Source organism: Streptosporangium sp. NPDC003464 (genome assembly GCF_053588315.1).
On sequence record NZ_JBSFPS010000008.1, the window covers coordinates 1 to 82,069 of the forward strand.

Here is an 82,069-nt window from a genome sequence, read left to right on the forward strand (position 1 = left end):
CAGGTCGAGGCGGGCCAGTGCTGCGAAGAGGCCGTCGTCATCGCTCACGGCTTCCATCTCTCCTGGTAGTCCGGGTGGTCGGAGTAGGGCAGGGCTCCAGTCGATCATCGCCCGCAGGGTCCGCTGGCGCGCCGGAGCCCCCCGTCTGCCGGAGGTCAGCAGCCGGAACCGGTCGTCGAGCCGGGCGAGCAGCTCGTGGACGCCCAGCGCCCGCACCCGGGCGGCGGCCAGCTCCAGGGCCAGCGGGATCCCGTCCAGACGGCGGCAGATCAGGGCCACGGCCTCGGCGTCGTCGTCGCCGAAGGTGGAGCCGGGGGCGGCCGCGGCGGCCCGGGCGACGAACAGGTCGACGGCGTCGGAGCGCCACCCGGACACCGGCAGGGCCAGGGGCGGGACGCTCCACAGGGTCTCGCCCTGGATGTCGAGCGGTTCCTGGCTGGTGGCCAGGATGCGCAGCCCGGGCGCGCCGCGCAGGAGACGCTCGCTCAGCGCGGCGGCCGCGTCGATGACGTGCTCGCAGTTGTCGAGGACGAGCAGCAGACGTTTCGCCCCCAGGGCCTCGGCGAGCCGCTCGGCCGGCGGGGACGCCGGCCCCTCCTCGCGGATGCCGAGCACGGTCATGAGAGATTCGGCGGGGTCTCCGCCGGCGGCCAGTTCGGCGAGCCACACCCCGTCCGGGTAGGCGGCGGCGGCCTGGTGGGCGGCCGCGATCGCCAGCCGGGTCTTGCCGACGCCGCCGGGCCCGGTGAGCGTCACGAGCCTGTTGCCCTCCAACAGTGTGCGCACCGAGATGACGGCCCCGTCCCTGCCGATCAGCTCGGTGAGCGGCGCGGGCAGGTTCGTGCGAGGGGCGGGTCGCGCGGGCGTGGAGGTCAGGGACGGGTCCTGGCGCAGGATCGCCTGGTGGAGGGCGGCGAGCTCGGGGCCGGGGTCGAGACCCAGCTCCTCGGCCAGCCGCGAGCGGAACTCGGTGTAGCCGGCCAGCGCGTCGGCCTGCCGCCCCGCCCGGCAGAGGGCGAGAAGGTGGGCCGCGCGCAGCCGTTCGCGCAGTGGGTGGCGGGCCACCAGATCCCCGAGCTCGCCGATGAGCATCCCGTGCTCGCCCAGCGCCAGCCGCGCCTCCGCCTGCTCCTCCAGAGCGGCCAGCCGCGACTCCTCCAGCCGCTGGACGGCCGCCCTGACGAACTCCTCGTCGCCGAAGTCGGCGTAGGCGGGCCCGCGCCACAGGCCGAGCGCGTCGGCCAGCAGCCGGACCCTGGTGTGCGGGTCGTCGTGGTCGCGGGCCTGTCCGGTCAGGGCGGTGAAGCGTCCGACGTCGTCGGGCACGGCGCGCAGCAGGTAGCCGGCCGGGCCGGACACCACCAGGTCGCGGCCGCCCGGCTCGGCCGACTCGAGCGCCCTGCGCAGGTGCCACACCTTGTTCTGCAGGGCGGCCGCCGGGTTGGCGGGCAGCTCGTGCCCCCACAGGTCCTCGGCCAGCCGGTCGGCGGACACCGGCCGCCCGCCGTGGATGAGCAGGTCGGCCAGGAGCGCGCGCACCTTCGTCTCGGGGACGGTGACCGGCTCGCCTCCGGTGGTCTCCACCAACAGTGGACCGAGCACCCCGAAACGCATGCCGATCACGCTAACGCACCCGTGCGAGAGCCCGTCGAGAGGGGGACGAGAGCGGCCTCGGGCAACGTGGAGCCCATCGAGATGGGAGTAGGACATGGACAACAAGACACCCGTCACCGTCGTCGGGCTGGGGCTGATGGGACAGGCGCTGGCCGCGGCGTTCCTGGCGGCGGGACACCCGACGACCGTGTGGAACCGTACGGCGGGCAAGGCCGACGACCTGGTCGCCAGGGGAGCGGTGCGCGCGGCGACGGTGGCCGAGGCGGTCGCGGCGAGCCCGCTGACCGTCGTGTGTGTGGTGACCTATGAGGCGGTGGACGACGTCCTCGACGCGGCGGGCGGCGGCCTGGCGGGCCGGGCGCTGGTCAACCTCACCAACGGCACGCCCGGACAGGCCCGCCGGACCGGTGCGCGCGTCGCCGGGCTGGGCGCGGACTACGTCGACGGCGGGATCATGGCGGTGCCGCAGATGATCGCCGGCCCCGGGGCGCTGATCCTCTACAGCGGCGCGCGGGCCGCCTTCGAGAGCCACCGGCAGGCGCTGGAGGTCCTGGGCGAGGCCAGATATCTGGACGGCGACCCCGGCACCGCCCCGCTCTACGATCTGGCGCTGCTGACCGCGATGTACGGCATGTTCGGCGGTTTCTACCAGTCGCTGGCCATGGTCAGGGCGGCGGGGATCAAGGCGGAGGAGTTCACGCCGATGGTGACGGCCTGGCTGGCGGCCATGGCCGCGAGCATGCCCGCGGCCGCGGCGGAGGTCGACGCGGGGGAGTACGCCACCAAGGTGTCCAACCTGGCCATGAACCAGGCGGCCTTCCCCAACTTCATCGACGCCAACAGGGCGCTGGGACTCAGCCCCGACCTGTTGCTGCCCATCAAGGCGCTGATCGACAGGGCGGTGGCCGAGGGACACGGCGGTGACGGCCTCGCCCGGCTGGTGGAACTGATCTAGCGCAGCCTCCCTCGGGGGGAGCGGGCGGACCGGCGGCCCGGCCGCCCGAGGACCGCCCGAGGACCGCCCGGGGACCGCCCGCGCCGGCCGGCGCCGGCGGGTCCGGCGTCACCCGGTTCGGAGCCTCAAAGGGCGGCGAGGGCCTGGCGGGCCTCGGCGGCCACCGCGCGGCGGGCACCGTTCTCGCCCAGCGTGAGAACGTGCCGCAGCGCCAGGCCGTAGGCCCGGCCGAACGCCTCCTCGGCCGTCACCTCGATGTCCGGCGCCACGCCGACGCCCTCCCAGTTGTCGCCCCTGACCGGGTTGACGGCGCGGCCCGAGGGGACGGCCGACTTCAGGTGCGGACCGACACGGTAGCGGGTGCCGGGGTTGGCGCCGCCCCTGGTGCGCTCGCCGATGATCACGGCGCGGTCGCGGGTCTGCAGGTCGTAGGTGAACTCCTCGGCTGCGGAGAACGTCAGCGAGCTGGTCAGGACGTAGACCGGCCGGTCGGGGCCGAAACGCGGGCCGGGGACGTAGGGCAGGGTCCAGGACTGCTCGGTGCCGCCGGTCTCGCGCCGGTAGATGGAGTTGAGGTGGGTGGGCTCGTCGGAGCCGAAGAGGTAGCTGCAGATCAGCGCCACCATGCCGGGGGAGCCGCCCCGGTTGCGGCGCACGTCGAACATGAGCGCGTCGGCGTCGGCCACCAGCGTCATCGCCGCCACCGCCCTGTCGCCGGCCACTTCGGGCCAGTGGAACGCCGTCGTGTCGATGTAGCCGATGTTCCCGGGCAGCCGCTCCACGCGGGCGAAGCCGTACCCGGACAGCGAGATCTCCGCCCGGTACAGGACGGCGTCGAACGGGTCGTCGACCGGCACCTCGTCGATGCTGTGGATCAGCCGCAGGTGCTTGTCGCCGTTGACCGACTGGAGGTCCTCGGTCACGGCCGCGGCGAAGGCCTCATCCTCCGAGATCCCGGCGTAGGCGCCCGCGGCCAGCCGCTTCCGCAGGATGTCCGCGATCTCCACCCCGATCTCGGGGAAAACGTAGTGTTCGACCAGCTGTGCGCAGAGTGCTGCGATCTGTGGTGACCAGTCCATGGTCACGGACTCTAGTGTTCCGGCGACATCTTCGGATCTTCCGGGCGGGCAGATCTTCCGGGCGGACAGCAGGCGGGCTGGTCACCAATGAACAGAAGTGCTACCGTAATTCATGAGAATTACTAGTAGCACTACCGGTGACAGTCGAGAATCACTACTGGACGTCGCGGCCCTGCGGGCCGACACTCCCGGCTGCCGGGAGGTGGTGCACTTCAACAACGCCGGCTGCGGCCTGCTGGCCGCACCGGTGCTGGCCACGATGCTCGACCACCTGAACCTGGAAGCGCGTATCGGTGGCTACGAGGCGTCGGCCGCCCGCGCCGAGCAGGTCCGCGGGTTCTACACGGAGATCGCCGCGCTGACCGGCTGCACGCCGGACAACATCGCCTTCGCCGGCAGCGCCACCCACGCCTACTCCACCGCCCTGTCGGCGATCCCGTTCGAGGCCGGCGACGTCATCCTCACCACCCGCAACGACTTCATCTCCAACCAGATCGCCTTCCTGTCCCTGCGCAAGCGGTACGGCGTGCGGATCGTGCACGCCCCCGACACGCCGGACGGCGGGGTGGACGTGGCGGCGATGGCCGCGCTGATGCGCTCGCACCGCCCCCGGTTGGTGGCCGCCACCCACATCCCCACCAACTCCGGCCTGGTCCAGCCGGTCGCGGAGATCGGCCGACACTGCCGCGAGCTTGACCTGCTGTATCTGGTCGACGCCTGCCAGTCGGTCGGTCAGTATCCCGTCGACGTCGCCGAGATCGGCTGCGACCTGCTCACCGCCACCTGCCGCAAGTTCCTGCGGGGGCCCCGGGGCTCGGGCTTCCTGTACGTGTCCGACCGCGTCCTGCGCGCCGGCTACGAGCCGCTGTTCATCGACATGCACGGCTCTCGCTGGGTCGAGCCGGGCCGCTACCAGCCCGTCGAGTCCGCCGCCCGGTTCGAGGAGTGGGAGTTCCCCTACGCCACCGTGCTCGGCTGCGCGGCCGCCGTGCGCTACGCCCGCCAGGTCGGCGTGGACGCCATCGCGCGCCGCTCCCCGGCGCTGGCCGCCCGGCTGCGCGACCGGCTCGCCGCCGTCCCCGGGGTGCGCGTGCTCGATCGCGGCCCCCGGCTGGGCGCCCTGGTCACCTTCGCGATCGAAGGCTGGCGGCCGGAGCCGTTCAAGGCGGCCCTGGACGCGCGGAACATCAACTCGGCGCTCAGCTTCCGCGAGTTCGCCCAGTACGACTTCGGCGACAAGGACGTCGACTGGTGCCTGCGCCTGTCGCCGCACTACTACAACACCGAGGACGAGGTCGAGGAGGTCGCCGCCGCCGTCGCCGATCTCGCCGGCCGCCGGGCGGGTGCCCGCTGATGCCGGAGACGACCCTGCCGGCCGCACCGGCCGCGCCGGCGTCCCGGGCGGACGGGGCTCAGCCGGCGCGGTCCCCGGACGCGAGGAACGCCAGGACGGCGGGGCCCGCGAGGTGGCGGAACTCTTCGAAGTAGGCGTGGCGGGCGCCCGGTATGAGGTGCGTCAGGGCGCCCGGGATGCGGCCGGCGAGGAGGGGCGCGTTGGCGGCCGGGTTGAAGAGGTCATCGGTGCCGTGGATGACCAGCGTGGGCGCGGTGATGCGGGGCAGCGCGTCCCAGGCGTCGTGGCCGGCGCTGGCGGCCAGGTGGCGCCGTCGCGCGTGATCCGGCATGCCGGGGTCTCCGACGGTGTTGTGGGGGCCGGGGTGGTCGGCCAGCCAGGCAGGGGTGTACATCAGCTCCAGCAGCGCCCGCCGGGCGGCCTGCCGGTCGGGCTGGGCCAGCGACTTCCTGACGGTGTTGTCGCGTTCGACGCCGTGCGCCCCGCCCGGTGAGCTGCATCCCAGGATCAGCGACCCGACCCGGCCGGGGTGGTCGGCCGCCAGCCACTGGGCGACCCGCCCGCCCATCGACGTCCCGTAGACGTGGGCCCGGCCGACGCCCAGGTCGTCGAGGATCGCGATGACGTCGGCGGCGAAGCCCCGGGTGCTGTAGGGCAGGTCGGGGCTGTCGCTCGCGCCCGTGCCGCGGTAGTCGAAGGTGATCGTGCGGTAGTCGTCCTCGAAGTCCTGCCGGACGCCGTCCCACCAACGGTGGCTGTTGGCCTGGCCGGCGAGCAGGACGAGAGGCTCGCCCCGGCCGCGGGTCTGGTAGGAGACGGCCGTGCCGTCCCGGGTGGTCACCGTCGGCACCGTACGGCCCCCATCATGCCTCCAACCTGATCGCCCGCTCCTGACCGTCGCCTGACCGAGGTCCGGTCGCGGAGACTACCGCACCCGTCGGGCCCCGAGGGAGACGTGGACGGCCGGCCGGACGGAACAGCCGTACGGCGGTGCTCGACGACCCGGCCGGAGCGGATTCCGGCAACAGGTCCGGGCCTGCCGGTCGCGCCCTGATATAGGCCGGTAATTGACCTATATCAGCCATAGGCTGGTCCCCGGAGCCGGTCGAAGATCCGGCCGTGCTCCGCTGAGCCGATCGGCACGAGGAGGACGATGGACACCGGCATGACCCCGAAGAGCCCGCCCGGGGCTCGGGAAGTACGGCCGGCCGGACGCACGGAGGGGGCCCGCCGACGATGACTGACGCGTCCGTGCTCTCCCAGCGCACCCTCAACCGCACCCTGCTGGAACGCCAACTGCTGGTGCGCCGCGCCTCCCTTTCCCCGCTCCAGGCCGTCGAGCACCTGGTCGCGATGCAGGGGCAGGAGCCCAACTGGCCATATGTGGGCCTGTGGACCCGGCTGGCCGCCTTCCGGCACGACGACCTGACGGCCCTGCTCCACGACCGCCGCGTGGTGCGCTCCACGGTGCTGCGCAGCACCCAGCACCTGGTCAGCGGCGACGACTACCGCTGGCTGCGGCCGGCCGTCCAGCCGGTCCTGAACCGTACGGCGCGGGCGGCGTACTTCGCCCGGGAGGCCGCGGGGCTGGACCTCGCCGAGCTCGCCGCCGCCGGACGGGAGCTGCTGGCGGGCCGGACGCTCTCCCGCCGGCAGCTCGCGCGGCTGCTCGCCGAGCGCTACCCGGGCCGGGACGGCCGGGTGCTCGCCGGGGCGGTGGAGCTCCAGGTGGAGCTGGTGCACCCACCGCACACCGGCGCCTGGGGCGGCTGGGGCAACCGCCCCGCCATCTCCGTCACCCTGGCGGAGGCGTGGCTCGGCCGGCCCCTGGAGGCGTCACCGCACGTCGAAACGGCGATCGGCCGCTATCTGGCGGCGTTCGGCCCGGCCGGCGTCATGGACGTCCAGGCCTGGTCCGGGCTCACCCGGCTGCGCGAGGTGATCGACGGCATGCGGTCCCGGCTGCGCGTCTTCCGCGACGAGCAGGGCAAGGAGCTGTTCGACCTGCCCGGCGCGCCGTTGGCCGAGGCGGACATGCCCGTCCCGGTGCGTTTCCTGCCGGCCTTCGACAACATCCTCCTGGGCCACGCCGACCGGACCCGGGTGATCAGCGACGAGGACCGTAAGCGGGTGATGCCCGGCGGCGCGATGGTACGGCCCACCTTTCTCGTCGACGGTTACGTCCGTGGCATCTGGTCGATGAAGGACTCGACGCTGCTCATCTCCCCGTTCCGGCCGCTGACCGCGGCGGATGCCACGGCGGTGCGGGGAGAGGCGGAGGATCTGCTCGCCTTCGTCGTGCCGGACGCCTCCGGGTGGGACATCGCGTTCGCCTGAGTCCTTGAGTCCGTCTGGGAGAGGCGGGCCGACCCCGGGTGGGCCGACCACCAGGCCAGGACGGCGCGCGTCATCCCCGTGGTCGCCCTCGTCCCGATCCTCGACGCGGCGACGGTCCAGGCACGACGCGCCGCGCCCGTCCGGCTGGGCGCGGGGTCCGGTCCGGCGTGAGGTGTCCGGCGGGGCCGAGGACGAGGACGGGCGGGTACGTAGGATGGCCCCCGTGACGGAGACACCTGCCACGGGCTACGACGGCCTGTCGTCCCGGTCCGTCCCGGAGGCCGAGCTGCGGGAGTTCCTGCTCGACTGCTTCGGGATCGCCGAGCACGAGCTGTTCATCGGTCACCGCGACCGGGTCGCCGAGGACCTGCGGGACGTCCCGCGGGAGGTGGTGTTCGCCGCGTTCTGCACCTACCAGCAGGTCAACGGCCACTTCGCGATGGACTTCGACGTCGGCATCGAGGGACGGCTCGCCGACCGGGTGGGCCGCCGGGAGTTCGCCGAGAGGTTCGCCGCGCGCTTCGGGGCGTACGTGCTGTACGGCGAGGCCGAGCCGCCGGGACTGTGGACGGTGATCCTGGCGGACGGCAGCCGTCTCCGTGTCGCGATGGAGGAAAGGGAGGACGACCGGTCGGTGCTCCAGGCGGCCACGGCGCCGGTGCCGGGCCTGCCCGGGGTCCGCGTGGACGAGAGCCTCTGGCGGATCCGGTGAGTCCGGATGCTCCCCGACCCCCGCGGGGGTGGCCCGTACGGACCGGGTGATGTAGTTTCTACGCCCGCCCGAGCGAAGGAGTTCACCGTGTCCGCGACTCCGCAGGAGATCTTCGAGCGTTACATCTGGTCCGGGATGACCCGGAACGCCACCGCACTGGCCGAGATGTTCACCGTGGACGGTGTCCTCGAGGCGCCGCTCGTCCCGGTCGGCCGCGCCTTCCCCCGGCGGCTGGAGGGACGCGAGGAGATCCGCGAGGCGATGGCCGCCTACTACGAGAGGTCGGCGGGCGCCGACCTCTCGGTGAACGTGGAGGGGTCCCGGTACGTGCTGCACGCCACCGCCGACCCCGAGGTGTTCATCGCCGAGATCGACACCGCTCTCGACGGGCCAGGCGGGGCCACGGTCATGTCACTGGTCCAGATCTTCCGCCTCCGCGACGGGAAGATCGCCCAGCTGCGTGACTACTTCGCGCCCGATCAGGTGGACTGAGGCCGGGGGAGTGCCGGCGGCGCCCCGTCCCCGCGGGGGAGGCGTCACCGCCGGCGTCCGTCGCGCCGGACGCCCCGGCGCTCCTGCTCCCGCGGAGCTCAGGGGAGGCAGCCGACGTGCGCGAGGGCCTGCTTCAGCAGGACGCCGTGGCCGCCGGACATCTCCTGCTGCACCAGCGGCGACGCGGCCTCCTGCGGGGTGAACCAGACGAGGTCCAGGGCGTCTTGCCGGGGCCGGCAGTCACCCGCGACCGGGACGACGTAGGCGAGGGAGACCGCGTGCTGCCGGGGGTCGTGGTACGGGGTGACACCGAGCGTCGGGAAGTATTCGGCGATGGTGAACGGCTGCGGAGAGACCGGGACGTGGGGGAGCGCCACCGGGCCGAGGTCCTTCTCCAGGTGGCGCATGAGCGCGTCGCGGACGCGTTCGTGGTGGAGCACGCGGCCGGAGACGAGGGCGCGGCTGACCGTCCCGTCCGATCCGATGCGCAGCAACAGGCCGACATGCGTGACCACTCCCTTGTCGTCGACCCGCACCGGTACGGCGTCGACATAGAGGATCGGCATCCGCGCGCGCGTGGATTCCAGCTCTTCAGGGGAGAGCCAGCCGGGCCTGGCTTCGGTCATTTCGGTCATTGATCGATCGTACTTCCCGCCCGGCTCCGGAGTCGCGATCACTCTCCGGAGTCGCGGTCACTTTCCGGAGTCGCGGCGGGAGGGGGAGATCGCTGACCGACCCCGGAGGCGGGCGCGGCCGCAGCCGGTCGGGGTAGTCGGTGATCATTCCGTCGACGCCGTCGTCGATGAGCTTGTTCATCGTCGGCACGTCGTCGACGGTCCACGGGATCACCTTGATGCCCAGGCTGTGCGCCTGGTCGACGCCACGGCGGTGCCGAGGACCGTGATCGCCGTGATCGCACGCCAGCTGTTCATCGGGCATCCGTTCCTTCCCTCGCGGGTGCTGCGGAGGGCCGGGACCTGAGGGGCGGCCGGCCACCGTGACCCAAAATCGGCGGCGGGCACGGCCGGAAGGCGTATGGGAATTGAGCGTGAGACGAAGGTTCCGTGAGTAACCGGGGTCACCGATGGGCGTCCCGCCCGGCGGGGCCCGGGCCGAGATGGCGGTTTTCCGCAAGAAATGCAGAGGAATTTCGCAATAGCCTGGAAATTGGGCGGTAACTAGCGTCGACGGGTGCTCAGAAACACTCTTGCCGCGATCTTCCTCGCCCTGCTCCCCCTGCCCGGCCACGTCCAGGCAGACGACATCACCCCTGCGGCGGTGGACGCGTTCGTCGAGCGCTACCGCGAGGCGACGGGGCTGCCCGGGGTCGCGGTGGCGATCACCAAGGGGGCGGAAGTCGTCCATGCCGCCGGGTACGGCGAGACCGCTTCCGGTGATCCCGTGACGGCGGACGTCCCCATGGCCGTCGCGTCGGTCAGCAAGTCCTTCACCTCCCTCGCCGTCATGCAACTGGTGGAGCGGGGCCAGGTCGGACTCGACAGACCGGTCCGCGCCTACCTGCCCGAGTTCACGATGGCCGATCCCCGGGCAGCGGAGATCACCGTACGGCAGCTGCTCAACCAGACGTCGGGCATGGCCGACTCGGCCTTCCGGGAGAAGAGCCTGCCCCAGCCCGGCACGTTGGAGGGCGCCGTGGCACGGCTCAGGACGGCGGAGCTCGCCGCGGCCCCGGGGACCGCCTTCAGCTACCACAACACCAACTACCAGGTCGCCGCGCGGCTCGTCGAGGTGGTGAGCGGCGAGCCGTTCGCGGCCTACCTCGACGCGCACGTGTTCACGCCGCTCGGCATGCGCGACAGCATGACGATCGACACCGACCGGGACCTGCCGGACAGCGCGCGCGGCCATCTGTACATCCTCGGACAGGCGGTCGCCCTGCCGGAGCCGACCGGGTTCGGCAACGGCTCCGGCGGGGTCCTCAGCACCGCCGCCGACATGGCCCGGTGGCTGATCGCGCAGAACAACGGCGTCCTGTCCCCCCGGAGCGTCACGGAGATGCGCACCCCCTCCGAGCAGAACGGGCACTACGCCCTGGGCTGGTCGCTCGGCGAGACCAGGCGTGGCACGCCCGTCGTCGAGCACGGCGGCGACCTCTTCACCTCCACGGCCCATCAGCTGCTGATGCCGGAGTCCGGGTACGGCGTCGCGGTCATGGCGAACACCGGTATGGCCTTCGCCGACGCCGGCGCCCTGATGGACGGCCTGGTCGCCATGATCGAGGGAGACGCGCCGGAGATCCCCTCCGCGCCGCCCGTCCTCCTCACCGACGTCATCTTCGTGCTGCTGACCCTGGTGACCATCGGGCTGGCGGCGCGCGGGGTGGCCCGCTCCCGGCGGTGGGCTGCCCGCCGTACGGGGTGGCAGCGGTGGCGGCTGCTGCCCTGCCTGGTGCCGCTCGCGCTGTGCGCGGCGATCACCCCGGTCTTCCGGGGGCTCGCCCGGGGCGCCGACATCATGTGGATCCAGGTGGTCTACCTCTACCCGACGTTCATGATCTGGCTGGTGACGGCCGCGACCGCGGGTACGGCGGTGGTGGTCGCACGGATCTGCGGTGGCGCGCGCCGGCTGTCCCCGCGCCTGTCCAGCACCGACTGACCCACCGGGCCCGGGGATCGGCGCACCGGCGTACCGGTGCCGGCCGGCCTCCGCCGACCGCCGCGCGCCCGGCCGCACCGTCGCCTTGACGGATCGATCGGTGATCGGCCGCGTGATACTGGCGGATGAGCCACGCGCCCTCGACGCGCTCCGCGACGACACCGGTGCCGGTCAACGCCGGCCCTCCAGCCCGCTGTGGAGGGCCTGGTGCTCCCATTGGTGTCGCGGCTGGGTGTGCAGCCGCCAGTAGTGTTCGGCGATGTCGTCGGGGTCGAAGTCGGTGCCGGGGGCGACGGGACCGGCCACGGTGACGCTGGCCACGTGCACGCCGGAGGCCCCGTAGGCCTGGTCGAGCAGCGTCACCAGGGTGCGGACCCCGGCCTTGCCCAGCGAGAGGCTCACATACTCCACTTCGGGCTCGGGCATGCCTCCGGTGATGAGGAACGAGCCGCCGCCGCGCCGTGCCATCACGGGCGCGACGTGGGCGGCGGCGGTGAGCGCGCCGACCACGTTGACCGCCCAGGCGTCCAGATGGGCACGGACCGACAGTTCGCCCGGCGCGTCGGCCTGGATGATCGCGGCGTTGTACACCACGGCGTCCGGCGGACCGAGTTCTCCGGACGCCGCGTCGAGGGCGCCGCGCAGCGCGGTCTCGTCGGTGCTGTCGGCCGTCAGGGTGACGACCGGCACGCCGCTGGGAGCGACGGCCTTGGCCGCGGCCTCCAGCGTCCGGTCACTGCGTGCGATGAGGGCGATCGGAAATCCCTCCCTGGCGAACCGCCGGGCGACCGCCTGCCCGATCCCCGGGCCCGCTCCGATGACCACCGCTCCAGACATCCCTGTTCTCCCTCTGCTCTCCGTGATCGGTAACAATGGGGACGTTAAGGGGTCACATCAATGTGAGGGTCAATCCCGGAGGAAGCGCATGCGGATCGGCGACCTTGTCCAGGAGACGGGGGTGAACCGGCGGTTGCTGCGTTACTACGAGGAGCAGGGCCTGCTCAGGCCGGTACGGCTGGCCAACGGCTACCGCGACTACTCCGAATCCGACGTCGCCGCGGTGGGCCACATCCGCACCCTGCTCGCGGCCGGCCTGCCCACCACGGTCATCGCCCGGTTCCTGCACTGCGTCCACGACGAGGACGGGCAGATGGTGACGTCGGCCTGTCCGGCCGTGATCTCCAACCTGCAACGGCAGCGCGCCCGCATCGCCGAGACGATCACCCAGCTCCAGACGTCCCAGCGGAAGCTGGACTCGGTGCTGGCCGTCGCCCTGCGGCGGCCCGCGCGCGGGCCGGATGAGGCCGAGGACAGGACAGGGGACAGCCTTTCCGGCGGACCCGCCCCGGATCGACGGTTGGTGACACGCCCTTCGACGGCGGCCCCGTCCGTCGGACGGGGCGCCGCAGCAATGCCTTTCTGATTCATGGTTCTGTCACGGAGACGGACCGGTCGATAAAGAAAGCGGAGAATCGCCGTGAGGATTTCTTACCCGGCGACGGCTCCGGCCGTCCTGGTCGGGGGCGGCGCCGGCACGTGCGAGGATCGCGGCGCCCGGGCCGGGACCGCCGCGCGCGGGCGCGTCACGACCACGGCGCCGTCGGATACCACGGGATGATCTCCCGGCGGGCCAGCATCCGCACGTCCCAGTACAGGAAGGTGAACACCCCGGCGACGATCAGCGACGACGCCGTCAGGACCGCGATCCGGCTCGGCTTGGCCATCAGCCACCGCTGCAACCGGCTGCCCGCGACGAACGACAGGATCAAGAACAGCAGCGTCATGATGACGATGTTGCCGACCGACTGCAGGACGAAGGCCGCCGCGCCGTACAGGGGGTTGCCGCTCTCCGCCGCCTCCCGGAACATCTGCCGGAACAGCGCGAACGGCCGTCCGATCAGGAACCCGCCGATCAGCGCGCCCATGAACACCATCGGCGCGTTGGGGAAGCGCCTGGAGACGCGGGCGAACGGATCACGGACGACGCCGAGCGCGGCCAGCCCCAGGTAGAGCATCGCCAACCCGATCAGGCCGTAGACCACCATCGACTGGATACCGCGCGGCGAGAGGGTCCCGGGGGTGTTCTGCACGGTCGAGAACTGCGGCATGCTCGTTCCCACGGCCCCGACGATCGCGCCGTAGACGGCGGATACGGTGATCATGCCGATCGACAGCCAGCCCAGCGGCTTCAGCGTGTGGGCCAGCCGGCCCCACCGGCTGCCGGCGCTGCCCAGCAGGGGGGCCACCGCGCTGAACGCGGCGATGTTGCAGGCGGTGAACGAGCCGGCGAGCCCGCTGACGAACGCGAACACGATACCGGCGGCGATGCCGGCGATCGGGGTTTCCTTCGCGTCGTGTCCGAGCAGCGTGTTGGCGACGTTGTCGCCGATCGTCTGGTCGACGAACTCGGCCGACCAGACGATCGTCAGCAGAAAGCCCACGAGACCGCTGATCAGGATGATCAGCCCCCGTCTGCGCGGGAACTGCCCGTTGACGAAAGTGGAGGTGGCCGCCTGCGGGGCAGGTGCCCCTGCGCGGCCGAGGGTCCCGGTGGGGCCCTGAATGGTGTCGTCCTGCGTCATGGCCATCTCCTCAAAGGCGCGACGGCAACCTTACGAAATGTGGCTTAAACGATCAGAACTTTAGCTCTGCATCCCGTATATGGACACTCTTGACTTGGCTTCTAAATAGCCACAACATGCGGCTATGGGGCGGGTGATACTTTTTTCGAATTTCGTGGCCGCCGAAATAATCGGATATTCCGAAAAACCCGTGCCCGGCAACCGCTGACGCCGAGAGTTCTTCGGCCCGGTGGCGAGGAAGACCGCGGGCGCGACCGGCCTCAGCCGCCGGTGTTCACCGAGATGCCCAGCAGCTCCGCGGCCGTCCAGGATCGGGCGTTCAGCGAGTTGAGGGCTGAGACGATCCGCCTCTCCTCGTAGCCGAAGTGCGATTCCAGCAGGGCGGCCAGGCCGTCCAGCTCGGCTCGCACCTGCCGGGCCCCGGCCGGATCCGCTTCAAGGCGGTCGAGCAGTCCCTCCAGACTGCGCAGGATCTCCGCCACCAGGTGGTGATCACGCTCCAGTTCCTCGAGCACGGGGCGCAGTTCGGGGAACTGCTCCGCCAGGACCGGGAACGCCCCGCCGTCCTCGCCGGAGTGATGCCGGCTCAGTGCCGAGCAGAACGTCAGGCAGTGCGCCCGCAGCTCCCGCGGCCGCCCGCCGCGGCCGTCGAGGTAGGAGTCGACGTCCTCGCGGAGCCGGGCCAGCTCCTCGCGGAGCCAGAGGTGAATGTCGATCAACTGGGTGCCGAACGCGGTAAGGCGGTCGTCGGGGCCGGGAGGTGTCTGCGCGGAGGCCGCGGACGCGTGGTCCGGAGCCGGGGTGGTCATCAGGTCCGGTCCTGCGCGACGGGAGCTTGGCTGATCCACTCCGAGACGCGGCGGAGCAGGGTGGTGGCGACGGGCAGCGGGGTGGTGGACAGTACGGCCGCGTGGAAGGCGTGGGGCATGCCCTCGTAGATGTCGAGGTGGACGCTTCCGCCGGCGGCCGAGACGGCTCCGGCGAACCGCCGCGCGTCGTCGAGGAGCACCTCCTTCGAGCCCACCATGAGCAGGAGCGGCGGCAGGCCGTGAAACTCGCCGTGAAGGGGGGACTGAGGCGCTCGGTCCGGACGTGCCCCAGCCAGATACTGGGTGCGGACGTGGTCGAGTACGGCCCGGTTGACGACGTCCTGGCCGTCGTTGGCGTCGATGGACGGGCTGGACAGGGTGAGGTCGGTCTGCGGAGAGACGGCCACCGCCGCCGCGGGGAGGGGGACGCCCGCCTGCCTGAGCACCAGCAGCGCCGACAGCACCAACGTGGCACCGGCGGACTCACCGGCCAGAACGATCCGTGAGGCGGGTACGCCCTGGTCGAGCAGGCTCCGATAGGCGGCCACCACGTCGTCGAGCGCGGCCGGATACGGGTGGGCGGGGGCGAGCCGATAACCCACCGCCAGGACAGGGCGGCCGGTCATCTGGGAGAGGCGGTAGGCCATGATCCTCTCCAGGTGAGGGTTGGTGTACTCGAATCCACCCCCGTGCACGTAGACCGTCACCCCCGTCTCGGCCGCCGTCGGGCCTGCCGCATGGCGGGAGGCGGTGATCCACTCGCCGGGAACGCCGCCGGTGTGCGGCAGGACGGGCGTGCGGTCGGCGTCGGCGGGCAGGACGGGGGGACTGGACTGCAGGGTCCTCATCTCCGCCATGACCGCGGCGCTGTCGTCGGGGGTGGCGGGGATGTGCGTGACGTTCAAGCTGTGATCCGTTCTGTTGGGCAGGCAGCCGGGCATGCTCCATGCATGGGGGAGACCTGCGGGTGTGCGCGGTGACGCTGGTGTGCGCGGTGATGGTGAACGACTGCGATACGGGCAGGGGGAGCCGTCGCATGCCGGCCCCGCGGGGTGGGGAGACCACGATGAGCACGCGGGGCGGCGGACCGTCAGCCGGTCACTGATCGGTCGGATCCGACGGGAGCTCGCGTGCGAGATCGGTGCTCAGCACCATGGTGCACGGGGACGACGCGCGGGCGCCGATGCGGTCAGGCGCGGCCTGTGAAGTATGAGTTCACGACATTATCCCCTGCTACGTTGCCTCCATGCCGCCGCCGTCCTCCCGGCCGGCGGCACGCGACATGCAGATCATTACAGACGCTCACGCCGGACGCTGTCAAGGCGGGTGTTCTTCGACCTCCCCGACCTGCCCGGAGGACACGGCCGCCGGGCGGACCGGCCGATGCCCACGGCACGGGCCGCTGGGGTCCGCCCCGCGTGGCAGCGGTCCCTGAGCGCGCCGTCCCCGGGGGAGGGGGCGTGGCGCTCGGCGACCCGGCGGCCCTCCCACACGTGATCTTCGCCGGCCGGCTAGACCACCTGCTTCTCGGTGCCGGCGGCGGCCCCTCCGTGGGTGCCGGGCGCGTTGGGCGCGGGTGCCGGCCGGGGGGTGGAGCGGTGAGCGAGCTCGGGGAGAAGGGTCAGGGCGCCGAGCCCGGCCAGCGCGGCGCCCAGCCACAGCGGGGCTCGCAGGCCGAAGTCGTCGATGGCCACCCCTCCGGCGAAGGAGCCGATGATGACGCCGAGGGTGATGAAGGAGGAGTGGACGGTGTTGACCAGTGGCCCGGCATTGCCGGTGCGCTGGACGCGGGTCACCATCGCCGGGTTCATGGTGACGCCGACCAGGCCGATGCCCAGCATGAACACCACCGCGAGGACGCTGAGGTGGGCCAGCAGGGCGAACCCGGTCAGGAAGACCAGGTTCAGGGCCAGCCCCCACAGCTGGACGCTGACGGTGTGCCGGTCGGCGAGGCGTCCGACGATGTTGTTGCCGATCACGGTGGCGGCGCCGTAGGCGATGAGCAGAAGCGGGACGGTCCCGGCGCTGAACCCGGTGACCTGGGTGAGGATCGGGCTGAGGTAGCTGAAGGCGGAGAAGGTCGCGCCGATGATGAGCGTGCTGGTCGCGAACGTCAGCCACAGCTTGGGACGGGCGAAGACGCGCAGCTCCTTCCGGAGGTCGCCGCCGCCTCCTCCGGCGTGCTCCAGCCGGGGCATACCGATCATCGTGGCGAGCGCGGCCAGGACGGTCAGGGCGCTGACGGCCCAGAAGGCGGCACGCCAGCCCAGGTGTTCCCCGATCAGCGTGGACAGCGGCAGCCCCAGCAGGGTGCCCACCATCAGCCCGTTCATGACCACCGCGATGGCCCGGCCGCGCACGTGCGGAGACGTCAGCTGGACCGCCAGCGAGACGGCGACTCCGAAGAACGCCTGGGCGGCGATGCCGGTGATGACGCGCGCCGCCATCATGACCGGGTAGGAGGGAGCGGTCGCGGCCAGCAGGTTGCCGGCCAGGAAGATCGTGAACAGCACCATGAGCGCCGGCCGGGGACGCGCTTTCAGCACCGCGATGGTGAGGAACGGCCCACCGGCGGCCATGGCGGCCGCGAAGGCGGTGATGAGATAGCCGATCCGCGGGATGGTGGCATCCAGCCCGTCGGCCATCTGCGGCATCAGACCGGCGACGGCGAACTCGCTGGTCACCATGGCGAAGATGCCGAGGGCCAGCAGATATACAGCACGGTGCATGGCGGGTGCTCCTGTGTCGGCGAGTTTTGCATCGATCGGTGTAAAATCTGGGCAGGCGGAGGCGCCGCGGAAGGGCCGCGGTGCGTCAGCGGATGTGGCGGGTCAGGACGTCAACGCGTCAAGGTGTCAAGACGTCGAGGCGTCAGGACATCAAGGCGTCAGGACATCAAGGCGTCAGGACGTCAAGGCGTCAAGGCGTCGGGGAGTCAGGGATGAGGGTGTCAGGGGTGAGGGCGTCTATCGCCGTTGCCGCGATGGCCTCCAGGACGGCGCGGTCGGCGCCGCCCTGGGCGGCCACCCGGATCCCGGCGATCACCGCGTTGAGGAACCGGGAGAGCGAGTCCGGGTCCCGTGGGGAGGTGATGTCGCCATCGCGCCGCCCGGTCGCGATGACGGCCTTGAGGGACTCCAGCCGCCGGGCCATGTCCCGGTCCAGCAGCCGGGCGATCTCCGGGTCGCGTCCGGCGAGTTCGACCGTGGTGTTGACGGTCAGGCAGCCGCGGCCGTAGCCGTCCCGCCGGTTCGCGGCCTCGACCTCGATGATCTCGGCGAACAGCGCGCGGATCCGCTCGACGGCCGGCCGTCCTGGGTTCTCCAGGATCTCCAGCTGGGTGGCGGTCGTGGTGTCGATGTAGCGGGTCAGCGCGCGGATGAACAGTCCGTGCTTGCTCTTGAAGGTGTTGTAGACGCTGCTGCGGTCCAGGCCGACGGCGTCGCACAGGTCCCGGGTCGAGGTGGCCTCGTAGCCGTTCTCCCAGAAGGTATGCATCGCGGCGTCCAGGACCCGGTCCTCGTCGAATGTCCGCGGTCGAGCCATGTGGACACGCTACAGGTTTTGCATCGATCGATGCAATACGGCGTGCGGGCCGCCGCGCCGGACGGGTCCTTCCGGAGCGCCGGAGCGCCGGGGCGCTCAGCGGCCGACAGCCGTCCGCACTTCTCCCACCAGGGCGGCCGCGTCGGCCACGGTCCGCTCGATCTGCCGCGCCGACTCGCCGACGTGCCCGAGCAGCCTCCGTGCCCGTGCGGCGAAGTCCCGCGGGGCCAGGGGCAGCCGGCCGGCCGAGGCCACCATGCCCTTCTCGTTGATCAGCCACTGGCCTGCGTGGCCGTGCAGTGCCTGGCAGGCGACGCCGACAGCGCGGAACAGGCAGCCGGCCGCGTAAGCGGGGTCGACGCCGGCCGCTCCGTACCGCGCCAGCTCCACGGAGAAGTCCGCCTCCCACAGCCCGTCCACGAGCGCGGCGCTCAGCGCCGCGGGATACGCCTGGGTGCTCTCCCGCAGCCCGGTGAGCTCCCCGCCGGGATCGGCCAGCACCCGGCACAGCGCCACCTCGCCGGCGTAGGCGTGGGAGTAGAAACCCAGCGGATGGCCGGCCTGGGCTCCGACTTCGTAGCGGCCCTCCCGGCAGCCGGCCCAGACCCGGCGGACCCGGTCCAGGTCGCGGTAGATCCAGTCGACCCGCCGGCCGTCGATGGTCAGCCAGCCGCCGCCGTCGACCCATGGCCCCCAGCCGCCCGGCGCGGTGATTTCGACCTGCTCGCCGGTCTCCTGTACGGCCAGCGCGCGCAGCGCCGTCACGTCCAGGTCACCCCGGTAGTACAGCCCCAGATCGATGTCCGAGTCCGGGCGGTGCGTGCCACGGGCCCGGCTGCCGCCGAGCACCACCGCGACCACCCCGGGGATCCCTGTCAGCCGCCGGGCGAGCGCCTCCAGCGCCACATCGTCCACAAGGTCGTATTCGATCACACCCGACGCTCCACCCGCCTCCGGATTCCGCGCGGGGCCACCGGGCTGTGGAGCCGGACCGGCGGGTTCAGCGGGTGGGAGGGACGAACTCGGGCTGGTCGAGCAGGCGTAGCCAGCTCCCGTCGGGCTGGCGCCGGACGACCTGCGCGCGGGCGCCGGACCCGTCCTTGGGCGGGGTCGAGGTGAGGGCGATGTCCCCGCTCACCAGCGTCGGCAGCGGCTGTTCCGGCTCGAAGCGGGGACGGCCGGCCAGCACCTTCTCCCACAGCGCGCGGATCGCCTCCCGGCCCACCGTCTGGCCGCCGGGCGGATAGGCCAGCACCGCGTCCTGCTCGTAGAGCGCGGCGACTCCGGCCGCGTCACCGGCGTTGGACCGCTCGACGAACAGGCGGGTGATGTCTTCGGGCCGCATGGCCTTCTCGTACTCCGGCATGGATCCTCCTGAGATCGGTTTCGGCACTCCCCAGCCTCGCCGCCCGCCGACTAGAAGTCCAACAGATTGAACTACTGGTAACTAGAATCTCTGGTTATGGAACTGAGGCAGCTGGAATACTTCGTCGCGGTGGCCGAGGAGCAGAACTTCACCCGGGCGGCCGAACGGGTCCACATCAGCCAGTCCGGTGTCAGCGCCCAGATCCGTCGGCTGGAACGCGAACTCGGTGCCGAGCTCTTCGACCGGTCGGCGCGCACCGCCACCCTTACCGTCGCGGGAAAGGCCGCGCTCGAACACGCCCGCGCCGCGCTCGCCGCCGCCGGGGCGGTCGGCCGGGCGGTGGGTGAGGTGACCGGCCTGATCCGGGGCCGGGTCACGGTCGGGATGGTCATCGGCTGCACCGTCACGCCGCTGTTCGACGCCCTCGCCGCCTTCCACCGGGCGCATCCCGGTGTGGAGATCTCGCTGCTGGAGGACAGCTCCGAACGGCTCGTGGAGGGGGTGCGCGGCGACACCGTCGACCTGGCGCTCGTCGGCGCCGCGAGCGCTGCCCCCGACGGGCTGGAGGCAATGACGATCATCAGTGAGCGGCTCGTCGCGGCGGTCCCGGACGGACACCCCCTGACGCGGCGGCGCCGGGTCGTCCTGCGCGACCTGGCCGCCTACCCGATCGTGTGCATGCCGCCCGGCACCGGCCTGCGCGCGGTGTTCGACCAGGCGTGCGCGGCGCAGAGCCTCCAGCCGGTGATCGCGCTGCAGGCCAGTGCCGCCGACGCCATCGCCGACCTCGCTGCCCGCGGGCTCGCCGTCGCCGTCCTCAGCGACTCGATGGCCGAGCGCTACCGCGACCGGCTCACCGCTCTCACCGTCGACGACGTCGAAATCCCCGCCCTGCTGGCGCTGATCTGGAAGGGCACGCACAACCCCGCGGTGCGCGAGCTGCTCGTGTACGGCCGGCGAGCGTTCGCCCAGCCCGGCCCTGACCGGGGAGAGACCGGCTGAGGGGCTGTCCGGGTCGCCGGCCGAGGATCACCCCTGGGCGGCGGCGCGCTGCTGCCGCAGCAGCACGACCTGGGAGTCGAAGGTCCGCGACTCGACGAGTTCGAGGCCGACCCGGTGGCGCTGCTCCCGGAAGACCGGCTTGCCGCCGCCCAGGATCACGGGGTGGACGAAGATCCGGTATTCGTCGATCACGCCGTGCTCGGTGAGATGGGCGGCCAGCGCGGACCCGCCGAACAGCACCAGCGTGGCGCCGGACTTCTTGAGCGCGGTCAGCTCCTCGACGACGTTGTCGCGGATCACCCGGGTGTTCCAGGCGGCCTTCTCCAGCGTGCGGGAGACCACGATCTTGGGCGCCTCGCGCCAGATCGGGGCGAATGCCAGGTCGTGCTCATGCGTCGAGTGCTGCTCGGCCTGCGGCCAGAAGCCCGACATCATGTCCCACACCACACGTCCGTAGAGGAACACCTTGTCGCCGCTGGTCAGTTCCTGGGCGTAGGCGGACAGTTCCGGACCCATCTGAGGCCAGTCGAACTCGCCGTCAGGGCCCTCGATGAAACCGTCGAGGGACTGGTGCACGAAGTGGATGAGCTTGCCCATGATGGCGTCCCGTCTCTGTGGATCTCTCACGCCCTCGGGCGCGCTGTCACCGGGGAGTCGGAGCCGCCGCCGGGTCCTCGACATCCGGCGGCAACTTTTTTCCTGTGTTCCCGCTCCCTCCGGCCGAGCGCTCCGGCCGGCGTGCTCGCGGGTCCTGAGCCGGGCCGGCCCGTCGCCGGTGAAGGTGGACCCGACCGCGGGGACGGTCTTGTCGTCGTCCCGGGAGAGGGTCTGACGTGGGTGTTTTCCGCCTGGGTGGAACAGGGTGACCGGCCGAGGCGAGGGCCGGTGAAATGACACCACCAGATCGGAGCCGGGCAGAAGGCCGGGGCCGGAGAATCGGGAGGATCCATCCGTATGGTCAGCACGACATCAGTCCGTCGGTTCGTCACAGTGGCCGCTGTCGCCACCCTCGCGGGAGCCGCGCTGTCGGGCCCTGCCTCCGCCGATCCTGTCGAAGCGCCGGTCGACGACTCCGGCGCGGTCACCGCGGCCGCCACCTGCGGCGACTGGCCATGGCCCACCAGCGCCACCGGCAGCTGGACCGAGACCAGAGTCTCTCTGGGCGTCGGTACGAAGGCGGCGGAACTCCGCTTCGGCTATATCGGAGGCAAGCAGGCAGGGTGGGCGCGTCTGGCCGGCGGCTACGAGGCCGGAGACATGTTCTGGTTCGACGTGTCTCACGACAAGGGCAAGGGCTGGTACCAGTGCGGTCCCTTCACATTCGTGGACGGCGGGCACAACTACACCCGCGCCCACTACAGCAGCGCCGATCCCAACCTCGTCTTCCGCGCCTGTGGCAGGGCGAAGAACTCCTCCTCCACGCACTGCACGGCGTGGCGCTGAGGAAGGTCACAGGCCGACCGCCTGCCCGTGAGCCGCGGGCCGGGGCCTGTGCTCCGGGCCGCGGCTCACCCGCGGGTCAGCCGGGCGGGTGCTGCGCCCGGTAGCGGCGGAGGAGGCCGGCGCCCAGGTCGCTCAGCTGGTGCAGCACCAGGTTGGCGTGGCGGGTGCTGGTGATCAGGCCGGCGTGATGGAGCACCTGGGCGTGTTTGCTGGTGTTGGACAGCGACGCTCCGATGCGGCGGGCCAGCTCGCTGGTGCTGCAGCCCTGGTCGGCGGCGATGGTGTGCAGGACGGTGGCGCGGGTGGCGCCCAGCAGATCGACCAGGGGATCTTTGTGGCCGGGGGCAGGACGGGGCCGGCGGGGGGCGGGGTAGACCAGGACGGGAGGGAGCCGCTGGTCGACCAGGGCGACGGGGGTGATCTGGCAGAAGTAGGAGGGGATCACGGTCAGGCCGCGTCCGTGCAAGTGGATCTCCCGGTCTCCCGCGGGGTAGGCGGCCTCCAGGACGGGGGGCCGCCAGCGCAGCACCGGAGCCAGCCGCGCGAGCATGGTGTCCACGCCGTCGTCGGCGAGATGGCGGACCAGGCTGCCGCGCTCATGGCCGAGAGCGGCCTCCATCATCTGCTGGTGGGAGGCGAAGGCCGTACGGCAGTAGCCGTCCACCAGGCGGCTGAGGCGGCGGACCGAGCGTGGGTCGCCGCGGGCCAGATCCTCCAGGGTGGAGGGCAGGCCGGCGTGGCCGCGCAGCACGTCCAGCTCCGCGCGGACACGCGCCCGCGGAGTGCCGGCCAGGGCGTCGATCCCGGCCTGGAGCCCGCTCTGGGCTTCGATCGGTGTCAGGAAGTCGGGAAAGTAGGCTCCCTTCGGGACCAGCGGGAGGAGCACCTCCCGCACCCGGGGGAGCAGCCCCGCCGACGCCAGGTCGTCGCGGACCCGCCGCCGCCAGCCGGTCATCGCCGTGCCGCCGCCGCGTTCTTGCAGGCGGCACAGGCTCATCACCATCTCCCACATCGGATCGGCCCTGGAGGCGATCCGGACACGGGCGAGATCCTCGGCGGTGAAAACGATCCTCAGAGTGCCCCCGGTCATGTCCTCAGCCTGGCCGTCGCCGATAGCAGACAGATCAATGCCGGGTTGAAGGACGGCGGGAGAGCCGCCCGCCATGCCCCCCGCCTCCGGGGACCAGCTTGAGAAACGCCTGATCAGGATCGCCGGCCGGCGCTGGTGACCCTCGGGGCGGAGCCTGCCGCTGCGCATGAGCGTGAGGAGCCCGTGCAGCCCGCTCCAGAAGGTCTCGATGAGCATCTCCAGACCGTCGCCCCCGGCGAGCGGCCGCATGGTCTCACGCAGCTCGGCGAAGGCCTCGTGCAGCGCGGCCGGTGCCTGGGGACTGGCGTCCTTGCCCTTGAAATGGCGGAAGGACCGGCCGGCTGTATTCGATCTCCTTGACGAGCCGCCGCGTGGTCACCGCGTCCCAGCCCTCCGAGTCGGCCGGCTCCCGCGCGGCCGTGACGGTCAACCGCTCCCGCTCTGCGCGCTCCCGGCGCGTCTGGATCGACACGACTCTGACGCTAGCGGCGCTAGCGCTTCTGTCGAAGCTATGTTAGTTTCGCTCTCGATTCTAGCGCTGCTAACACAGAGAGAAGATCATGCTCACCGCCATCGCCTACGGACTGGCCGTCCTGCTCAACCTCTTCATCATCTTCATCGGCGTCCGGTTCTTCCTGGTGCCCCGGGCCGCGGCCGCCGGCTACGGCGTCCCCGCCAAGAAGGACGGGGACGCCGCCTATCTGACCATCAAGGGCCTGCGCGACTCCAGCTACGGCGTCCTCGGCCTCGCCCTGCTCGCCTTCGTGGGCGCCCACGCCGAGGCCTGGTACATGCTGGTCGTGGCCCTCGTCCCGCTCGGCGACACCGTCATCGTCCTGCGCCACGGCGGCACCAAGGCGGTCGCCTTCGGCATCCATTTCGCCACCGCCGTGGTCGTGCTCATCAGTGCCGCCCTCCTGTTCGCCGTCTGAGAATCTGGGGCCGGCCCGGCCGGCGGGTCTCCGTCAGCCGTGCGAGTCGGCCCGCGAACCCGAGAAGGTGTAGCAGGACGGGCCGTTCGGGCCGCCGATCCGGACGGAATTGAAGAAGTCGCGGTAGGTGGTGAAGAAATTGCCCTTCCCGCCGGGGGTGGTCAGGGCCGAGCAGCCGCCGTAGTCGGCTTCGGAGTAAAGGTGAATGTAGGAATCTGTGCGGTTCCAGTCCGACTTGGCCCGGCCGGCCATGTTGAGTGCGGCGAGATCCGGCGTATCGCTCTGGATCCCGATCATGTCGCCCGTGCCGTCGAGGCCGGAGAACAGGCAGTAGTGGTCGTCAGGGCATCTGTTGTAGCCATCGGCCGCCTGGGCGGGAACGCTTGCCAGGGTGGCCAGCGTGACGGCCGCGATCGGTAGTGCCAGCATCTGAAGCTTCTTACCCAATGTTCCTCCATTGGTGAAACTTTCTTTCGATGACCGGACAAACATACATGTTTCGATCTTGCCGAGGAAGGGGCGATCACCTCCGACTTCGACGCCGCGCCGACGCCCTCGCGCTCCACGGCGCCCCGGCCGGATCGGCCGGGGCGCCGCCGGGGAGGCGCCGCTCACGCGTCGCGCAGCCGTAGCAGCACCCCGCCGCCCAGCAGCGCCGCGGCGGTCCAGGCGGCGAGCACGCCGAGGCCCGCCCACGGGCTGAGGGGCAGATCGGACAGACCGGTGGTCGCCTGGATGGCGAGTCCCGCGTTCATCGGCGAGATCCGCCACAGGAGCAGCTGCCAGTCCGGGTCGTCGATCACGAAGGGGAGCACCGAGAGGACGTAGAGCAGGCCGAACACGGTCCCGATGGCCGTTGCCGAGTCCCGCACGACGGTGGCGACGCCGAGGCTGAACAGAGCGATCAGCGCGAGGTAGAGCACCGAACCGGCGGCCGCGCGGAGCGTCGGCCCGTCGGCCAGGGACAGCGGCGGCTGGCCGTGCGCGGCGGTGAAGCCGTTGCCGGGCAGGATGAGCCGGCCGGCCAGCACGGACCCGAGCACGGCGACGGTCCCCGCGGCCGTCGTCAGGCCGGTGAGGACGGCCGCCTTGGCGGCCAGGACGGTGGTCCGGCGCGGCATCGCCGCCAGGGTGGTGCGGATCATGCCGGTGCCGTACTCGCCGCTGACCGCCAGCACGGCCAGGACGGCGACGGCCGCCTGGCCCAGCTGGACCCCGATGAGGCTCAGCTTGGGGACGTCGTAGCCGCATCCCGCCGGCGGGCAGGACACGGTGGCCGCCGCCGCCGCGCTTGCCGCCGTGGTCAGCGCGATGAGGGCGAGCAGCAGCCGGCCGGTGCCCGGCACGGTGCGTAGTTTCGTCCACTCCGCGTGTAGTTGTTGTCTCATGCGTCCCTCCGGCGGAACCGGAAGATAGCCAGGCCGAGGGCGAGCGCGGCGTAGCCGCAGAGCACGGCGAGACCGGCCCACGGCGCCAGCGGGTAGTAGCCGGCCTGCGGCACGTAGTTGCCGAGCACGTGCGAGTACTCGGGAATGCTCTGCTGGATCGCGAACCCGGCGGCCGGGGTGAGCCGCAGCAGCCACTGCGCCACGCCCGCGGGCAGCACGGAGGCGGTCGCGAGGATGTGGGGCAGCACGATCATCGCGATGGCGGCGGTGACCGCCGGGGCGCTGCGCCGGAACAGGGCGCCGAGGGCGAGGGCGAGGACGGCGGCGACGGCGAGCAGCGCCGCGAAACCGGCCACCACGCGCACCTCGGTGAGCGCGCTCACCGGAAGGACGTAGTTGCCGTTGGCGCGCAGGATCCGTGTGCCGATCGCGACCGACGCCGCGGCGGCGGCCAGCCCGGCGACGAACGTCACCGCGGCGACCACGACGGCCTTGGCCGCCAGCGTCCGGCCACGCCGGGGGCCGGCGAGCAGGGTGGTGCGGATCAGGCCCCGCCGGTACTCGGCGGTGATGAACAGCACCGCCACGACGATCACGACGATCAGCCCGGCCAGCGCGCCGGAGAGGGTGTTCTCGATGCTCCGGCCCTCCTCGTCCGGCCCTATGTCGCCGACCCCGGTCACGGTGAACCTGCCGCCGGACTGCTCGGACCCGCCCGGATGGTGGGACGATCCGTCGAGCTCGGTGGTGACTCCGATGTCGTCGCGGCTCCACGCGCCGCCGGATGTCCGGCCCTCCAGGCCGACCTGGTCGAAGACGGCGGTGGCCTCGGCGAAGCGCGCTGCCGCGATGGTCCCGCCGAAGTCGCCCTGGGTCACCGTCAGGTCCCCGGGGGAGGCGGTGAACAGCCCGATGCGCACCGTGGAGGGCAGACCGGCCAGGCGGACCGTGCCGACCCTGGTCCACCGCCTGCCGTCGGCCGATTCGTAGCCGGTGAACGTGTCACCGGAGCGGATCAGCCGCAGCCAGCGCGGGGACCGCGCCGAGACGCCGCCCGGGCGTCCCGCCGTGTCGTGGACGTAGTTGTGCTGCATCCGCACCCCGTGCTCGCCGGTGACCATCACCGCCGCGTACGGGGAGCCCTGCCGGGTGCTCTCCTTGATGATGACCCCGGCCTTCGCCCACGGCACGACCCCGGGGACGACTCTCCTGACCCCCGGCGTGAGGTCGGCCAGCCGGATCTGGCCGGTCATGGAGGTCACGCGGACGGTGATGCCGCCGTCCCCCTCCAACTGCCGGTGCACGAAGTAGAACTTGTCGCTCACCGCCTGGCCGTCCGGTCCCAGCGGGGGAGTGGGGCAGGCGACCTCGACCGGACCCTTGCTGCAGGACGTGTGGCTGCCCGAGGCGGTGAGCAGTCCGAGCAGCACGGTGACCAGCGCCGCGGCCACCATGCCGAGCACCCAGCCGCGGACCGTCCGGAACTTGGTCCACTCCGCGCGCACCAGCTGCGCCATGCCGTCGCGCCCGGCCCGCAGGTCCGAGCGGTAGGGGGTGGTGGTGCCGGCGGTCATCGTGCCGTCTCCTGCTCCGCGGCGGCGCGGAACTCCACCGCGTCCCGGGTCAGCTCCATGTAGGCCTCCTCCAGCGTCGCGCGATGGGCCGCCACCTCGGAGAACGGCACCGCGTTCTGGCCGAGCAGCGCCACGATGCGCTCGGCCGCCAGCCCGGAGACGGTGAGCGCGTCCCGGCCGTTGACGGCCACGGTGGCGCCGGCGCGTGCCAGCACCGCCATCGCCTCCGACCGCGCCGAGGTCCGCAGCGTGACCCGGCCGCGGGACGCGGTCGCGATCAGCTCGGCCACGCCCGTGTCCGCGACGACCCGTCCCCGCCCCACCACCACGAGATGACCGGCGGTGTCCTGCAGTTCGCTCATCAGGTGGCTGGAGACCAGGACGGCGCGACCCTCGGCGGCCAACGACCGCAGGAGACCGCGCATCCACACGATGCCCTCGGGGTCCAGGCCGTTGGTCGGCTCGTCGAGCATGAGCACCGGCGGGTCGCCGAGCAGTGCCGCGGCGATCCCGAGCCGCTGCCGCATGCCCAGGGAGTAGCCGCCCGCCCTGCGCCGGGCCACCGGACCCAGGCCGACCCGCTCGATCACCTCGTCGACCCGCTTCGCGCCCAGGCCCTGGGAGTGGGCCAGCCACAGCAGGTGGTTGCGGGCGGTACGGCTCGGCTGCAGCGCGGCGGCGTCCAGCAGCGCCCCGACATGGCGCAGCGGCCGGCGCAGGCTCCGGTACGGCAGGCCGCCGACCAGCGCGCTGCCCTCGTCGGCCGCGTCCAGGCCCAGGATCACCCGCATGGTGGTGGACTTTCCCGCGCCGTTGGGGCCGACGAAGCCGGTGACCTGCCCCGGCGTCACGGTGAAGGACATCCCGTCCAGGGCCGTGGTCTGGCCGAAGCGCTTGCGCAGCCCGGCGACTTCGATGGTTGCTTGCATGCCAGGCAGATTAGGCAGCGGGCGAGGGCGCGGTCGTCCCGCCATCGAGCCATCTTCGCCGTCGCTGGCGTGGGGGAGGTCCCGTCCCTCACGTGAGGGATGCCGGAACGCCGGACAGCCGGGACAATGGCCTCTGTGAACTCAGCGGACGACCGGCTCGGCGGATGGGCCACCGGATGGCGGCGGATCGCCGCGGCTCCGCACGCGCCCGTCGTGGCCGGCGTGCTGCCGGCGCTGCTCGCGCTGGCCGAGTCGATCGCGCACGCCCGGGGCACACCGGCGGCGCATCCGTTCGGACACGCCGTGAGCCGACCGGTGAGCGAGACGATCGTGCACCTCGGGAGCACGCCTCCGGCCGGTGACACCGGCACCGCGCTGTATCTCGTGGTGTTCGGCCTGCTCGGCCTGGCCACCACGCTGCCGATCGCGCTGCTGTGGGGGCAGCCGGCCGCGGCCGCCGTGGCCGTCTCGGCGTCGGTCGTGCTGTCGCTCACGGCCTTCCAGACGCTGACCGTGGCGGGCCTGGGGGCACAGCTGATCGCCGGGTACCGGATCGGCCGCGGCGGACCGTGGCTGCCGGCCGTACTTCTCGCCGCGCCGTTCCCGCTGCTGGCACTGGCCGGCCCGGCAGGCGGCGAGGTGGGGGTCCTCACCCTGCTGCTGGCCTCTCTGGCGCCGGCGGCGGCCCTGGCCGGGATCGCCCGGCGCGCGCACGGCGAGGCCCTGGAGAACACAGCCGCCCGGCAGGTCATCGCCGACACCCTGCTGGAGCACACCGCGCGCGGCGAGCGCGCCCGCATCGCCCGCGAACTGCACGACGTCGTCGCCCACCACATCTCCATGGTCGCGGTGCAGGCGGAGACGGCCCGGCTGGCCGTGCCCGGGATGCCGGCCGCCGGCGCGGACCGGCTGTCCGCCATAGGCGACACCGCCCGGGCGGCGCTGACCGAGATGCGGCGGCTGCTCGGCGTGCTGCGCGAGGACGCGGCGGCGGACGCGGCCGACCGGCAGCCCCAGCCGGGCCTGCGCCTGGGGGAGCTCAACGAGCTGCTCGACGAGTCACGGGACGCGTCGGGGACGGGCATCCGCCTCATCCTCCACGGCGCGCCGGTCGTGCTCGACCCCGGCGTCGAGCTCGCCGCTTACCGCATCGTCCAGGAAGCTCTCACCAACGCCCGGCGGCACGCGCCGGGCGCCGCCGTCGACGTGGAGCTGCACTACACCGACGACGCCCTGCGGCTGTCCGTCCGCGACAACGGACCCGGCCCGTCCACGCCGGCGCCCGTCGGCGGTCACGGCCTGTCCGGCATGCGAGAGCGCGCCGTGGCCGTCGGCGGCGAGCTGCGCACCGGCCCCGCCGCCGGCGGCGGCTTCCTCGTCGAGGCCCGCCTGCGGGGAAGGGCCGAGGCGGCCGGATGAGCGCTCGGTCCCCGATGGTCCGGATCGTCGTCACCGACGACCATCCGGTGGTCCGCACCGGATTCGCCGAACTGCTCGGCACCCAGCCGGACTTCACCGTCGTCGGCACCGCCTCCGACGGGGCCGAGGCGGTGCGGATCTGCCACGAGCTGTCCCCCGACGTCGTCCTCATGGACGTCCGCATGCCGGGCATGGACGGCATCGAGGCCACCAGGCGGCTCGCCGGCTCCGCGGCCGCCGGTCCGCGCATCCTCATCCTGACGACCTTCGACCTGGACGAATACGTCTACGACGCGCTCCGCGCCGGGGCCAGCGGATTCCTGCTCAAGGACGTCACCGCCGAACGGCTCTTCGACGCGGTCCGCGTCATCGCCGCCGGCGAAGCGCTACTGGCCCCGGCGGTCACCCGCCGCCTCATCAGCGAGTTCGCCCAACTGTCCCGGAGACCCGACACCTCCTCCGCCGCCGCGCTCACCGCCCTCACCCCTCGCGAAACGCAGGTCCTGCGGCTCATCGCCGAGGGCCTGTCCAATCCGGAGATAGCGGGCCGGTTGACGGTCACGGAGGAGACGGTGAAGACGCATGTGAGCCGCGTGCTGAGCAAGCTCGGGCTGCGCGACAGGACGCAGGCGGTCGTCACCGCCTACGAGACAGGACTGGTCGTGCCGGGCTCCCGGACCCGGTGACCCCCGCCGCTCGCGGGCTCGGCGTCCACGGGTCCGGCGCACGCACCGCCGCGTTCGACTCGTCGTCCAGCCGCTGTCGCAGACGGTGCCGTGGCCCTTCACCGGGGCGAACAGGCGCCGTCCTGGTAGGCGTTCCGCGCTCCGGACGTGGGAGACGTTCCGCGCTCCGGGCGTAGGGGAGGGGAGGGGAGTCCGAGCTCGCCTCCATGCGGGGTGGGGCGCACCGGGGCTCCTGCCGTCCGGCGCCGGTGCGGATCCCGAGGTCACGGTGGCGTGGTGCGGTGGCCGCGGAAGGCGGCCTCCAGGGCGATACGCCAGTGGCGGTCGGCCTGATCGCCGTCGGCCAGGGCGCCCCGCAGCTCCAGGCTCGCCAGCCCGTGCACCAGGGCGTTGAAGTGGACCGCGACATCGCAGGGGTCGGACGGGACGAACCGGCCCGTGTCGATGCACCGCGCGACGGCGTGGACCAGGGTGTCGAACGTCCCCTGGATCTGCGCCAAGGCCGCGTCGTCGGGCCGGAAGTCCGCGATGGGGCGTCCGAACATCAACTCGTACAGATGGGGGTTGGCCAGGGCGGAGGCCCGATAGGCGTGTCCGAGTGCCATCAGATCGGCCTCCGGATCGCCGTCGTGAGGCACCGTGGCGAACTCCCGGGCGAGCCGGGCGAACCCCTCCAGGAACATCGCCTGCAGCAGGCCGGCCTTGTCGCCGAAGAGGCTGTACACGGCGGTCGTCGAACTCCCCACCTCCTGGGCCACCCGCCTGGTGCTCAGCGCCTGCGGGCCTTCCTCGGCGAGCAGCCGTCCAGCGGCGTCCAGCAGGTCTCGGCGCAGCTCTTCGTAGTCACGTGTGCGGGGGCGTCCCATTTGACAAGCTTACCGTAACGCTGTTTTATAACGACGTTACGAAATAACTCCTCTTCATGGACGCCGATGCGCCGTAGAGGGAACCACATTGGAGGCCCCCGTGCCCGCTGCGTCCGAACTGCACGTCGTCCTCGGTGGCGGAGGCGCCATCGGTGGCTCCGTGGTGCGCGAGCTGGTCTCCCGCGGGCTCCGCGTCCGCGCGGTCAACCGTAGCGGCCGGGTCCCGGCGCTGCGCGGTGTCGAGGTCCATCAGGGGGACATCACCTCGACCGTCGGCGCCAAGACCGCGTGCGAGGGCGCCGACGTCGTCTACCACTGCGCCACCCCCGCCTACGACCGGTGGACGCAGGAGTTCCCCCGCATGACCGACGCGGTGCGCAAGGGTGCGGCCGCCTCGGGCGCCAAACTGGTCTTCGCCGACAACCTGTACATGTACGGCCCCGTCGGCATGCCCATGACCGAGGACATGCCGTACGCCGCCCGCAATCCCAAGGGCCGCGTCCGGGCGGAGATGGCCGAGGCACTCCTGGCGGCACACCGCTCCGGCGAACTGCGCGTCGCCATCGGCAGGGCGTCCGACTACTACGGTCCCGGCGGTGTCAACACCATCGTCGGCGCGGCGGTGTTCGGTGCCGCGCTCCGCGGGAAGGTCGCCCGCTGGGTCGGGCCGCTCGACCAGCCCCACTCGTTCAGCTACCTGCCCGACATCGCCAGAGGACTCGTGACGCTCGGCGGCGACGCGCGGGCGGACGGCCAGGCCTGGCACCTTCCGGCGGCAGAACCCCTGACGGGCGAGCAGTTCCTCGACCTGGTGTTCGCGGAACTCGGCCGCCCCGGCAGGTCCGCGTCCGTCGGGCGCCTCATGCAGCGCGCCATCGGACTGGTGAATCCCACCGTCCGCGCCCTCGGTGAGACCTGGTACCAGCGCGACCGCCCCTTCGTGACCGACGCCTCGAAGTTCGTGAACACCTTCGGCCCGTCCGGCACCACGTCGCACCCCGACGCCATCGCCGCCACCCTCGACTGGTACCGCGCGGCCGCCACGCCGTGACCGGGACGGCCTCCCGGACTGCTCACGGTGTTGTGGCCCACGGGGGGCCATGTCGATCAGGATGGTGCCGTGGCGGGTGGCGGAGTCGTTCCCGCCCAGGTCAGCTGTCCGCCGTGGCCGGCCGTACCGGTGCGGAGGTCGCCTGACCGGCGCGGCGGTAGCACCAGATGCGACGGCCGAGCGCGACCGCCCCGAGCACGCAGCAGGTGAGGCAGAAGAGCGCCAGCAGCGGCAGCAGCCAGACGGTGACGATCCAGTACTGGACGTTGAACGCCCCCCAGACCGGCGTCGGCAGCACCACGCCCAGCACCGTCACCAGGGCGAGGGGCACGAGCCGCAGGACCAGCCTCGGCCGGCGCGCCGCGCGGCGGCGCGTGGCCCAGCGGCGCGCCCGGACGGCCGCGGTGACCAGCAGGGCGGCCGTCCCCACCGTGAGCACGAGCAGGACCGCGTTCACGACGGTGAGCGGGTTGCTCATCGGCGTCGCCGGCGCCCCGATCCGTTCGGCGAGCAGGTTGGTCGAGAGCAGGCTGGGGTCGCCGACGCTGTTGGTGAGGACGAGGGCGGCCACACCGGTCCTGGGCGAGAAGACCATGTCCCCGGTCCACGTCGCCAGTGTCCCGCCGTGGCCGATCAGCGACGGCGGCGCGCCTGCCGTGACGGGACGGGACTGCCAGCCGAGGGCGTAGTTACCGGCCTTCGGCTGGACGGTGTGCAACTCGGCCAGGGAGCCGGCACTCAGCAGGTCCGCCCCGAGCGTTCCCTGGTTGAACCGCAGCCACCGCACCATGTCGTCCAGGGTCGAGATCACCCCGCCGTTGCCGACGCACATCCCCGGCATCTCCGGCACCGCGACGGCGACCCCGAGTACGACCTCGTACCCGGACGGCAGGCCCTCGGCGCGGTCGGAACACCCCAGCGTCGAGCCGGTGCCGGCCATGCCCAGCGGCGTGAACAGCTCGGTGTGGAGAAAGTCGTCGAAGGACTTCCCCGACACCACTTCGACGATCCGCGCCGCGATCGAGTAGTTGGTGTTGTGGTACTCCGGGCGGGTGCCCGGATCGGCGGCCAGGGTCTTGTCGGCCAGTTTGGCCACGATCTCCCGCGCGCTGCGCGGAGGCGGGAACACGTACTCGTTGTTCGTGCTGTTCGACAGCCCCGAGGTGTGGCTGAGGAGCTGGCGCACGGTGATCCCGGTGAAGCGCGGATCGGCCATCCTGAAGTCGGGCAGGACCTTGATGACCGGGTCGTCCAGGGAGACTCGGTCACGGTCGACCAGCAGCATGATCGCCGCAGCCGTCATCGACTTGCTCATCGACGCGATCCGGAACCGGGTCCGCGCCGTCACCGCGTTGCCGTCCCCGTCCCGGCCGCGGACGATCGTCTCGACCGACGACCCGTCGATCACGGCCGCCGCGACACCCGGCGCACCGTAGACGGAGCGGTAGTCGTCGACCAGCCGTTCGCCGGTGGCATGGGCCGGTGCCGTCCAGCCGAGCAGCACGGCGACGAGCACACCGCCGAGGACGAGGAGGGAGGTCACACGAGGAAAGCGCAGAGGTGGGAGATGCACGACGTCGAACCTAGGCCGGGCGTCACCGGCCGACATCACCCCAAGGGGTGAGACGGCACCACCCGGCAGGATGGAATCTCAGTCAGGCAGATCGTTGCGCCCCACAAGCCCGTTCTCGTACGCGTGGATCACCGCGTGCACGCGGTCGCGCAGGTCCAGTTTCTGCAGGATGGCCCGGACGTGCGACTTCACCGTGTTCTCGCTCAGCACCAGTTCCGCGCAGATCTCGCTGTTGGACCTGCCGCGGGCGAGCAGGCCGAAGATCTCGACCTCGCGTGGGGTGAGGCCGTCCAGGGCCGCCGCCCTCCGCATCGGCACCTGCCGTACGAGATCGAGGATCGTCGCGGCCACCCCCGGGGCCAGCGCCGCCGTCCCGGAGGCGACGTCACACACGGCCTGGGCCAGGGCGGCGGGCCGGACGTCCTTGGTCAGGTAGCCGCTCGCGCCGGCCCGGATGGCGGCCACGACCAGTTCGTCATCATCGAACGTCGTCAGCATGAGCACCCGGGTCGCCGGTGCGATCCTGACGATCTCCGCTGTGGCGGCGACCCCGTCCATGCGCGGCATGCGGATGTCCATCAGCACCACGTCGAGGCGGTGCCGCCGGACGACCTCGATCGCGTCGCCGCCGTTCGCGACGTCGTGGGTGACCTCGATGCGTTCGTCGGCCGACAGCACCGTACGGAGCGAGGCCCGCAGCAACTCCTGATCGTCGACGAGCATGACACGGATCCCGGTCACGCCCCCTCCTTCGTGGGGAGCCGCGCCCGCAGCACCCACCCGTCGTCCCCGTCGTCGATCGACAGGGTGCCACCTGCGGTACGCACACGTTCCTCGATCCCTATCAAGCCGGTCCCCTGACTGCCGACGTCGCGAAGCGCCTTGCCGCCGTCGTCGCGCACCTCCACCACCACCTCGGCCGGGGACCAGCGCAGGCGGACGGTCACCTCGACCGGTGGTTCGAGGTGGCGCAGCGCGTTGGTGATGCCCTCCTGCACGGTCCGGACCGCCGCGACCTCGGCACTCAGGCTCAGCGGCCGTCGCTCGCCCACCTCCGCGAACGTCACCGCATGGAGCGGGCTCGCCGCCGAGGCCACGAGGTCAGGGAGGGCATCGAGCGAGATCGGGACCTTTCCGGGCCGGGAACCGGCGCGCGGCGCCACGGTGGCCGGGCCCAAGGTGGCCAGCATCGCTCGCAGGCCTTGGTGGGCGTCCCGGCCGGCCTCGGCGATGTCGCCGAGTTCGCGGCGGGTCGCCGGATCCGCCGTCGTCACCGCCGCGGCCTCGATCCGCGCGACCATGACGGTGACCGTGTGGGCGATCACGTCGTGCAGGTCGCGGCGGATGCTGGCCCGTTCGTCCGCGACCGCCGCGGCCAGTCGTCCGCTCTCGGCCCGTCGGCCGGCCTCGTGCCTGCGACGTACCAGCAGGGCAGCGAGCCACACACCGCCGACCACGAGCATCAGCAGTCCGCCCTCGACCAGGCGGGTCCACCCAGGGGTGTCAGGGGGCAGCCGGGCCCACTCCACCAGCTCGGTGAGGACGATCCCGAGCGCGGCGACGGCCAACGCGACCACCGAGGACCTGACCGAGACCAGGCTGGTCAGCCGCCACAACGTGAGGGGGAAGCACACGGCCGAGGGCAGCATGTTCGGTGACCAACCCAGGAAGGGCATCGTCACCAGGACGAGCATCGCCAGCGCACCGATCGCGTACCCCACCCACGGCCGTCGACGGGCCACCACCGCTCCCACATGGAGCAGGACGGCGGCACCCGCCGCGGCGAAGATCTGCCACAGGTCCGCGCCGAGGTGCCAGACGCCCGCCAGGATGATCACCGTCAGGAGAGCCAGGACCACGTGCGCCACCACCGTCGTCACCGGCCATGTGCTCCGGCGCTGGGAGGCTGTCACGGTCGTCGCCTTCCGGTGGGCTCGTGGTGGGGAGCCGTGCCTGGCTCGACGTGCCACAGGATAGCCAGCAGCGGGCAGGCCGATTCCGGCGCCCCGCCACGGACCCGCCGGCGAGTCCTCGCCGAGCTGATCAACCCGTGCGCGCAGGAGGAGACCGACCCCGAGCGGCGGCTGACAGCCTGGGAAAGGCCCGAACCCCTGGATCTCCTGGTCTGAGGGCATGGGCGTTCGGGGACACCGTCTGAGCGAGGCCCGGACGCCTGCGCCTTCACGACCCGGTGCCCTCCAGCAGGTGGAGCGGGTCGGCCGCCATCCGGCTACTGTTGCTCCGCATGACGCACACCGAGATCGAGATCAGCGCGGAGCTGGTGCGGGATCTGCTCCGCGACCAGCACCCCGACCTGGCCGATCGCCCGGTGCGGCTCGGCGCGCGGGGCTGGGACAACCAGCTCTGGCGGCTCGGCGACGACCTCGCCGTCCGGTTGCCCTGGGCGACGCAGGACGCGGACGAGCTGTTGCGCAAGGAGCACGCCTGGCTGCCCGTCCTCGCCCCGCGCCTTCCCCTGCCGATCCCCGTCCCGCAGCGCCTCGGCGAGCCCTCCGCGCTGTTCCCGCGCCCCTGGACCGTCACCACCTGGGTGCCGGGCGAGCCCGCCGACCGCGCCCCCGTCACGCGCGGCGCGGAGGCGGCCACCGCCCTGGCCGCCTTCCTGACCGCTCTTCACCGACCCGCCCCCGAAGAGGTGGGCACCGACGGCCGGGGCCGCGGAGGGCCGCTGGCCGGCTCCTCCGAGTGGGTCGCCCAACAGCTCGCCTCGGCCACCGAGCTGGGACTGATCCCCGACCCGGACGCCGTCCGCGCGGTCTGGGACGACGCCGCCGCCGCGCCCGGCTGGGCAGGCCCGGCGCTCTGGCTCCACGGCGACCTGCATCCGGCCAACGTCCTCACCGCGGACGGCACCATCTGCGGCGTGATCGACTTCGGCGACCTGTTCGCCGGCGATCCGGCCGTCGACCTCGCCGCCGCGTGGACTCTGCTGCCGGACGACACCGCCGACCGCTTCCATGCCGCCTACCGGCCGGCCCCGGACGCCGCGACCCTTCGCCGCGCCCGTGGATGGGCCGTGATCCGCGCCCTCGTCGGCCTCCACGTCGGCGACGCCGGTGTCCACGGCCGGCCAGGCGGCAAGGCCACGTGGGGCCCACCCGCCCACGCCGCACTGCGACGCCTCATCGCGACGGCCCGTCACTGATCGTCTCGATTCGGAGCCGGGACCGGGCCCGGTGAGACCGCCTGGCAGGCGGTGTGACGATAGTCCGCCACATGACGTTGGTGTCCGCGTGCGGCGCCCGCGGCCCTGAAGCGCCTGACCGGCTAGCCTGGCCGGACTCCGTCGCCGACTCTCAGCTCGCCGAGGTTCCTGGGCACCAGGCGGATGCCGAACCAGGTCTTTCCGTCCCAGCGGCGGTGTCTGGCCAGGGTTCTCAGGGGTTCCTTGCCGCGCTCCTGAGTGGCCGGGTCCCAGAGGGTGGCGGCGCAGCGGTCGCACAACTCCGAGACGCGGAAGTCGATCTCGCCGATGCGGACCGACGTCCAGGCGTCCTCCGCGAAGGGTTCCGCGCCGTCGATGATGGCGTTGGGCCGGAAGCGGGCGACGTCGAGGGGGTCCGGGGGATGCTCCTGACGTTCCATGGCGCCTTCGGCGATCCAGTCGTCCAGGCGCTGGAGCGAACTCCTGGAGACGAGCAGGAGGGGTGCCTCCCAGATGAAGCTGACGATCTCTCCGGGGAGGCCGCCGTGTTCCTCGGTGACGGTCCGGCGTCCGGTGTCGTCCAGCCAGACGAGGCGGGCGGGCCTGCCGAGCAGGCGGGTGAACCATTCATGGGCGTCGGCGTGGGCGAGCACGGCTCGGTCGAGGTTGGAGAGACCTACCGGGGTCGTGTCGCCTGTGGCCGGGGGGACCTTGAGTTCGCCCATGCCCTTCGCCGACAGGCGGAGGCCGCCTTCGGGGGTTTCCGCGGCCGAAACCGAGAGGAACCGGGGGTGTTCGCCTACCCAGATCACTTCTCCCAGCGGGTCCACCACGGCCCAGCGGCGGTCGCCTTCCAGACCCCAGGGGAGGATCTGGGCGGATGGGCGGGGGATGCCGCTGATGGACTTGATGGGGTAGGTGCGGATCTCCGCTAGTTCCATTGGGCAAGGATAGGGAAAAGCGCTCTCCTAGGATATGGGAGCGTGCCCACGGGGCGTCCGGAGCGGGGTACTGGGCCCCTCCGGGAGGTGCGTTTCGCATGCTCCTCGATGAGGTGGCGGGGTCCGTCCGTCGGAAGCCCTGCAGCGGCTTCCGGTGAAACATTCATCGCGGGTGCCGTCGGAGGACGCGGCTCGGCACCTCCTCCCCAAGCGGGCCCGGCGGCATCGCCCAGGGCCGCCGCCCGCCGGGCGTCGGACATCGCGCCCGCCCGGTCCGGGCGGGCGCGAAGGGCTCACTTACGGCCGCTGCTGACCGCGTTGTACTGCAGGTCCTGCACGGAGAAGCTGCTCTTGACCTCCCACGGCGACGCGACCGTCACCGCGCCCACGGACGCCTTGTTCAGTCCGTAGGCCAGGGGGAAGAGCTGTGCCTGGACCCCGGCCTTGGCGGCGTAGCTCTGCTCCTTGCCGCCCACGGACGCCTTCACCGTGGCCGCCTTGGTGAGGAACGACAGCACCTCCACCTTGTCGCGCGGCGTGGACGTGCCACCGCGCGGGTTCATGAACTTGGTCTGCGAACCCGACGTCGGCCTGGCCGCGACGTACTGCGAGCGGTGCGTCAGATAGAGCGTGTCACGCACGATCGCCGGGGCCTTGCCGGTCTTCAGCCAGGTCAGGTAGTAGGACGAGATGTCCAGATAGGCCGAGCCGTTGTGCACGGAGGGGACGAACTGGGTGCCCTCGGAGAAGTCGTTCCACGTGGTGAGCTGGATCCAGTCGGCGTCGCCCGAGATGGACCTCTCCCACGTCGTACGCAGGTTCTCGGTGTTGTTGGCCTCGTCGTAGATGCCCTGGTTGGGCCGCTCGTCCTGGACCGAGACCGGCTGCATCCAGATCTTGTTCAGGCTGTGCGCCTTGGAGATGTTGGACTCGATGCCGCCCTGCTGGGCCGGGCTGCGGTTGCCCCAGTTGGAGAAGCCGTAGCTGATCGGCGCGAAGGCCGAGGCGTTGGAGGAGAAGTTCAGGAAGACCGGGACCAGCGCGACGTTGATGCCGTGGGAGCTCTTCATGATGTTCATGAAGTCCTTCCACCAGGCGGCGCTCTGCTGCTCGGCCTTGAACGGCGAGATCACCAGGCGGTTGTCGCCCAGGCGGTGGACCGACTTGGACGCGGCCAGGCCGGCCATGGCCGAGGCGAGCGTGCCGGCGTCGGTCTTCAACGACGTCATGTCCGGCATCAGCACGATCTTGAAGCCGGGGTCGACCGCCTCCGCGGCCTTGATCAGGGTCTTGAGCCGGTCCCAGTGGGCGCTGGTGAGGGAGAGCACGTCCACGGTGAAGCCGTCCAGCCCGGCCTTGGCCGCGATCTGCACCTCCTTCTTCATGTCGGCCAGCTGCCAGTCGCCGGACAGCACCTCCCGGGGGAAGGGCCGGTCACGCAGCAGCCCGCCGTACGCCGCGTGCTTGCCACTCTCGCCGGCGGGGTTCAGGTAGTTCTTGGTGTAGTAGTCGTCGGCCCCGGCCTTGTTGTTCAGCGAGATCGGGTACGGCGTGAAGTAGTGCGCGAACACCTTGTGGGAGGACGCGCGCAGCGTCGAGGTCGACGGCAGCTCGAACGGCAGCGGACCGGCCGGGACCGTCGGGGCCGCCTTGCCGTACGTCACCGTGAGCTTGGGCCCCTCGCCGCCGGTGGCCTGCGAGGAGTGCAGCACGCTCTGGATGTTCGAGGGGGAGGTGATGGCGAACGAGTAGTCGCCGTTGCCGGTGAAAGCGGAAGACACCTCCAGCTTGACCGTCTGCCCGGCGGTCAGGCCCTTGGCGGTGGCCAGCACCGCGCCGGCGGCCGGCTGGTTGTTCCAGTTCAGGGTGGACTCAGACCATGCTCCGGTGACCGGACGCACCTCCAGGACGGTGTCGGTCGTCCTGACCGACTGCAGCTCCAGCGTCAGCTTGACGTCGGAGGCGTCCTCCGGCAGGTCCTTGAGGGTGAAACGGACGTAGGAGCGGCGCTCGGTGTCGGTCGCGCCGTCGGACGTGGCCGCGTTGGCCGAGAGCCAGGTATGGCTGCCATGCGGTTTCGTGGGGCCGGCCTGGCTGACGTAGGTGTCTTCGACCGCCTCGACGGTCACCGTCTGGCCGGTGGGGGCCGCCGCGGCGGGTGCGGTCACCGCCGCCAGATTGGTGGCGGTGGTCAGAGTCGCTATCAACAGCGCCATCGCACCTAAGCGGGATCGCATGGCGTCCTCCAGTAGTGACATGTTATGACATATCGACAAATCGCGATCATCATAGACAACGGAGGGCGTCCTTCATCCCGGTTCGCATATTCGAGGGACGGCGATGGCTCTGACCAGCCGATCTCCGCGAAAAGGGGTGGACGGGAGCCGGAGCCGTCGGGGGTCGGCGGCCGGACGGTTTCGGACATCGGCCATGACCGGAATCGGACCGATGCATGCCCGCGCCGCAGGCGGCACCCCGGACCACCGGGGCCACCCGGGCGCAGGCGCGGGCGCCCGTGGGCGGCCCGTCCCCGCGTGGCTCGGTCCGGGCCGCTGCAGGCCGTTCTACAACTTTCACTGAATGATCTTGTCCGGATCGGTGATTCGGTACCGCCGCGGCCTTGACGGAGGATCGAGGCATGGAACTGTTGACCACGCTGGTGGACAAGGGACTGCGCGGGCAGTCACCGACGCGACAGGAGGCACTGGCCGTACTGGCGACCTCCGACGACGAACTGCTCGACGTGGTGGCCGCGGCCGGGAAGGTGCGGCAGAAGTGGTTCGGCCGCCGGGTCAAGCTCAACTACCTCGTCAACCTGAAGTCGGGCCTGTGCCCTGAGGACTGCTCGTACTGCTCGCAGCGGCTGGGGTCGAAAGCCGAGATCCTCGCCTACAGCTGGCTCAAACCACACGAGGCCGCCGCCGCGGCCGAGGCGGGGACGGAGGGCGGCGCCAAGCGTGTGTGCCTGGTGGCCAGCGGACGCGGCCCCACCGACCGGGACGTCGAGCGGGTCGTCAGCACCATCGAGGCGATCAAGGAACGCAGTCCCGACGTGGAGATCTGCGCCTGCCTGGGCCTGCTGTCGGAACGGCAGGCCGCGCGGCTGCGCGAGGCCGGCGTCCACGCCTACAACCACAACCTCAACACCTCCGAGGGCGAGTACGGAAAAATCTGCACCACACACGGATTCGCCGACCGGGTGGACACGGTCCTGCGTTCACGTGGGGCGGGCATGTCGGCCTGCTCCGGCCTGATCGCCGGGATGGGGGAGAGCGACGCCGACCTGGTGGACGTGGTCCTCACGCTGCGGGAGCTCGATGTGGACTCGGTGCCGGTGAACTTCCTGATCCCCTTCCAGGGGACCCCGCTGTCGCAGACCTGGGAGCTCACCCCGCAGCGGTGCCTGCGGATCCTGGCGATGGTGCGATTCGTCTGCCCGGACGTGGAGGTCCGCCTCGCCGGGGGCAGGGAGATCCACCTGCGCGGCCTGCAGCCCCTGGCCCTGCACATCGTCAACTCGATCTTCCTCGGCGACTACCTGACCAGCGAGGGGCAGCCGGGCAGTGCCGACCTGGAGATGATCAAGGACGCGGGCTTCGTGGTGGAGGAGCCCGGATCCGCTACGCTGCCCGAGCACCGCGGCGCAGCCTCGTCCGCCCAGCCCGAGCGGCGCGGAGACGCGCCGGCCGCCGGGCCCGCCCAGCCCGAGAAGCACAAAGACGCGCCGGCCGCCGGGCCCGCACGTACCGACCTGGTGGCGCTGCGCCGCCGCGGCGCCGGTACCGACCTTGCGCCCAATGCCTGACCCGCGGCGGTCCCTGGAGCTGGACCGGGCCCACGTGTGGCATCCGTACGCGCCGATGCCGGGCCGCGAAGTCCCGCTGCTGGTGGAATCGGCCTCCGGAGTACGGTTGCGCCTGGCAGAACCGGTCGAGGGCCAGGTGGAGCTGGTGGACGCGATGTCCTCCTGGTGGGCCGCCATCCACGGGTACGGGCACCCCGTACTGGACGCCGCGGTGAGCGACCAGCTGAGCCGGATGAGCCACGTGATGTTCGGCGGGCTCACCCACGAGCCCGCGATCCGCCTCGCCACCCGCCTCGCCGAGATCACTCCGGAGCCGCTGGAGCACGTCTTCCTCGTCGACTCGGGATCGGTCGCGGTCGAGGTCGCGGTCAAGATGTGCCTGCAGTACTGGCGGTCGCTCGGCCACCCGGGCAAACAGCGCCTGCTGACCTGGCGTGGCGGCTATCACGGCGACACCTTCCAGCCGATGTCCGTGTGTGACCCCGAGGGGGGCATGCACTCCTTGTGGACCGGTGTGCTGCCGCGGCAGGTCTTCGCCGACGCCCCGCCCGCAGGCTTCGACGCCGGACCGGATCCCGCCTACACCGCGCACCTGGCCGGGCTGATCGAACGGCACGCGCACGAGGTGGCGGCCGTCATCGTCGAGCCGGTGGTACAGAACGCGGGCGGCATGCGCTTCCTGTCCCCCGGTTACCTGCGGGTGCTGCGCGAGCTGTGCGACGCGCACGGGGTCCTGCTCGTGTTCGACGAGATCGCCACCGGCTTCGGCAGGACCGGCGCGCTGTTCGCCGCGGACCACGCGGGTGTCACACCGGACGTGATGTGCGTGGGCAAGGCGCTCACCGGCGGCTATCTCAGCATGGCGGCCACCCTGTGCACGCCCCGGGTGGCGCACGGCATCGGCCGCGGCGACTTCCCTGTGCTCGCCCACGGCCCCACTTTCATGGGAAACCCGCTCGCCGCCGCCGTGGCGGTCGCCTCGCTCGACCTCCTGGCGGACGGGGCGTGGGAGGAGCAGGTCAAACGCATCGAGACGGGATTGCGGTCCGGGCTGGCCCGCGCGCGCGGGCTGGACGGGGTGCGCGATGTCCGCGTGCTCGGCGCCATCGGCGTCGTCCAGCTCGACCACGAGGTCGACAAGGTCGCCGCCACCCGCGCCGCCGTACAGCACGGCGTGTGGATACGCCCCTTCAGGGATCTCGTCTACACCATGCCGCCCTACGTCGTCGACGACGCCGACCTCGGCCGCATCACCACCGCGATCGTCGCGGCGGCCGCGGCCGGCTGACACCCCCGGAGCGACTCCTTCATGTACGTGCTGATCATCACCGGCACCGGCGGTGAGATCGGCAGGACCGTCGGCACCGCCGCAGTCGCGTCCCTGGCGGCCGCGGCGTTGCGGCAGCCGACCGGTCGTGAGGGAGGCTCGGGGGCTAGATATGCCAGTGGGCCCATGGGGCCCACCTGGAATCGAACCAGGTAAGAAGGAAGCCCTCGAATGGCCTCACGACCGGAACGCGAGGAGAGCGGGAAGACTAGATTCAAATGAGGAGTTTGAGAAGGAAGCCCTCCCATGGCCTCGCGGTCCCAACCGTATCAGGCAGGGATCAGCTCGTGCAGCGTTCCAGGCGTATACACCCGCGATCCCGGCGGGAGATCGGCCGGAGCCTCCAGTCCGATGTAAGTGGTGTGCTCAGCCGAAGAACCCTTCATGCGCAGCAGGTCGGCCAGATGGCGCACGCGCAGGTAGTCGCGTTCCACGATCGAGCGCACCAGCAGGGAGGTGGTGACCCGGTTGCCCTCCACCCGGTTGAAACCGGGATGCCCCTTCAAGTAGAGATGCAGCCATTTCACCCGCCAGGCGCCGTCGTCGCCGCGCAGGAAGACCAGGGGAAGGGCGATCCGGCCGGAGCCGCGCAGGTCGGACTTCATCCGTACGGTGCGTGGCTCGAACGGCCGGCCTCCCTGCCCGGCCTCTCTGGTCATGTAGCCGAAGAATGCCTCGGCGGCCTCGTCGAACCGCTCCCCGGCGTAGATGTTGACCTGGGGAATGATGATCGGCTGGGCCGCGTCGGCGAGACGGATGTCGATGAACTCCGACGCGCCATGGGGCGCCGGCGCCTCGGTGAGGTCGCCGGAGTATGCGGCGGAGCCGTTGGCGTAGTTCGTCCACGCGATGTGCGTCGGATTGTCGTAGGAGGCGTCGAGCATGAGCGCCGACAGGTCGTAGTCGGTGCGCCGCTCGGCCTGGCGCCAGTGGACGAAGAACCTGAGCGACTCGCCGTCGACCGCCGAGAGCGAGCCGCGGGGCAGCATGCCGAGCCCGGGGGAGACGGCCTTGCCCGACAGCGGCAGGGCGACGTCGAGCACGTCGGGATCGACGATCAGCTCGCCGGTGTCGGGCAGGCGGCGGATGATCTCCTCGTCCAGGATGGCCACCGCCCGCCGCAGGACCTTCTCCTCAAGCGGCGGGCGGGAGTCGGGCGCCGCCCATGCCCTGCCGTACCGGTTGGTGAAGACGCGGCCGGCGGCGGGGGCGAGCCGGTTGTGCAGGTGTTCGCGCAGAGACAGCAGGACGCGGCCGGAGGCGCCCGCCACGGCTTTCTCCGCGGCGTCCAGCACGGCCGGCGCGGACAGGCCGGTCCGCAGCAGGTGGTCCAGGCGGCGTAGCAGCGCGCCGGGCGCGTTCCCCAGCAGCTCGACGGCCTCAGCGGTACGGCCCGCTGACAGGGCGGCCTCGACGCGGCTGTCGAAGCCGGCGGTCCCGCGCGCGCCCCTGGCCACCTCGAAGACGCGGGCGGCACGCGGGAACTGCGGGTACTCGTGGGGATGCAGCCGCTCGCCGAGCCGCTTCCACTGCTCCCGGTGGCGCGGCACGTCGCCGAGCTTGGCCGGAGTGGCGACGGTGTCCAGGGCCTGCAGCAGGGCGCGGCGCTCGGCGCGGCGCAACGGGCGGAACCTGGTGGGGGTGGCCAGCGTGACGTCGCCGCCGGAGCAGCCGCAGGCGAGCCGGAGCACATCCGTCACCGTGTCGACGAGCAGTGGTCGGCCGGCGGCCAGCCGTATCTCGTTGACGACGGCGCGGTTCTCGCGCACGGGGACGCGCTCCGGTTGATCGGCGCAGAACGACGCCAGGGACCGCAGGGCCGCCAGGTCCTCGGCGGCCAGTGGCGTCTCGGAGCCCGCCAGTGAGAAGTAGAGCTCGCGCGCCTCGGCCTCCAGGCTCCCGCCGAGCTCCAGCACGGTTACGCGGTCGGCGGCCAGCGGGATCAGCTCGGCGTGCGCGGCCAGCAGGTCGGCGTAGGTGTGCCGGTAGCGGCCGTAGCCCGGCAGGGACAGCAGGTCGAGCGTCAGCGGCTGGAGGCGGGTGGCGGCGACCGGGTCGAGCAGGGTCTCACGTAGCAGGCCGGCCCAGAACTCCAGGGTGTCGGGCACGTTCTCGGGGAAGTCGATGAAGTAGGCGTTGTGCTGGACGTGGTCGCCCACCAGGCCGCGGACGGCGGCCAGGACCCGCACGCCGAGATCGACCACGCTCTCACCGCGCAGCCGCGTCAGGCGTTCGAGCAGGGCCGCCGAGCACGTGAAGCCGACGCTCAGCAGCGCGGCGTCGAGCTGGCGGGCGGCCACCTCGCCCCAGCCCGGCGCGGAGTCGACGGGGGCGTCGACGGGAACTCGTAGCCGTCGGGCGATGATGAGGCTTTCCAGACTGTCCACGAACGCACCTTATAGCCGGAACATGCCCGCACGCTGTGGGTTTTCCGGGCATGTGATCGCCGGCCGGTCCCGCCCACCGGCCGGTGACTCTTGGCCGGACCGGATCGCGTGACGGGCGACAGCACGCGACGGCGGAGGTGTCCTTCCCGCGTGGATCAGGCCCGGAGCTGGCGGGTGATGGAGGGATCGGTGATGGCGGTGTCGTCCGCCAGCAGGAAGGCCTTGCTGAGGATGAGCGCCAACCGGCCGTCCTCCTCGAACGGGAGGAACAGCCCGGCGTGGGGGTCGCGCGCGGAGACGATGCACAGGTAGGCGTCGTTGGGTTCCATCAGGATGTTCGCCGACCCCAGATGGATCTTGTAGGTGCGTATGTCGCCCCGCACCACCAGGAAACGGTCGGTCACGGTGCACCGGTCGGCGATGGCCGTCCGCCCGATCAGCCGGGACAGCGCGTCGCGGCGCACCTCGGCGGAGGGCGGCAGCGCCGCGAACGAGCCGGTCCGCCAGTAGTCCCGCAGCCGGTCCGGACCGTGGTCGGCCCACCGGGGATCGGCCGTGATCGAGGTGACGGCCACGAACAGGTCGACGTCCCGCATGGCCTCGCTGAACACCAGCGCCGGGACCTCCGTCAACGGCGCCTGGTGCCACCTGCCCTCGGACAGCCGGTGGAAGCGGACCTGGCCGGTGGCCGCGTGGCCCTCGTCGTACAGATCGTGGTCAAGTGTCGCCCGCCACCGTCCGCCCGCCATCACCCGCTGGGCCTCCCCCTCATGGCCGCCGTCCCACTGCCCCAGGAAGTCGGAGTGCCAGCCTCGCTGTTTGAACAGCGCGCGGAGCTTGCGGTAGTCCACCACGTGCCCGGCGAACCGGTTGGAGCAGGTCCCGGTCGCCTCCTCGGCGGGGGTGAGCAGATAGACCTCGCGGAAGGCCTGCTTGTACGGCTGGCGCAGCTCCTTGCCCTGCACCACCTCCCGCCAGGTGCGCACCTCCTCCAGGGACGCGCGGGCCGGATGCCACAGCCGCACCGGCACCTCCGGCACGGTCAGTCCCAGCTCGCTGCGCCACACGCCGGGCGAGACCTCGAACTCCCAGATCAGCCGATCGGTGACCGAGTGACCCTCCAACTGCCGGTACGGCGGAGCCGTCTCGCTGGTGTAGGCCGCTTCCAGTGCCCTGATCAGGGTGGCCTGCTGCTGCAGGGTCTGCTTGGCCAGCTCGCGCAGCCGCTTGACCTCCTCGGGGTGCTCCCGCCTGACCGCCGCCGGGACCGCCTTCAGCTTCTTGTCCCCGTGCCACCACGACAGCTCGGCCCCGCCGTCGGTCGAGATCACCGCCGTGTGCTCGCCGACGGCCTGCCGCACCCGCCCGTCGGGCAGCCGGAACGCCACCTCCAGCCGGTTGCCCAGGGCGGGCTCGATGCGCTTGAACATGCGGTCCAGCTGCTTGGGCACCCCGGCGTGCCGGGTGGCCCGGCGGGCGGCGCGCAGCGCGGAGATCGCCTCGGGAGTCGGGTGCTCCTCCACCGCGCGGGCGATCGCGAACAGCACTCCCTGGGAGGGCAGGGTCTTGGCCTGGGTGGGCGCCACCGCGATCCCGCGCAGCAGCCTGTCCAGCAGATCGGGCAGCCAGGGCTCGTCCCGCAGGAGCGCCAGCCGTACGGCCCGGCCGATGCTCGCCTTCTCCCCGTCGTCGAAGGCCTTCTCCGCCCTGTACGGGATCTCGCCGGCGTGGATCGCCGAGACCCGGGCCTCGGCCGCCTCCAGAGCCGCCCGGGTGAAGTCCAGGTAGCCGGGCTGGCCGCCGAGCCATTCGAGCACGCCCGATGGCGGCGGGACGGCAAGGTTCGACCGCTCCCGCATCGCCTCGACGAACAGCGCCCGCCGCTCCACGTCCCAGCCGAGCAGCACCTCCATCTCGGCGACCGCGATCGGCCCACGCCCCTCGGCGGACCGGGCGCCCACTTCGGCGTCCATGCCCGCCAGCCCCGCCGCCACCAGCACGGAGAAGGGATGGCCGCCCCGTCTCCGGTCCAGCAGCAGGAACTCGACCAGCTCGCGGGCCGACGCGGCCAGCCGCCGCTCGTCGACCGCGTACCGTGCCGGTGCCGAGCCGCCGTCGCGGGCCCCGACCGGCGCGCCCAGCCCGGTGCTCAGCTGGGAGAGGTCGGGCCAGTGCGTGGGGTCCTTCGCGGCCCCGGTGATCAGGTCGAGCAGGCGCTGCGCGAGGGGGGAGAGGTGCATGCCGGTGATTCCTGTCAGAGGTGGATCTGGCGGGTGATGGAAAACCGTATTTCCGGGAAATGTCAAGTGGTGCCGCAATCTATAGCAGCAGCGAATGACAGAACGTCGATGGACGGCGGGCACCAATGTCAGGCGGGGGCGTCGTCCGGCGTGGAGGATCCGCGCCCTTCCGGCCCGCCCGGGGAGACCGGCCCCGATCGGGACGTCCGGCCGCGGCCGGCGCCGGAGGCGGTACGGCCCGCGGTGCCGCGCCGGACGGTGGACGCCGAGCAGCCTCCAGGTCCCCACGGAAACCGGATCGGTTCAAGGACGAAAAACCCTCGCTGTCGGGAAGGGCTTTCATGCCTTCATCCGGCAAGGCCGACCATGTAAACGGAAAACCATCTGGTCGCCATGGGGACGGCCCCTGTCCGGGCGGTGAAACAGGCGGCCGTGTATCCGGTCGAATGTTACGCAGGGCGCTTAAATGGTGATTCCCCGTCCGTTCCCGTCGAACTCCAAGCCATCTGCAAGTCCCCTCCAAGAAGGCTGCGGAAATCTCGGTCGTGACCGATCGGACGAGAAAAGGGGAAACTGTGCTCGTGCGTTCCAAATCCGGCTCTCTTCTGCTGGCAGGCATTCTCGGGTCGCTGGCCTTTGCCGGCGCGACCCCTGCGAATGCCGCAACCGAAGCCGGAATCGGCCTTACCCTGAATGTCCGCGACGTGGACGAGGAGGGAACCTGGAGCAACGGCGACGAAGTCTTCATCAGTGTCGTACGCGATGGATCGACTCAGCGCTATGCCCCGACCGAAGGCACGATCGACGTCAACGAATCCGACGAGGGCCATCAGGTCGAAATCCCGTCGTCGAACCCCCTCAAGTTCCCGGTGGGCAGCAGAGTGACAATCCAGGTATGGGAGGACGACGTCTCCGGGGACGACCTCCTCGCCGAGGCCAGGGACGTCGTCGTCGAGTGCGACCGCCCGTTCAGCGGGGTAACCGAGATCACAAAGCGGAAGTATTACGATTACGCGTTCGACGGTAAGTTCACCTGCTGGTGAGCACGGCTGCCGACTTTCACCTCGTGATGTTCCACGGGCGGTGAGCGGGCCGGACCGCCGCGGCATCCCACTCCGGGGGCACGACCTCCCGATAAGGAACGCGACCTCCTGAAAGGAATAAGTGTGGCGTGAGGGGGCCGGAGGCACCCTCACGCCACACGGTCATCTGGTGACGCAGATGTTCGGCGTCACCTGGACGTAGGATCCGTTGCGGAGCTCCCAGAATCGGGCGCACCACCGGTCGCCCCAGCTGCCGGTCATGAACTGGTTCCAGCCGAAGCCCTGACCGGTGGAGAAATACGCGTTGCCGCTGTCGGCGATGTGCCCGTGCGGGCCGAAGAACTCCCAGTGCCCGTAGGGGGACGAGCCGTGCACGGTGGTGGTCATGCGGAACACGTCAGGGTCGAAGTAGTCCTCGAACGACACGCACAGTGTGAACCACACGCCCGGGCTGTTCTCCTGGCACTTGACGTACTCGACCATGGCAGCCTTGCCCGAGGCCTCCGTCGTCGCGGTCGCTGGCCTGGCGGGGGAGGCCAGCGCGGGGCCGGGTGTCGCCCACAGGCCGGTGAGCAACAGCAGGAACGCTGCGGCGGCTATCGTCAGCCGGCGACGGACGGTTGATGAATTACTCATGGACTCCTCTACTTCTCCCGACTGGGGATGTTGAGAGCGGCATGTCGCACCGCGGTGCGACAGCTCCGAGCAGGGGCGAAAAAGGTGGTGCGCGGCATCTCCACTTCTTCGGGACCACCGTCGCCAGGTCACCTGTTGAGCGCGAGCCGCCGGGCTCAGCGCATCCGGCGCGGCGTGGACCTGGATTTCGGGGCCGTCATGTCGGCTTGCTCTTCCTTTCGCTCCGGAAGGTCGGCCCGATCACTGTCGCAGGAAGAAACCACCCACCGCGAGCCTTGTAAGTCCTGGCTTAACCGTGCCGCTCAGCGCCCTGGGTGACCGCCCGGCGGCATGCTCTGACGGCGATGCCGACGCGTGTCTGGGGGAGCGGATGCACAGAATTCATTTCACCGCCGCGGACTTGGCGCGGGTGCGGGTGGCGCCGACGTTGGGGCCGATGGCCGAGACCTTGTTCAGCCTGACCACGCTGCGCGGGCGGGCGGAGGAGACGATGTTCGGTGCGTGGCGGCGTCGTGTGCGTGGTGGCCTTGACTCGCGGTCCTCGGTCCTGGCCGCCATCGCGCCCGCGCGGCTGCCGAGCTTCGACATGGCCTACCTCGCCGGGCCGGGCCGCGAGATGGCCGAGAGCGCCGAGAACTTCCTGGCCGGCACCCGGCGGGCCGTCCGGGCGGAGCTGGACTTCTACGCCGGCCACCACGGCCGGGTGCCGGCCGTGCTCGCCGGGCTCGTCGACACCCTCGCGGTCCGGCGGGAGGTGCTGTCCACGGTGGAGGCGTACCACCACTCCGCTGTCGGCCCACATTGGCGGCGCATCCGCGCACATCTCGACGCCGAGCGCGCCCGGCGCGGCACGATCCTGCTCGACCACGGTGTCGACGGTCTGCTGTCCAGCCTGCACCCGAACATCCGGTGGACGCCGCCGACCCTCCACGTCAATGCCGGCGACCAGTTCGACGACGACTTCACCCTTGACGGGCGGGGGCTGCTGTTGGTGTCGTCGTTCTTCCTGCGCACCCCGGGGGTGATGTACGACCCGACGGATCCCGCCGACTACATCCTGATCTACCCCGCCACGGTCGGCGTCGACCATGCCGCGGGCATCTGGACGGAAGGCACATCGACGCGGGCGCTGGCCAACCTCCTGGGACGCACCCGCGCGTCGGTGCTCACCGACATCGCCGAGGGGGTGGCCACCACCGGCGCCCTGGCCGGCCGCCTGGGCATCTCGTCGGCGGCGGTCAGCCAGCACACCGCCGTTCTACGTGAGGCAGGCCTGATCACGACGCGCAGGCATCACAGCAGCGTCCTGCACACCCTCACCCAGAACGGTCTGACCCTCCTCGACCAGCACCACACACCCCGCCCGAGCGGCTGGGAGGCCGTCCAACGGCAAGCACGTGACCAGCAGATCCGTCCCAGCCGCTAGCACCGCTCCCGGGATGTCACGCAGAGCGTCCTAGACGCCGGCCGTGCGGTCCCGGACGGAGGGCCGTCAACCGGCCGGCAGCGCCACGACGGCGGGGCCGAACGCCGTCCCCAGCAGGTAGCACAGGTTGAACAGGCCGATCGCGGCCGGCCTGTGCTCCTCGGGGGCCGCCGAGACGGCGCGGACCGCCAGCACTCCCTGGCCCGAGGCCGCCGCGATCGAGGCGGCGGCCTGGGCGAGCAGCAGGCCGGGCGCCCACGCGGTGCAGGCCGCGGTCAGGGCCGCCGCGACGCCGGTGACGGCCAGGGCCGCGATCATCAGGCGGGGCCGCACCCGGGCGGACGCCGCCACCACGGACCACGACAGCATGCCGCCGAACAGCAGCGGCCACACCATGGCCAGGCCGATCTGCGCGGACGACCAGGTCGTCAGCTGCGAAAGCCGGACCGGGAGCGCGTAGATCAACCCGAAGTTGCCGACGGCCAGGGCGGAGGCCAGCCCGGCGGCCCCCAGGAACCGGGGCGCGCGGACCAGGACGGCCGGGACGAAACCCGCCGGCCGGGCCCGCAGGCGCAGTCCGAGCGCCGCCGCCGCGGCGACCGCGCACAGTCCGGCGGCCACGGGCTGGTGCGGCACGGACACCAACGCGGTGACCAGCCCGGTCAGCACCACCACGCCGATCACGTCGAACCGGCCGGGGGACGGTGCGGACCGGATCGCCTGCCGTGACACCGTCTGCCGTGACACGGCGGGTACGGCCAGCACGGCCACGACCGGCAGGGCGAGCACGGCCCGCCAGGACAGCAGGTCGCTGATCAGCGACCCGGCCAGCGGGGAGACCGATCCGACCACGGCGAGCGAGGCCGTGGCCACGCCCATCCGGCGAGGGGAGTCGGCCAGCTGCATGGCGATCGCCGTCAGCCCCGCGGCGCCCAGCGCCTGCGCGGCACCGGCGAGCAGCAGGACGGGCAGGTCGGGGGCGAGGAGCACGAGGCCCGCCCCGGCCAGGGCGAGCAGGGCGCACACCGTCACCGTGGCACGCATGCCGCGGTGGCCGACCAGCCCTGACATCAGCGGCGTCCCCACCGCGATGCCCCACCCGAACACCGTCACCAGCCAGGCCGCCGATCCCGGCGGCCCCCCGAGGTCGCCGGCCACCTCGTCCAGGATGAGCGCCGGCCCCGCGATCCCGAACGACATCGGCCCGGCCAGCACCGCCAGTGAGAACGCGGACACCCCGGCATGCCGCGCCGTACCCGCGGCCGGAGCGCTCACCGGGCCTCCAGCGTCGGGTAGTCGGTGTAGCCGCGGTGGTCGCCGCCGTAGAAGGTGGCGGGGTCGGCCTCGTTGTAGGGGCCCCCGGCCCTGACGCGCTCGGGCAGGTCGGGATTTGCCAGCCACAGGGAGCCGAGGCTGACCGCGTCGCACAGGCCCGCGCGGAGCGCCTCCACCGCCGAGCCGAGCTTCCCCTCGGCGGTGCCGTGCGGGTTGAGGATCAGCGTGCCCGGCCACGCGGCCCGGACCAGCTTGGTGATCTCCCGGTCGAACTCCATGATGTGCACGTACGCCGGTCTGAACGGCGCCAGTGCGCGCATCAGGGCCGGATACACCTCGGCCGGGTCATGTTCCCGGATGCCGTTGTTGGGGTTGGCCGGGGAGATGCGGATGCCGACCCGCTCCGGCCCGATCGCCTCGGTGACCGCCGTGGCGACCTCGACCGCGAAGCGGATCCGGTTCTCCACCGGACCGCCGTAGGCGTCGGAGCGGACGTTGGCGCTGCCGCACAGGAACTGATGGAGCAGGTAGCCGTTCGCGGCGTGCAGCTCCACCCCGTCGAATCCGGCCGCCGTCGCGTTCCTCGCGGCGGCGACGAAGTCCGCGACCGTCGAGGCGATGTCCGCCGGCGTCATCGCGCGTGGAGTGGGGTGGTCGAGCATGCCCTCGGCGGTGAAGATCTGCCCGCCGGAGGCGACCGCCGAAGGGGCCACGGGCAGGGCCCCGTCCGGGTAGAGACAGGGGTGGCCGATCCTGCCGGAGTGCATGAGCTGCGCGAAGATCCGGCCGTCCCGGCCGTGGACGGCATCGGTGACCCGGCGCCACGCCTCCACCTGCTCCGGCGAGTGCAGCCCCGGGGTGTCGATGTATCCCTGGCCGATCACCGAGGGCTGGGTGCCCTCGGTGATGATCAGACCGGCGGCGGCCCGCTGCGCGTAATACTCGGCCGTCAGACCGGTCACCAGCCCGCCGCTCGCCCGGCTGCGCGTCATCGGCGCCATCACCAGACGGTTGGGGAGGGTCAGCTTGCCTACGCTGACCTGCTCAAATAGCTCGTTCATGGAGATGAAGGTATGAGCGATGACGTGCACGGCGAATCAGTAGGATTTACTGTTTCCGGGTACTTGGAGGTTGCGTGCTGTACGGGCGGTCCACTGAGCAGACGGAGCTCGAAACCCTGGTCGCCGCAGCGCGGGAGGGGCGCAGCGGCGCCCTCGTGGTGCGTGGCGAGGCGGGCATCGGCAAGACCGCGCTGCTGGAGTGGACGGCCCGGACGGCGGCCGGGCACGGGATGCGGGCGGTGCGGGTAACCGGCATCGAGCCCGAGGCCGACCTGGCGTTCGGCGGGCTGACACAGCTGCTGTGGCCGCTGCGGGACCATCTCGACGCACTGCCGGGACCGCAGGCCGCCGTGCTGAAGGCCGTGCTCGGGGCCGAGCCGGCAGCCGGACGGGACCGCTTCCTCACCGGGCTCGCCGTACTCACGCTCCTGGCCGACCTGGCGGAGGACGTCCCGGTGCTCTGCCTGGTCGACGACGCTCAGTGGCTCGACCAGGCCAGCGCGGAGCCCCTGCTGTTCGCCGCCCGGCGGCTCGCGGCCGAAGGGGTGGCGATGGTGTTCGCCACCCGGGAGGACGGCTTCGCCGCGCCCGGGCTGAGCGAGCTGCGGCCGTCCCGGCTGGACAGCCAGGACGCGGCCCGCCTGCTGGCCGAGCACGAGGTGGCGCCGGTCCTGCGGGAGGAGGTCATCGCCGAGTCCGCAGGCAACCCCCTGGCGCTGATCGAGTTCGCCGCGGGGCAGCGCGGCCGACCGGCCGGGCCGCTGCACTCGCAGATCGCCGACCGGGTGCTGGCGTCGTTCCGGACCCAGATCGGGCGGCTGCCCGAGCGGACCCGGCTGATGATGCTGATGGCGGCCGCCGAGGGGAGAGGTGACCTGGCGCTGTTGCTGCGGGCGGCGCACCTGATGGGCGTCGGTCTCGACGACCTTGAGGAGGCGGAACGGGCCGGGCTGATCCAGGTGACCGGATCGGCCGTCGTCTTCCGGCATCCGCTGATCGCCACCGCCGCCTACCAGGGGGCCGCGCTGGCCCGGCGTGTCGCCGTGCACCGCGCTCTCGTCGAGATGGCCGAGAGCCCGGACTGCCGCGCGCACCACCTGGCCGCCGCGACGATGGAGCCCGACGCGGGCGTCGCCCTCGAACTCGCGGCCGCGGCCGAGCGGGCCGGTGCCCGCACCGCCTACGCGGCCGCCGCCCGCCTGTACGGACAGGCCGCCCGGCTCGCCACCGCCGGGCAGGACCAGGTCGGCTGGCTCGCCCGAGCGGCGGCCGCGGCCCTGTCAGGCGGCCACCCCGGCCAGGCCGCCGAACTGGCCGCAAGGGCCGAAGAGCTCGCCGCCGAGGAGTCCGCCCAGCCGGGCCGTCCTTCCGGAGGGGAGCGCCGCGACGTCGTGGCGGAGCTGACCTCGGTGCGCGCGGCCGCGATGTTCGAGCTCGGCGAGGAGGAGAAGGCCGTCGGCCTGCTCCTGGAGCGCGCCGATCGAGTGGCTCCGCACCAGGGCGCCGCCATGCTCCGCACCGGTGTGACCTACGCCTGGTTCACCGGCGACGAGACCTCCGTGCGCGCCGCCTCCCGGAAGCTGGCGGCCCTCGGCCACTCCGACCGGATGGCCGAGGGGCTGGCCCACCTCATGCGCGCCGACTACGCCCGCGGCCTCCCGCTGCTGGTGGACTCCCTGGCCCGGACTCCCGGCACCGAGCGCGCCCTGTTCACCGCGATGATCATAGGTGACGACGCCTCGGCCATGGCGCTGGCCGCCGCCGAGGTGGCCCGCTGCCGCGAACAGGGCCTCATCGGCGCCCTGCCCCAGGCGCTGCAGGTCCTGGCCCAGACACAGCTCTGGGCCGGCCTGCACCGCGAGGCCGAGGCCGCCGTGGCCGAGGCCGTCGGGATCGCCTGCGACGCCGGCCTGCAGCAGCGCATCGCCTGGCTCAACGGCGTCCCCGCCCGGATCGCCGCGATCGAGGGCGACGAGTCCCGCTGCCGCCGCCTGGCCGACGCGACCCCCCACCTCTACCGGCCGACCGGCGACGCCGTCCTGGCCCTGCTGGAGCTGTCCATGGGCGACCACGAGTCGGCCCTGAACCGCCTGGAGACCGCCTGGTCCAGCCCGGGCCGCAACGCCGCGGTACTCCTGCCCTCCGCCCCCGACCAGATCGAGGCGGCGGTACGGCTGGCCCAGCCGCACCGCGCCGAGGAACCGCTGCGTCGCCTCCAGGCCTGGGCCCGGGCCTCCGCGCAACCGTGGGCCCAGGCCGTCGCCCTGCGCTGCCAGGCCCTCACCGGCGACGACGAGACCTCCTTCCAGGAGGCACTCGCCCTCCACGAGCAGGGCGGCCGCCCCTTCGAGCAGGCACGCACCCAGCTCCTCTACGGCGAATGGCTCCGCCGCGCCCGCCGCCCCGGCGACGCCCGCGCTCCCCTGCACGCGGCCATGGAGACCTTCGCCCACCTGGAGGCCGCCCCCTGGACCGCCCGCGCCCGGTCCGAGCTCCACGCGACCGGTGGATCCCCCAGGGCCGTCAACCCCGCCCCGGCCACCCCGCTCACCCCGCAGGAACTCCACGTGGCACGGCTGGCCGCGGCCGGCCACAGCAGCCGGGAGATCGCCGCCCAGCTCTTCCTGAGCCCCCGTACGGTCGAATACCACCTGTACAAGGCCTATCCGAAGCTGGGTGTCACCTCCCGCCGCGAACTCAGCCGCCTCAACCTCACCTGACCGCGCCCGCCCGGACGGCGCGCCGTCAGGAGCCGGAGAGCGTGCCCTCCGCGGGGTCGAGCGGCTGCGCCGCCGCGTCCGACCGGCCGCCGGCCCCCACCCGCCGGAGCGCGGTGACCGCGATGAGCGCGGTGCCGGCCGCGAACACCGCGCACACGACGCCGACCGTGTTCAGCCCGCCGGTGCAGGCGTCCCTGGCGGCGGCCGGCAACTGACCGCCGGTACCGGCGGGGAGCCCGCCGGCGGCTGAGCGTCCGCGTCGCCGTGGCCACCGGCGGGGGCGGGCCGGGTTCACACCGTGAGCACGATCTTGCCGCGGGCGTGCTCCGCCTCGAGGAAGCGGATGGCGTCGGCGGTCTCGCTCAGGGGGTACGTCCGTTCGATCACCGGGGTGATCTTTCCCTCCGCGACGAGTCCGGCCAGGAGGGTCAGGTCCTCGACGCTGCGCCTGATGACCAGCCCGCGGAGCTTCTGGCTCAGGAACGGCGTGGTCACGGCGGCGGCGACCAGCCGTGGCAGGGGACCGAGCAGCGCGCCGCCGGCGCCGCTGGAGGAGACGTAGACGCCCTTCGGCGCGAGCACCCGGCGGAACCCGGAGAGCCGGTGGTTGCCCACGAGGTCCACGATGACGTCGAAGCGGCCCGCGCCCCGGGTGAGGTCCTCGCGGGTGTAGTCGATCACATGGTGGGCGCCGATCGAGCGCACCAGATCCGCGTTGCGGGTGCTGCAGACGCCGGTCACCTCCGCGCCGAGCGTCTTCGCGAGCTGCACGGCGAAGGTGCCCACCCCGCCGGAGGCCCCGTTGACGAGCACCGTCCGGCCGGGGCCGGCCCCGCCGAGCCGCAGCGCCTGCAGCGCGGTCGTCGCCGCCACCGGCAGGGTGGCCGCCTGCTCGAACGTCACCTCCGCGGGTTTCGGGGCCAGATGCGCCGCCGGCGCCGCCACGTACTCGGCGAAACCCCGCTGGTTCATCTCGCCGAACACCTCGTCGCCGACCTGGAGGCCCGTCACCTTCGGCCCGACCGCCTCCACCGTCCCGGCGACGTCGCGGCCCAGGACGGTCTTCTTCGGGCGCCGGAGCCCGAAGGCCAGGCGCAGGATGCCGGGGGAGCCGTGCATGACGGCCCGGTCGCCGTAGTTGATCGAAGCGGCGCGGACCCGCACGAGCACCTCGCCGTCGCCGGCGGCGGGCCTGTCGACATCGGTGTGGCGCAGGACCTCGGCGGGGCCGTACTCCTGGTAGACGATCGCTTTCATGGCTGTTCCTCATCTCGGTGGCGGACCGGGGCGGTCTCCGGGCAGGGGGCATCACACCGGCGACGTCCGCCCGGTGTGGGTGTTGGGAGGGGGATCGGTGACCTTTCAGCGCCGGCGCGCCCGGGTGATCCCCTCGACGACGGTGTGGATGAGCGTGCCGACGGAGATCACGATGAGCCCCGTGTTGATCCACTGCGGTACGCTCGGCGGCCACCCGGCCGCCGTGACGAAGACCGGGTTGAGCAGCCTGTCGTCCACGGCGAGCCAGATCAACATGATCGGGCAGGCGATGCCGACGAGCGTCCCGGCGGCGGCGAGGGGAACGCTCCAGCGCGCGTAGTGCTTGGCGAAGGAGAAGCCGAGGTCGGCGATCACCAGGGCGATGAAGAGGTGGATGACGCCGGTCTCCCACAGCCGGGGCGAGAGCACGCCGATGGGGGCGCCGTCCGCGTCCGTCTCGGTGCTCACCAGCGGTGAGAGCAGTATGAAGGTCGTGAAGAGGACCAGCAGCACGGTCTCGGTGACCAGCTCGCCGTACCGGGCGCGGCGGCTGGGCGGCTCCGGGAGCGCGGCGGGGCTCCAGGGCCGCGCCGCCGTCCGGCGCAGGACGGCGACGCGTTCGATGATCACGAAGACGAGCGTCGTCCAGAAGGCGATGTGGACGGCGGCCGTGAGCGCCGCGCCGAGGGTGTCGCCGATCACGCGGAGGGCGGTGCCGCCCTGGAGGCCCCGCACGAGTCCGACTGCCGCGGCGACGGCGGGCACGACCGTCACGAGCAGGGCCGTCAGCAGCCGCGTGTAGTCGAGGTAGAGCGCGGGGCCGATGAGATGGAGCGGGCGGTCCGCGTAGCCGGCGGCCAGCCGCGCCGGGTCGCCGAGTTCGGTGAGCACCGCGATCTCCGCGTCGGCGGGGTCGCTCCCGGCGTCGAGACGGTCGTCGACGGCGTCCGCGATCGAGGCGCGGAGCTCCTTCTCGATGTCGGGGCGCTGTCTTTCGGGCAGGCGGCGCAGGATCGCCTCGACGTAGCGGTCGGTGAGGGCGCTCGTGGTGATCATGACTTGCCTTTCAGGGCACGGAATGCGGTGTCGAGCTCGTCCCATCCGCGGCTCAGGGTCTCGGCGAGTGCCAGGCCCTTGCCGCTCGTGCGGTAGAACTTGCGCGGCCGGGACTCCTCGGTGTTCCAGTCGCTGGTCAGGAGCTCCTGCTTCTCCAGGCGGCGCAGGAGCGGGTAGAGGGTGTTGGCGTCGACGGCGAAGCCCTGCCGGTCGAGCAGGTCGAGCAGGGCGTACCCGTAGTTCGGCTGCTCCAGGATGAGCAGGCAGGCGAGCACGACGGTCCCCCGTCGCAGTTCCTGCAGGTGCGTGGAGAGCAGCTCATCGTCCAGCATGAAGGCACAATATTGTGTGCCACACAGTAATGCAACGGGGGCCGTGGAGTCCGGGGTCCGATGTCCGGGATTTATTGATCTACATTGTAAAGGCATCCGGCCGGCGACCACCGGATGAGGAAGATCGAAATGACCGGGTTACTGTTGGAGTCACGGGTGATTCCGAAACGGCGCCGCCGGACGACGCGGTGGCTCCACGTGGTTCGCGGCAGGCGACAGAGCCGACAGGGCCGCCGCGTGCCGTACATCTCGACAATGTCCAGGTCCCCTGCCACCAGGGAAAAGCCTCGCGCGAGGAGAGGGCCGCTCGGGGACCGCCCACCGTTCCGGAGGGAGCAGCCGATGCCGATCAAGGTCGAGACACTCTCGGGCGAGAGCGCCACGCTGGATGACGACAAACTCGAAGAGCTCCGGATGACCTTCCGGGGCCCGCTGATCACGCAGCAGGACGACGGCTACGACGCGGCGCGGGCCGCGCAGAACGGGCTGATCGATCGCCGCCCCGCGCTCGTCATCAGGTGTTCGGGCACCGCCGACGTCATCGACGCGGTCAACCTGGCCCGTGAGCACGGCCTGCTGGCGGCGGTGCGCGGGGGCGGGCACAGCGTCGCGGGCCACTCCGTCCGTGACCGTGGCCTGCTGATCGACCTGTCGGGGATGCGCGGGGTCTGGGTCGACCCCGACGCCCGGCTGGTCCGGGTCCAGGGCGGCGCGACGTGGGGCGATGTCGACCGCGAGGCCCAGGCGTTCGGTCTCGCGGTCCCGGGCGGGATAGTGTCGACGACCGGCGTCGCCGGGCTGACCCTGGGCGGCGGGATCGGCTGGCTGCACCGCAAGTACGGGCTGTCCTGCGACAACCTGCGGGCCGTCGAGATCGTCACCGCCGACGGGCGGCTGCTGCGGGCCGACCGGTCCGAGAACGAGGACCTGTTCTGGGCGCTGCGGGGCGGGGGTGGCAACTTCGGGGTGGTCACCTCCTTCGAGTTCACGGCCCATCCTGTCGGGCCGACCGTGATGTGCGCGGTGCCGATATACGCCGAAGATCCTGGCGAGGTCTTCCGGGCGTGGAGCGACTGGGCGGAGACGGTGCCGGACGAGGTCACCACCAGAGCCATCTTCTGGACGATCCCGCAGGACCCGCACATGCCCCCGCAGATCCACGGCAGGCAGGTGCTCATCACCGGCGCCCTCTACGCGGGGCCTCCGGAGGAGGGCGAGAAGATTCTCCAACCGGTACGGCGGCTCGGCACCCCGCTGGCCGATCTGAGCGCCCCGATGCCGTATCGGATGTTCCAGTCGGCCTTCGACTTCTTCTTCGCCAAGGGCGCCCTGGCCAGTTACTGGAAGTCGCTGTTCATGAGCGGGCCGCCCGGCCGGGCGGCGGACCTGATCGTGCGGTACGGGCTCGAGCGGAACGCGCCGCAGTCCATGGTCCACGTGCCGCTGCTCGGCGGGGCGGTCAGCCGCGTGGGCCCGGATGAGACGGCGTACGGCGACCGTGGCGCGACCAGCATGCTGAGCGTGGACGGCAACTGGGTCGACGGCGACCCGGCGGAGCATGTCGCCTGGGTGCGCCATGTCATCAGCCAGGCCGAGGAGTTCTCGACCGGCGGGACCTATCTCAACTTCGACGGTGACGGCCCGGGGGAGGGGCCCGAACTGGTCCGGGCGGCCTTCGGTGACAACCTCCGGCGGCTGACCGAGATCAAGCGGCGCTACGATCCGCAGAATCTGTTCCGGCTCAACGCCAACATCTCACCCGCGTAACCGGCCCCCTGTTCACCGGCACATCGGCCCGGCCGCCGTCAATGCGCTGCACGGCGGCCGTCCGAGGTTTGTGATCTGTCACAGGTTTGACAGCTCAGATTTACTGCCTTTTCCAATTCCCAGAAGACCGCCGCCAGCCCATGGTTTGGGGGGGAGAAATTTAGGCGATCACTGGAGCCCCTATGCAGCGCCGCACCTTCATCGTGTCCCTCTCCGCCGTCGCTCTGTCCGGCACCCTGTGGCAGGACGCCGCGCTCGCCTCCTCGGTGGTCGCGGGCGAGAGCCCGTACGGCCCGCTCGGCGGGCCCGACGCCAACGGCGTCGCGCTGCCGGCCGGGTTCAGCAGCAGGGTGGTGGCCAGGTCGGGCCACTCCGTCGGCGGCATCCTCTGGCATCCGGCCCCGGACGGCGGTGCCTGCTTCGCCGACGGCACCGGCTGGATCTACGTGTCCAACTCCGAGGTCCCGCTGGTCGGGGGCGCTTCGGCGATCAGGTTCAGGGCCGACGGCTCGATCGAGCGGGCCTACCGGATCCTGTCGGGCACCAACCTCAACTGCGCGGGTGGGCGCACGCCGTGGAACACCTGGCTGTCGTGTGAGGAGATCTTCCGCGGCAAGGTCTACGAGACCGATCCGTACGGCGCGCGCGAGGCCCAGCAGCGTCCGGCGATGGGCAAGTTCAAGCACGAGGCCGCCGCCTGTGACCCCGACCACAGGGTCGTCTACCTGACCGAGGACGAGGACGACGGTTGCTTCTACCGCTTCGTCCCGAACGTCTGGGGCGAGCTGTCCAGCGGCCGTCTCGAGGTCTTCTGCGCCGACAACCTCTGGCGGCCGGTACCCGACCCGGCGCCCGGCGTCCTCCAGAAGCAGACCAGGCACCAGGTGAGCGCGGCCAGGCACTTCGACGGCGGCGAGGGCTGCCACTACGCGGACGGGATCTGCTACTTCAGCGCCAAGGGCGACCGGAAGGTGTGGGCCTATGATGCCGTCCGCCAGACGGTGACGGCGATCTATGACGGCGCCGGCACGCTCGACGGCGTCGACAACATCACCGGCACCCAGGGCGGTGATCTCTACGTCGCCGAGGACGGCGGCAACATGGAGATCAACATCATCACCCCGGACCGGGTGGTCGCGCCCGTCCTGCGGCTCGACGGCCAGGGCGGGTCCGAGATCACCGGCCCCGCTTTCTCTCCCGACGGCACCCGCCTGTACTTCTCCTCCCAGCGCGGCACCAGCGGCGAACGGGCGGGAACGGGCGGCATCACCTACGAGATCAGCGGCCCCTTCCGCCGCTGATCCCCAAGGAGCGTCCCGTGGCCGCGGCGTGCCGACGTCCTTCACCGCCGCGGAGGGCGGGCTCCTGCTCAGATCCCGTACCGCAGAGCCGATGCTTTTCGAAGGGAGTTCAGCGTGATCCGATCAGTGATCGCCGCGATCGTCCTGGTGGCCGCCCTCGCCCCGCCCGCCCACGCCTCGGCCGGTGAGGTGTACGTGGCCCTGGGTGACTCGGCCGCCTCCGGGCCGCTGGTGCCCGACCAGGTGGTGCCCGACCTCGGGTGCTGGCGCTCCGACCGCAACTACGCCCACCTCACCGCGCAGGCCATCGGGGCCGCCAAGTTCCGTGACGTCACCTGCTCGGGCGCCGACACCAAGGACATGTACAGCGCGCAGGGCACCGACCTCGGTTCGGTGCCGCCGCAGCTGGAGGCGCTCAGCCAGGACACCACGCTGGTCACCGTACAGATCGGCGCCAACGACGTGGGGCTGACCGGGTTCATCGAGGACTGCCTGAACCTTCTGCCGCCGCCCGTCGGCGACGCCTGCAACGACGACTACATGGAGAACGGGCAGGACACCTGGCGGGTCAAGACCGACGCGCTGCGTCCGAAGCTGACCACTTTGGTCGCCGACATCCGTGCCCGCTCGCCGCAGGCCAGGATCTTCGTGGTGGGCTACGGGACCTACGCCCCGCTCAACGGCTGCTACCCGAGGGTGCCGATCATCAAGCAGGACGCCAACTACATCCGTGCCACCCTGCAGTACTTCAACCAGGCGTTGGCGGAGCAGGCGGCGGCGGCGGGCGTCGCCTTCATCGACCTGCAGACGCCGAGCGTGGGCCACGATCCGTGCGCCTCGGCGGGGACGCGGTGGATCGAGCCCTACGTCCCCGCTTCGCCGGCGGCGCCTTTCCACCCCAACGCGCGTGGGATGCGCGGTTTCGCGGACGTGGTGATCCCCGCTGTCAGCGGGGCGTGATCCTTTTGGCCGCCAGCGCGGCTCCGATCTGCTGGAGCTGCGCTGGGTCGGCCGGGTCGAGCCCGCTCAGGCTCACCACCCGCCGTAACCGGTAGTCGACGGTGTTCGGGTGCACGTGCAGCAGCTCGGCCGTGCGGCGGCGGTCGAGCCCGGTCTCCAGATAGACCTTGAGCGTCCTGAGCAGGTCGGGGTTCTCCAGCAGCGGGTCGAGGAGACCCGCGAGCCGGGCGGTGGCCCTGCTCGGCCGGGTGAGCTGGTACTCCAGGAGCACGTCGGTCAGCCGGTAGGCGCCCGGCGGATGCCCGAAGACCCGCGCCACCTCCAGAACCTCCTCGGTCACCCCCGCGGCGGCCGGGACCTCGGCGGGCGTCGCCTGCTCGGCCGCCGCCCAGATCGGCACCCCGGCCGCCCTGGTCATCGCCTCGACGACCTCGGCCGGGTCCGGTGTCTCACCGCTGCACGGCAGCAGCACGAGCCCGCCCGCCGGGTCGAGCACGGACAGGACCTGCTCGGTGGCGTAACGCTGCACGGCGGCCCTGATCCTGGCCAGCTTGCGCCGCGCGGCGATCGATCCGCCGGGCTCGTCCTGCTTCTCGTCGGGGTGGGCGTCCACCGCGATCGCCATGACCAGGTATCCGGGTGCCAGCCGTACCGCGGCCAGGGCCGTGTGGTCGCCGCCGAGCAGCGCGGCGACGGCGGCGTGCATGGCGTGTTGCTCGTGGCTGAGCATGCCCTCGCGCTCCCCGAGGTAGGCGGTGCACACCGCGGAGGTCACCGCCTCGATGTAGACGAGGATGAGGCGGTTCATGTCGAGTACGGCCGCGAAGTCGGCCGGTGTGGCGGTGGCGATCAGGCGGTCCCAGACCCAGCGGGCGCCCAGGTGGTAGGCGGCCAGCAGGGCTTCGAGCGGGACCCGTTCCTGCGCGCGGCGCGCGGCCGAGGCGCGCAACGGAGCCAGCTCGGCGGAGGCGGGCGGGCGCCCGTGGCGGAACATCTCGCAGATCATCCGCAGGTTGTGCTCGGTGATCCTGGTGATGTCGCCGTCGAGCTCCTCCCTGGGCAGCCGCCGGTAGAGGGGGATCTCTTCGACGAAGACGTGCACGAGCTGCCTGGCCAGGCTGGTCGCCTGGCGTCCCAGCAGCTCGTGCACGGGGCATCCAGCCAGGATGAGCACGTCTGCCACTGTCTCACACCAGGTTGTGATCTACCCGTCAAGTGGGACAGCGGGCAGGAAATGCCGCCGTTGCCCGCCACCACCGGGCCGGGTGTGCCGGCTGACGGGGTTCCCGGACCCGTGGCGGTCGGCCGTACGCGCTACGTCAGTGCCGCTTCAGTACGCCGATCAGGCTCGTGAGGCTGTTCTGGCCGTGGCCGGCGGTGACGCCCTGGCGGAAGATCTTCAGGACGGCGGCCGGGAGCGAGCCGTCCACGCCGGACGCCTGCGTGGTGCGCAGCACGTGTTCCATGCTCGCCACGCCCATGGAGATCCGGTCGACGTCCCCCTCGTGGTTGCCCGCGGTGATCCGTGGCGCGTAGAACTCCAGGAAGTAGCGGAGGTCCATGGTCCTCACCGCGTGCGGCAGGAAATCCTCGGCCCGGATCCCGTTGGCCTCCGCCACCGCCTGGCCGTGCAGGTAGCCGGTCAGCGCCGTCCAGAACATGTCGATCCCGATCTGGTAGTACAGCGCCGCCAGCCCGTGGTCCTCGCCGAGGTATTCGATCCCGGTCAGCACCTCAAGAGCGGGCCTGTGCGCCTCGATCACGTCCTTGGGACCGCTGTAATACGTCATGGCGTCCGGCGTGCCGATGCCCGGAGGCGGCACCTGCACGCCGCCGGTGAGCTGTACGGCTCCGCGCTCGGCCAGCCACGCGGCCGCCTGACGTGCCCTTTCCGGGGTGTCGGAGGTGAGGTTGGCCAGGGTGCGGCCGGCCAGGGCGGTCTCCGGGGCCTGGGCCAGGACGGCGTCCATCGCGTCGTAGTCGATCAGGCTCAGCACCACCAGCTCGTTGGCGGTGAGCGCCGCCTCGACGGATCCCGCCCTCCTCGCGCCCCGCGCCACCAGCTCGTCCGCCCTGGCCGGCGTGCGGTTCCACACGGTCACCTCGTAGCCGCTGCCGAGGTAGGCGCCGGCCATGGCCTGCCCCATGGGGCCCAATCCGATCACGGTCACGGACTTCATCCAGCTCTCCTCATCACTAGAACGAACGCTCTATCTAGGGCGTAACGGTAGCACGCGACTAGAACGAACGCTCTACCAAGTACGATGAGGGCCATGCGGACCCAGCACGAGATCGGCACCCGGGAGCGGATCGTCCGGACGACCTCCCGCCTGATGCAGCGGCAGGGATACGAGGCGACGGGCCTCAAGCAGATCTCCCAGGAGGCCCAGGCCACACTGGGCTCGGTCTACCACTTCTTCCCCGGCGGGAAGCGGGAGCTGGCGGTCGAGGCGGTCCGCCACGGGGACCGGGACTTCGCGGAGTTCCTGCGCGCGGCCTTCGACCAGGAGGACGATCCGGCCGCGGCGATTCTCGCCTGCACCCGCGAACTGGCCAGGGGGCTGCGCGAGTCCGGCTGGCTGGACGGCTGTCCCGTCACCACCACGGCGTTGGAGAGCGTGGGCCGGGTGCCCGAGATCCAGCAGGCCGCGGAGGAGGCCTACGAGAACTGGCGCGCGCTGGTCCGCGACAAGCTCAGACGCTCCGGCTTCGCCGACGAGGTGGCGCACGACCTCGCCCACAGCGTGATCAACCTGCTGGAGGGCGCGGAGCTGTCGGCGCAGGTGTCCCAGCGCGAGGCGCCGCTGGAGATCGCCGGCAGGCACCTCGCACGGCTCATCGACTCCTACCGGTGAGCCGGACCGGTCCGGCCGGGTCGTCGGGGCGCGGCGTCGGCGGAGGCGCCGTCCGGCCCGCCCCCGTCGGGCTCACGACTGTCGCGCCGGCTTCCTGAGCACCTCGGTGAGGGCCGAGATGCTGTGGTCGCCGTGGCCTGCCTCGGCCGCCCGCCTCACCAACTCGTACAGGGGTGCCAGCCAGGCCGTGTCGACGCCCGTCTCCCTGGCCAGGTCCGCGTCGTGGGCCTCTCCGGCGAGGAAGAGGTTCACGGAGGAGGCGGCGTCGGTGTAGTCGCCGCTGTCGATCTCCTCGGCGTAGGTCGGCAGCAGGGACGTGATCATGTCCAGCCACTTGCCGGCGAACCGCACCATGGAGGCCGCCTCGAGCCCGCGTGCCTGGACGGCGGCGGCGCCCTGGAAGAAGCCGACGAGCGCGGGCAGCAGCATGGCGCCCACCGCCATCTCGTACAGGGCGGCGAGGTCGCTCTCGTCGCCGAGGTGGACGGTGTCGCCGCCCAGCACCTTCAGGGCCGTCTCGAACTCGTCGAAGACCGTCTTGTCACCGCTGTAGTAGAGCAGGGTGTCGGGCAACCCCACGGCCGAGGGCACGTTCTTGACCGCCCCGGCCAGGGACCGGGCGCCATGACAGATGGCCCAGGCGGCCGTCTCACGGGCGCCGGCCGGGGAACCGCTGTTCAGGGTGACCAGAGCCCGCCCGCGCAGTGACGTGGTGGCGGGCAGCAGCGCCGACCGGGTGTCGTCGAAGGAGGTCAGACAGGTGATGATCAGAGGGCTCGCCGCCACCGCGTCCTCGATGGCCTCCGCATGCTCGGCGCCCATGGCGACGAGGGGCGCGGCCTTGGCGGCGGTCCTGTTCCAGACGGTGGTCGGGTGCCCGGCCTTGATGAAGGCCTCGGCCAGTGCCCTGCCCATCGAGCCCAGGCCGATGACGGTCACCGGTGTCGCGTTCTTCTCGGTCATATGAATACTCCAGCCACAGAGATAGGGACAAGGATGCGAGCGCGCTGCCTTGGAGACCCGTCGTGGTCGTGGCGCGGCGTCTGATCCATGCTGGCTGGATCACTGAAATTTCTACAAGTACCTACAATTTTGCCGGGTACTGATAGAGATGTGAGTATAGGTCGATGAAGGAGACCAAGAAACGGACATTCACCTGCGGTCTCGACGCTGCCATCGCCGTCATGGGAGGCAAGTGGAAGGGACTGATCCTGTTCGCGCTCCAGGACGGCCCCTTGCGCTTCGGGGAGTTGCGGCGTGCGGTCCCCGGCATCAGCGAGCGGGTGCTGATCCTGCAGCTGCGGGAGATGGAGGCCACCGGACTGCTGCATCGCGAGGTGTATCACCAGGTCCCACCGAAGGTGGAATACTCGCTCACCGGGTTCGGTCATTCGCTCAACACCGCGATGGCGCCGCTCGGGGAGTGGGGCGAGGAGCACATCGGGCGCATCGAAGCCATCCTCTGGGACCAGGTCGGGTGAACCGGCGCGGCGGCCCGGGGAGTCGATGCGGTCGTACCGGGGCGGTGACGGCCGGGCGCACAGGTCGCCGGTGACACGGGAACCCCTGTTCACGTAGCCGTTCTACCGCGGCGTCCGGGTGCGGGGTGGTCCAGCTGCGTGGAGCAGCTCGTCGGCGCGCTCGAGCAGTGCGCGGTGTTCGGCTCCGGGACGGAGGGCGGCGGCGGCCTGCCGGAACAGGGCGGCGGCCCGGGCGCGGTCGCCGTGGCGGGCCGTGAGGTCGGCCTCCGCGGCGACGGCCAGCGGGTAGCCGTCCAGCGCGCCGCCGGCGCGGGCCCGGGCGAGCAGGGCCAGCCCGGCCGCCGGCCCGTGCGCGTAGCCGTGCGCCACGGCGCGGTTCAGCTCGATCACCGGTGAGGGCTGGATCCGGGCGAGCCGGTCGTACCACGTGGCGATCGCCGGCCAGTCGGTGGTGTCGGCGGAGGCGGCGGTGGCGTGGCAGGCGGCGATCCGGGCCTGCAGCGCGTACGGGCCGTCCTGCGGCGTCCCGGCGAGGACGTTCAGGCCCTCGGCGATCGCGGCGTGGTCCCAGCGGAGCCGGTCCTGCCTGTCCAGGGCGAGCAGGTTGCCGTGCCGGTCACGGCGGGCGTCACGCCGGGAGTGCTGGAACAGGAACAGCGCCAGCAGCGCGGACACCTCGCCCTGGTCGGGCATGAGCCGCCGGAGGAGCCGGGCCAGGCGGATCGCCTCGTCGGCGAACGCGGGCCGGCCGTCGGCGTTGTAGCCGTGGGTGAACAGCAGATACAGCACCGCCAGGACGCCGGGCAGCCGCTCGGCGAGCGCCGGGCCGGTCGGCACCCGGTACGGGATGCCGGCATCGGCGATCCTCGTTCTGGCCCGGGTCAGCCGCCGGGTCATGGCCGACTCGCTGACCAGGAAAGCCCGCGCGATGTCGGAGGTGGGCACCCCGCCGACCGTCCGCAGGGTCAGCGCCACCCGCGCCTCCAGGGCTAGCGCGGGATGACAGCAGGTGAAGATGAGCCGCAGCCGGTCGTCCACGACCTCCTCCGCCGGGGCGGGGCCCGGATCGGTGAGCGCCTGCACCGCCAGCTCGGCCAGCTTGCGGCGTTCGACCGACGCGCGGCGCAGCACGTCGATCGCGCGGTTGCGGGCCACCGTCATCAGCCATCCGCCCGGGTTGCCCGGCACGCCCTCCTGGGGCCATCGCTGCAGGGCGAGCGTCAGTGCCTCCTGGGCGCAGTCCTCGGCCAGCGCCCAGTCTCCGGTGACGCGGATCAGCGTGGCGACGATCCGCGCGTACGCCTCCGCGCTCGCGGCCGCGACGGCGTCGGCCGCCGCGGCCGCAGGCACCTCGGTCACCTCGTCAGCCGTCCAGGTCGACCAGCGGGCGCAGCTCCAGCCGTCCCCTTCGGGCCATCGGGTGGGCGCGGGCCACCTCGATCGCCTCGTCCAGGTCGGCGCACTCCAGCAGGTCGTAGCCCACGATCACCTCCTTGGTCTCGGCGAACGGGCCGTCCGAGACCAGCAGCCGGCCGTCGCGGACCCGGACCGTCGTGGCCGCGGACGTCGACGCCAGCGCGCTGCCCTCCAGGCGGCGGCCGCGCGCGTCGTTCTCCGACACCCACACGTCGATGTCGGGCCCGTCGGCCCCGTCGGTGTCGGGCTCGGTGTCGGTGCACACGAACATCATGTACTTCATCTTCGCTCCTCGATGCTGCGGACTCACCACTATGACGAACCGGCGGCCCGGTTCCGGACACAGTCACGTCCGAAATATTCCAGGTCCTCAACCGGTCGAGCGGCCATCCGTATCAGCGGTCGAGGACGGGCCCGCCGAAGATGTGAACGGGCTGCCCGGGAGCATCGGGGGCGGGGCGCCGCGGCCCGCGGAAGGTCCCCGACGGCGCGCCACCGCCGGTGCGGGGCCGGAGCGCGATCACCACTTTGCAGGCCTTCCCTCCGCCCGGCCCGCCCGCCGGCGTCCCGGCGGTCGGCCGCGCCCGCGCGGGCCCGGCCGCCGGACACCCCGTGCGTCCTGCTCACGCCCCTGACCGCCGTCTCGGGGACCGACGGCAGCGGCCCCGGGGAGACCCGGCGGCCGATGTGCAATGCTGCACTTTATCGGCCTTTTTTGAGCATGTCTACGCTCTTGACAGGGGAGTTCCCGCTCGATTTACTCCGATGCACGCCAGGTCGAGCATCCGGCGTCAGAGGTACGCCTAGCCGGTATGTGGCCCCCGCCATGAGCCCGGACTAAGTCGCCAGGATCGCCGTCGGCGTCCGAGGCGGGGACGTACCCTCTATTATCTGGAGCCGACGATGAGAACGAATCGTCACCCCACCCGTGGATCTCTCGGCGCCGCCGTGGCCCTCACCGTCGCGTTGACCGCACCGCTCCTCGCCTCGCCCGCCGCTTCGGCCGGCACGGTCGCGCCTCCCCCCGCGCACGCCGGGTTCGACTACCAGATCGGCGGCGCCTACACCCCGCCCTCAGGGGTCAAGGTGGTCAGCCGCGACCGCGGGGCGAGCCCGGCGGCCGGCCTGTACAACATCTGCTACGTCAACGCCTTCCAGGTCCAGACCGGCGCCGAGGGCGAGTGGGACGCCGACCTGCTGCTGCGCGACGCCAACGGTGACGTGGTGGTCGACGAGGACTGGGACGAGGCGCTGCTGGACCTGCGTACCGCGGCCAAACGGCAGCGTATCGCCGCGAAGGTGAACGGCTGGATGGACGGCTGCAAGGCCAAGGGGTTCCAGGCGGTCGAGCCCGACAACTACGACAGCTATGACCGTTCGCGCGGCCTGGTGAGCAAGGCCGACGCCCAGGCGTACATCCGCCTGCTCTCCTCGCATGCCCATGCCCGGGGCCTGGCGATCGCCCAGAAGAACACGGTGGAACTGGCCGGTGCGCGCCGGCGGAACGGGCTGGACTTCGCGATCGCGGAGGAGTGCGGCGCCTACCGCGAATGCGGGGACTACACCGCGGCGTTCGGCGACGACGTGATCGTGATCGAGTACACCGCCCGGGGCGTGTCGACGGCCTGCTCGGGCTGGGGCGGCCGGCTGAGCATCGTCCGGCGCGACGTGGACGTCTCTCCCCGGGGGAGCGGCGGATACGTCCGGCAGACCTGCCCGTAGCGTCAGATTCCACTGTTATCACGGAGGTACGGATGGACACGATCCATCGCGCCGCCCCCCTGCCCTCCCGTCGCGAAGTCCTGCGCGGCGCACGCGCCCTGGCCCTGTCGGCGGTCGGGAGCATGGCCGCGGCAGGGTGCGCCGAGGGCGCTGACGGCGGCGTCGGCGCCGATGGGCGGGTCACGATCGAACTGTGGCACGGGCAGACCGACACGGGCAGGAAGGCCATCGAGCATCTGGTGGCCGACTTCCAGCGCACGCATCCCGGCATCCGGGTCGACATGGGCGGGGGAGTGCTGGCCGACGCGATGCTGCAGAAGGTCACCGCCGCGCTCGCGTCGGGCTCCTATCCCGACATCGCCTACATCTTCGGATCGGACCTGGCGAGCATCGCGCGCAGCCCGCAGGTGGTGGACCTGACCGGCACCGTCGGCGCCGGCGCCACGCCGTGGCACGACTACTGGGCGCCGGCACGGGCGGCCGTCACCATCAACGGCCAGGTCCGGGCCACTCCCGCGGTCGTCGACTCGCTGGCAGTGGTCTGCAACAAGAAGCTGTTCCGCGAGGCCGGGCTGCCCCTGCCGCAGCCGGGCTGGAGGTGGCGGGAGTTCGTCGAGACGGCCCGGCGGCTCACCGACGCCGGACGCGGCACGTTCGGCACGGGATGGCCGGGCGTGGGCGACGAGGACACGGTGTGGCGGCTGTGGCCGCTGGTGTGGGACCTGGGCGGCGACGTGATCGCCCGCGACGGGCGCGGCATCGGGTTCGCCGGCGTGGGCGTCCAGGCCCTGCAGGTGGTGGAGGCGCTCGCGCAGGCGTCGAGCGTCTACATCGATCCCCAGCCCGGCAGCGAGAAGATGTACCAGGTGTTCGCGTCCGGCCGGATGGGGATGGTGATCACCGGCCCGTGGCAGCTGCCCGACATCGAGGAAGCCGGGATCGACTACCACGTGGTGCCGCTGCCCAGCTTCAGCGGCCGGCCGATGACGATCTCCGGGCCCGACACGTGGACCATGTTCGACAACGGCGGCCCGCGCGTCCGGGCGGCCCGCACCTTCCTGAGCTGGCTGATGCAGCCCGCTCAGGACGTGCGCTGGGACGTCGAGGCGGGCAGCCTGCCGCTGAGCAGACCCACCCAGGCACTGCCCGCCTGGCGGGACCACTCCGCCCGGACCGAGGGTCTCGAGGTGTTCACCCGGGCACTGGAGTCGGCGCGGGCACGGCCGGCGCACCCGGCCTACCCGAAGGTCTCGCAGGCGCTCGGGCAGGCCGTCGTCGCCGTGCTGCTGCGCAGGAGCACCCCCTCCGAAGCGCTCCGCAGCTGCGCCGACGAGGCCGATGCCGCCCTGCTCATACCGCGTTGAGGAGTTCTTCCATGCCAGGTCCCCCCACACCGTTCACCCTCTCCGAGCACGAACTGCGTCAGCGTGCCCTGCGCCGGGCACGCCGCCGGGAGTCGAGGACCGCCTGGGCGTTCGTCTCCCCCTCCATCCTGGTCATCCTCGGGCTCAGCGTGGTGCCCGTGATCTGGTCGCTGCTGCTGTCCTTCCGGGCCGACGACCTGGTCACACCGGGCCGCTGGGTGGGGCTGGACAACTACTACGCGCTGAGCAGGGATCCGAACTTCGGCCAGGCCGTACGCAACACGCTGACCTACACGGCGCTGTACGTCCCGCTCAGCATCGTCCTGGGACTGGCGCTCGCCCTCGTCCTGAACCGGCGCATCAGGCTGGTCGGCCTGTACCGCACGCTGATCTTCGTGCCGTTCGTCGTCTCGGCCACGGCGCAGGGCACGCTGTTCGCCTTCATCCTCGACCCGCAGTTCGGCGCGGCCAACTCGGTGCTGCACGCGCTCGGCGTCTCCCCGCAGGGCTTCTTCACCGACCCCGCCCAGGCGCTGTTCCTCCTGGTGGCCATCACGTTGTGGAGCGGCCTGGGGTTCTGCGTGGTGGTGTATCTCGCGGCCCTCCAGGACGTGCCGCGGCCCCTGATCGAGGCGGCGCGGCTGGACGGCGCCGGGCGGTGGCACCTGCTGCGCCACGTCACCCTGCCCACGCTCACCCCGGTCAGCGTGTTCCTGGTGCTGTGGCAGACCATCAATGCCCTGCAGGTCTTCGACCTGGTGTATGTGACGACCAAGGGCGGCCCGCTGGGCGCGACCACCCTGATCGTCTACTTCATCTGGGAGCAGGCGTTCAAGAACTTCACCGCCGGCTACGGCGCCGCGGCCGCCTACGTCCTCGCCGTGGCCCTGTTCGTGATCGCCGCCGGCCTGCGCGTGGCCCGGGGGCGCGAGAGCCGGCGTCTCGAAGGAGCGACCCGATGACGGCGACCGTGACCACCCCTCGACAGGCCGCGCAGGCCGGCGTGTCCCGGCGGGGCCGCGCGCGGCTGCCGTTCAGCGCCTGGCACCTGCTGCTCGCCCCGCTCGCGCTGATCTTCGCGATCCCGCTGGTCTGGCTGCTGCTCAGCTCCGTGATGAGCAACGCGGAGATCAACCGGTTCCCTCCGGCGCTCTGGCCCTCCCGCGTCGACCTGGGGGGATACCGGTACGTCCTGGGCAACGCCCTGTTCCCCCGCTGGTTCGCCAACTCGCTGATCGTCTCCACCGTCGCGGTCGCGTCCAACCTGCTGTTCGGCGCGTTCGGCGGCTACGCCTTCGCCCGCATGCGCTTCTCCGGCTCCCGGAGCCTGCTGGTGCTGATGCTGGCCACGATGGCCATCCCCTTCCAGCTGACGATGATCCCGACGTTCCTCGTCATGAAGCGCCTGGGACTCATCGACACGCTGGGCGCGCTGATCGTGCCCTCGCTGGTCACGCCGTTCGCGGTGTTCCTCCTGCGGCAGTTCTTCCTCTCCCTGCCCAGGGAGCTGGAGGAAGCCGCCTGGATCGACGGGTGTTCGCGGCTGCGGGTGCTGTTCCGCGTCGTGCTGCCGCTGTCGCGTCCCGCGCTGAGCACCGTGGCGATCCTGACGTTCCTGTCGACCTGGAACGACCTGACCTGGCCGCTGATCGCCATCAACCACGACAACCAGTACACCCTGCAGCTGGGGCTGGCGACCTTCCAGGGGCAGCACCACACCCAGTGGGCGGCGGTCATGGCCGGCAACGTGATCACGGTCCTGCCGGTGCTGCTCGCCTTCGTCGGCGCGCAGAAGGCGTTCATCCAGTCCATCACCTCCAGCGGCCTCAAGGGCTGACTGCCGACCGATCTACGGATACCGATGCCGCACACTTTCGACCTGCTCGTCATCGGGGACGCCAACCCCGACGTCATCCTCGGCCCGCTGGAGGCTCCGCTCGCCTTCCACCAGCGTGAACAGCTCGTCGGCGCCGGCGCGCTCACCCTCGGCGGGTCCGCCGCGATCATGGCCTGCGGCGCCGCGCGCCTCGGCCTCAAGGTCGCCTTCGCCGGGCGGGTCGGCGACGACGACGCCGGCCGCTACGTCCGCGACGCCCTGACCGCCCGTGGAGTCGACACCCGGGCCCTGCGCCTGGATCCGGAGCTGCCCACCCCCCTCACCGTGGTGGTGACCCGGGAGGACGACCGCGCGATCCTCACCGCCCCCGGCACCCTGGCGGCCACCACCGGCGACGACGTCCCCGAGTCGTTGCTCGCCGGCAGCAGGCACGTGCACGCCGCCTCCTACTTCCTGATGCCCGCACTCGCGCGGGCACTGCCGGCCCTGCTGCGCACCGCGCGCGCCCACGGCGCCACGACCTCGCTCGACACCAACGACGACCCGGCCGGCGAGTGGGACCCTCTCGGCCTGCCCGCCGTCCTCGCCGAAACCGACATCCTGCTCCCCAACGCCCACGAGGCCCTCCACCTCGCCGGGCCCGCCGCGGACTCGCCGGAGGCGGCAGCCGCCCTCCTGGCCGCGCGCGGACCGCTGGTGGCCGTCAAGAACGGCGCCGAGGGCGCCCTCTGCCACGACGGCCGCACCCTCACCACCACCGGCGGCGTCACCGTGACGCCCGCCGACACCGTCGGCGCCGGAGACAGCTTCGACGCCGGCTTCGTCGCCGCGCTCCTCGCCGGCCTGCCCCCCGCCGACGCCCTCGACGTCGCCGCCGCCTGCGGAGCCCTGTCCACCCGTGCCCACGGCGGCACCACTGCCCAGGCCACCTGGGACGAGGCCGTCTCGCACGTCACCCGTACCGGAAAGAACCTGTCATGAGCACTCCCAAGATCGCGTTCATCGGCGCCGGGAGCGTCGTCTTCACCCAGGGTCTGCTCGCGGATCTGTTCGCCTTCGCCGAACTGAAGGACATCCACGTCGCCCTGCACGACATCGACGCCGAACGCCTGGCCACCGCCGAGCAGGCCGCCCGGCACATCGCCGCCCAGTGCGGGGCCCGCCCCCGCGTCACCGCCCACGCCGACAGGCGGGCGGCGCTCGACGGGGCCGACTTCGTCATCAACATCGTCCAGGTCGGCATGGGCGAGGCGACCCGCACCGACTTCGACGTCCCCGCCCGGTACGGCCTGCGCCAGACCATCGGCGACACCCTCGGCGTCGGCGGCATCTTCCGCGCGCTGCGCACCTTCCCCCTGCTGAGATCCCTGGGCGAGGACATCGCCGCGCTCTGCCCTCAGGCGTGGCTGCTCAACTACACCAACCCGATGGCGATGAACGTCCAGTACCTCGCCCAGGCCACCGGGCTGACGCGGGTGGTCGGCCTGTGCCATTCGGTGTACTGGACGATGCGCGACCTGTCCGATCTCCTGAACGTCCCCTACGAGGAGGTGACCTACCAGGCGGCGGGCGTCAATCACCAGGCGTGGGTGCTGCGGTTCGAACACGACGGCGCCGACCTCTATCCCCGCCTGGACGCCATGATCGAGGCCGACGGACAGCTGCGGCGCCGGGTCCGCGTCGACATGTACCGGCGCCTCGGCTACTACCCGACCGAGACCAGCGAGCACTCCTCCGAGTACGTGCCCTGGTACCTGCGCCACGACAGCGAGATCGAGCGGCTGCGGCTGCCCGTGGGCGCCTACCTGGGCATCGTCGAGCAGAACGTGGCCGCCTACGAGAAGACGCGCGACGCCCTGGCCGCCGGGGACCCGCTGCCGGTGGAGGGGACCATGGAGTACGCCCCCCAGATCATCCACAGCATGACCACGGGCACGCCCCGCACCGTCTACGGCAACGTCCCCAACCACGGTCTGATCGACAACCTTCCGGCGCACGGCGTGGTCGAGGTGCCCTGCCTGGTCGACGCGCTGGGCGTACAGCCCACCCGGGTCGGCGCGCTGCCCGCCCAGCTGGCCGCGCTCAACCGGACCTACCTGAGCGTCAACGACCTCGTCGTACGGGCCGCCGTGGAAGACGAGCCGCGCCACATCCGCCACGCCGCCATGACAGACCCGGCGACCGCCGCGACGCTGACGGTCGAACGCATCTGGGAGCTGTGCGACGACATGGTGCGGGCCCACGCCGGCCGCCTGCAGCCCTCGCTGCGTGCCACCCTCGGCACCTGAACGGCCCGGCCGCGAGCACCGCCCGCGCGGCGCGTCCGTCCCGGCGCCGGCGGGCGGTCTCCGCGGAGTTCTCGGGATCCGGAAAACCAGAGACCCTCTCTAGAGGATCTCTCTGGATTTCTCTAGACTCCCGGCCATGGACAACGCGGAGACGCATCATTCGACCCCTGCCCGGACGGCCGTGGTGACAGGTGGCAACCGTGGCATCGGATACGCCGTCGCCGCGCGGCTGCTTCAGGACGGGTGCGACGTGGTGCTGGTCGCGCGTGACAGACAGCGGGGGGAGGCCGCGCGGGCGTCGCTCGCCGGGTCCGGCGGGACCCGGGTGCGCCTCGTCGTCGGCGACCTGTCCAGCGTCCGCAGGGCGCGCGCGGTCGCCGAGGCGCTCAGCGAGACCTGCCCACGCATCGATGTGCTGGTCCACAACGCCGGTCTGTGGCCGAGCCGGCGGGTGCTGGACGAGGACGGGCTGGAGCAGGCCTTCGTCACCAACCATCTCGCGCCGTTCCTGCTCAACCACGAGCTGGAGCCGTTGCTGACCGCCTCCGGGGCACGGGTCGTGCAGGTCAGCGCCGGGCTGTACGTCAAGGGGCAGGCCGACCCGGAGCGCACCCCCACCGGCCTGGACTTCCACCCGATGCGGACCTACGCCGACACCAAGCTGTGCAACCTGCTGCTGGTGCCGCGCCACGCCGAACGGTGGAAGGATGCCGGGGTGACCATCAACGCCGTCCACCCCGGAGTGATCCGCACCGGACTGGGGGACCGCGGCGGGCCCCTGGGCTACCTGCTCAAGGCGGTGAAACTGCTGTGGAAGAGTCCGGACGTGGGCGCCCGGCCCGTCGCCAGGCTCGCGCTGGACGCGGAGGTGGCCGGGCTGACCGGCCGTTACTTCCACATCGAGGCCGAGCAGCCGCCGGCCCCGGTCGCCGCCGACGCCGCGCTCGCCGACCGGCTCTGGACACAGGCGCTGGAGCTCACCGGCCTCGAGCGGACCCCGCCGCCGGTCCGGCGCGATGTCACCTAAGCAGCGGCGAGGCGAGGCGACCGCCGACAGGGTCCTGGCGGCGGCGCTAGATCTCTACGCGGCCGAGGGGCCCGGCGGGCTGACCATGACCGCGTTGATCGCCGCGACCGGTGTCAGCAGCGGCAGCCTCTACCACCACTTCGGCAGTTTCGACGGACTCGCCGCGGCCCTCTACAGCCACTGCATGTCCGAACTGCTCGACACGCTCGTCGCCGCGCTCGAGCGCTCCAGGACGGCCCGCACCGGCGTGCGGGCCTTCGTCGGAGCGTATCTGCGGTTCGTCCAGGACAACCGGGCGGCGGCGCACTTCATCCACGCCTCGTCCTACGCCGGCTTCCTGCCGGCCCACGCGGGGCGCATCGCGGAGGCGAAGGCGCCCAGGATGCGCCGGATCGCCGACTGGCTCCGCCCCCACGTGGAGGCCGGGCATGTCATCGCCCTGCCCGACCCTCTCACCGAGATGCTCGTGATCGGCCCCGTGGCGGAGATCTCCCGCCGCTGGCTGGCCGGAGCGCCCGACGTCGACCTGGCGGTCGCGGCGCGCGTGCTGCCCGAACGCATCTGGCAGTCGGTCCGCGGCGAACGTCCCCTGCCTGCCGGCACGGACCTGTGACCCGCCTTCCCGGATGAGCGGGCCGGGCCGCCGCGGGGGCGGCCGGCAGGGGCCGACGGCTTGGGCGTGCCGGCAGGGGCGCGGGCCGCGCCGGGCGCCGGTCCCGCGCGGCCCGCGCGGGTCTCACGACACGCGGACGTCGTCGACGGCCCAGTACCAGTTGTTGGCGGCGTCGAAGTAACGGAAGCGGACGGCCATCGTGGTGGCGCCGGGCGGCACCGTGACGGCCAGCGCCTCCACCGTGGAGACCGCCTCGGAGCCGTAGGCCTTCACGGTGATGAACGCGCCGCCGTCGAAGGAGACCTGGACGTGCGCCTTCTGGTTGCCCTCCGGTCGGTAGAGGGTGGTGTAGTTGATCACGGCCGAGGTGCGGCCGGCGACGTCGTAGGCAGGTGAGATCAGGCTGGAGGCGTAGGTGCCGGCGCCATGGGAGCGGTCGTCCCACTCGTCGGAGTCGGCGACGGCGAAGACGCCGCGGCCGCGGACGAACAGCTCGCGCCATTGGTCACGCTCGGCGCGCGACCAGAACTCGTCGGTGGTGAAGGACCAGCCGCGCCACTCCTCCACGCCACCGGAGGGCAGAGCGGTGCTGTCGACGGCCCAGCCGCCCGGCGGGAGGTGGGTGAAGCCGGTCACCCCGGCCGGGATGCCGGTCTCGTGGAGGCGGGGCGACAGGGCCACGGTCTCGAACGGGTCGGCCGAGCGGACCGTGACGGACGTGCCGTCCAGGCCGGCCGGGCGCGGCAGGCCGAGCCGGGCGAAGACGGTGGCGGCGACGTCGACCAGGCGGGTGTCGGCCGGTCTGGCCCCCGCCGGGATGCCGGGGCCGCTGGCCAGTACGAAGGTGCGGCGCTCCTCGATGGTGGAGCCGCCGTGGCCGCCGATGCCGGTGTGGCCGTGGTCGGTGGCGACCACGACGGTCCACCGCTCGCTCGGGTAGGTCGGCCGGGCGCGCACCGCGCTCAGGAGGCGGCCGATCTGGGCGTCGTTGGCCTTGACGGCGTTCAGGTAGGCCTGGCTGCCGGCGCCGCTGTTGTGCCCGGCGATGTCGATCTGGCCCAGGTAGACGAAGGCGACGTCGGGATTGCGGTCGCGCAGGACCTGCTCGGAGACCTGTGTGATCCGCTCATCCTCGGCCGGGTAGCCGGCGCTGTCGCCGTCGAGTACGACCCGGGCGTCGATGCCCGCGCCGAAGGTGCCCTGCTCGCCCAGCGGCTTCCAGTCGACGGCGGCGTAGGTCGAGTAGGCCGGGTTGACCCCCTCGATCCGGGTCAGGAAGTCGGGATAGAGGTCGTAGCGCTTGCCGGTGAAGCTGTTGTCCTTGACCTTGTGCCTGTCCGGCCAGACACCGGTGGCGATCGTGGACCAGCCGGGGCCGCTGGAGGTGGCGGCCATCGGGTTGGTGTACAGGAGGCTGGTGCCGAGCGTGCCGCCGGAGATCAGCGCGTCGAGGTTGGGGGCGTCGGCGGGGGCGATCCGGTCGTGGCGCAGGCCGTCCAGGCCGATGACCAGCACCTTGTCGGTGCTGATGCCGCTGGGTACGGCCGGGACCGGCACCGGGGCGGCGGCCGCTGTCCGGCTGTTCAGGATCTTGTGCTCGGCCGGGGGACCGGAGTCGGGGTCGGCGGCGGCCGCCGTCAGGGGGATCAGCGCGATGATCACGGTCAGGGCGATGCGTAATCGCATGGACGTCCTCCTCGCTCGTGCCGGTTGTCCGGCTCCTGCGCGAGGATCTCCGCTGGAGATGATCCGGTAAAGAGCCGGAGACAACAGCTTCGCCACGGGCCGTCGCGTTTTTCGATGACCGCCACAGCCGGCCGCCGACTCCGGCGAGGCGGTCCCGGTCCGGGGACTGTCCTGCGGACCAGCCGTCCCGTACCGGGATAATGCGTCCGGTGCGTCTGTGGACAGTCCAGCATCGAGCGGTTCTCGGACCGCTGGAGGACATCGGTGAACTGGTCGGGGACTGGGCCAGGGTGATGAGCCCCTCGTTCCGTCCTGCCTACGAGGAGATGGTGGCGGAGATGGCGCGGCGCGGCATCGACTGCGCGGGCCGGCCGCCGCTGTGGGCATGGCCGGGACCGGACACCCGCGATGACCGGGTGGCGTTGACGGCCGAACTGCTCCTCAATCCTGAGGGGCCGGAGGAGTACGACCGCTACGTCGTCCTCGACCTGGATGTGCCCGACGAGTCCGTGGTGCTCAGCTCGTACGGGCGCTGGAACGACTTCCTGGAAGCGGTCTTCATGGGCGGGAGTCCGCCGAGCATGGACTGGTCGATCGACCAGGACGAACTCGACGGACCGGCCTACGCCCGCGTCCAGGCGTGCTTTCCGCGCCTGGCGGGCCCGTGGGTGCTGGGCGCCCGCCCGTTGGAGCCGTCGTCGGATGAGCCTGAGGAAGCGCCGTGCGTGGTCGAGGCCGGTGAATAGGCCGTGCGCGGTCGAAGCCGTGAACAGGCCGTGAGCCGCTGGTGCTTGCGGCGGCTGCCGGTCTGCCCGGGAGGCGACACGGAGATCACGTGCGCACTCAACGTAATGGACTGATCGCTGAGAGTGGTGTTGGCTATGCAGTTGATCTAGGAGGGCATCCCTCACGACGAACGGGAGTTCAGTGTTGGTCTCACAACGATCCAGATCCGCGCTCACCGCGCTGGCCTGCGCCCTGTCGGCGCTGCTGGCCGCGTCGGGGACGCAGGTGGCAGCCGGTGGCGCCGCGCACGCCGCCACCGGCGCGCGGCAGGCCGTCACGCGAGCCGCCGGCACGCCGTGTGTCCGGCAGGGGCAGGCGACCTACCCCGTCAGCTACTACTGGAAGAACGTGCTCGGCATGCAGCTGGGCAACGGGTCGGTCTCGGTCGACACCTCCCCCTCCCTGTGGGGCGGGCAGATCGCACCGGGCAGCACCTTCACCCTCACGCTGACGCACCGCACGGCCCGGTGGCCGCTGCTGGTGCGCACCTACACCACCACGTGGGACCTGTCGTCCCTGCTGGCCAACGCCGATGTCGTCAGCCAGTCGGGGGCCGGCGCCATCAGCGGCAACACCCTGTCGATCACCTCGCCGGGCACCAAGACCGACCCGGCCGCGAAGGTCATCACCTTCCGGGTCAGGCAAGGCACCGTCGGGCGCAGCATGACCATCCGGCCGACCGGGATCAGCAGCGTCATAGCCTTCCCGGGCCAGCTCGGGAACAACACACCCGCCCCCCCGATCCAGATCGTCGACGGACAGTCCATCTCGCCCACCAGGGCCGTCGACGACACCGCCACCACCAGGCAGGACACGGCCGTCAGCGTGCCGGTGCTGGCCAACGACACCGGAAGCGCTCCGACGATCAGCGGCGTCACCCAGCCCGCCAACGGCACCGCGACGATCTCCGGCGGCAACGTGGTCTACACGCCCGCCGCGGGTCTCAGCGGCACCGACACCTTCACCTACACCGTCACCACCGCCTGCGGAACCAGCACCGCCACGGTCACCGTCATCGTCACCTGCGCCTACAGGCCGGTCAACCTGGTCAACGGCAGCTTCGAGACACCGCCCGTGGTCGCCGCCGACTGGAACATCCCCGACGCCTCCACGAACCCGGGCGTCGGCTGGCACACCACCGCCACCGACAACAAGCTGGAGTTCTGGCGGGGCGGCGCGAGCGGGGTCCCGGCCGCCGACGGCCAGCAGTTCGCCGAACTCAACGCCAACCAGGTCTCCACGCTCTACCAAGACGTGCCCACCGTTCCGGGGACGCCGATGACCTGGTCGCTGTATCACCGAGGCCGTCTCGGTACCGACGTGATGCGGGTCCTCATCGGCGCGCCCGGTGCGACCGTCGCCCAGGTCCCCACCGGGGCCTCCTCCCCGGACATCTCCGACGACAACACCGCCTGGCGCCACTACACCGGGGTGTACGTCGTGCCTCCGGGACAGACCACCACGCGATTCGCCTTCGAGTCGGTGTCGGCCGCGGGGGGCACCCCGACGGCCGGCAACTTCCTGGACGGCGTGGTATTCCAGACGCCGCCCTGCCTGCCCATGACCAAGAGCACGGCGGCCGGAGCCCAGGGGACGTAACGGCAAACTGATCGACCGCTGACCCGCAACCGCCCAGGCCCTCGACCACCGCACATGACACCCGGCCGAGGACCGCGGACGGAGACGGGACGGACCCCGAAACTGCTGCGCGGCAAGGCGGCCACCACGACCCCTTGCCGCGCGGGAGCGTCACCGTCAGGGACGCCCAGGCGGCCGCCACCTCAGGACGGGGCGCCGGGCGGTGACCGTCCAGCGGTGCCGCCGCTCCCCGGCGTCGGTGCCGGGCCCGCGCTGTCGGCCGGCCGGCGCACCGGCCGGGGGATACGGGAGAGCCGGACGAGGACGCCGGCGCGGCCGGGGCCGGTCCGCGGGTGGGATGATGGGCGCATGGGCGTCCCGGACGGCCTCTCCTGCGTGTTCTGCGACATCGTCGCGGGACGGGCTGAGGCCAGTGTGCCCTACGAGGACGAGGCCGTCGTCGTGATCATGGACACCCGTCCCGTGGCTCCCGGCGACGCGCTGGTCGTACCGCGCGCGCATGCCGTAGGGCTCGAAGACCTCGACGAGGAGACCAGCACACGCATGTGGCGGATCGGCCACCGTCTGGCTCGTGCGCTGCGCCTTTCACGGCTGCGTTGCGAGGGTGTCAACGTCTTCCTCGCCGATGGCGGAGCGGCCTGCCAGCAGGTGTTCCACGTGCACCTGCACGTGTTCCCGCGGCACCGCGGGGACGGGTTCAGGCTTCAGGTGGACCCGATCAGCAGGGAGCGGCGGCTGCTGGACCAGGACGCGTCCGCGCTGCGCGCTGCGCTGTACGCGCTCTGCCCCGGACCACCCCCCACCGGCTGACGTCACGGATGCCGTCGGCCTGGGCGAGGGGACGGTTCCGTTGTCCGTGCGATCGACGTAGGAGCCTCGCCGCTTGGCACGGTCGGCCTCAGCTCCTGACGCGTGAGGCCGCGATGGGGGGTGTCGCGGCCTCGGGGTGGCGGGTCAGGGGTGACAGATCGGGTCGGCGGCGGGGAGGGTGCCGGTGGCCAGGTAGGCGTTGACCTTGGCGTCCACGCAGGCGTTGCCGTATTCGCCGTAGATCCCGTGGGCGGTGGTGCCGCGCAGGGTGAGCAGGCGGGAGCCGGTCAGCGCCCGGTGCATGGCTTTGCTGCCCTCGTAGGTGGTGGCGGTGTCGCCGGTGGCGGACACGATCAGCGCGGGGGTGGGGTTGGCGACGTGCGTGAGGCGCTCGCGCGGGCCGTTCGGCCAGAAGGCGCAGGGCCAGATGTTGTTCTTGAGGGGGCCGAAGAGGGGGTGGCGCGTACGGC

76 protein-coding genes are annotated in these 82,069 nt (G+C 71.8%); 35 read left to right on the forward strand and 41 right to left on the reverse strand.

What is annotated here, in order from left to right:
• Window positions 1-1,614: BTAD domain-containing putative transcriptional regulator (locus tag ACWDS7_RS03175; protein WP_451927885.1), on the reverse strand; the 1,614-nt coding region annotated here is incomplete at its 3' end.
• Between the two features lie 94 nt (window positions 1,615-1,708).
• On the opposite strand from ACWDS7_RS03175, the gene ACWDS7_RS03180 reads away from it, so the two are divergent.
• Complete coding sequence (locus tag ACWDS7_RS03180; protein ID WP_451927886.1) at window positions 1,709-2,569, forward strand: NAD(P)-dependent oxidoreductase; 861 nt, start codon at window positions 1,709-1,711, stop codon at window positions 2,567-2,569.
• Window positions 2,570-2,694: 125 nt separating this feature from the next.
• Here the strand turns inward: ACWDS7_RS03180 and ACWDS7_RS03185 are convergent, their stop codons facing one another.
• A complete protein-coding gene (locus ACWDS7_RS03185; protein WP_451927887.1) occupies window positions 2,695-3,648 on the reverse strand; it encodes a S41 family peptidase in 954 nt (317 codons plus the stop codon).
• Window positions 3,649-3,760: 112 nt separating this feature from the next.
• Here ACWDS7_RS03185 and ACWDS7_RS03190 point away from each other — a divergent pair, with 112 nt between their 5' ends.
• A complete protein-coding gene (locus tag ACWDS7_RS03190; RefSeq protein WP_451927888.1) occupies window positions 3,761-5,002 on the forward strand; it encodes an aminotransferase class V-fold PLP-dependent enzyme in 1,242 nt (413 codons plus the stop codon).
• A 58-nt stretch (window positions 5,003-5,060) separates the two neighbouring features.
• Here ACWDS7_RS03190 and ACWDS7_RS03195 read toward each other — a convergent pair whose 3' ends face one another.
• Window positions 5,061-5,843, reverse strand: a complete 783-nt coding sequence (locus ACWDS7_RS03195) for an alpha/beta fold hydrolase (protein WP_451927889.1) — start codon at window positions 5,841-5,843, stop codon at window positions 5,061-5,063.
• Between the two features lie 395 nt (window positions 5,844-6,238).
• Here ACWDS7_RS03195 and ACWDS7_RS03200 point away from each other — a divergent pair, with 395 nt between their 5' ends.
• From ACWDS7_RS03200 to ACWDS7_RS03210, 3 genes are all read left to right on the forward strand, one after another.
• Window positions 6,239-7,339 (forward strand): winged helix DNA-binding domain-containing protein, encoded by a 1,101-nt coding sequence (locus tag ACWDS7_RS03200; RefSeq protein WP_451927890.1) that lies wholly within the window; start codon window positions 6,239-6,241, stop codon window positions 7,337-7,339.
• A 223-nt stretch (window positions 7,340-7,562) separates the two neighbouring features.
• Window positions 7,563-8,051, forward strand: a complete 489-nt coding sequence (locus ACWDS7_RS03205) for a hypothetical protein (protein WP_451927891.1) — start codon at window positions 7,563-7,565, stop codon at window positions 8,049-8,051.
• Between the two features lie 87 nt (window positions 8,052-8,138).
• Window positions 8,139-8,543: a nuclear transport factor 2 family protein gene (locus ACWDS7_RS03210; RefSeq protein ID WP_451927892.1), complete on the forward strand. Its 405-nt coding sequence runs from the start codon at window positions 8,139-8,141 to the stop codon at window positions 8,541-8,543.
• 98 nt (window positions 8,544-8,641) lie between these two features.
• Here the strand turns inward: ACWDS7_RS03210 and ACWDS7_RS03215 are convergent, their stop codons facing one another.
• Entirely contained in the window at window positions 8,642-9,178 is a 537-nt protein-coding gene (locus ACWDS7_RS03215; protein ID WP_306873788.1) for an NUDIX hydrolase family protein, read from the reverse strand.
• Window positions 9,135-9,482, reverse strand: a complete 348-nt coding sequence (locus tag ACWDS7_RS03220) for a glycerophosphodiester phosphodiesterase family protein (RefSeq protein ID WP_451927893.1) — start codon at window positions 9,480-9,482, stop codon at window positions 9,135-9,137. Before ACWDS7_RS03220 ends, ACWDS7_RS03215 begins: the two co-directional genes overlap by 44 nt.
• A gap of 252 nt (window positions 9,483-9,734) precedes the next feature.
• On the opposite strand from ACWDS7_RS03220, the gene ACWDS7_RS03225 reads away from it, so the two are divergent.
• On the forward strand, window positions 9,735-11,159 hold the full coding sequence (locus tag ACWDS7_RS03225; RefSeq protein WP_451927894.1) for a serine hydrolase domain-containing protein: 1,425 nt from the start codon (window positions 9,735-9,737) through the stop codon (window positions 11,157-11,159).
• Window positions 11,160-11,330: 171 nt separating this feature from the next.
• Here ACWDS7_RS03225 and ACWDS7_RS03230 read toward each other — a convergent pair whose 3' ends face one another.
• Window positions 11,331-11,996 (reverse strand): SDR family NAD(P)-dependent oxidoreductase, encoded by a 666-nt coding sequence (locus ACWDS7_RS03230; RefSeq protein WP_451927895.1) that lies wholly within the window; start codon window positions 11,994-11,996, stop codon window positions 11,331-11,333.
• 88 nt (window positions 11,997-12,084) lie between these two features.
• Here ACWDS7_RS03230 and ACWDS7_RS03235 point away from each other — a divergent pair, with 88 nt between their 5' ends.
• Window positions 12,085-12,582, forward strand: coding sequence for a MerR family transcriptional regulator (locus ACWDS7_RS03235; protein ID WP_451927896.1), 498 nt, complete (start codon window positions 12,085-12,087; stop codon window positions 12,580-12,582).
• 160 nt (window positions 12,583-12,742) lie between these two features.
• On the opposite strand, the gene ACWDS7_RS03240 is transcribed toward ACWDS7_RS03235, so the two are convergent.
• From ACWDS7_RS03240 to ACWDS7_RS03270, 7 genes are all read right to left on the reverse strand, one after another.
• A complete protein-coding gene (locus ACWDS7_RS03240; RefSeq protein WP_451927897.1) occupies window positions 12,743-13,741 on the reverse strand; it encodes a hypothetical protein in 999 nt (332 codons plus the stop codon).
• A gap of 260 nt (window positions 13,742-14,001) precedes the next feature.
• Window positions 14,002-14,550, reverse strand: coding sequence for a hemerythrin domain-containing protein (locus tag ACWDS7_RS03245; RefSeq protein WP_451927898.1), 549 nt, complete (start codon window positions 14,548-14,550; stop codon window positions 14,002-14,004).
• Window positions 14,550-15,455, reverse strand: coding sequence for an alpha/beta hydrolase (locus tag ACWDS7_RS03250; RefSeq protein WP_451927899.1), 906 nt, complete (start codon window positions 15,453-15,455; stop codon window positions 14,550-14,552). The genes ACWDS7_RS03245 and ACWDS7_RS03250 overlap by 1 nt, the downstream gene beginning before the upstream one ends.
• 606 nt (window positions 15,456-16,061) lie before the next feature.
• Window positions 16,062-17,279, reverse strand: a complete 1,218-nt coding sequence (locus ACWDS7_RS03255) for an MFS transporter (RefSeq protein WP_451927900.1) — start codon at window positions 17,277-17,279, stop codon at window positions 16,062-16,064.
• A 190-nt stretch (window positions 17,280-17,469) separates the two neighbouring features.
• Window positions 17,470-18,096 carry a TetR/AcrR family transcriptional regulator gene (locus ACWDS7_RS03260; RefSeq protein WP_451927901.1) on the reverse strand — a complete coding sequence of 209 codons (627 nt, stop codon included), beginning with the start codon at window positions 18,094-18,096 and terminating at the stop codon, window positions 17,470-17,472.
• Between the two features lie 96 nt (window positions 18,097-18,192).
• Window positions 18,193-19,029, reverse strand: coding sequence for a nucleotidyltransferase domain-containing protein (locus tag ACWDS7_RS03265; protein ID WP_451927902.1), 837 nt, complete (start codon window positions 19,027-19,029; stop codon window positions 18,193-18,195).
• 67 nt (window positions 19,030-19,096) lie between these two features.
• Entirely contained in the window at window positions 19,097-19,462 is a 366-nt protein-coding gene (locus ACWDS7_RS03270) for a YybH family protein (RefSeq protein ID WP_306873764.1), read from the reverse strand.
• A gap of 96 nt (window positions 19,463-19,558) precedes the next feature.
• Here ACWDS7_RS03270 and ACWDS7_RS03275 point away from each other — a divergent pair, with 96 nt between their 5' ends.
• Window positions 19,559-20,464: a LysR family transcriptional regulator gene (locus tag ACWDS7_RS03275; RefSeq protein ID WP_451927903.1), complete on the forward strand. Its 906-nt coding sequence runs from the start codon at window positions 19,559-19,561 to the stop codon at window positions 20,462-20,464.
• A gap of 27 nt (window positions 20,465-20,491) precedes the next feature.
• Here the strand turns inward: ACWDS7_RS03275 and ACWDS7_RS03280 are convergent, their stop codons facing one another.
• Window positions 20,492-21,061 carry a dihydrofolate reductase family protein gene (locus ACWDS7_RS03280; protein WP_451927904.1) on the reverse strand — a complete coding sequence of 190 codons (570 nt, stop codon included), beginning with the start codon at window positions 21,059-21,061 and terminating at the stop codon, window positions 20,492-20,494.
• Window positions 21,062-21,454: 393 nt separating this feature from the next.
• On the opposite strand from ACWDS7_RS03280, the gene ACWDS7_RS03285 reads away from it, so the two are divergent.
• Window positions 21,455-21,907 carry a hypothetical protein gene (locus tag ACWDS7_RS03285; protein ID WP_451927905.1) on the forward strand — a complete coding sequence of 151 codons (453 nt, stop codon included), beginning with the start codon at window positions 21,455-21,457 and terminating at the stop codon, window positions 21,905-21,907.
• A gap of 76 nt (window positions 21,908-21,983) precedes the next feature.
• Here ACWDS7_RS03285 and ACWDS7_RS03290 read toward each other — a convergent pair whose 3' ends face one another.
• Entirely contained in the window at window positions 21,984-23,246 is a 1,263-nt protein-coding gene (locus tag ACWDS7_RS03290; protein ID WP_451927906.1) for an ArsR/SmtB family transcription factor, read from the reverse strand.
• A gap of 311 nt (window positions 23,247-23,557) precedes the next feature.
• Here ACWDS7_RS03290 and ACWDS7_RS03295 point away from each other — a divergent pair, with 311 nt between their 5' ends.
• A complete protein-coding gene (locus tag ACWDS7_RS03295; protein WP_306873751.1) occupies window positions 23,558-23,929 on the forward strand; it encodes a DUF4267 domain-containing protein in 372 nt (123 codons plus the stop codon).
• A 33-nt stretch (window positions 23,930-23,962) separates the two neighbouring features.
• Here the strand turns inward: ACWDS7_RS03295 and ACWDS7_RS03300 are convergent, their stop codons facing one another.
• The 4 genes from ACWDS7_RS03300 to ACWDS7_RS03315 form a co-directional block, all read right to left on the reverse strand.
• Complete coding sequence (locus ACWDS7_RS03300; RefSeq protein ID WP_306873748.1) at window positions 23,963-24,376, reverse strand: peptidase inhibitor family I36 protein; 414 nt, start codon at window positions 24,374-24,376, stop codon at window positions 23,963-23,965.
• Window positions 24,377-24,540: 164 nt separating this feature from the next.
• On the reverse strand, window positions 24,541-25,317 hold the full coding sequence (locus ACWDS7_RS03305) for an ABC transporter permease (RefSeq protein WP_451927907.1): 777 nt from the start codon (window positions 25,315-25,317) through the stop codon (window positions 24,541-24,543).
• Window positions 25,314-26,891: an ABC transporter permease subunit gene (locus ACWDS7_RS03310; protein WP_451927908.1), complete on the reverse strand. Its 1,578-nt coding sequence runs from the start codon at window positions 26,889-26,891 to the stop codon at window positions 25,314-25,316. Before ACWDS7_RS03310 ends, ACWDS7_RS03305 begins: the two co-directional genes overlap by 4 nt.
• Entirely contained in the window at window positions 26,888-27,820 is a 933-nt protein-coding gene (locus tag ACWDS7_RS03315) for an ATP-binding cassette domain-containing protein (protein ID WP_451927909.1), read from the reverse strand. Before ACWDS7_RS03315 ends, ACWDS7_RS03310 begins: the two co-directional genes overlap by 4 nt.
• Before the next feature lie 135 nt (window positions 27,821-27,955).
• Between ACWDS7_RS03315 and ACWDS7_RS03320 the strand changes: the two genes are divergently transcribed.
• Window positions 27,956-29,239 carry a sensor histidine kinase gene (locus ACWDS7_RS03320; RefSeq protein WP_451927910.1) on the forward strand — a complete coding sequence of 428 codons (1,284 nt, stop codon included), beginning with the start codon at window positions 27,956-27,958 and terminating at the stop codon, window positions 29,237-29,239.
• Window positions 29,236-29,925 carry a response regulator gene (locus ACWDS7_RS03325; protein ID WP_306873736.1) on the forward strand — a complete coding sequence of 230 codons (690 nt, stop codon included), beginning with the start codon at window positions 29,236-29,238 and terminating at the stop codon, window positions 29,923-29,925. Before ACWDS7_RS03320 ends, ACWDS7_RS03325 begins: the two co-directional genes overlap by 4 nt.
• A 263-nt stretch (window positions 29,926-30,188) precedes the next feature.
• Here ACWDS7_RS03325 and ACWDS7_RS03330 read toward each other — a convergent pair whose 3' ends face one another.
• A complete protein-coding gene (locus ACWDS7_RS03330) occupies window positions 30,189-30,791 on the reverse strand; it encodes a TetR/AcrR family transcriptional regulator (protein WP_451927911.1) in 603 nt (200 codons plus the stop codon).
• A 100-nt stretch (window positions 30,792-30,891) separates the two neighbouring features.
• On the opposite strand from ACWDS7_RS03330, the gene ACWDS7_RS03335 reads away from it, so the two are divergent.
• Window positions 30,892-31,842: an NAD-dependent epimerase/dehydratase family protein gene (locus tag ACWDS7_RS03335; RefSeq protein ID WP_306873731.1), complete on the forward strand. Its 951-nt coding sequence runs from the start codon at window positions 30,892-30,894 to the stop codon at window positions 31,840-31,842.
• A gap of 100 nt (window positions 31,843-31,942) precedes the next feature.
• On the opposite strand, the gene ACWDS7_RS03340 is transcribed toward ACWDS7_RS03335, so the two are convergent.
• The 3 genes from ACWDS7_RS03340 to ACWDS7_RS03350 form a co-directional block, all read right to left on the reverse strand.
• A complete protein-coding gene (locus ACWDS7_RS03340) occupies window positions 31,943-33,415 on the reverse strand; it encodes a serine hydrolase domain-containing protein (RefSeq protein ID WP_451927912.1) in 1,473 nt (490 codons plus the stop codon).
• 78 nt (window positions 33,416-33,493) lie between these two features.
• Window positions 33,494-34,156 (reverse strand): response regulator, encoded by a 663-nt coding sequence (locus tag ACWDS7_RS03345; RefSeq protein ID WP_451927913.1) that lies wholly within the window; start codon window positions 34,154-34,156, stop codon window positions 33,494-33,496.
• Window positions 34,153-35,328: a histidine kinase gene (locus ACWDS7_RS03350; RefSeq protein WP_451927914.1), complete on the reverse strand. Its 1,176-nt coding sequence runs from the start codon at window positions 35,326-35,328 to the stop codon at window positions 34,153-34,155. Before ACWDS7_RS03350 ends, ACWDS7_RS03345 begins: the two co-directional genes overlap by 4 nt.
• 332 nt (window positions 35,329-35,660) lie before the next feature.
• On the opposite strand from ACWDS7_RS03350, the gene ACWDS7_RS03355 reads away from it, so the two are divergent.
• Window positions 35,661-36,581: an aminoglycoside phosphotransferase family protein gene (locus ACWDS7_RS03355; protein WP_451927915.1), complete on the forward strand. Its 921-nt coding sequence runs from the start codon at window positions 35,661-35,663 to the stop codon at window positions 36,579-36,581.
• 122 nt (window positions 36,582-36,703) lie between these two features.
• Here ACWDS7_RS03355 and ACWDS7_RS03360 read toward each other — a convergent pair whose 3' ends face one another.
• Window positions 36,704-37,522, reverse strand: coding sequence for an MOSC domain-containing protein (locus tag ACWDS7_RS03360; RefSeq protein WP_451927916.1), 819 nt, complete (start codon window positions 37,520-37,522; stop codon window positions 36,704-36,706).
• A gap of 293 nt (window positions 37,523-37,815) precedes the next feature.
• Window positions 37,816-39,759, reverse strand: coding sequence for an endo-1,3-alpha-glucanase family glycosylhydrolase (locus ACWDS7_RS03365; RefSeq protein WP_451927917.1), 1,944 nt, complete (start codon window positions 39,757-39,759; stop codon window positions 37,816-37,818).
• Between the two features lie 401 nt (window positions 39,760-40,160).
• On the opposite strand from ACWDS7_RS03365, the gene bioB reads away from it, so the two are divergent.
• On the forward strand, window positions 40,161-41,327 hold the full coding sequence (gene bioB, locus ACWDS7_RS03370; protein WP_451927918.1) for a biotin synthase BioB: 1,167 nt from the start codon (window positions 40,161-40,163) through the stop codon (window positions 41,325-41,327).
• A complete protein-coding gene (locus ACWDS7_RS03375; protein WP_451927919.1) occupies window positions 41,320-42,615 on the forward strand; it encodes an adenosylmethionine--8-amino-7-oxononanoate transaminase in 1,296 nt (431 codons plus the stop codon). Before bioB ends, ACWDS7_RS03375 begins: the two co-directional genes overlap by 8 nt.
• Window positions 42,616-42,923: 308 nt before the next feature.
• Here ACWDS7_RS03375 and ACWDS7_RS03380 read toward each other — a convergent pair whose 3' ends face one another.
• Both ACWDS7_RS03380 and ACWDS7_RS03385 read right to left on the reverse strand, forming a co-directional pair.
• Complete coding sequence (locus ACWDS7_RS03380; protein ID WP_451927920.1) at window positions 42,924-45,041, reverse strand: hypothetical protein; 2,118 nt, start codon at window positions 45,039-45,041, stop codon at window positions 42,924-42,926.
• A 155-nt stretch (window positions 45,042-45,196) separates the two neighbouring features.
• Window positions 45,197-47,281, reverse strand: coding sequence for a DUF4132 domain-containing protein (locus ACWDS7_RS03385; protein ID WP_451927921.1), 2,085 nt, complete (start codon window positions 47,279-47,281; stop codon window positions 45,197-45,199).
• 575 nt (window positions 47,282-47,856) lie between these two features.
• Between ACWDS7_RS03385 and ACWDS7_RS03390 the strand changes: the two genes are divergently transcribed.
• Window positions 47,857-48,324 carry a hypothetical protein gene (locus ACWDS7_RS03390; RefSeq protein ID WP_451927922.1) on the forward strand — a complete coding sequence of 156 codons (468 nt, stop codon included), beginning with the start codon at window positions 47,857-47,859 and terminating at the stop codon, window positions 48,322-48,324.
• A 162-nt stretch (window positions 48,325-48,486) separates the two neighbouring features.
• On the opposite strand, the gene ACWDS7_RS03395 is transcribed toward ACWDS7_RS03390, so the two are convergent.
• Window positions 48,487-48,960, reverse strand: a complete 474-nt coding sequence (locus tag ACWDS7_RS03395; protein ID WP_451927923.1) for a hypothetical protein — start codon at window positions 48,958-48,960, stop codon at window positions 48,487-48,489.
• Between the two features lie 370 nt (window positions 48,961-49,330).
• On the opposite strand from ACWDS7_RS03395, the gene ACWDS7_RS03400 reads away from it, so the two are divergent.
• A complete protein-coding gene (locus tag ACWDS7_RS03400; RefSeq protein WP_451927924.1) occupies window positions 49,331-50,386 on the forward strand; it encodes an ArsR/SmtB family transcription factor in 1,056 nt (351 codons plus the stop codon).
• A gap of 66 nt (window positions 50,387-50,452) precedes the next feature.
• On the opposite strand, the gene ACWDS7_RS03405 is transcribed toward ACWDS7_RS03400, so the two are convergent.
• Both ACWDS7_RS03405 and ACWDS7_RS03410 read right to left on the reverse strand, forming a co-directional pair.
• Entirely contained in the window at window positions 50,453-51,661 is a 1,209-nt protein-coding gene (locus tag ACWDS7_RS03405) for an MFS transporter (RefSeq protein WP_451927925.1), read from the reverse strand.
• Window positions 51,658-52,722, reverse strand: a complete 1,065-nt coding sequence (locus ACWDS7_RS03410; RefSeq protein WP_451927926.1) for an alkene reductase — start codon at window positions 52,720-52,722, stop codon at window positions 51,658-51,660. Before ACWDS7_RS03410 ends, ACWDS7_RS03405 begins: the two co-directional genes overlap by 4 nt.
• Window positions 52,723-52,796: 74 nt before the next feature.
• On the opposite strand from ACWDS7_RS03410, the gene ACWDS7_RS03415 reads away from it, so the two are divergent.
• On the forward strand, window positions 52,797-55,442 hold the full coding sequence (locus ACWDS7_RS03415) for an AAA family ATPase (RefSeq protein WP_451927927.1): 2,646 nt from the start codon (window positions 52,797-52,799) through the stop codon (window positions 55,440-55,442).
• A 25-nt stretch (window positions 55,443-55,467) separates the two neighbouring features.
• Here the strand turns inward: ACWDS7_RS03415 and ACWDS7_RS03420 are convergent, their stop codons facing one another.
• From ACWDS7_RS03420 to ACWDS7_RS03435, 4 genes are all read right to left on the reverse strand, one after another.
• On the reverse strand, window positions 55,468-55,653 hold the full coding sequence (locus ACWDS7_RS03420; RefSeq protein ID WP_451927928.1) for a hypothetical protein: 186 nt from the start codon (window positions 55,651-55,653) through the stop codon (window positions 55,468-55,470).
• Window positions 55,654-55,733: 80 nt separating this feature from the next.
• On the reverse strand, window positions 55,734-56,699 hold the full coding sequence (locus ACWDS7_RS03425; RefSeq protein ID WP_451927929.1) for an NAD(P)-dependent alcohol dehydrogenase: 966 nt from the start codon (window positions 56,697-56,699) through the stop codon (window positions 55,734-55,736).
• 105 nt (window positions 56,700-56,804) lie between these two features.
• Window positions 56,805-57,755 (reverse strand): permease prefix domain 1-containing protein, encoded by a 951-nt coding sequence (locus ACWDS7_RS03430; protein WP_451927930.1) that lies wholly within the window; start codon window positions 57,753-57,755, stop codon window positions 56,805-56,807.
• Window positions 57,752-58,087: a PadR family transcriptional regulator gene (locus tag ACWDS7_RS03435; RefSeq protein WP_306873691.1), complete on the reverse strand. Its 336-nt coding sequence runs from the start codon at window positions 58,085-58,087 to the stop codon at window positions 57,752-57,754. The genes ACWDS7_RS03430 and ACWDS7_RS03435 overlap by 4 nt, the downstream gene beginning before the upstream one ends.
• A gap of 342 nt (window positions 58,088-58,429) precedes the next feature.
• On the opposite strand from ACWDS7_RS03435, the gene ACWDS7_RS03440 reads away from it, so the two are divergent.
• The 3 genes from ACWDS7_RS03440 (at window position 58,430) to ACWDS7_RS03450 (ending at window position 62,115) form a co-directional block, all read left to right on the forward strand.
• On the forward strand, window positions 58,430-59,854 hold the full coding sequence (locus ACWDS7_RS03440) for an FAD-binding oxidoreductase (RefSeq protein WP_451927931.1): 1,425 nt from the start codon (window positions 58,430-58,432) through the stop codon (window positions 59,852-59,854).
• Between the two features lie 182 nt (window positions 59,855-60,036).
• Window positions 60,037-61,155 carry an alkaline phosphatase PhoX gene (locus tag ACWDS7_RS03445; protein ID WP_451927932.1) on the forward strand — a complete coding sequence of 373 codons (1,119 nt, stop codon included), beginning with the start codon at window positions 60,037-60,039 and terminating at the stop codon, window positions 61,153-61,155.
• 114 nt (window positions 61,156-61,269) lie between these two features.
• Window positions 61,270-62,115, forward strand: coding sequence for an SGNH/GDSL hydrolase family protein (locus ACWDS7_RS03450; RefSeq protein ID WP_306873685.1), 846 nt, complete (start codon window positions 61,270-61,272; stop codon window positions 62,113-62,115).
• On the opposite strand, the gene ACWDS7_RS03455 is transcribed toward ACWDS7_RS03450, so the two are convergent.
• Complete coding sequence (locus tag ACWDS7_RS03455; protein ID WP_451927933.1) at window positions 62,102-63,289, reverse strand: PucR family transcriptional regulator; 1,188 nt, start codon at window positions 63,287-63,289, stop codon at window positions 62,102-62,104. The two genes, ACWDS7_RS03450 and ACWDS7_RS03455, sit on opposite strands and share 14 nt — an antisense overlap.
• Before the next feature lie 145 nt (window positions 63,290-63,434).
• Window positions 63,435-64,295: an NAD(P)-dependent oxidoreductase gene (locus ACWDS7_RS03460; protein ID WP_451927934.1), complete on the reverse strand. Its 861-nt coding sequence runs from the start codon at window positions 64,293-64,295 to the stop codon at window positions 63,435-63,437.
• A 93-nt stretch (window positions 64,296-64,388) separates the two neighbouring features.
• On the opposite strand from ACWDS7_RS03460, the gene ACWDS7_RS03465 reads away from it, so the two are divergent.
• The gene (locus ACWDS7_RS03465; protein ID WP_451927935.1) at window positions 64,389-64,970 is read left to right on the forward strand and encodes a TetR/AcrR family transcriptional regulator; all 582 of its coding nucleotides are present in this window, start codon (window positions 64,389-64,391) and stop codon (window positions 64,968-64,970) included.
• A 72-nt stretch (window positions 64,971-65,042) separates the two neighbouring features.
• Here ACWDS7_RS03465 and ACWDS7_RS03470 read toward each other — a convergent pair whose 3' ends face one another.
• Window positions 65,043-65,933 (reverse strand): NAD(P)-dependent oxidoreductase, encoded by an 891-nt coding sequence (locus ACWDS7_RS03470; protein ID WP_306873673.1) that lies wholly within the window; start codon window positions 65,931-65,933, stop codon window positions 65,043-65,045.
• 164 nt (window positions 65,934-66,097) lie between these two features.
• Here ACWDS7_RS03470 and ACWDS7_RS03475 point away from each other — a divergent pair, with 164 nt between their 5' ends.
• Complete coding sequence (locus ACWDS7_RS03475) at window positions 66,098-66,451, forward strand: winged helix-turn-helix transcriptional regulator (RefSeq protein WP_451927936.1); 354 nt, start codon at window positions 66,098-66,100, stop codon at window positions 66,449-66,451.
• A 102-nt stretch (window positions 66,452-66,553) separates the two neighbouring features.
• Here ACWDS7_RS03475 and ACWDS7_RS03480 read toward each other — a convergent pair whose 3' ends face one another.
• Together ACWDS7_RS03480 and ACWDS7_RS03485 are read right to left on the reverse strand one after the other, a co-directional pair.
• The gene (locus tag ACWDS7_RS03480) at window positions 66,554-67,810 is read right to left on the reverse strand and encodes an RNA polymerase sigma factor (RefSeq protein ID WP_451927937.1); all 1,257 of its coding nucleotides are present in this window, start codon (window positions 67,808-67,810) and stop codon (window positions 66,554-66,556) included.
• Window positions 67,811-67,814: 4 nt separating this feature from the next.
• Window positions 67,815-68,150 carry a YciI family protein gene (locus ACWDS7_RS03485; RefSeq protein WP_451927938.1) on the reverse strand — a complete coding sequence of 112 codons (336 nt, stop codon included), beginning with the start codon at window positions 68,148-68,150 and terminating at the stop codon, window positions 67,815-67,817.
• 620 nt (window positions 68,151-68,770) lie between these two features.
• Between ACWDS7_RS03485 and ACWDS7_RS03490 the strand changes: the two genes are divergently transcribed.
• The 8 genes from ACWDS7_RS03490 (at window position 68,771) to ACWDS7_RS03525 (ending at window position 76,718) form a co-directional block, all read left to right on the forward strand.
• Window positions 68,771-69,589 carry an endo alpha-1,4 polygalactosaminidase gene (locus ACWDS7_RS03490; protein ID WP_451927939.1) on the forward strand — a complete coding sequence of 273 codons (819 nt, stop codon included), beginning with the start codon at window positions 68,771-68,773 and terminating at the stop codon, window positions 69,587-69,589.
• 32 nt (window positions 69,590-69,621) lie between these two features.
• Window positions 69,622-70,953 (forward strand): extracellular solute-binding protein, encoded by a 1,332-nt coding sequence (locus ACWDS7_RS03495; protein ID WP_306873660.1) that lies wholly within the window; start codon window positions 69,622-69,624, stop codon window positions 70,951-70,953.
• Window positions 70,954-70,964: 11 nt separating this feature from the next.
• Window positions 70,965-71,915, forward strand: a complete 951-nt coding sequence (locus tag ACWDS7_RS03500) for a carbohydrate ABC transporter permease (protein ID WP_306873657.1) — start codon at window positions 70,965-70,967, stop codon at window positions 71,913-71,915.
• Entirely contained in the window at window positions 71,912-72,790 is an 879-nt protein-coding gene (locus ACWDS7_RS03505) for a carbohydrate ABC transporter permease (protein ID WP_451927940.1), read from the forward strand. Before ACWDS7_RS03500 ends, ACWDS7_RS03505 begins: the two co-directional genes overlap by 4 nt.
• A gap of 24 nt (window positions 72,791-72,814) precedes the next feature.
• A complete protein-coding gene (locus ACWDS7_RS03510; RefSeq protein WP_451927941.1) occupies window positions 72,815-73,771 on the forward strand; it encodes a carbohydrate kinase family protein in 957 nt (318 codons plus the stop codon).
• A complete protein-coding gene (gene melA / locus ACWDS7_RS03515) occupies window positions 73,768-75,078 on the forward strand; it encodes an alpha-galactosidase (RefSeq protein WP_451927942.1) in 1,311 nt (436 codons plus the stop codon). Before ACWDS7_RS03510 ends, melA begins: the two co-directional genes overlap by 4 nt.
• 136 nt (window positions 75,079-75,214) lie before the next feature.
• Complete coding sequence (locus ACWDS7_RS03520) at window positions 75,215-76,105, forward strand: SDR family NAD(P)-dependent oxidoreductase (RefSeq protein ID WP_451927943.1); 891 nt, start codon at window positions 75,215-75,217, stop codon at window positions 76,103-76,105.
• Window positions 76,095-76,718 carry a TetR/AcrR family transcriptional regulator gene (locus ACWDS7_RS03525; RefSeq protein WP_451927944.1) on the forward strand — a complete coding sequence of 208 codons (624 nt, stop codon included), beginning with the start codon at window positions 76,095-76,097 and terminating at the stop codon, window positions 76,716-76,718. The genes ACWDS7_RS03520 and ACWDS7_RS03525 overlap by 11 nt, the downstream gene beginning before the upstream one ends.
• Before the next feature lie 123 nt (window positions 76,719-76,841).
• Here ACWDS7_RS03525 and ACWDS7_RS03530 read toward each other — a convergent pair whose 3' ends face one another.
• Window positions 76,842-78,404: an alkaline phosphatase family protein gene (locus ACWDS7_RS03530; RefSeq protein ID WP_451927945.1), complete on the reverse strand. Its 1,563-nt coding sequence runs from the start codon at window positions 78,402-78,404 to the stop codon at window positions 76,842-76,844.
• A 209-nt stretch (window positions 78,405-78,613) separates the two neighbouring features.
• Here ACWDS7_RS03530 and ACWDS7_RS03535 point away from each other — a divergent pair, with 209 nt between their 5' ends.
• The 3 genes from ACWDS7_RS03535 (at window position 78,614) to ACWDS7_RS03545 (ending at window position 81,599) form a co-directional block, all read left to right on the forward strand.
• Window positions 78,614-79,150 (forward strand): hypothetical protein, encoded by a 537-nt coding sequence (locus tag ACWDS7_RS03535; protein WP_451927946.1) that lies wholly within the window; start codon window positions 78,614-78,616, stop codon window positions 79,148-79,150.
• Between the two features lie 184 nt (window positions 79,151-79,334).
• The gene (locus tag ACWDS7_RS03540; RefSeq protein WP_451927947.1) at window positions 79,335-80,789 is read left to right on the forward strand and encodes an Ig-like domain-containing protein; all 1,455 of its coding nucleotides are present in this window, start codon (window positions 79,335-79,337) and stop codon (window positions 80,787-80,789) included.
• 348 nt (window positions 80,790-81,137) lie between these two features.
• Window positions 81,138-81,599, forward strand: coding sequence for an HIT family protein (locus ACWDS7_RS03545; protein ID WP_451927948.1), 462 nt, complete (start codon window positions 81,138-81,140; stop codon window positions 81,597-81,599).
• Window positions 81,600-81,743: 144 nt separating this feature from the next.
• Here ACWDS7_RS03545 and ACWDS7_RS03550 read toward each other — a convergent pair.
• Window positions 81,744-82,069 (reverse strand): alpha/beta hydrolase (locus ACWDS7_RS03550; RefSeq protein ID WP_451927949.1); only part of this gene is annotated, 326 nt, incomplete at its 5' end.

Bases quoted from the DNA above. Each gene is read 5' to 3' on its own strand.
- ACWDS7_RS03240 (WP_451927897.1), bottom strand. From the start codon at position 13,741: ATGACGCAGGACGACACCATTCAGGGCCCCACCGGGACCCTCGGCCGC.
- ACWDS7_RS03255 (WP_451927900.1), bottom strand. From the start codon at position 17,279: ATGCACCGTGCTGTATATCTGCTGGCCCTCGGCATCTTCGCCATGGTG.
- ACWDS7_RS03400 (WP_451927924.1), top strand. From the start codon at position 49,331: ATGCACAGAATTCATTTCACCGCCGCGGACTTGGCGCGGGTGCGGGTG.
- ACWDS7_RS03280 (WP_451927904.1), bottom strand. From the start codon at position 21,061: ATGGGCAAGCTCATCCACTTCGTGCACCAGTCCCTCGACGGTTTCATC.
- ACWDS7_RS03220 (WP_451927893.1), bottom strand. From the start codon at position 9,482: ATGCCCGATGAACAGCTGGCGTGCGATCACGGCGATCACGGTCCTCGG.
- ACWDS7_RS03425 (WP_451927929.1), bottom strand. From the start codon at position 56,699: ATGAAAGCGATCGTCTACCAGGAGTACGGCCCCGCCGAGGTCCTGCGC.
- ACWDS7_RS03325 (WP_306873736.1), top strand. From the start codon at position 29,236: ATGAGCGCTCGGTCCCCGATGGTCCGGATCGTCGTCACCGACGACCAT.
- ACWDS7_RS03495 (WP_306873660.1), top strand. From the start codon at position 69,622: ATGGACACGATCCATCGCGCCGCCCCCCTGCCCTCCCGTCGCGAAGTC.
- ACWDS7_RS03190 (WP_451927888.1), top strand. From the start codon at position 3,761: ATGAGAATTACTAGTAGCACTACCGGTGACAGTCGAGAATCACTACTG.
- ACWDS7_RS03475 (WP_451927936.1), top strand. From the start codon at position 66,098: ATGAAGGAGACCAAGAAACGGACATTCACCTGCGGTCTCGACGCTGCC.
- ACWDS7_RS03185 (WP_451927887.1), bottom strand. From the start codon at position 3,648: ATGGACTGGTCACCACAGATCGCAGCACTCTGCGCACAGCTGGTCGAA.
- ACWDS7_RS03315 (WP_451927909.1), bottom strand. From the start codon at position 27,820: ATGCAAGCAACCATCGAAGTCGCCGGGCTGCGCAAGCGCTTCGGCCAG.
- ACWDS7_RS03270 (WP_306873764.1), bottom strand. From the start codon at position 19,462: ATGCCGGAGTACGAGAAGGCCATGCGGCCCGAAGACATCACCCGCCTG.
- ACWDS7_RS03470 (WP_306873673.1), bottom strand. From the start codon at position 65,933: ATGACCGAGAAGAACGCGACACCGGTGACCGTCATCGGCCTGGGCTCG.
- ACWDS7_RS03485 (WP_451927938.1), bottom strand. From the start codon at position 68,150: ATGAAGTACATGATGTTCGTGTGCACCGACACCGAGCCCGACACCGAC.
- ACWDS7_RS03440 (WP_451927931.1), top strand. From the start codon at position 58,430: ATGCCGATCAAGGTCGAGACACTCTCGGGCGAGAGCGCCACGCTGGAT.
- ACWDS7_RS03520 (WP_451927943.1), top strand. From the start codon at position 75,215: ATGGACAACGCGGAGACGCATCATTCGACCCCTGCCCGGACGGCCGTG.
- ACWDS7_RS03395 (WP_451927923.1), bottom strand. From the start codon at position 48,960: ATGAGTAATTCATCAACCGTCCGTCGCCGGCTGACGATAGCCGCCGCA.
- ACWDS7_RS03375 (WP_451927919.1), top strand. From the start codon at position 41,320: ATGCCTGACCCGCGGCGGTCCCTGGAGCTGGACCGGGCCCACGTGTGG.
- ACWDS7_RS03245 (WP_451927898.1), bottom strand. From the start codon at position 14,550: ATGACCACCCCGGCTCCGGACCACGCGTCCGCGGCCTCCGCGCAGACA.
- ACWDS7_RS03445 (WP_451927932.1), top strand. From the start codon at position 60,037: ATGCAGCGCCGCACCTTCATCGTGTCCCTCTCCGCCGTCGCTCTGTCC.
- melA (WP_451927942.1), top strand. From the start codon at position 73,768: ATGAGCACTCCCAAGATCGCGTTCATCGGCGCCGGGAGCGTCGTCTTC.
- ACWDS7_RS03330 (WP_451927911.1), bottom strand. From the start codon at position 30,791: ATGGGACGCCCCCGCACACGTGACTACGAAGAGCTGCGCCGAGACCTG.
- ACWDS7_RS03410 (WP_451927926.1), bottom strand. From the start codon at position 52,722: ATGAACGAGCTATTTGAGCAGGTCAGCGTAGGCAAGCTGACCCTCCCC.
- ACWDS7_RS03545 (WP_451927948.1), top strand. From the start codon at position 81,138: ATGGGCGTCCCGGACGGCCTCTCCTGCGTGTTCTGCGACATCGTCGCG.
- ACWDS7_RS03500 (WP_306873657.1), top strand. From the start codon at position 70,965: ATGCCAGGTCCCCCCACACCGTTCACCCTCTCCGAGCACGAACTGCGT.
- bioB (WP_451927918.1), top strand. From the start codon at position 40,161: ATGGAACTGTTGACCACGCTGGTGGACAAGGGACTGCGCGGGCAGTCA.
- ACWDS7_RS03215 (WP_306873788.1), bottom strand. From the start codon at position 9,178: ATGACCGAAATGACCGAAGCCAGGCCCGGCTGGCTCTCCCCTGAAGAG.
- ACWDS7_RS03180 (WP_451927886.1), top strand. From the start codon at position 1,709: ATGGACAACAAGACACCCGTCACCGTCGTCGGGCTGGGGCTGATGGGA.
- ACWDS7_RS03510 (WP_451927941.1), top strand. From the start codon at position 72,815: ATGCCGCACACTTTCGACCTGCTCGTCATCGGGGACGCCAACCCCGAC.
- ACWDS7_RS03435 (WP_306873691.1), bottom strand. From the start codon at position 58,087: ATGCTGGACGATGAGCTGCTCTCCACGCACCTGCAGGAACTGCGACGG.
- ACWDS7_RS03355 (WP_451927915.1), top strand. From the start codon at position 35,661: ATGACGCACACCGAGATCGAGATCAGCGCGGAGCTGGTGCGGGATCTG.
- ACWDS7_RS03235 (WP_451927896.1), top strand. From the start codon at position 12,085: ATGCGGATCGGCGACCTTGTCCAGGAGACGGGGGTGAACCGGCGGTTG.
- ACWDS7_RS03310 (WP_451927908.1), bottom strand. From the start codon at position 26,891: ATGACCGCCGGCACCACCACCCCCTACCGCTCGGACCTGCGGGCCGGG.
- ACWDS7_RS03290 (WP_451927906.1), bottom strand. From the start codon at position 23,246: ATGCGGCCGCTCGCCGGGGGCGACGGTCTGGAGATGCTCATCGAGACC.
- ACWDS7_RS03260 (WP_451927901.1), bottom strand. From the start codon at position 18,096: ATGGCTCGACCGCGGACATTCGACGAGGACCGGGTCCTGGACGCCGCG.
- ACWDS7_RS03460 (WP_451927934.1), bottom strand. From the start codon at position 64,295: ATGAAGTCCGTGACCGTGATCGGATTGGGCCCCATGGGGCAGGCCATG.
- ACWDS7_RS03505 (WP_451927940.1), top strand. From the start codon at position 71,912: ATGACGGCGACCGTGACCACCCCTCGACAGGCCGCGCAGGCCGGCGTG.
- ACWDS7_RS03360 (WP_451927916.1), bottom strand. From the start codon at position 37,522: ATGGAACTAGCGGAGATCCGCACCTACCCCATCAAGTCCATCAGCGGC.
- ACWDS7_RS03430 (WP_451927930.1), bottom strand. From the start codon at position 57,755: ATGATCACCACGAGCGCCCTCACCGACCGCTACGTCGAGGCGATCCTG.
- ACWDS7_RS03525 (WP_451927944.1), top strand. From the start codon at position 76,095: ATGTCACCTAAGCAGCGGCGAGGCGAGGCGACCGCCGACAGGGTCCTG.
- ACWDS7_RS03200 (WP_451927890.1), top strand. From the start codon at position 6,239: ATGACTGACGCGTCCGTGCTCTCCCAGCGCACCCTCAACCGCACCCTG.
- ACWDS7_RS03295 (WP_306873751.1), top strand. From the start codon at position 23,558: ATGCTCACCGCCATCGCCTACGGACTGGCCGTCCTGCTCAACCTCTTC.
- ACWDS7_RS03305 (WP_451927907.1), bottom strand. From the start codon at position 25,317: ATGAGACAACAACTACACGCGGAGTGGACGAAACTACGCACCGTGCCG.
- ACWDS7_RS03465 (WP_451927935.1), top strand. From the start codon at position 64,389: ATGCGGACCCAGCACGAGATCGGCACCCGGGAGCGGATCGTCCGGACG.
- ACWDS7_RS03365 (WP_451927917.1), bottom strand. From the start codon at position 39,759: ATGCGATCCCGCTTAGGTGCGATGGCGCTGTTGATAGCGACTCTGACC.
- ACWDS7_RS03490 (WP_451927939.1), top strand. From the start codon at position 68,771: ATGAGAACGAATCGTCACCCCACCCGTGGATCTCTCGGCGCCGCCGTG.
- ACWDS7_RS03230 (WP_451927895.1), bottom strand. From the start codon at position 11,996: ATGTCTGGAGCGGTGGTCATCGGAGCGGGCCCGGGGATCGGGCAGGCG.
- ACWDS7_RS03275 (WP_451927903.1), top strand. From the start codon at position 19,559: ATGGAACTGAGGCAGCTGGAATACTTCGTCGCGGTGGCCGAGGAGCAG.
- ACWDS7_RS03530 (WP_451927945.1), bottom strand. From the start codon at position 78,404: ATGCGATTACGCATCGCCCTGACCGTGATCATCGCGCTGATCCCCCTG.
- ACWDS7_RS03385 (WP_451927921.1), bottom strand. From the start codon at position 47,281: ATGCACCTCTCCCCCCTCGCGCAGCGCCTGCTCGACCTGATCACCGGG.